Origin of the sequence: Methylobacterium pseudosasicola (genome assembly GCF_900114535.1) — a bacterium.
In the GTDB taxonomy this organism is placed as follows: domain Bacteria; phylum Pseudomonadota; class Alphaproteobacteria; order Rhizobiales; family Beijerinckiaceae; genus Methylobacterium; species Methylobacterium pseudosasicola.
In genome coordinates this window covers 1-110,431 of record NZ_FOTK01000023.1, presented here as the reverse complement: position 1 = coordinate 110,431, position 110,431 = coordinate 1, and the positions used below count along the sequence as shown (strand labels likewise).

The window sequence follows — 110,431 nt, the reverse complement described above, 5'->3', positions numbered from 1 at the left end:
GACTGTCCTCCGCGCTCCTCGACGCGGCAGCGTGATGCGCCGAGCAGGGTATCGCCTGCGCGTGCCCGTTGCTGTGTCATGCCCGCTCCCGTCAGCCGAAGCATCATCTACCTTGACGTGTGATATAGCACTCGGAAAGGTAAGACCCTACGGTAATTGCAAATCGGAAACCAATTTCTTGTCCATTGATGCTGTGGCACCTTGCCATTACGCAACGACCGGCGCAGGGACAGATGACTTTGCACTGGAGTATGGAACGTGGACGAGAACATTGAAACGATCGAGCGTGGGTCGACCGACTACATCGAGCTGACGGCGGGTGTCGTCTCTGCCTACGTCTCGAACAATCACCTGCAGCCGAGCGAGATCGCTACCCTGATCGCCAACACGCACGCTGCGTTGGCTGGGCTGGGCAATGGAGCTGCTCTGGAGGCTCCGGCTGTCGAGAAGCTGACCCCTGCCCAGATCCGCAAGTCGATCACGCCCGACGCGCTGATCAGCTTCGTCGACGGCAAGCCGTACAAGACCCTGAAGCGGCACCTCACCGGCAATGGCATGACGATCGAGCAGTACCGCGAGCGCTACGGGCTGCCGCGCGACTACCCCTCGACGGCTGCCAGCTACTCCGAGCAGCGTTCCAAGCTTGCCTTGGCTCTTGGCCTCGGCAATCAGCGCAAGAAGGCGGCTGAACCTGCCCAGACCGTCTCCGACAAGCCGAAGCGTGCCGGGCGGCCGCGGAAGGCAAAGGAGGCCTGAGGACCAAGCGGGGATCTGCCCGTTCCGTCTGGCGATCCCCATATCCTCACCTATCGCAGCGGTTGAGCCTTCACTGGCTCCCGCAAGCGAGCGCGCCGGTCGCCGTGTTCCCCCCGTTCACGCGCGGCCGGTGCGTCCTTTCACATTGAGGATCAGGTATCGCAATGCAGGTGCAGCACGCCTCACCCAGCTCGGCGACCGCATCGAACGTAGGTCGAGGTGCCCAGGGCACTCGTCCAGGTCAGGCGGTCACCATTCACGGCAAGACGGACCTGAGAGGACCAACGGTGGTCACGGTCACCACAATCGGCAGCCAGTGACCAGATGTTGCCGGCGCGATGGGCGCCGCTGAAGCTGCAGATGGTGTCGCCGGCCTGCGCGCGCCCGGGCGTGATCGTCGCCGGGACGAATCCCTTGCGACGCGCGGGAGCACTGCAGGCGTCAGTGGTAGGCCCCCAGGTTCCAACATAGTCCAAGCCGACTGAAGCTGGGCGGGGCGTCGCTGGAGACGTTACGGTTTGAACCGCGACAATTGCTGGCGTCGACGGCGGGACGACAGCTGGAGCCGCGGCGGGCATGGCCGGCTCAAGGGCGGCAACCCTGATTACAGGACGGGAGATGTCCTCCGGCTGATCGATGACCGGCTCGCCGATCGCCTGAACCGATGACGTTGGGAACGGCAGGTCCTCGTTGAGATAGGCCGCGCAGTAGGCGAACAGGCCGCCCCAGCCGAGAACAAGCATCACCTGAAGCGCAACGCTACGCCGATCCTTTGGCTGAAATCCAACCGATGGCCCGGCCAAGACAATCGCCCCCATTTCCCCCTCCTGCGGCGCTCCCTTTTCAATTCCCTGTGCCGCAACCATCGCTGGGCATTACTTGGGAGATGGAGCAACATGACTGCAATCGGCGACTGCCTGACATCATGATGCCTCGGCAATTCATTAACTTCAGATAAATCGTTAACGATTAATTAATGCGCAGACATTCGTTTACGGAGACGGCGATCTCTTCCGCGACATCACGAGGAACGATCGAGGCCAGATGGCGAAGGCGTAATAATCCACTAGCCTCCGCCAACCTGTTCAAGGACGTGGCGCTGAGCCGCGGCCCGACGATGGCGCCGGCTGAGGGCACGTCATGGCCTTCAGCGTAGCGGCGCTCAGATGCGACGGGCAGATTGGGCCCCGACCTCGGCTGCATTAGCATCGATAGAGGGAGCAGCTGGATTAAGCCCCTTCGGCGGACGTCTATGCCTCACTGCGCCAAGCTTCGCATCGCCATCAATCTCGCTTGGCCTATGAGGAAATTCATGCGTTCTCTCGTTCTCGGCGCCGTCCTTGCCGTTCTGATCCCGCTCTCTGCCCAAGCCCAGGAAGTCGGTGATGCTGCTGCTGGCGAGAAGGCATTCGCGCCCTGCAAGGCTTGCCACAACTTCCAGAAGAATGGCGTGGGTCCGGATCTGAAGGGTGTCGTCGGACGCAAGGCCGGCACCTACGAGGGTTACAACTATTCCGCCGCCCTGAAGAATTCCGGCCTCACCTGGGACGAGGCCACGCTCCACGAATGGCTGAAGAACCCGAAGGCCAAAGTTCCAGGCAACAAGATGATTTTCCAAGGCTTCTCAGACGACAAGAAAATCAATGACGTCATCGCCTATCTTAAAACGCAATCCTAAAAAACAAAGCTTCGCACAAATAAGCAGCACTTCTTTATATTTTCACTTCTCTGGCCGCCCAGGAGCTTCTGAGCGGCCCTTTCTGCGTGCCCAAACATCTCTCGGCAACAATAGTATCAAACTGTTACTTCCTAGGCTTTATATTGTAATCATAATCGCTATCCTGATAACAGTCGCCGGCGTAACGCACCGAGCGTCCATTTACCTTAGCCCCGCTGGCAGTCGCCGTGCGGGGCTTTCTTTTGGCGATTATGCCGTTCGCACATACAGTGCGGCATATTCTTCGGGGGTCGGGAAACCTGATCTATATGTAATCGTTGCCCGCCGCTGTGTGGCACAGCTGCCGGTAGTTGCGGTCTCTGACTCAGGCATGACCGTGATTGAGAGCCATGGCTCCCGCCTTGCGACGGCCGGGAAAATGTATGCCTCGCTACCATTTCAACGTCTATGACGGCGTCGTCCCGCTCGACAAAAAAGGTGTCGAGTTGCCAGACTTAATTTTCGCTCGCCGCGAGGCTATCCGGTATGCCGGCGTGCTTCTAGAAGAAGGCGCAAGGCTAGAGAGCCTCGGCCCAGAATGGCGGATGGAAGTAACAGGTGGGGCAGATCTGATACTATTCAGGCTGGATTTTTTTGTGACACCGTCGTCAGCGGTTAGCTCTTTTGAAAAAACGAAAGCGTAAAACAAAACCTTCGAGTTATCGCCCCTGCTTGCACGAGTCGACTGCATGGCCCAGGCCTTACCAAAGGGGCGGGCTCGTCGTTGAGCCAGCGAGCCAACTTGCGGCGCGCTCCTGACGGGGTGCGCCGCACCTTCCTCGACATCGCGCAGAACCACGGGCGGCAGATGGCGAAAGCGGAGTAGGCCCTGACATCATCCAAACGGGTGAAGCGAATCAGCTTCGGCCGAGCCATGCATAGCGCTCGAAGCCCAATGGCAACTTCAGCCCGCCCGGCTCACTGCCGAGGCGGGTTTTCTTGCTGCACTGCAGCACTACAACTGTGTGCGGCGCCCGTCTCAACAGCTGGCGCCATCAGAGCCTCGGACTTCGCGGTGACACCTTTGTCCGAGGCTGAAAGCCCGCCCGATCCAGTATCGTGGCGGGCTTTCCTCTACTGGTATTTGCGGTATGGTCCCTGCGATTTTCGACTCCCCCTAGAGCTCGAAATCACAACCTTCGCCCGCCCGGTTCGCCGGCGCGGGCTTTTTCGTGCCAAATACCGGCTCGGGATGCTTAAGTTCGCAAACCAGCACGCCTCGGTAACCGCCAGCGGCCATCCTACCCCCGAGCCAAGTTGTGTATCGGCTCACATAGGTGAGGCAATCGAGACCCATGCCGCCGCGTAGCAAGCCGCTAGCTCCCATCGCGCGAGGCGAAAAAGCTGGCCGGCTTGCAACGAGCGAGATGATCAAGACGCTGAGCCCAGAGACAGGCAGCGTTGAGGGCGTCGTGCGCAGAATCGAGCAGGTCGGGATCATTGTGGCCCGGGGGCATCAGGAAGCCGGCATGCGAACTGATGAAGTTCGGGCATGGCACATCGGCTTCGAAGCGGGGATGCGCCTCGAACTCGGAGATTACATGCGCCGCTTTTGATCGGCCGACCTCCGCCCCACCCAGTGAGCAGATCGGGGCAGGACCGAGCGGCCAAGGGGCGCTCTAAGCGACTGACAGCGCTGGCGTTCCCCAAAGCGATCCACAGTCCTCCACTGGCATCGCGCGAGCTGGAGCTGCACTCCGCTGAACTGCGCGACCGGATCTGGCATGTTCCGCCTTCGTTCCAGAAAGGAGACGGCGGTGGTTGGGCTTCTGCGAGATGTACCGCCCGGTCGGGTGTATGTGGACTGCTCCTCCTGCAAGCGGTCCGGTCGGTACTCGGTAGCCAGCCTCCGAGAGCGGTTCGGGCCGGACACGTCGACTCTCGATATCCTGCGTACCCTGACGGCGTCGTGCCGCTATCAGCGTCCGCCCGGGTCGCCGCCCGCCCGAAAATACGAGCACCTGTGCCTGGCCGCGATCACGCTGCCGCCACCCAGGCGACCGGACATCCCGGTCCCGCCGGGCGTGCCTTACACGATCGAGGTTTGGACGGAGACGGGTGGGGGCATCGAGGCGCAACTCGCGGTGATCTACCCGATCGACATGGCGCGGGTCGCGTTCCGGGTGGCGTGCGAGCTATGGCCGAAGCATGAGGTCACGTTGGGGGGGATCGGTGCCGGATCGTGGAGAAGCGAGAACGGCCGGACGCGCCCGGCAGCGCGACAACCGCCGATCCGTCGCCCTGATCGTCAAGCCATCAACGACGAAGGCGAGGGCGGCGAGGGCGGTGCACATGGCGGGAGGTTAGCCGCCGGGATAGTGGCGTCGAGGCAAAAAGATGGTGCTGGCGAACATGCAATCGGTGAGGCGCAGGATCCGCTGGACGGCCCGATGCCGTGATACGCTGAACTGTTGCCAAGGGGATTGGGCCCAATGCCAGCCGTTTCGATGCCTGCTCGTGCTTTCGCAGAACCAATCCGTATTCGATAAGACGGTCTGGATGCCGAGCGACACGAGATTGAACTCTCATCCCTAGCCGATTCCCTTAAGGGATTATCCCGCATCCTAGGCGTGGCGGGAAATTTCGCCGCGACTGAGAGGTACGTTCAGCACAAGGATGCGATGGCCGTCAGGGTCGTCGTAGGCCAGCCAGAGGCTCACTGTTTTGAGATGGTGGCTTATATCGAGTGGGCAGCCAATCAGCCGCTACTCGCGGGGGCCGGCGGCACGCTGTTAGCTGCGTCCGTTTCCTATATCATCACGAAAGCGGCGGGTCGGCGTGAGGAGATGAGACAGCTTCGTGGGGCCCTCGAAACAGCGATCAAGGAGCTGGGGTCCCGCGATCAGAGCGCGCTGGATCGAGCTCTCACGACGATCGACCGAATGGCTGACGCACTTCGACCGGCGGTTCGCCAAGCTGTGCAGCCGCTTGGGACAACAGCGAACTCGTTGACTGTTGGAACAGCAGAACGCACTGTCGTACTGAATATCGCTGATCGCGATGCCGTGATGGCGGACGTTCCTCCCGAGATTACTAGCGAAAGCGACTACATCGTCCGGATCACTGAACTCGACATGGAGACAGGGAATTGCCGCATTGCGATCATCGGTGAAGATGACGCGCGCATCGCCGGCAAGATCGTAGATCCGGCCGTGGCTGTCCCCAACAATCCCTATGTGACTGCGATGGCTGCGTGCGTGCCTTTACGCGTTCGTGCCAAGGCTTTAATCCGCGACGGCGCTATTGAGCGGCTATACTTAAGCGACGCAATCAATACCTGATTACGCCGATTCATTCTCGGAAGACTCCGCGCTAAATAAATATTCGTTCATACCCGACCATAACCGCGGCAATCTTCAGCGCACCAGGTAACATTCAGCTGCGGCCTTCCGCAGCCGCACCCCGGGCCTCTCAATGAAGATGACGCCAGCGGCTTCGAGAGGGGCTACCAGAGCCGAAGCAGGTATCCGCCAGCCAGCACGAGGACGATGAGGGTCACGATCGAGAGGTAGAACCTTTTTGTGGCTTCGGTCCGATGGTTGGCACGACGCTGGTCAGCTCGAGACCTGAAGGCGACGATCTTCGGATCCGACAAGTGCTGCGTTAGGCTGTCGGGCAGCCGACGCTTCGATCCAACCCAACGCATGCTCGCCTCGCTACAACCGCTTCGCCCCTAGCGCCTCTTCCACGAGGCGGGGGATGGGGTCGACAGCCTTATAGGCAGCCGGCTCGCTTTAGCGCGCCGATCATCTTACGGCCGATCCGGAAGCCATTCAGCACTTCAGAGCCGAGGATCTGAACACGCTCCTCTCCGCCGTTCCGCATGTAGAGGAAGAGCTGATAGCCGGTCGTGGCGCCGGTCGCGTCGATCGTGGTGACCTGTCCGCAGAATTCTTCCTCTAGCGCAGCCTCAGTGGTGATGCGCTGGACCTTGCGAAACTGGGTTAGCAGGGGGAGCGGGAACTCAGTTGCGACACGGATCCGGACCCGGGTTTCTGACGTGAGGAAGTGATCTGAGAGAGCTTCGGTAGCCAAGTCCTGGCCGAATGCCGAATGCGGTGTGAGCAGCAGGCTCATGAGAACGCCGCCCAGCGTTGCTCTCATCTCAGATAGCCCTTCGCCTTCAGGTGCTCAGGGAGGAGCATCAATCCGCCCCCTCAGGACCCTGCGCTCTCTCGCGCAAGTTTTATCGCCCGGAGCTTTGCGGTCCGTTCCTCGATCTCTCGGCGCTCTGCTTCAACCTCGTCCCAGACCGCACTGGCTTGGTCGTGCCTTTCCGCAGCTCTCGCAGCCTTGGTCTCGCGGTATCCCTCGACGTGGCTGGGGTTCTCGGACATCAGCGCTCCTCTCAACCTACGGGTGAGTAAGGTAGAGCGCCGATCTGTCTCGTCACTGGTGTGCCGATGACGCGCACGCACGAACTCACGGCCTCACCGGGCGTGGTCCAGATCAGAGATCAGGCACAGTCGCGTCGAGCCACTTTGCAGCCCCCAACAATGTCGAAAATGCGTGCTGCCCACGCTCGAACGGCGGCGGGAAGGGCGGGCTGTCCTCTAGCGTTTCGGCCATCCAGTCGCCCTCCCGGCCGTCCTCGGACACGTCTCGGACGAGGCTGCCGACAACCTTGCCGTCGAGAATGAGATCGAAGCTGCCCGGGGCGAGGCGCTGAAGGGTGTAGGGCATCAGATTTCCAAAACGGACGCCGCGCCACGCGACATCAGCGCTGCAACGCCGGGAGGGGATGTCAGTTCGCCCCCTCAGGATCCTCGCGGTGCCGCACGTAGCCCTGGCCGGTGAGCCAGTCTGTCACCGCGCGCAGCCCAACTGACGCTCGGTCGCTCGGATCTGGGCTACTTGCTCTCGCTGGCGCGCCGATAGGGGCACATCCGCCTCGTCATCGTACTGGCACCCAGCATTGCCGAAAGCCCGGATAGCCTGCGGGGTGCGGAAGCAATAGCCGGCGGCTTTGAAGATCGCGTTCCGCTCGGACCATAGCTCTTCGCATGATGACGATACGGACCCACTCGGCACGCTTCGACCGCTCGCGGCCGTGCGGCAGCAGCCGACGTACCGGGCGCTCACCCATCCGGTCTGGCCGGACGGTAGCTGGATGTTCACCCAGCCACCCTGACGGCCGAGTTCGGTGAAGAGAGTGTCGGGCCCGAGACGGGCGAGGCGGACGCCCTGCGTGCCGCTCGGGAGGCTACGCAGCGCCAGGAAGTTGTCGCCGTAGGGATCGAGGCCGACGGGATAGCTGAAGGCTTCCTGCTGGACCTGGGCCAGCGCCGGCAAACTCGCGACAACGGCGAGGGCCGCGGTTGCGGACACAAGGAGGCGGAGGGAAGAGAAACGACTCGGTGAAGACCCAATGCGGTGACACTCTGGTGACACCGCCGGTCTCTGCATCAGGGTTGATCCCTGCTAAGTCATTGAGAATATTGGCGCACCCGACACGATTCGAACGTGTGACCTTTGCCTTCGGAGGGCAACGCTCTATCCAGCTGAGCTACGGGTGCTAGCCGCGCCGATTTCCTAACCCAACCGCGCGGGGAGCGCAACGGCTAGGGTGGGCCTCTCTGGGGCGCGACAGGAAGGTGTCGGCCCCTCTACGGCAAAGGGCACAGGCTCGAATCGTGTCGCGGGCGTGCGAGCGCTGAGCGCAATGCGTGGGCAGGCGAAAGGTTGTAAGGCGTCACCCGGCTTGCGCCACGAACGCGCCGCGGCCCCTCTTCCGGAAGGAGCGGTGGCCTGGCGCGACGATGCAGGTGTTCCGCGTGATACCGGGAGGTGTTCCCTGGAGGGCGCGACAACCTGAAGGTGTTCAGCTTGTAGCCAGAACCCGGCGGCTGTGCTGAAAAGGTCCGACAAACAGCTGCAGGGCGTCTCGGCGCCAGCGGCTAGCGGGCAGCACGGTCTCGGTTTGCTACCGTCCCTCCATCTTGGCCCTGCGGCGCGGCCGCGGATCATGGCTGACGACCTGATCCGGCGCATCGCCGGTTTGGGGCAGGGCGCGCGTCTGGTCGTCCTGGGCATCGATCGCACCGCCATCGGCGCCCTCGTCTCGGAGGGCACCGACCGCAGCGCGCTGCTGGTCGCGAGCGGGGTCCAGCCCTCGGCCATGGCGCTCATCGACCGGCTTCTCGACGATCTCGCCGAGCTGGCCCTCGCATGCTGGCCGCATTGGCACGGCCGCGATGCGTCTCTCACCCCGGTCACCGCCGACCCTTGGCTGAAAGCGGCGTCGAAGCGCGCCAGGCTCGGCCTGGTGCCGCGCTTCCGCAAGATGGGGCGAGCCCTTGAGTTCCTCCGGCTCTCGCGAGCGATCGACCCGGCGGGCGTGGTTCTCGTCTGGGAGGTCGATCCGGCATCGGCGACGCGGGCGCGCCCGGCGATCGAGGCGCTGGAATGGTGCACCCAGCACGGGGCCGCGGTGGTGGCGACGCTCGCCGTGGCGCCGATTGAGACCGCGCCGTACGACCGTGTCCTCTACGGCGCCTATGAACTCGCCCAGACGGACAGCACAGCGGCCGAGCGTTTCATCGCACCGGTCGGGGCGCACCCGGCGAGCGCCATCGAGCGGCGGGTCGCCGACGCCCTCGCACAGGACGCCGACCTTAGAGGCTTGTTCGTTTGCAATGCCCCTGTGCCCGTCGGGGCCTGGGGCGCGAGACCACGCGTCGACCTCCTGTGCCGGAAACACCGCGTCGTCGTGGAACTCGACGGTCCCGAGCACCGGGCGGAGCCCAAGTTCGGCGCCGATCGCCACCGGGACTACGAGTTGCTGACCGCGGGTTACCTCGTGTTGCGCTTGACCAACGATCAGGTCGCGGCCGACCTTCCCCTCGCGATCGAGAAGATCCGGGCCGTCGTCCGCCTGCGGCGCGGTTCGCAGGAGGGGTGAGTCGATGAGCGAGTCGGTAACGCCGAAGCAGGCGCTGATTCTGTGGTGCCTGATCGGCCGGTGCGGAAGCGCCCTGCAGAGCGCGATCACCCCCCGCATCGACAAGGCGGACCGGGAAGCCCTCATCAAGGGCCGCTACCTCGAAGCCGTGCGGCAGGGGCGCTCGCTGCGCTTGACCGTCACGGACAAGGGCTGGAACTGGGCGGGCGGGCATATGCGCGAGCCGCTGCCGCCGACCTTCCGCGTGCTGCAGGACTGGCTGGAGCGCATCCAGGCCGATCTCGCCGCGACGGGTCGCGCCCTCGCAGACCTCGTCGGGACCGCCCCCGACGAGCCGGCACCGGCCGTGCAGCGCCCGCCCGCGCGCAAACCGGCGGTCAAGGGCGCGAACAGGGGCGCGAAGAAGCCCGGGCCCAAGCAGCTCCGGGCCCGAATCGAGACCGCGTATCTCGCGCTGACCGGCGGGGAGCGGGCCAAGGCCGTGCGCCTGAGCGCCCTGAGGGCCGAGCTCGGCGACCTCGACCGGGCGACCGTCGATGCGGGCCTCGCGGCGATCCTGCGCGGCGACAAGACAGCGCGGCTGAGCCAGTTCAGCGATCCCAAGTCGCTCACAACGCCTGAGCGCGAGGCGGCGTTCAGCCCGGCCGGCGAACCCTTCCACATCCTCTGGATCCAATCATGACCGACGCCCTCGACGCTCTGCGCCGGGTCGATTTCGATTGGGTGCGCACGCTCGACAGCATCTGGGTTGACACCGCGCCCACCGGCAGCCCGAACGAGCGCCTCGTCCCCGGCCTCGTCGCCGACCTCCACGCCAAAGCCCGCAAGCCGGCCGACCGCGCCATCGGCCGCGTCTTCGTCGGGCCGGCCGGCGTCGGCAAGACCCATCTGGTCGGGCAGCTCCGCCGCGAGGCCTGGCGCTCGGGTGCGTGGTTCGTGCCCCTCGACGTCCTCGGGCTGACGGATTTCTGGCGCAGCGCGGCCCTGAGCTTCGTGACCGCCCTCCTGCAGAAAATGCCGGACGGACGGCGGCAAGCGGATGCGGTGCTGGCGGGCGTGGCGCGCCGCTTCGGGGTCGAGACGCAGGTCGAGGCCGCGTTCAACACCCCGAATATCGATGCCCGTCGGATCGTCGATGTCCTCGTCACGGCACTGATGCGAGTCGATGCGGCGCGGGCGCTCAAGCATCTCGACGTGTTCCGGGCGCTCTGCCTGCTGCGCTCGCAGGATTTCGGTGTGGTCGGCCTCGCCCATGCCTGGCTGCAGGGCTACGACGCCGATCCGGTTGAGCGGGCCGCCCTGGGCTTCAAGACGCCGCCGCCGGCCCCCGTCGAGCTCGTGCGGGGCATGGGCTGGATCATGGCCCTGAGCGGTCCGACGCTCGTCGCGGTCGACCAGATCGACGGGATCATCGAGAGCAGCCGGCTCGCCGCGGAGGATGGGCTCGACGCGGAAGCCGGCCTCGCCGAGGTGCTGGCCGCGGGCCTGCTCGAGGTCAACATCGTCTGCGACCGCAGCATGACGGTGGTGACTTGCCTGGAGGAGTCCTGGGCGCGCCTCACGGCGCGCAGCCTCGCGCCGATGCTGGGACGCTTCGGGGAGCCGACGGTGCTGCTGGGCATGAACGAGCAGGCCGCCGCCGCCGCCCTCGTGGCCGGCCGGCTGGCCCCGGCCTACGCGGAGACCGGTTTCGAGGCCCCGTCGCCGACCTGGCCGTTCAGCGCGCGCGCCATCGCGGAGGCGGCGGCGGCCAACATGATGCCGCGCACCCTGCTGATGCGCTGCGACGCTGTCCGCCGCCGCTGCCTCGCGGAGGGTGCGGTCACGATCTGCGACAGCTTCGTCAAGGCGGCGGATGCTGCGGTGCCCGTCGCGCCGCCCACCGAGTTCAACCTCGCCGAGGCCTGCAAGGCGGCCGACATTTCGGGCATCCGCAGCGACGAGGATCGCTGGCTCGGCCAGGTGCTGCGCGATGTCTTCGACCTCTACACCCTGGAGGACGACCCGGACGACACGCTCGACGTCGCCAGCCGGGGCGAACCCGACCAGCGGATCCCGCCGCTCCACGGACGGCTGATCTTCATCCATCATGACGAGAACGACCGCGAGCGGCACGTCTGCTACCGGGCGCTCCAGCACCAGAATGCCATCGCGTTCCAGGCCCGCCTGCGGGCGGCGCTCACGGCCTCGGGCATCTCGGCGCGGATCCCCGACCGAGAATTGCTGCTGGTCCGCCGCGGGCCCATGCCGGGCGGGTCCAAGACGAAGCAGCTCGTCGCGGCGTTCACGGCGGCCGGCGGCCGGTCGATCGACCCCTCGGACGAGGACCTGCGGACCTTCGTCGCCCTGCGCGACCTGCACGCCTGGGCGCAGGCAGAGGGCATCTCCGACCGGTTCGAGCGCTGGATCCGCCTCGAGCAGCCGCTGGTGAAGACAGCCTTCTTCCGGGACGCGGGCCTCGCCCACGCGGCGGCCCGCGCAGAGGCCCCCGCCTCCGGCGGGACGATCCCGGCCCCGCGGAACGACGGAGAGGATACCGCTCTCCCGACCGCCCAGAAAAAGGCCACCCTTGAGGGGGCCGCCCCCGCCGGCAACCCCGCTCCGGCGCGGGCGGAGGCCGATGGGCCGGGCCGCGCGCTCGGGACCGAGGAGACCGCCTCCGGCTCGGCTGCGCCGGACGCGATCCCGGTCGGGCACCGGATCACGCCCGACGCCCCCGAGGTGAGCCTGCTGCTCCGCCTGCTGCCCCGCCACACCGCCATCATCGCGGGCTCGGGCTCCGGCAAGACCGTGCTCCTGCGCCGCCTCGTGGAGGAGGCTGCTCTGGCGGGGATTCCGGCCATCGTGATCGATCCCAACAACGATCTCTCGCGGCTCGGCGACGCGTGGCCGGCGCGACCGAATGGGTTTTCCCCGGAGGACGACCGTAAGGCGGCGCTCTACGCCGAGCGGGTCGAGGTCGTGGTCTGGACGCCGGGCGTGCATGCCGGCAACCCACTGTTTCTCTCCGTCCTGCCCGACTTCGCGGACCTCAGCGCGGACCGGGACGAGCGCCAGCAGGCGATCGAGATGGCGGCCGAGACCCTGGGGCCGCTGGCCGGCGCCAAGACCAATCTCCTGCGCGGCGTGCTGGCCGGCGCGCTCCATCATTTCGCGGACCGGGGTGGGGGCAAGCTCAACGACTTCATCGCCCTGCTCGCGGACCTGCCCGACGGGATCAGCCCGATCGGCAACGCCGCCAAGCTCGGGCTCGGCATGGCGGACCAGCTTCATGCCGCGATCGCGACGAACCCGCTTCTGAAGGTGGACGGCCCCGTCCTCGACCCCCGGCAGCTGTTCTTCGGACGCGACCCGGCGCGCACGCGCATCTCGGTCATCAACCTGTCGGGCCTCGCCTCGGACGCGGCCCGGGAGGATTTCGTGAACCGGCTCCAGATGACGTTGTTCGGCTGGATCAAGAAGAACCCGTCCCCGCGCGGCATGCTCTACGTGGTCGACGAGGCGCAGACCTTCCTGCCCGCCCAGAAGGCGTCGCCGAGCCTCGGCAGCGGCATCAAGCTCGTAGCGCAGGGTCGCAAGTATGGGCTCGGGATGATCGTCGCGACGCAGGTGCCGCGAGGCATCCACAACCAGGTCGTCTCCAATTGCACCACGCAGTTCTTCGGCCGGCAGAGCGCGCCCGCGACCATCGCGGCCGCCCAGGAGATTCTCGCGGCGAACGGGGGGGCCGCCGCCGATATCGGCAAACTGGGGGCGGGAGAATTCTACTTCGCCACCGAGGGCTCGGGACGGCCGGCCAAGCTGCGCACGCCGCTCTGCCTCTCTTACCATCCGGCCAACCCGCCGACCCCGGAAGAGGTCGTCCGTCAGGCCAAGCGCTCGGCCGAGCCGGATACTCGCGCGGGGGCCTCCTGAGGCCCCCGATCCCGGCCCGGCGCCGCCGCGCGCGGCGACGTCGGCCACGTTCAAGGCGCGGCACTGGTCGCCTCCTGCCACATTGTAATCCTGCGGCATGAGCAGCTTTTCGGCGAGGCGCCGGGTACGCAGCTTGCCGAAGAAGGCGGGTAGGGGCGGGGGCGCAGATGGCGCAGACGATCGATCGTGGGACGCTGGACCGGCTGATCGCCCTCGGCCGGGCGCGCGGTGAACTCACGGCGCAGGACCTGCAGGCCGCGCTGCCGGTCGACCGCATGGATGTTGATGCCCTGGTGCTCGTGATGCTGGAGCTGGACGCCGCCGGGGTGAGCGTCGAGCCCGAGGCGTTCGGGCCGCCCGTGGACCGGCCGGTCCCGGGATCGGTGACGCTCCCGGAACATCGCTCCGAGACACCGCCGCCGGTGCTGCCCGCGGGTGGAATGGGAGCCCCGGCCGCTGCGGCGGAACCCGCGCCGGAACCGCCCGCCACCCCACTCGTGGGAGATCCGGACGGAAGCCGGGACGTCACCCGGGCCGTCGCCCTGGCGGGTCTCGTGACGCTGCTCATCCTCGGCGCCGTGCTGCTGGTGCTGTGAGCCTTTGCCGGGGGAGGTTGTTGGGCCGGAACGCTTCCGCGAGCGGCCCCGTTGGCTCCCGCCGACCGAGAGGACAGATCCGGATCATGCGTCACCGAGCCGACAACACCCTGGCCCTACTGGTCGCGGCCTTGCGCGAGAGCGCGGCGCATATCGAGGCGCTGCTGACGCTGGCGCGGACCGAGATCGACGGCAATGTCCGGGCCATCGTGTCGCTGATCGCGATCGTGGGTACGATCCCCGTGCTGCTGATCGTCACCTTCTTCCTCGGGCTCGACGCGGTGGTGAAGCTGCTCGCCGTGCCGTTCGGCTCCGAGGCTCCGGCGGCGCTGATCGTCGCGGCCCCCTTCCTGGCCGTGGCGCTGGTGCTGGGCTGGCTCGGCCTGCGCCGGATGGCGCTCTCGAACCTGGAGCCGTGGCGGACGTGGCGGCAGGTGAAGCAGGATGCCCGCGCGGTGGCGCGGAGTCGGGCCTAGAGGCTCTCATCACGCCGGATTTCGAAAGGTCTCCGACCTTCTGCGGGTGTCGGTCAGAGCCCTGCGCGTCTCGGGATTTTGTCCCGAACCCTCCCAAAAGGCTTTGCGATTTACTGGGTCGGCGCCAGGATCGCGCTGAGGCCCGGCTCGAGCGGCACATCGAGGTGGCAGCGCAGGCCCTTGGCCTCGAAGGCAAGGTCGACGGAGCCGTCGAGTTCGCGGCGCACGCCGCCGGAGATCAGGCGCGTCCCGAACCCGGCCCGGGCCGGGGGCTGCACCGGCGGGCCGCCGCTCTCCTGCCAGGTGAGGCGCAGGCGCGGTGTGCCGCCCTCGGTCGTGGCCAGGGACCACGAGACCCGCACGCGGCCCCCGGGGCCCGAGAGCGAGCCGTACTTGGCCGCGTTCGTGGTCAACTCGTGGATCGTCATCCCCAGAGCCAGCACGTGCCGGGGGGATAGCGAGATGTCGGGTCCGTCGAGGCCGATCTGGTCGCCGCCGGTGCGGTAGGGGCTCAGCTCGCTCTCCAGCACCTCGCGCAGGGAGGCGCCGCTCCAATCCTCGCGGGTCAGGAGGTCGTGGGTCTTCGACAAAGCCAGGATCCGCGCCTCCAGGACGCCCTCGGACCCGCGGGACTGGCGGGCGAGAGCCTGCACGGTGGCCAGCGTGTTCTTCACCCGGTGGTTCAACTCATGCAGCATCGTCACCTGCTGCTCCTGCAGCGCACGGCCGCGGCGGATCTCGGCGTGCAGTTCGTCGGCGTTGCGCTGGAGCGTGCCAGCCATGGCGTCGAGCTTGCCGCCGAGTCGGCCGAACTCCGTGGTGCCGCGCAGGCCCGTGCGGACGGTGAGGTCGCCGGCCTGCCAAGCAGCCGCGATCCGGAGCAGGCGATCGATCGGGCGGCGAATGAACATCCGTCCGGCCAGGAGCGCCGCCGCCAGCGCCAGCAGCGCGCCCAGGGCGATCAGCACCAGCCCGCGGCGCGTGGCGGCGTCGATATCCGCGAAGGCCGCCGCGCTGTCGCGGCCGACCACCAGGCGCACCCCCGCGAGCGGTCCGCCCGGCATGGCGGTGGCGATGATCCGGGTGCGGCCGTCGAGGCCCTCGGCGATGCGCACCTCGCCGTCTCCGGCCGTCCGCATCGCGGCACGTTCTGGCGGGATCGGCTTGCCGATCCAATCCGCCCCGTTCGGGCGCTGCGCGATGATGAGGCCGTCGTGATCCGTCACCGTGATGGCCGTCTCCGCCTGGTGCAGCGTCTGCTCCAGGTGGTCGGACAGCCAGTCGAGATCGACGGCGGCCAACAGGACGCCTGTGGCCGGAACCTCGGTCGCGGCGGCGTCTCGTGCGGTCTCTTGCGCCTCATCGGCCGGGGACACCACCCGGGCGAAGTGGATCGACGGCCGTTTCGACACGATGCCGAGCGCGTAGCCGCCGACCGCGAATCCGTCCGCTTCGAGGGCACGGCGGTGATAGGCGCGCGCCCCGCTCGAATAGGCCCCCGCCGCCGAGCCGGCGCTGTCGCAGATCACGCGGCCGCCGGGATCCGTGAGCGCGATCAGGATCACGTGCGGCAGCCGGACGGCGGATCGCTTCAAATACGCTTCACAGGCGGCGGGGTCTCGCGCCCGCACGGACGGGTCCCCGGAGATGAGGTCGAGGGCCTGCCGCATCCGCTCCGAGAGCTGGGTGAAGTCCTCCGCGGCGCCCCGGACGGTGGCGAGGGCGTCGGCGCGCACCGCCGCGTCGCGGCTCGTCCGCAGGGCGACCTCGTTGTAGCCCTGGATCACCAACGCCGGGGTGAGTGCCAGCAGCACCAGCAGCAGGATACGCGTGGTGAGCGACATGGGAGATCAGTCGCGGCCCGCGCCGGTACGAGCGGCCCGGAGCGCGGCGCAACCGAGGTCGTCCGGACTCTCACCGATCAGGTCGCGCACCACCGGCGTCTCGGGCAGTACGACGCCGTGGTGATGCGGCAGATAGAGCTTGACCGTCGTGCCGCAACCCGGCTCCGCATCGATCCGGGCCTGTCCGTCCGATGGGGTGGCGAAGCCGCCGATCGTCGATGGGCCGAGGCCGGTGCACGGGACGAGAGGTGGGGGGGTGAAGAACGGCGCGGAGACCCGGGCGGCGACCTGCGGGCTCATAGCGGTCCCGGTATCGCCGACCGGAGCTCCGTCTCGTCCGCGCCCATGGTTCCTCTCACGGCGTGCGGATCGCGCGGGCTCGGCCGGACACGGCCGGCGCACAGGGAGGGGCGAGATCGAAGGCTGTACGCCGGCTCATCCGGGCCTTGTCGCAGAACCAACCGACACTCGCCAGCCCGCAGACGGGCTCGGTCTCGAAAGACGGCGGCTCTCCGTCCTTATGTGACGCGCTCACTCACGCCGAACCGGTATCCCCTTCGGCGGCGTGCTCTAATGCTCGCGGCTGCGCGCGCCGCCCGCGACGGGGCGCAGATGCAGGAAGCTGCGCTCGCCGGTGGCCGCCTCCGCCACGTGCTGGATCGTGTCGAGCAGCTCGGTGACCGCTTGCGGCGCGTCGGGGCGGAACTGCGCCTTGGGCTCGACCCAGCGCTTCTGCACACGCCTCGCGGCGATCTGCGCTTCGCTCAGCGCATCGAAATCCCGGCGTCGAACCATGGCCCAGCCCTCCGTCCTAGACTGTGTCGGCGTAGGGTTGACGAAAGGTTAACGTGCCCGGCGGATCGGGGCTCGCAGGGCAGCCTTGCACCACAGAGGGGAGGGCGGCCGGTTGGCGGCACACGAGCCTATAGAGGTGCGGGCCCGCGCGGCCCCGTTCGGTCTGTCAAAATCCGCACCAGTCTGAGCAGCACGGTGCGGATATGTGCCCGAAGGTGAGTGTTGTCCGCCATGAGTCGATTTACGGCGCGCCGACGCGGGAAGTTTCAGAAACCCGCCATTTCGAAGGGCGTTGCTACGCAAAAAGTTGGCTGTGCGCAGAGCCCGCGCACCTGTCCCACCGCCCAAGGGCGTATTGCGAGACCGCCCTCACCGCGTCTGGTCTCTTGGTATGGATTGCGCACCGATCTTCGAGAGAACGTTCCTGATATGCGCGCGCACCATTGCTCTTCTGTTTGAACCGTCGTCCGTGCTCTTCGCGACAGGCGGCTCATCGGCGGTCGACATGGCTAAGCCCCGAGATTGCGAGCGCCGCCTCTTCGGGCCACGTCGAGGTGGCTGGGCGGGCTATGACGAGAATCTATAGTAGATCGCTCGTCGCAAATCTCGGCGTTGTTGTCGCGCCGCCGATCAATGCACGTTTTAGCTATGTTAAGGTTTATCGCAGCCGGCGTTCGTCGCAGCCACGCCCGGGACTACGTAGAAAAATCCGGGCGCCCGCCAGAGGGTTCCAACTGGGAGATGTCGGTGCCCGAACGCTTCTACTTCGATGTCGAGAACGACCGGGAGCGGATCCGGGACGCGGTGGGTGTCGAGGCCGAGAGCCTGGAGGAAGCCCTGGCCGAGGCGCGCAGCGTGATCGACGAGATGGCGGGTTCCGTCGGCACGGGCGAGACCGGCGCGTCGTGGACGCTCGTGGTCCGGGATGCGGCCGGGTCGGTGGTCGGCCGCCTGCCGATCCGACCGTGACGGAGCCGATGAAAGAACCCGCCGCGGCACGGGCCGGGCGGGTTGAAGGTGATCTCGTCTCGGAGAATGCCTGACCCTAGACGCCGGCCCCGGTCGGTGCATCCCCCATCCGAGGGACGCCCGCCACACGATTCAGCGATCCGGCAAATCCTTCGGCCGTAGGCGCCCGGCCCCGAGGATCAGGCCATCAGCCCCCGAAGGCGCGGGGCGGCAGGCCGCTCACGCCGACATCGAGTTCGAACAGGGCGCCCGCGTTCGTCTCGTGCTCGACGCCCCGGGACGCCGAGGTGACGAACAGCCGGTCCAGCCCGGGCCCCGCAAAGGCGCAACTCGTGATGTTGGTGGCCGGGAGCGGGACGGCGCGCAGGAGACGCCCTTCGGGATCCACCCGGCTGATCCGGCCCGCGCCCCAATGGGCGATCCAGAGGCAGCCATCGGCATCCGTGGTCATCCCGTCGGGCCAGCCCCAGGCCTCGGGGAAGCGCAGGAATTCCCGCTTGCCCGTCAGGGTACCGTCGGCGGCGAGGTCGAAGGCGAAGACGGTCCGGGCGGCGCTGTCGCTGTGATAGAGGATCCAGCCGTCGCGGCTGAAGGTCGGGCCGTTGGCGACGCCGTAATCGCCGTCCATCCGGCGCCAGGTCAGGTCGGGATCGAGCCGGTGCAGGGCGCCCGAGATCGCGGTCTCGGCCTGGTGCATGCTCCCGGCCCAGATCCGGCCGGCATAGTCGACCTTGGCGTCGTTCAGGCGGTTGTCCGGATAGTCCGGCTCCGGATTGCCGATCGGGGTGACGCTGTCGGCCTCCAGGTCGAACATTGCGAAGCCGCTCTTCAGGCCGATCACGAAATCGCGCCGGCCGGCCCGGGGGATGATCCAGCCGATCGGCTCCGGGAAGGAGCGGGTGCCGGTCGCGCCGCTGGCGAGGTCGAGCCAGCGCAGGGCCGGCGCCTCGATATCGACCCAGAACAGCCGGTCCCGCTCCGGCACCCAGACGGGTCCTTCGCCGAGCCGGTCGCGCTCGGCGCGGGCGACAATGCGGAACTGTGCCTCCATGGGATCGCCTTCGTCTAGAGCGCTCGCCGCCAACCGGGATGCCGGCTCGGGCTCGGCGAGCGATTGAATCAGAGACGGGGGCGGGTTCCGTTCGCCGCCTCACGCCGCATCGCGGACGATGGCCGATCAGGCGCGGGCGGAGGCTTTCCGGCCCGGCCGACTGCCCCAGAGGGCGTAGAACAGGACGTAGAGCTCGCAGGCCGCCGTGATCAGAAAGGAGTGCTGCAGGCCGAACCGGTCGGCGGCCCAGCCCTGCACCACCACCAGGGAGCCTCCGGCGATCGCCATGATCAGCAGGCCGGCACCCTCCTCGGTCAGGGGTCCGAGGCCGCGAATGCCGAGGGTGAAGATCGTCGGGAACATCACCGCGTGGAACAGCCCCACGGAGATTAGCGCCCACATCGCCAGCGGCCCCGTCCCGAAGGTCGCCACCAGCATCACCGTGAAGGCCGCCAGGGCGGCGCCGGCCAGGATGGTCTCGGCGGAGCGCCCCTGCATCAGGTAGCTGCCGATGAAGCGGCCGACCATCATCCCGCCCCAGAGCAGGAACAGGTAATGCGAGGCCTGCGTGTGCGTGAGGTCGCCGATCTCCGGCTGCGACACGAAGTTGATGAACAGGTTCGACACCCCGATCTCGGCGATCAGGTAGATGAAGATGGCCGGGACGCCGAACACGAGGTTGCGGTGTCGCCAGAGCGACAGGCTTCCGCGCTCGGCCTTGGCGGCCCGCTTCGCGGCCTCGCTCCCGCCGCCGATGGCGGGCAGCGGGAAGCGGGCGATCACCACGGCGAGGACGACGAGGATCGCCGCCACGATCAGGTAGGGGAGCTGCACCGACTGCGCGTCGGCGAGCCGCTCGGCCGGGCTCAGGGTGGCTCCGGCGGTGGCGTTGCCCGAGGCGGAGCGGCCGAGGATCAGGTAGCCACCGAACAGCGGCGCCAGGGTCGTGCCGAAGGAGTTGAAGGCCTGGACGAGGTTGAGGCGGGCCGGGGCGGTCTCCGGCGGCCCGACCACCGCCACGTAGGGGTTGGCGGCGACCTGGAGCAGGGTGATGCCGCTGGCGATCACGAACAGGGCGGTCAGCGTGATCGCGTACGAGACCTGATGCGAGGCCAGCACCATGCCGAGGGTACCCAAAGCCATGATGCCGAGGCCCACCACCAGGGCACGCTGGTAGCCGATGCGCGCGATCAGCTTGGCCGCCGGGATCGACGCCACGAAATAGGCGATGAACCACACCGACTCGATCAGCGTGGTCTGCGTATAACTGAGGTCGAACACGCTCCGCAGATGCGGCAGCAGCGTGTTGTTGATGACCGTGATGAAGCCCCACATGAAGAACAGGCTCGCGAGCAGCGAGAGGGCCGGGCGGTAGCTGCTCTGGTCCCGCGTCGCCGTTCCCGCCGCGGGCGATCCGAAGCTCGCGATCGGTCCTGCCATCAAACGTTTCCTCTCACCGGGGCCACCTTGCCGGAGCCCTTGTTGTGAATTTCATTTGTATGAGTATATAACGGATATACCGGCGTCAACCGCGGCACCCTTGGAGGGCCGGCGCACGATCGGCAAAGGGAGGGCGAGCATCTTGCCAGGGGATCGGATGCGTGGCGTGGGAGCTGTGGCGCTCGGTGCCTGTGCGGCGATCCCGGTGGTCGCCCCGGCGGCCGAGCCGGTCCGGACCGTGTTCGGCACCCTGCCGGATGGCCGCGCGGTCGAAGAGGTGACCCTCACGAACGGCAAGGGCGTCACCGCCCGGGTGATCTCCTGGGGCGCCCTGTTGCGGAGCCTCGACGTGCCGGATCGCGCCGGCAAACCCGCCGACATCGTCCTCGGCTACAACGATCTCGCCGGCTACCTCGCCCAGCCCAACTATTTTGGCGTCAGTGTCGGGCGCTACGCCAACCGGATCCGCGGCGGGCGCTTCATCCTCGACGGCCAGACCTACACGCTGCCCACCAATGATGGCCCGAACACCCTGCACGGCGGCAATACCGGCTTCGACAAGCGGCTCTGGACGATCACCGAGGTCAAGGGTGGCGCGACGCCGTCGGTCACCCTGCGCTATGTCAGCCCGGACGGCGAGGAAGGCTTTCCCGGCACGCTCACCGTGACCGCGACCTACGCCTTGGACGCCACCAACACGCTGACCATCAGCTACCTAGCGACCACCGACAAGCCGACGATCGTCAACCTGACCAACCACAGCTTCTTCAACCTCGCCGGCGAAGGCTCGGGCCGCCCGGTTCTCGACCAGATTCTGACCATCCCGGCCGAGCGCTACACCCCGGTCGACGCCACGCAGATCCCCACGGGCGAGCGCGTTTCGGTGGCGGGCACGCCGTTCGATTTCCGCAAGCCGACGGCGATCGGCGCGCGCATCCGCGACGGACGCGACACCCAGATTGTGCGCGGGCGCGGCTACGACCACAACTGGGTCGTGACCGACGCGCCCACCGCCGAGCCGCACCTTGTGGCCCGGGTCGAGGATCCTGTATCCGGCCGTATTTTAGAGGTCGCCAGCAACCAGCCCGGGGTCCAATTCTATACCGGCAACTTCATCGACGCGACCATCGTGGGTAAATCCGGTCTCGTTTACCGGCAGTCGGATGCCCTCGCGATCGAGCCCGAGCTCTTCCCCGACACCCCGAACCAGCCGGCCTTCGGCTCGGCCCGGCTCGATCCGAGCGCGACCTACCGGAACGTCATCACCTACCGCTTCTCCGCCAGCTCCGCACACCATCGGACAACCGACAAATGACCGATCACCCGACTTCCCGGCCCCTGCGCTCGCGCGCCTGGTTCGACAACCCCGACAATATCGACATGACCGCGCTCTACTTGGAGCGCTACCTGAACTTCGGCCTCAGCCTGGAGGAGCTGCGTTCCGGCAAGCCGATCATCGGCATCGCCCAGACCGGCTCGGACCTGTCGCCGTGCAACCGGCACCACCTCGTCCTGGCGGAGCGCGTCCGCGAGGGCATCCGCGAGGCCGGCGGCATCGCCCTCGAATTCCCGGTCCATCCGATCCAGGAGACCGGCAAGCGGCCCACCGCCGGCCTCGACCGCAACCTCGCCTATCTCGGGCTGGTCGAGCTCCTGTACGGCTACCCCCTCGACGCCGTGGTGCTGACCACGGGCTGCGACAAGACCACCCCGGCCTGCCTCATGGCGGCCGCCACCGTGAACATCCCGGCCATCGCCCTGTCGGTGGGGCCGATGCTCAACGGCTGGTACAAGGGCCAGCGCACCGGCTCCGGCACCATCGTGTGGCGGGCGCGCCAGATGCTGGCCGCCGGGGAGATCGACCACGAGGGCTTCATCAAGCTGGTGACCTCGTCCGCCCCCTCCACCGGCTACTGCAACACCATGGGCACGGCCACGACGATGAACGCCCTCGCGGAGGCGCTCGGCATGATGCTGCCGGGCTCCGCGGCGATCCCGGCGCCCTACCGCGACCGGCAGGAGGTCGCCTATCGCACCGGCAAGCGCATCGTCGAGATGGTGGCTGAGGACCTCAAGCCCACCGACATCCTGACCCGGGAGGCGTTCCTCAACGCGATCGTGCTCAACTCGGCGATCGGCGGCTCGACCAACGCCCCGATCCACCTGGCCGCGCTCGCCCGCCACGCGGGGGTCGAGCTCGACATCGCCGACTGGCAGACCCACGGCCTCGACGTGCCGCTCCTGGTCAACCTGCAGCCTGCGGGTGAGTATCTCGGCGAGGATTACTACCGCGCGGGCGGCCTCCCGGCGGTGGCCGCGCAGCTGATGCGGCGCGGGCTGCTCCACGAGAACGCCCTGACGGTGAACGGCCGTACCATCGGCGACAATTGCCGCGACGCGGTGATCGAGGACGAGGATGTGATCCGCCCGATCGACCGGCCGCTGAAGGAGGCCGCCGGCTTCCTGGTGCTGCGCGGCAACCTGTTCGACGCGGCGATCATGAAGACCAGCGTGATCGGCGAAGAGTTCCGGGAGCGCTACCTCTCGAACCCCGAGGATCCGGAGGCCTTCGAGGGCCGGGCCGTGGTGTTCGACGGTCCGGAGGATTACCATCATCGGATCGACGACCCGGCGCTGGCGGTCGACGAGAACAGCATCCTGATCATGCGCGGCGCCGGCCCGGTCGGCTATCCGGGCGCGGCGGAAGTGGTGAACATGCGCCCGCCGGCCTACCTGATCCGCTCCGGGGTGCACGCGCTGCCCTGCCTCGGTGACGGGCGGCAATCCGGCACCTCGGCCTCGCCCTCGATCCTCAACGCCTCGCCCGAGGCGGCAGTGGGCGGCGGCCTCGCGCTGCTGCGCACCGGCGACCGGGTGCGGATCGACCTGAAGCGCGGCACCGCCGACATGCTGCTCGACGCCGACGAGATCGCGCGCCGGCGCAAGGCCCTGGAGGAGGCCGGGGGCTACGCCTATCCGGCATCTCAGACCCCGTGGCAGGCGATCCAGCGCGCGAGCGTGGGGCAGATGCACACCGGCGCGATCCTGGAGGGTGCCGAGCGCTTCCAGCGGATTGCTCAGACCAGCGGCCTGCCGCGGGACAACCACTGACAGAAAACCCCGCCGCTGCAACGGCGGCGGGGTTTTTCACGCCTTCAGAGAGAGCTCGGTGTCGGCAAGCGCCAAGCGGACGAGCTCGGTCATCGCGGCGCGCGCGCCTTCGACATCGCCGGCCACGATCGCCTCATACAGGATCCGGTGGTCCGGCATCGGGTCCCGGGGTAGGGCGCTGCGGCGCTGCTTGAAGATCGTCGTCCAAGTCACTGCGGCAGCGATGGAACTCGACAGAGCCATCAGCGGGCCGTTGCGCGCTGCCTCCAGAATCGTGTTGTGGAACGCCTGGTCGGCGGCCCGCCCAATCTCGGTGGCGAGGCCGTAGCGGCCCATCTCCTCGAGGGCGTGGCCCATCCGGGAGATGTCGAGGCCCGAGCGCCGCTCGGCCGCCAGGGCCGCCGCCGCCGGCTCGACGATCATCCGCAACTCGAACAGGTCCCGGATGAAGGTTTCGCTGGGCTCGGCCTCGAAGGCCCAGGCGAGGATGTCGGGATCGAGCAGGTTCCAGCGGCTGCGCTGGGTCACCCGGGTCCCGGTGCGGGGCCGGCTCTCGACCAGCCCCTTGGCGCTCAGGATGCGGATCGCCTCGCGATAGGCTGTGCGCGAGACCTTCAACTGCTCCGAGAACTCGATTTCGCCGGGCAGCACGTCTCCGGGCGCGTAGCGACCGGCCAGGATCGCCACGCCCAGGTCGCGGGCGACCGAGCCGTGGATCCGGCGTGAGCCCGAAGCCAGCGGCAGCTTGATGTCCTCGAACCCCGGATCCCCCCTCACCTGACACCTCCAGACCGAGCCGCCAGGTCGGGGCAGGATCGCCGCGATCGTACCTGGAAGTTGTAGGAGTGCAAGCGGCGACACCCGCAAGCATCATAATGCCGCCAGGCTTGCAGCCACTGCACAACTGCTCTAAGTTATTTGTATGAGTAAAGAGCTGAAAGTGCGTGCGGAGATTCGCGGCGCGGTCCTGATCGGTGCCGAGGATGCGACCACGACCGATACGTTCCGGGCCGTCGATCCTGCAAGCGGGGCGGCGCTGGAACCGGCTTTCTCGGCCGCCGGAACGGACGAGGTCGCGGCGGCCTGCGCCCTGGCGGACGCGGCGTTCCCGAGCTTTTCCGAATCAACCCCCGAGGTGCGGGCCGGCTTCCTGGATACCGTGGCCGCGGCCGTGGGCGATCTAGGCGAGTCGCTGATCGAGCGGGCCATCGCCGAGACCGGGCTGCCGCGCGCCCGGCTGGAGGGCGAGCGCGCCCGCACCATCGGCCAGCTGCGCCTGTTCGCCAACGTCGTCCGAGCGGGCGACTGGGTCCAGGCCACGATCGATCCGGCGCAGCCCAAGCGCACGCCCCTGCCGCGCCCCGATCTGCGCCGCCGCCACGTCGCCCTCGGCTCGGTGGCGGTGTTCGGGGCCAGCAACTTCCCGCTCGCCTTCTCGGTGGCCGGCGGCGACACCGCCTCGGCGCTGGCCGCCGGCTGCCCGGTGGTGGTCAAGGGCCACCCGGCCCATCCCGGGACCGGCGAGTTGGTGGCCCGTGCGGTGCGGGCGGCGGTCGCCGCCAGCGGCCTGCATCCGGGCGTGTTCTCCTATCTGCCGGGGCCGTCGAACGCCCTCGGGACGGCCCTCGTCGCCGATTCGCGGATCAAGGCGGTGGGCTTCACCGGCTCCCGCGGCGGCGGTCTCGCCCTGCTGCGGGTGGCGGCAGGCCGCCCCGAGCCGATCCCGGTCTATGCCGAGATGAGCGCGGTCAATCCCGTGCTGCTGCTGCCCGGCGCCCTGCGGGCGCGGAGCGCGGCCCTGGCCGCCGGCTTCGTCCAGTCCCTGACCCTGGGGGCCGGGCAGTTCTGCACCAATCCGGGCCTGCTGATCGGGATCGCCGGCTCCGACGTCGAGGCCTTCGCGCAGGCCGCTGCGACGGCGATCCGCGAGAGCGCGCCGCACGCGATGCTGACCGCCGACATCCGCGCCCGCTTCGAGCACGGCGTCGCCGCGATGGCGGGCCGCCCGGGGGTGACGGTCGCCGCACGCGGGGAGAAGGCTGGTCCCGGGGGCGCCCCCGCGGCCCTGCTGCGCACGGACGGGGCGCGGTTCCTGGCGGATCCCGGCCTCGCCGACGAGATGTTCGGCCCCGCGGCGATCCTGGTGGCGGCCGCGGATCTCGACGAGGTCAATCGCATCATCGCCGCGCTCCCGGGTCAGCTCACCGCGACCCTGCACCTCGATCGCGCCGACGAGCACATCGCCGCCGGCCTGGTCCCGGCGCTGGCTCGCAAGGCCGGCCGCATCCTCGCCAATGGCTGGCCCACCGGCGTGGAGGTGGCACCCGCGATGGTCCATGGCGGCCCGTTCCCGGCGACGTCCGACGGGCGCACCACCTCGGTCGGCACTCTGGCGATCGAGCGGTTCCTCCGCCCGGTCTGCTACCAGGACCTACCCGAGGCGCTGCTGCCGCAGCCCCTGCGCCCGGACAATCCCTGGCATCTCACCCGCAGGGTCGACGGCACGCTCAGCCCGACCTTCGACCGCTGACGCGCCGCCATGCGCGCCGTCGCCTGATTTCGAGCCGGCCCGACGAAGACCGGCCCTGGGAGGATCATGATGGGTCAATCACTCCTACAATTCCGCGCCCCCGACGGGCGACGGGGTGTGGCGGTGCTGGAGGACGGCCGGGCGCGGAGCGTGGCCGGTGTGGACAGCGTCCTGGAGCTGGCCCGGCGCGCGCTCGCGGCGGGGGACGGCCTGGCCGAGACGGCTTCCCGGCTCGGGCTCGGCGACACCGTGGATCTCGACGCCGTGCGGCTGCTGCCGCCGATCGACCACGCGGATCCCGCGCATCTGCTGCTCAGCGGCACCGGCCTGACCCATCTCGGCTCGGCCGAGGGTCGGGACAAGATGCACCGGGCAGCGGCGGCGGATCCGGCCCCGACCGATTCCATGCGGATGTTCCGGATGGGCGTCGAGGGCGGCAAGCCCGCCCCGGGCGAGACCGGGGTCCAGCCCGAATGGTTCTACAAGGGCGACGGCGCCGCGATCGTCGGCACCGGCGAGCCGCTCCTGTCGCCGGCCTTCGCGCTGGACGGCGGCGAGGAGCCGGAGATCGCCGGCATCTACCTGATCGATCCGGACGGCGATCCGGTGCGCCTCGGCTTCGCCCTGGCCAACGAGTTCTCCGACCACGTCACCGAGCGCGGCAACTACCTGTGGCTCGCCCATTCGAAGCTCCGTCCCGCGGCGCTCGGCCCGGAACTGTGGCTGGGGGCCTTGCCCGCGGACGTGCGCGGCTCCAGCCGCATCCGGCGTGACGGCGCCGTGCTGTGGGAGAAGCCGTTCCTCTCGGGGGAGGCGAACATGTCCCACACGATCGAGAACCTGGAGCGGCACCACTTCAAATACGCCCCGTTCCGCCGCCCCGGCGACGTGCACGTCCACTTCTTCGGCACCGCCACCCTGTCGTTCAGCGACGGCGTCACGGCGCAGCCCGGGGACGTGTTCGAGATCGAGGCCGCGCCCTTCACCCTGCCCCTGCGCAATCCCCTGGCGGTCGCACCCGCCCGCGAACTCACCGTGAAGGTCCTCTGAGATGTCGGCTTCGAACGGGACGATCCGCATCGGGCTGGTCGGCATCGGCAAGATCGCCCGGGACCAGCACCTGCCGGTGATCGGCGCCTCGCCGGACTACACCCTGACCGCCGTGGCGAGCCGCGAAGGCCGCTACGAGGGGGTGCCGAACTACCGCACGCTGGCGGAGATGCTGGCGGGGCAGGGCGACCTCGATGCGGTCGCCCTGTGCCAGCCGCCGCAGGTGCGGTTCTCGGCCGCCCTGGCGGCGATCGAGGCCGGCCGGCACGTCTTCCTGGAGAAGCCCCCGGGGGCGACGCTCGCGGAAGTCGGGATCCTGATCGAGGCCGCGCGGGCGCGGGGCGTGAGCCTGTTCGCCAGCTGGCACTCCCGCTACGCCCCCGGGGTCGAGCCCGCGCGGCACTGGCTGTCCGGCCGCCGGATCCGGTCGGTGGCGATCGCCTGGATGGAGGATGTCCGGCACTGGCATCCGAACCAGGCTTGGATCTGGCAGGCCGGCGGCATGGGCGTGTTCGATCCGGGGATCAACGCCCTGTCGATCGCGACCCACATCCTGCCGCCCTTCTTCCTCACCGGCGCGACCCTCTCGGTCCCGGAGAACCGGCAGGCGCCGATCGCCGCCGACCTGCACTTCACCGACGCCGACGGCACCGCGATCGAGGCCGTGTTCGACTGGCGCCAGACCGGCCCGCAGACCTGGGACATCCGCGTCGACACCGAGGACGGCCTGCTGGTGCTGTCGAAGGGCGGCAGCGTCCTCACCATCGACGGCAGCGAACAGCCGCTGCCTCCGGAGGCCGAATATCGCGGCCTCTACGACCGCTTCGCCGCCCTCGTCCGATCCGGCACGAGCGACGTCGACCTGAACCCGCTGATCCACGTCGCCGACGCCTTCCTGCGCGGCGAGCGCCGCACCGTGGAGGCCTTCACGGACTGACCGGAGGGATCCCGGCGGAACACCAACGCGACAGAGCCAATCAGGGCCGCGCGTTACTAAGGGGGAGTCACTGTTATGGGAAAGTACACGCGATGGGCGGCGCTCGCATTCTGCGCCGCGACACTCTCGGCGGGCACCGGTTCGGCCGAAGCTCAGGTTGCAAACGCTCCGGACGGGGGACCGTCCCTGGTGAATCCGGGCCCGAAGGCGAGCCCGGCGGCGAAGGCCCAGTACCGCGCGAACCGCGCCCGGCGGCGGACCGTGCGCTCGGCGCGGAGCTTTGCCGGCGCCGACAGCGCGGCGGCTGCGGCCGACGTGCAGGGTAGCAGCGCGACGCCGCCGGGCCTGCCGCCGGGCACCCTCGACCTCGGCAACGGGATCAGCATGATCCTGAACTACACCGGCGAATTCGCCGCCAACCCGTCGGGCGGCATCCGCCAGGGGTCGGACTACACCGGCCAGATCGTGTTCGGCCTCGATGCCGACCTCGGCCGTCTCGCCGGGATCGACGGCGGCGCTGTGCATACCATCGTGACCCAGCGTCACGGCCGCAGCCTGTCGCAGGACTATATCGGCAACAACACCAGCGTCCAGGAGGTCTACGGCGGCGGTCAGACCGCACATCTCACGGTGCTGTCCTACGAGCAGAAGCTGTTCGACAACCGCCTGGACGTGGAGGTCGGTCGCCTTCTGGCCAACCCGCCGTTCCTCGCCTCGCCGCTCTACTGCAACTTCCAGAACAACGGCACCTGCGGCGCGCCGAAATCCGCGTTCAAGCTGACGAACTTCACCTACTGGCCGATCGCGAGCTGGGGCGGTCACGCCAAGGCCTGGGTCAACGACAAGGTGTTCGTCCATGCCGGCGTCTACGAGGTGAATCCCCGCAACCAGCGTGACGACCGGAACGGCATCGACTGGTCGACCAACGGCGCCACCGGCGTGGTGATCCCGGTGGAAGTCGGCTACTCGACCAACTTCGGCAACGATCCGCTGCCGCGCAACTACGGCATCGGCGCGATCATCGACCGGTCCGACTACAGCGATCCCGTACTCGACGTGCGCCGCGGGCCTCGCCTGTTCAGCGGGCTCGACGACCTGACCCGGTTCGGCCGGTCGGCGGTCTATGCCCGGTTCGACCAGATGGTCTGGCGTCCGGACCCGAACGGCATCCAGGGCCTGACGCTGTTCGGCGTCGCGCTGGGCGCCACCGGCGGGCGGCAGACCCAGGACTTCTTCCTGGAGGGCGGCGCCGTTCTGACCGGCACCTTCCCGGGCCGGCCCTACGACACCCTCGGCGCCGTGTTCGTGATGGAAAAACTTTCTTCCCTCGGGGCGGCCAATATCCGGGCGGCGCGCGCGTCGTACGGGCTCAGCAGCCGCAACGTCGACACCCTCCAGACCATCCTGGAGCTGAGCTACGGCATCCAGCTCACCCCGGCAGTGCGGCTGATGCCGAACCTGCAATACGTGATCGACCCGGACCAGACCCGCTTCCCGTTCCGGCCGAAGCCGATCCCGAACGCCTTCGTCGTCGGCGCGAAGCTCTCGGTCGACCTGTTCACCCTGGGCGGCCTGGCCAAGGGTCCCGGGAGCCTCTGACACCAGGCGATCACCCCGCTGCCCGCGAATCCGCCCCCGGCGGGTTCGCGGGCAGAATCGTCAAGACCGGCGCGCGCGGAGCCTCCGTGCGCGCCGGTCGCGTTTCCGGGCGAGCGATCAGGACCGGGCAGGCCCGTCCAGGCAGCCGTGCGAGATCCCTGGCCGGATCATCCGAAATCCGACACCCGCCCATCGGGACGAGGCTCGCAAGGCGCGGGTGCTCAGAAAACCGATATTTTACAGCGCTAGCCACTTTAAGTATCTGAAATCCTTAGGGGCGACAATCGTCGGCACAAACTATGCGTCAGTTTTGCAGGCGATACATGTCAGTAATCCCAAATTTCCGACATCGGCTGGAAAACAAAAAAGCCCCGGTTTTCGGCCGGGGCTAAATAGGCATTCTCCTAATATCATATGACGCAGCATGCGCGGCGTCTGTCATGCGACAGATTATTGGAGTGACTTCTTGCCGATGTAACATTCGTCTATTTTATCGTATTTATAGTAAGCCATGTTGAGATTTATAGCCTCAAAATCAGACTCAAAACCTCCTGCCTTTAGACGTCTTCTAACGTCTGTCGATGACTGCCTGACTGCACGCCCCACATCCATCAGTTCGACGTACTCCCCGAAAAAGTCCTCTAGCGAAGATTGATAGATCACGTTCACCGGACTTCGCGTCATGGCATCAATGGCAATTCCGGTATCCATCGCTCCCATTGAAATAAGGCTTGCCAGGACTTTGACGTCCACTCCAGTCTCCAACCTTGCCTCCTTCAGCGTCGGTCCGGACAGCGCCTGCTTCTCCAGGCGCGTGTGGATCGCATCGGTGCGAACCAGCAGGGAGGCGATGCCCTTCCCGGTTGCATGACGACCCTTCCACGATACTTCGTCGGCGAGGAGAAGATGGACGATCTCCACCGGGGCGCAGGAGCATCTCCTCGCCGCCTCCGTAATGCCCACGCCATCAGACGTGTCCTCGATCAACTCGGCTCCGGCCAGCAATCGTGTCAGCAGGTCGTCGAGTTGGCCGCGTTCAAACGCATGACGCCAGCATCCGTCGCCGTAAGTAGGCGTCAGCAAGCCATGGGCCTGTAGCGAAACGAACAGAGATGCGTCGCACCCCAGCCAAGCGGCGGCGGCATTCGATGTCAGCATCGCATGCCGGGCCGGGTCGTACGGCGGACGGCTTGCCGCGGGGTGGCCGGTGTCCATGACGGTAGGCTTTCTTGCGACGAGCGATGCGGTTGGTTCGATCCTGCGCGGGCGAGCCGAAGTCACGAGGATCTTGCGGGGCATGCCCGGGACGGCAGGAGGCGCCTCGGGCCTGACCAAGGTTATTCGAGGTTTGTCCTGCACCACGTCGGGTGGCGTCTCCGCGACGTGCCGGGCGAGAAGGTCCTTGGCGGGTGCGTATCCCGTGCAGTTCCGGCTGTTGAGCCAGGACTTGAAGTACAGGAACGGCGGCAGGGGGCTGTACTTGACATGATGCCCATACGGATAAGCCCGCTGAAGACCCGTGAGGAAGCGCCGGATGGCATCCTCGCCGTCACAGGCGATGCCGATCCCGACGGCGCCGCAGAGGTACCAATCATGATCACCGAACGCGTTCATGGAGGTCTTGCGCCCATGTAGGGCGAAAGCCCCGACGACCTCGCAGAACCGTGCGGCCGCATGGAGTTCCAGCCCGTCGAGGAACGAGGCGTTGCCGGGCAAGCCGTCGATCCGACGACGGAGGTAGCGTTCGAGCTCGGAGGCCGGACGTCGAGGGGCCTGTTCGGCCAGGGCGCCGAGGTTTCCCGCATGCAGGCGGACGGCGCAGGTGAAGTCCTGGTCGTTCTTGTCCGTCCCCGACCCGATATCGGCGAGCCCGAGACCGTGTTGGGGGCAGGTCCGAATGGACACGACCTTCCATGCGAGGCGACCGTATGCGGCAACGTGAGGCCGCAGGTCGGAGCTTTCGATGTCTGTCCTCAGACAGGCCGGACACACGCGGAAGCGGTGCTTACGAATTGACGAGACGAGTATATGGTGCCCGCGGAGCATGAAGCCCCCGGCAACCTTGCGGATGCTCGCGGCCTCAAGGTCCCGGACCGGCACGCCGGACAACTTGCCCAGTCGCGCGAGCTCGACGGGGCAGCCGTCCCGGATGCGTCTCGGGGACAACCCCTGATCCTTGCAGAACCTTGCCATGGTCGCGACGCCGTTGCGTGCGGCCAGACGCGAGAGGTAGTCGAACGTGCTCTCGCCATCCATGAGCGGAAGCGTGAGCAGCAGGGGGTCGTCGGTCATTCACGGGCCTTCCTGGACTTGCCGCGCTTGGCCTCCTCCTCGGGGGGCGGAGGGTTGCTCGTCGCGAGGACGCGCGTCGGATCGACCGCGAGGTAATCCGCGGCGAGGTAAGGGTTCCACGGGGCGAGGTTGCCCGTCCTCAAGGCGAAGGCTTCGGCGAAGCAGCCGAGGTCGAGCTCGCTCCTGTCGTTCGTGAGGGCATACCTGATGGCGTCGTGGATCTCCTCGATGGTGATGCCGAGCATGTTGCAACCGGCATGGACCAGGCGCGGGAGGACGGCGTGGTCGAAGTCGGCGGCAACGGTCAGGTCCGCAACCTTCGCGAGGGCCGCCGCGGCCTTAGTCACGGCACCGCTGTCGGCGGGCAGCGAGAGCTTCGCGAAGGCCTGCCAGCGACCTCGCCGGACCGAGGAGCGGTCCGGGCGCAGGAACGTCTCGAAGGACGGCTGGCCGGAGACGATCAGACCAATCGGATAGTCCTCGTCGACGAGCAGGCTCCGCAGGAGGTGACGCAGCTTGATCTGCTCGTCGGCGCGCAGCGTCAGGTGGGCGTCCTGGAATTCATCGAGATGCAGCACGAGCACGCCGAGGGCTTGGAGCCGCTCACGGACGATGCCCCATGTTTCCGCGGCCGAGATCGTCGAACGGCCTACCTTGTAGCCGGTCGCCCGCAGGACCGTCTTGCCGAGTTCCCCGACGCTGCAGGGCGACGGGACGCGCACGGTGAGCGCAAAGCTGCCGACAGCCTTCCGACCGTAGTTCGGCGACAGGGGGTGCTTGGAGAGTAGCCGTCGGATCGCCGTAGACTTGCCCGCGCCGCTCTCGCCGAGGACGACGAGAATGTTTCCTTCGAGAAGTTCGGCGCGTGCCTTGGCGTCGATGGCCGCCTCGGGCTCCCGGCGTTCGGTGAGGTCTTCCATGAGGCCCTCGAAATGCACCTGCAGGACCGTGTCGCGAGCGGTCCGCAGGTAGACGTGCCGGACCTTCTCCATGATGCGCGAACGACGGCGCGCCGTGTTCGGGAGGTTGGCCCGGACGCGCGCGGCCGGATCGAGGTCGATCTCCGTGATCCGCATGCCTCACTCCTCGATGTCGAAGTCTTCCGTCGGACCATCGTCGCCGGGTTGCCGGTCCTCCCTGCCAGAGACCGGGTAGCCGCCGTCGAGCGGGTCGGCGGAGGATCGCTCACCGACGTCCGCCGCGGCCGGCATGGTCCATCCCAGCATCAGTTCGCGCTCGGCACGGGCGATGTCGTCCTCGGTCGGCGGCACCGAGGCGATGCCAAAGCGGGCCGAAGCCTCGCGGCTGAGGGTGTTTGCGGCGACCAGTGCCGCGTTGACGGCCGCTTGCGTGACGGCGGCGCCGGAAACGTGGGTCCGTGCCAAGTCCCGCGACGCCCGAATCCACGCCTCCAGCGTGACGTCCTCGAACTGTTCCGACGTGCACGCGGCGGCGTGCCAGGTCCCGTCGATGCAGACGGCGAGCTCACCCAGGTCATCGGGGTCGAGCTTCACATCCATCTCGACTTCGCCGTGGTGGAGGAAATGCTCGACGAGGGGCTCGCACCAGTAGCGGAGGTTCATCACGCGGATGCCGCCGCTGCCGAGCGTGCGCACGAGGGGGATGCCGAAGATTGCGCGCAGCTTGTGCCGGTCTGGGGCCTTAGTGATCCCGCGCATCTGCGTGAGGCGGTTCCAGCACGCAATGGGGGTCTCGCCGGCGAGGCCGTCGTGCGGCGAACCGTGGTAGGCGTCCACGATCCACCGCGTCAGGATGCGCGCTTGCTCGTCGTCGAAAAGGCATGCGCGGCCCTCGGCATCGTAATCGCCCTTGGCGACGACGTTCTCGAAGGTCCTTCCCGGGAAGCGCGCGATGATCTGCATGCCCACGGTGCGGAAGAACGATTCCATCGTGCCGCGGAGGCCCGGGACGCCGCCCGAGGGAAACAACGGCGACTGGTCGAGCCACGCCACGGCGTTGATCACCACCGCGTTGTTGAACTGCGGCCCGCCGTCCATCGCGATGCCCTCGGGGGTAGCGCACTGGTCCCAGGGTAGCTCGGCCCCGGCGGCGGTCGCGTAGGCCCGCTTATCAGAGAGGGCCATCCGCAGGACCTTCATGGCCGCGGCGACAGATGGCGTCCTGGAAAGGACGGCCCCGACGATGATCTTCGTAGTGGTGTCGATGGCGGCGGTGAAGTGCAACCTGCGCACCTCTCTCTGGGTCTTGCCATCCAACCGGTCCCATAGACCGACGGCCGTCAGGAGCGTCACCAAGTCCACCTCCCAGCTATCCATCTCGATCCGTTCGTAGGGACGGGTCGTGACCAGGCCGGAGGTGATGATTGCGAACTTCCGCTTCGCCTTGTCGGGGCCGTACCTGCCTGCATAAATCTTGAAGCGGCCGAACCCCGCGACGTAGAGGCCTAAGGCAGTCCGCGACGGGCACGTGAGCCGGTCACCCATCGGCAGTCCGACGTTGTGGTCGTCGATGGCGGCCTTCAGGTCGCGGTGTAAGTCCCGGATCTTAGGCCTTTCATCGGTGGGGTAACGGTTGCCGTGGTGGATGAGGAGCCTGAGCGCCTCGCCCGTGATCTGGCGCACGCGGCACCCGCTGCGATAGCGGCCGTCTCGTAGGCTAACGGGGCTGAACCCCCGCTCCTCCAGGATCGAGATCCATCTGTGCAGCGTCCGCGGGGTCGGGGGCTGCCGATGGACGACGAGCGTCTTCGAACCGGCGTAGGCCTTGCGAGACCCCTGCTTGGCCTGGCGGGCGGGCCGTGTGGACGTCGGGGCCCGGGATGCCTTACGCGCCCTCCGCGCCGGAGCGACTGGCTTGATGGAGACGTCCAGCTTCCGCAAGTCGTCGCAGATAAGGGCGAGAGCGTGCTCGATGTCATCATCAGACTTCGTGCAGGCGCCGGCCTCGTACATCTCGATAAACCGCGTCGTGACCAACCACTTCCACACGACGTCCGGGGCTTCGCGGGCGCGCAGATCAGACAGTTGGGTCGCTCCGACCGCCAAGCGTCGGCGCCCGCTCTCCGGCGCGAACCAGTTCCTGTCGTGACGCCAGTCCCGGTCGTTGCTGAGCAGCCAGATACGGTCGTGCGAGAACTCTTCCGTGACGAGGGGTGCGGCGACCCGGCGAAGGACGTGGCCGTTCTCGTCCGAGAAGTCGGGGGTGTACTCGACGGCGCCGATCACGATGCGGTCATGGGGAGTGAACACCAGTCGTGGGACGTGGGGAGCCGGGTGGGGCACGGGACGGACGGCGCTCATGGACGGCTCCCTGGGCCGGTGGTCCGCTCGATCTTGGTCCCGTAGTCGAGGCGACCGTTCCCGATGATGCGAAGCAATCCGCGGTCGACGAGGCGCACAACCGCGCGGAAGCCATCGCCGGCCAAGCCGCTCGCCGCGACGAGGCAGGCCACCGTGGTGGTGCCGACGAGGGTGGATGCGATGTCCTCGACGACCTTGTCGTGCTCGGGGATGCCATCCGCGCGGACGCAGTGGATGAGCGAAGCGTTGAAGACGGCGTCGCGAGGGACGTCCCGTTCGCTCATCCAGGTCGCCCTGTCGGCGAGCGCCCGCGGCACGTGCCGCGCGATCCGTCGGACGAGGTCATCGAGATCGTGCGCCAGCGCGATCTCCCACGGCTTTACGGCCACCAGGATGCGCTGACCGTCCCGACGTCTGACCAGGAAGTCGAAGCGGTGCTGACGCTCGACGCCGTCGGCGTCGCGGTAGGTGACGGGCGCGACCTGCTCACGGACCTCGACCACGTCCGGGCGGGCGAGCAGCACCAGGAGCACCTTATGTTCGAGCTCGCTCTCGAACACGATGACGCGGCGATGCTCGCCCCGGGTGACGAGGGCGCCCCTCAACGACCCCTTCCTCGGGACCACGATGCGTCGGGAGGCCGACGAACCGAGCGGCGGGGTGAAGGGCGGAGCGCCCGACAGGGGTGCCGGCGCCCGCGGCGTAACCGGGCCGGTCCGGGGGGAAGTGGTCCGCGTTTCGATGTCGCAACTGGGGTGGGGTTCGTAGGTCATGTCGGTCACCGGGTTGGTGCCGCGCGCGCCAAGGCTCATCCGGTGGCGCTTGCCATCGGTTGCGACATGTGCTGTCTGAGCCGTATGCGCTTACGGCGACGTACGCGTTGCCAGCCGCGAGGCGGGCGATGATCGGCGGCTTCGGCTGCCAGGCTTAAGAGAGCCGCCGAGGAAATCACGGGTGTTTCGGGTTCATGCCCGGAGCACCCGTTTCCGTTTGTGGGTCGTCGGTCGTCGGCATTTCCCGTTTCGTTCGATGCGGATGTTCGCGACAAAAGGTTTGGCTTTGCAGTTCTGCCGTGCAGTGCAGAAGTCTCCGCGAAGCCGCCTCGACGTTTGTAAGTATCTTGCGGCAAAAAGCGAATCGGCTCCGGCGGACACTAAGCTTGAGTTTAAAAGCCCAATGACATCAGTGAGGGAATCCAAGACGATCTCCCTCGATATCGGCCCTTGGACGATGCCCAGGCGGTGGGGTGCGACATTTTTTTCGCTCCCGCCGCACGGCCGAACGGTCTGCTGACGCGTCGAGGTTCTGCTCCGTCGTCCATGGTGGTTTACTCCGGCGATCCATCCGGGACCCGGCCACGGCGGCAAGGAAAGGCAACGACGTTGCCGTCCGCGCGGCGGGCCAGGCGTCGTTCCTCGGCGAGCTCCATCGCTGTCTCGACCTCGACCGCCACGGACCCCAGCAGGCCGTCCATGTCGTCGGGTGGCAGAAGGTGCGAGAGGCGGACCATACAGAGGAGGATCTCCGCGATGCGGGCATCGATGTCACCGGGCATGGGGGCCTCCCCCGACGGCGCCCACCTCGCTGCCCGGCGTCGTCGGGGTTTCCGAGATGATCGCGCGGACCTCGTCCCCGCCGAGGACACGCCGCTCGACCAGTCGGGAGGCGACGCGCTCGATGCGGTCGAGGTTCGCGCGGACCAGGCCGAGGGTCCGGACGTAGAGGCGGTCGAGTTCGCGCGCCGTGCTATCCCTGAGCGCACCGTCCGCACGGAGAAGCGCGTGCATCTCAGAATGGTCGCCCCGGTACAGGAGCGAGCCCGAGAGGCCCCAGGACGCTGCCTTCGAGGCGAGCAGGGCTGTCGCGGTCGCGAGGTCGCTGAAACGCTCGCCCCCGGCGCCCGAGGTCGGCTCGCCGAAGATCTCGTCGGCGGCCCTGCCGGAGAGTTGGGTGCAGGCCAGGGCCTCGACCTGCGCGGACGTCATCATGACGGGATTTGTCAGGCGCGCGTTCGTGCTGCCGGCCCACGCCCCACGCTCGACGATGGTCACGACGTCGAGCGTCGACGTGGCGGTCACCTCGCCGATCACGGCATGGCTGGCCTCGTGCCGCGCGATGGCCCGGACGGTTGCGGGGTCCCGTGTCTCGGGCGGGCAGACCTGGCGAACGAGGTCGGCCATCGCCACGGGACGGCCGTCGGCCCGGGCGGCGGCGCGGGCGCCCCTAGCCCAGCCGGCGACGTCGGCCCCGGTGGCGCCGAGCCCGAGGACGCCGAGCGGCGTCAGGTCCGCCCCGGGCGGGACGTGGTTGCCGAGGTGCTGGCCGAGGATGCCGACGATGGCCTCGGCGTCCGGGAGGCCGATCCTCAAGACCCTGTTGAGGCGACCCGGCCTGACGAGTGCCGGGTCAAGTCTGTCTGGGTAATTGGTCGCCGCGACGATGATCAAGTTGGCGCTCGATGAAGCAGCCGAGTCGATCTCCTGCAACAGAGCTGTGATCACAGGCGTCCAAAAATCTCTGTGGCGATTATCCAAACTTTCACGGGACGGAACGCCGTCCAGCTCATCGATGAGTAATGCAGATGGACCGTTGGCGGATGCTTCCTGGAATGTGTTGGAAATGGCGCGGATTACGTCGCCGAGGTGTCCTGAGTTGTTCGTGAACCACGCGGACGCGCTGGCCACGTGAAGCTTGAGCTTCAGGCTCCTGGCCAGACTGACGGCGAAGCTGGTCTTGCCGGTGCCCGGCGGACCCGCGACGACGGCCGCACGGTCACCTTGGACGGCCTCCGCCCAGGGAATTCCCTCGGTGCGCCACACGTCGACGGCGGCCACAAGCGCCAGGCCCCATTCCTTCGCCTCTCCGAGCCCGAAAACGTGTTCCAGGGGCGGGGCGTCGCTGGTCGCGACGACGGCCTGCCTCGCGTCGACCATCGCGGCGAGCCGCTTCCTGCATGCGGCCGCGCTGGAGTTGCGCCGGATGGCGGAGCAGGCGTCCAGGAAGGTCAGCCCGGCGAGCGGCGGCAGCTTGCGGGGTCGGCGACCGGTGACCAGCGTGATGACCGTCCTGACGGCCTTGGGCGTCGGGGCGCCGAGCTTGAGCCGGATATCGGCGGCCGCGGTCAGGGTGGACGGCAGGTAACGTTCGGGCGCCTGCGAGACGCCCGCGATATTGGAGCCGCCCCCGAGCAGGGCGGCCACCGTATCGCATCCCTGGTCGGGGAGATCCTGTGTCCTCTTGGTTCCGGAGCGCCGGAAGATTTCCGCGAACGCTCCCGCGGTACGGAGTGCATCGCCGACCGGCTGGACCATCTCGGGGTGTGCTACCTCGACGACGACGGCGAGGCCGCTGCGCCTCCTGATGGCGGCTTGATCGCGCTCGGACAAGGCCTCCACCAACATCGCGGTCGCGAGCATCCGGGGGACGGAATTCTTGTCGAGGAAGGCGGCGTGCGCTTCCTCGGGAGATGCATGGACGGCGTCGGCGTCCCGGTCGTCGAGGAGGTCGTCACGCTCGGCTTGGTGGGCTGTGCGGCGGGCGTGGTCCAGCAGCGCGCTGGCGGGAGTCTTCCTGGTGTCCATGGCGGCCTCCGGCATGGGGCCGCCGCGCGTCGATGCGCGCCGGTCAGACCCCTGCGGGTTTGTCGGATCGGGTGGGGAGGTGGCGGGCCGGCTGGGCGTCGGCGGCGCGCGGTATGCGCTCAAGGCGGGTCATGGGTTTCTCCTGGAGGATCGTGCGCGTGAGGGTCAGTCCGGGTCGCCGGGGTCCCAGGCGTCGAAGTCGACCCGGCGTGCCGTCGCGGACACCCTGATGCCGGGGCAGGCCGGGGCCGACCGCTCCCTCAGTCGCAGGGCTTGGGCTTCGGCCTCCTCAAGGGCGGACCTGCCGAGGGCGACGAGCACGGCGGCGGCGATGCGGGCGAACGCCGCCTCGCCGTAGGTGGCGTGGCAGCCGCTGAGCCGCCTGAAGATCTCGCCGACTTGGCGGGCGGGGTCCTCGGTCTCGGGCGGGGGTGCGGCGAAGGAATGGGTAGGTACATGGCCGGACGCGACGGGGGCGTCGGCGGGCTCGGTGATGGCGTCGGTCAAGGCGGCCTCCGTAGGGCCGCCGGACGCCAAGCGTCGGTCAGGCCCCCTGTAGGGCGTCGGGGGAAAGCGGGGTTCGGCCGATGGCCGGGGCTCTCCGTATGAGGTGCAGGGAACGGGGCACGGTGATCTCGCGAGGGGACGGGTGACCGCCCAGGTTCGGAACAAACTGGCAACAGGCGGGCAGGACGTCAAGGCGTCAGGCGATCCTCGGCAGTCTGCAGCGTTCGGCCGGTGGATAGGTGTGGATGGATCCTGCAAGGGTGCAGGTCATGGCGGTCCCGTCGCCACTGACGCGTTCTCGGCCAACCGGGCCCAGATCTCATCAAGGGTGACGGGCCGGAAGCCGAAGCAGTCGACGCCGACGTCGGTGCTGGCCGCGGTGCCCGGCAGGGTGCCGTGGGAATGCCCGTAGAAGTGCAGGTCGCCGTGATGCATGCGCGGCCAGACCCGGTGGGCGTAATGGCTCAGCCAGACGCCCTGCACGGCTCCGTCCGGACCGGGGACGACGACCCGGGCCACGTCTAAGATGCCGTCCCAAGGCAAGCGGGCGCCAATCTTGTCGTGGTTGCCGCGGACGAGGAAGCGGCGACGGCCGCGCAGGCGGGCGAAGACGGACCGGGCGTAGTCCTCACCGCAGCGGTAGCAGAAGTCGCCGAGGTGCCAGACGGTGTCCTCGGGTCCCACCGCGGCGTTCCAGTTCGCGATCAGCGCCTCGTCGTGCTCCTCGACGGAGGAGAATGGTCGGCGGGTGGTCATCCGCTCGCCCAGCAGCGCCCGGTGTCCGAAATGGTGGTCGCTCGAAAACAGGGTTCTGGATGCCATCGGAGCCTCGCGGGATGCGGAGGCCCGGCACGCGGCGGCACTCCAGCGGTCAGTCGGTCGGGTGCTGGCTCGCGGGTTTCATGGCATCGGCTCCAGAGAGAGGGCGATCCTCTCGTTTGCAGGGCGCCTGCGCAAGCCTGGGGCCTGGGGATCCACAGGTGCGAGGCGCGGAGACGGTGCCCACCGGCGGACCCGGCACCGGCGAATGCGACTCCGACGGCGGGTATCGCATAGCGGTACCCGATACCTCTTGCACAATGGACGGAGGCGGGCCGCTGGGCCGGCGCCCGCGCCAGACGGAACCTCATCGCCACGCGGTGTATTCAGCGCGCCGCGTGGCTTTTCTTTGGATGGTGCGGGGAGCCCGGCGACACCCCGGGCGAACCGGTTGGCCCCCGTGCCCGCGCGGGTCTATCGGACGCCGACGGCCCGTTCCGTGCGGCTCGAATTCGGCAGGGGATGCCAGTGACGCTGATCGTTTGCCTGAGGGCCCAGGGATGCGTGGTGTTCGCCGCCGACAGCCTGACGAACATCAACGGCCGGGTCGAGAACTGCGGGACCGTCAAGGTCCACAAGCTCTCCGATGAGGGCGTCGTCGCGCTCTGCGGTTGGGCCGGCACGAAAAAGGAAAAGTGGCGGGACGTGTTCGGGAAGTTCAACCCGCCGGCCCCCAACGGCGGCACGCCGGCGAGTTCGGGCAGCCTGCTCGCCGCGCTCCAAGCGACGCTGAACGGCCACGTCAGCATCCCCGACCCGAAAATGATCGGCGCGTGCAAGGGTGGCAACACCGTCCTCGCGGCGACCCTGGACCCGACGACCGGCGACATCTCCATTGAACGGATCGGCCGCCACAACGATGTCCGGAAGTTCGACCAACCTATGCCGGAGTCCCCGGTCGGTCAGAGCGACTACATCGAGTTCATCGGCGACACCGACAGCCTGAAGGCGTACATCGCCGCGGTGAGGACCGGGTACGCGCCCGGCATGCCTGAGGCGGCTGCCGTCGCTTACGCGACGGACGCCATCAGGAACGCCATACCCATTGCGCAGAATGCTGGCGTGCAGTCCATCGGGGGCGAATTCATCAGGGTGGTGGTGCTTTCAAGCGCGGGCGTGACGGAGACGCACTCCAGCAGCGGGGTCCCCTGTCCCTGACGACGGTGCTGCCGGTTCGCACAGACCCGTCCGGCCGGCCTCCGGGATGGCACCGGCGGTCAAGCCGGCCGGCCCGCACGTCGGGGCCTACGATGCCACGCGCTCCGCTAGAGCCAGAAGATCAGATCCTGCGGGTGATATTCCGCGATGCCCTCGAAGCCCGGATGGTCGTGGGGGTAGGCGCGCAGGCGCCGGATCACGGTCTCCGGCACGGGCCTGCCGCCCGATCCGGCGAACAGCACGTTGGGGAGCGCCCGCTCGCCACCGAAATCCATGGCATGGCTCCTCTCGACGAGCGGGCGGTCACGCGATGCCATGATGAAGAAGTGCAGGTGCCTCAGCGCCACGACCGCGTCGATGTCCGGGAAAAGCTGCGCCGTGCCGTCGGCCGCCCTCTCGAAGCTGTTGGGCGTGAGCAGGCCCGATCCGGCGTTCACGAGGGACGAGATGGGCTCGTAAATGAAGTCGTCCCAGACCAGCACGAGCAGGCTCGCCGTGACGCCGTCCGCCCTGAAGCCCCGGAACTTGCGGTCCGCGTCCACCAGGAAATCCCGGACGGGATAGTCGCGGGGCAGCGTGAGGCCGCCGTCGCCGGCGATGTCCTGAGCGGCCTCCCTCGAAATGCCGTTCCGGTACGGAAGCTGGACCCCGTTGGTGCCGCGCTGGCGGATGTGGTTGAGGAGCGACGGCGTCTTGACCTCGACGACCAGCCGGCCGGTCGGCATCACGACGAGGAGTTCAGGCCTGGGTCCGTCCTTGAACGCGGCGGGCTCGTGCTGGAAAGTCGTCCCCTCGGGCCAGTCGGCGCCGACGACCCGTTCGATCACGAGGATCTCGCTCATCTTCTGGAGCAGCATCTCGTAATGGGGCTCGTGGCGGTCCTGACCGCCGATGGAGACGAGCTCCCGCAACAGCTTCGTGCCGATGCCGGGAGCGCCGTCGAGGCCGGGGGCCTTGGCGTCGATGCGCATACAGGCCCAGAGGATGCTCACCGCCATCGGATGCGGGCCGGGGTGATGGAAATGATGGGCGAACCAGTGCCAACCGACCTGATGGAGTCCTTCCAGGGCGACTTCCCACAGCTTTGCTGAGCGTTCCGATTGAGTCGCCATCGCGCCGGTTGCCGGAAGAGAGATCGGTGCCGGGCGGGCGAGAAGCACTGCGGGTGAGCGTCGCCGCGCCGGCAGGGCTCAAATGGGATTGCCGGCGTCGGGGTGCCAGTCGGGCGGCACCGGCGAACGCGGTCGCGACCGGATCGAGAAGGAGCGCAAGGGCCTTGGCGACCGGCGCAAGAACGTCGGCGAGCAGACGATCTTCGAGGCCATCTCAAGCGGCTACGTCGAGCCGGGACCCTACCTGTTCCTCTTCGAGTAGGAGCGCCTGATGCGCGGACACATGGTCGGGTCCTTCGACGAGTACCCGGTCCATCCGGTCTCGACCTACGCGTTCCTGGCGGCGATGCGCGGGATGGGCCCGGAAATCCTCCCGGCCGAGGAAAGGCGCCAGCGCCGTCCCGGCTTGCGCGCGACCCAAATCGACCAGTCACACCGCGACGAGTCCGGAGTGGATACGGTTTGGTTGCCGGGCCGGCGGTGAGACATCGGCCTGAGCCCCAGCCGGGTCATGCCGTGGGAGCGCCTAGGCTTCCGCCGAAGGGCGGCGACGGTGGCCTATCCGACACGCCACCTATCCACCTCGGTCGACAGGCTTCTCTTCGGTCGTCTTGTCGTACCGCGGGAACAGGCCGTAGCGCCCGGCGCCGGGCTGCCCCGTGAATAGTTGGACGTTGGCAAGCACGAGCGCCTCGGCCGGCGGGTCACTGTTCTCGACGACGAGGAACTGCCCGATCTCCGAGAGACCGGCGAGGTGGGCATAGAACCGGGCTGCAACGCCGCTATCCCGAAGGGCCTGCTCGTCATCGTCGAGGGGGCCGTGCTTCGACCTCATCGGCTCGCGGTAGGTCAGCAGGGGCGTGTCGAGCACGACGAAGCCGGGATGGGGCTTGCCGATCCGGTTGCAGAACATCAGCAGGGCGACCTTCATGGCCGCGTGCAGTAGCGCGCGCACACCCTTGCCGTTCGCCGAGCGCTCCTTGCCATCGAGGCGGATGTCCTGGAGGCCAAGGTCGAAGCTGAGCGTCGGCCTCCCGGGAAAGCCCCAGGCTTCGAGGACTTCCCGTACGACCTGCGCGTATTCGTGCGCAACGCCACCTTCGAGGGGTGTGGCGGCCTTTTCCCCGACCGGCCGCCGCGGGACAGGTACGTCAAGGCGGGAGCGTTCCACCTCCAGCCTGTCCCGGCGGGCGTAAAGGTCGAGAAGCCGCCCCACGCGCGCGCGCTGCGTCTCGATGCCCTCGTAGCGGCTGCGGAAATCCCGTTCGGCGGGCCGGGCCTCGTCGAGCGATCCGTCGAGGTCCGCCAATTCCTCGACCAGCCCGGCTTCGCGCGTGCGGAGGCCAGCCGCCTCGGAGGCGAGCGAGCGCATCACGCCCGCGAGGTCCGCGCGTTCGCGCCGGATCTTCCTGACCTCCGCGGCGGCCGCCCCGTGGAAACGCCCGATCTCGTCGACGTGCGCCTTGTGGACCTGTGCGTCGGGCGGGGCGCCGCAGACAGGGCACTCGTGACCGGTCATGGCGAGGAGCAGCGCGCCGCCCTCCTCGACCGCCTGCAGGCGCTCGATGTCGGAGACGTAAACCTCGTCCAGCTTCCTGAACTGAGCGAGGGTCAGTTCGAGGTCGGCGGCCCGGGCCCTGGCCTCGTCCCGGGCGTCCCGGGTCCGGCGCCGCTCGCCGACCAGTCCGTCCAGGCGGTCCTGGGCATGCACGAGGTCGCCCTTCAGGGCCGCCAGGGTTTCCTCCAGCCTGTCTGCCTGCTCCTGGAGTTCCGCCCGGGGGGGCGGCGTCTCGCCCAGTTCGCGGTCGATGCCGGAGAGCCACTCGTCCACCAACTCGATCTTGCCGGCCTTGACAGCGGCAAGGATCTTGGGCGGGACCGTCTTCGTGACCGCGGAGTCGTCCTTGCCGGTCAGGAGGAGCTTGAAGACGTTGCGTTCCAGGGTCGCTTGGATGGCCTGCCCGGAAGCAAGGACCGGGCTCCGCTTGGCAATGATGGTCTCCTCGGGGACGAAGAGGTACGGCGCGATGTGGCGGAAGCTGAGCGTGGCCTTCTCGCCGTGGGCGTTCTTGACCAGTTCCCTCCGGCCCAACCCGAGCTGCCGGAGCAGGTACATCGACAGATTGGCATCGGAATTCGCGTCGTGCTCGGGCGAGAGGGCGAAACCGTCGTCGTTCGGCGCCGTGACAAGACCCGGGTAGGCGGTGAAGCCGTAGCCGGAAAGCGAGCGCGAAAGGGTTATCTCGGCTCCGTCCGGCAGGCGGAGGCCCAGCCAGGCCCGGTCGTAGGGCCTCGCCTCGTCTATGGCCTCCGGGGTTGTCGAGCCACCGAACATGAAGTTCAGGCTCTCCACCACGAACGACTTGCCGGTGTTGGATGCCCCATAGAGGATGTTGAGGCCGTCCTCGAACGCGAGGCCGGCGCCGACGGCTTCGGGACCCGTGAAGGCGAGGTGGCGGAGCGTCAGGAGCCCGGTCACGGCCTGTCGCCTTCCCCGGACCGGAACTGGACAGCCCACAGGCCGACGTGCCGGTCGACGACCGCGGCGATGTCAGCCGCATCCATGCCCTCGAACCGGGACGCAAGCCACCGGGCGCGGTCCTTAAGCCGCAGCATGTAGGGTGCCTGTAGCGCATCGAGGAAGCTCGGCGTGGTCTCCCCGGACGCGTAGCGGATGCCGTCCTCGCAGTGCCGGACCTCGACGAGGTGGACCCTGTGCATAAGCATCAGGCTCGCCTCGACCGCTTGGCGCCGGATGTTCAGGGCGTCGTGCCGGCCCGGCGTCGCGGGATGCAGGCTCCGCGGCCCCTCGCCGCCGTCCCGGTCGGCGATGTCGGCGGTGTTGACCACGAGGTGGTCGTACCAAGTCATCTCCGACAGGTCGCAGGCGCGCGGGTACATCGCCTCCAGCACGACGAGCGCGCGCAACCCGGTTTCGAGCGGGCTGTCGAACGGGTCGGCGGGCGAGGTTCTCATATCCCCCACGGCAGGCGCCCCTCGTTGGCGAACCGATGGCAGGTGCCCTGCTTCACCATCGCGGAGGCATGGTCCCGCAGCGGGCCGGTGAGCGGGAGGGTGGGGGCGACCTTCATGACGGCGTTGACCTGGTCGAGGACGTCGCGATGCCCGTCGTCGCGATGCGTGTCCACGACGCCATGGTAGATCTCGTCGTCGAAAGCGACGAGGACGTCCTTGAACACGCGCGTCCGGTAAAAACGCCCGAAGGTCGAGGCGCGGAAATAGCGCACGCGCTGGTCGCGCATCTGGTCGCCGAACCGGGGGTGGCGGAGAATGTCGTCCGGCGTGGCCGCGACGAGCGCGGCACGGGCGCCGTAGGCGGCGGCGAGTTGGCCGAGATACGGTGCCTCGTCGAGCGCTACGTCGGGGAGTTCCTCCGGCGGCGGCGGGGGGCCTGGATCGGCACCGAACCATCGGACTAGCACGGGGTGGATATCGGGCTGCGTCACCAGCTTCGCCCCGTCGAGCACGGATACGCCGGCGAAGTCGAACGCGTCGAGGGCCGCCCGGATCTCCGGCGTCAGCGGCACGGCCTGCTTCTGGACGAGGCCGTTGCGGCAAACGGCGTCCCACCTCTCCACGACGGTCGCCCGGAATTTCTCCGGATGCCGGGCGAGGTCCGTCAGGTCGCGCGCCGTGCCCTGCGGAGCGACGAAGACGTACCTGGACGGGAGGGTGAAATCCCCCTTGGCGACGTGCATGAAGATCTTGCCGAGCTCCAGGACGGCGGTGGAGATGGTCAGGTTCCGGCGCAGCAGCTTGCACTGGTAGTTGTGCCACTCGCCTTCGTAGCCATGCCTCGTGACGAAGCCGACCACGTCCCGGCCGCCGTCGCCCGCCCCGGGGCAAAGGTCCCAGTCGACGTATTCCTCACGACGCAGGTGTAGCCAGTCGGCGACGAACGCCTCCAACTGCGCGGGGGTCAACTTGAAAAAGCGTCCGACGTAGTCGCTGATCATCGGGGCGGCGAGTGTCCTGAACGAAGCGATCTTGCCCGCGTCGGGCCGTGTTCGAAAGGGCCGGACGCGGGCGCCGGCGCGATTGCCACACGTCGTGGCGCATCACCCTCACCGTTCCGCAGGACGCAGATGGTGGCAGTGGACTTGCGGCGGGACTTCGGAATCGAAGCCCTGCGCGCCGCAAGGTGTCCCGGAGCACGGTGCGGCCGCACGCGTTGCGCCGCCGGAATGCGAGGTTGTGCCGGGCCTGCCGCGTCAGGCCGGGGTCACGGGTTCGCCTGTACCGGCGGCGGTTTCCGCTTCCTCGTAGAAATGACGGAACCGCTCGTGGCCTGCCAGGACGGCCGGCCTGTAGGGCCTGAGACCGTCGCACTGGATCACCGGACCGGCGGCAAAGCGCTCGTCCACGCTGGGGTGGACCGGGGCGTCCGTCTTCGGGTCGCGGGCTTCCTCCTCCCACGACTTGCCCTGCGCCCATTTACGGATCCGCGCCGGGACCCAAGAGGCCTCGGTGCGCGCGGCGATGGCGTCGCGCATGCCGGCCACCTCGCAGTGCTGCGCGCCGGCCGCCGACGGGTGCAGCCGCAGGCGCGGGATCGACGTGACCTCGACAGGATGGTGCATGTCCGCCACCGCCGGCATGCCGTCGACCTTCAGCCCGTCCGGGATGCAGACAGCCTGCTCCAGCATCCACTTCAGCGCGATGTCGGACAGGCGCGATTCGGTCTCGTCGTAGCTTCCGCCGATGTCGGAATGGTTGCCCGCGAACCAGACCTGCCGGAACTGACCCGGCACGCCGGCGGGGCGCGGGGGGCTCGCCTCCGTGGTGCCCCACCTCACCCGCCGGAAGTCCGCCCGGCGCTCGTCGATGGCGATGGCCGCCCGCGCGTAGCCGACCTGTGCGCTCAGGTAGCGGTCGAAGTTCTCGCCCTTCCACTCGGCGACGTGGCTGCGCTCCTGCCCCGCGACAGGCCAATCCTTGATCGTTTTAGTCTTGGCCGCCCGGAGCCGCCGGGCCACCGCCCACGCCACGCCACCGGCGGCGAGCGAAAGTAGCGCGGCGACGCCGATGTCGACCTTCCAGAACGGGCCGCCGAGCGCGTACGACAGTCCGCCGGCGAGCGCCGCCGTCGCCGTGACGGCGAGGCCGACCGGGATGACCACGGCGGCCGCCAACCCGGCCTTGATCAGCGACCGCTTCGCGCCGGCGACCCCCAGGGCCGCGACCGTGTCGAACGTCCCGATGAAGTACGGCTCGACGTTCGACTTCCTGTCCGCCGGGTCGCGGGCGTGGTCGGGATGGTGCGAGGAGTAGGTCTCCCGGAAACGGCGGGCTAGCTCGGCCCGCTCCGCGTCGAACTCGGCGCGCGGGTGGCCGGCGCCGTGCTCCAGCACCGTCCCGACCGCCTCCTTGGCGATGTCGGCGGTCATCTTGCGGTAGCGCAGGAGCGGGCCGTCCTTCCCCCGGGTCGGGACGCCGCAATACATCAGCAGGTTCGCCACGCACCGGACCGTGTAGGCCCCTCGGCTGAAGCCGATCAGGAACACCCTGTCACCGGGTTCGTAGTGGTCGGCGATGAAGCGGTAGCAGTCGGCGATGTTAGTCGCGATGCCGCGGCCCGAGAGCGAGGCGGCCATCTTCTGCGCAAACCGGACCGGCGCCGTCAGGGCGGTTGCGCCGATGTCGGTGCCGAGGCCAGGGTCGTAGAAGGCGACCTGCTCCGCCGGATCGATGTCGCTCTCCGGCCCGACCTTGCAGACGCGGTACATCTTGTAGACGTTGCTGACGCGCTGCTCGGGACGGACGCCGCCGTCCTGGCCAGTGCCGTCCGAAAAAACCACGATGTTCTTCGGCATGCCCCATCCGGCCATCCGGGCCGGCCCCAAGCTGGTATCTACCGCGCCGCCCGATTGCGCGCCGACTGTCTGGCTTTGGTCGAACCCACGCCGCTCCTCGCCTTCGCCGCGGCCTTCGGAATGCCCCCGGCTGCGACCGGCGGCTTCTTGACCTTCGGTGACACCGTGGATCGCCCCGTCTTTGCGGGCCGGACCAGGGACGCCTGAGCGAGCGACGCGCGTACGGCCTTGACGGTGCCCTTGATGCCTTCGGCCACGTTCGCGAAAGCATGGTCCATCGACCGCCAATCGCTCACGGTCCGACCGTCATGGGGTAGGACCTTGAGCTCGGATGCCCCCGTATCCTTCCACGCACAGGGCCGAACGACGACGACCACCACCCGCATGGAGCCCTTGGCCCGCCGGCCCATGGCCCGCTTGTATTCCAGCTGGCACCAGTGGCTGGCGATGTACTCCGGGCTCATCAGCGCCACGAAGATGTCCGCCGCGCGCAGCTTGCGCGAGATCTCGGTGCTGAGCTTGTCCCCGGCTTCCATCCGGCCGTCGAACCACGTCTCGACTTCGTCGCGCTCTAACTGGGCGAGATGAACCTGTAGCTTCGCACGGTGGACCGCGTTCGCGTGGCAATAGGAGACGAAGATCCGCACCTTCGCCTTCACGGGCTTCCGGGTCGGTGCCTTCGCCGGGCTCGCGGCACGCGGACCCGGCGTCGCCCTTCTCGCAGGCGGCTTCGTCTTGCCGGTCCTGGCCAACGGCGTCGCATTCACGGCAGCCCCCTCGAACACGGCGGCCAAGTTCGAAACTTAAGCCCCTTGAGCTCGTTTTGTTCCGTTCGCCCAGGGCGCCGGTCCCGCTCTAGTGGATTGGCTTCAAAGGAAAAGGTCAGCCGAAATCCAGGGCCGCCTGCGACGTGCCCGAAGCCGGCTCAGGCCATCAACCGGTGGGTGTTGTCCGCGACGAGCTCCCGGTAGCGGGCAATGACGTCGCCTTGGGTGCCGCCCGCCATCAGGGTGTTGGCAGCCTCCATCGCTGCGATCACCTTCTCGCCGACCATCGAGACCATCTCGGACTGCGCCTCGGCGCCGCCCCAGGCGATGCGCACCAGCCGCAACTCGATGACCTTCTGAGCCTCAACGGCGAGCAGGAATGCGGCATAGAAGGGGTTGAGCATAACGGCTCCGGTTAGTCGGTCGCATCCGACAACGCCTGGACGGGGGCCCCGGTCACTGCGGACGATGACGCAGGAAGTTCCCGGGCAGGCGAGGCGAATGGCCCGCATGGGGACCGGAACCGCCACGGGGCGCGGTGATTGGCCGACATGCAGGTGGCGTCTCCGCGAGCCGGGACGCCCTTCGATCCCACCGAACCGGAGGCCCGAATGCCTGCGGTGCAACGGTCGCGGTAGGCTTGGAAGCCATATCGGCCGACCTCACCTTCGGTCTTATGAGCAACGAGTTCGACGTCATCATCGTAGGGGGAGGCGCCGCCGGCATCGGAGCGGCGCGGCGGCTCGCGGCGAGCGGCATGGGCGTGATCCTGCTTGAGGCATCGTCGCGGCTTGGGGGCCGCGCGTTCACGCAGGACTTCGGCGGCTACCCGCTCGACCTCGGCTGCGAATGGCTGCACTCGGGCGACCGCAATGCCTGGGTCGGCATCGCCGAGGCGTCAGGGTTCACGGTCGACCGCAGTGACCCTCCTTGGACCAAGGCGCATCCCGGTATCGTCCAGGACGAGGACGGTCAGGAGGCGGCGTGGGAGGCATACGGCGCTTGGGAGAAGCGGCTCCGCATGGTTGCGGCCGATAGCGACCGCGCGAGCGATGCCATGGAGCCCGGCGGCGCCTGGAACGCCTACGTGCGAGCCATCGCCGGCTTCATGAGCGGCATGGGCCCCGAGGAGATTTCCGCCACCGACTACCTGGCGTACGACGATGCCTCGACGGGCAAGAACTGGAACCTGCCTCTCGGCTACGGCACCCTGGTCGCCGCCAGCCTCCCGCCCTCGACGTCGCTGCGCTTGGCTACCCCCGTCGAGCGGATCGACCTGACGGCGGACGGAGTGGCCATCTCCACCCGCGCCGGCACCGTCCGCGCCGGGGCCGCCATCCTCACGGTCTCGACCGCGGTCCTGGCCGGCGACGCCATTCGCCTTCCCGCCGGGGTCGACCCCTGGCGCGAGGCGGCCGCCTCACTGCCGCTCGGGCGGAACGAGAAGGTCTTCCTGGAGATCGGGCGCGACGCCGCATTCGAGCCGGACGCACATGCCTACGGCAACCTGCGCGACCCGAGGTCTGCCTCCTACTCGATCCGACCCAACGGCTGGCCGATCATCGAGGCGTTCCTCGGGGGTGACGGTGCCCGCATCCTGGAGGAGGAGGGCCCGGCCGCCGGCTTCGCGTACGTGTCGGCTCAGTTGGTGGCCCTGTTCGGCAGCGACGTGTCGGCGGCCATCCGGCCGCTGGCGGCGACGTCGTGGAGCCGGATACAGGCCATCGGCGGCGCGTATAGCTGCGCCTTGCCGGGCCGATCCGATGCGCGGGCACGGTTGGCCCGGCCTTTCGAGGAGCGCCTCTTCTTCGCCGGCGAGGCGACGCACCCGTTCGACTTCACAACGGCGCACGGAGCCCACGACAGCGGGCAAAGGGCCGCCGACGAGGCCATGGCGGCGCTTGCGGACAGGTACCGGCTCGGACGGCGGGACAAGCTCGCCGCGGCCGGAGCATGAGGCGTCAGATAGCGACCTAAGCCGCGGTGGCGCAGCGCGTCGACCGGCACGGCTCGGGCCGATTCCGGCTCACGGCATCTCGATATGGGTAACTAGGCGACGCTTCGAACAGAGGGGTCGCGCCCCTCTAACGCGTCCGACGGGGCACGTAGTGTCCGCCCACGTTCGAGCATGTCGAGGACGTCCTCCGCGTCCGCGGCCCGGTCACGCCGTCCCGGTCCGGCGAGCAGTCGCAGGCCTCGCGAAAGGGTGCGTGCTTCCCAATTCGCGCGCCGCTTGCCCGATGCGCCTCCGGCGAGTTCGGCCAAGTCGCCCGCGAGCGCCTGGCGCAAGCGCCGCTTCCTTCGCTCGATGTCCAGCGGCATGACGAGATGGAGTGCCAGGGCGGCTACCCCGATGCCGACGAGCATGGCGAGGCCCTGATGCGCCAGAGGCGGGCCGAGGGGCGTCAGATGCGTCGGCTGGCTCATCATGAGGAAGAAGTTGTTGAACTCGACGGTGCTCACCGCCGTCAGCCTGAAGGTGAGCCCGGCCGCCGTGACGCAGAGGACCGGCACGAGGGCGAGGAGGAGAACCGTCAGACCGGCCGGGTGCGGCAGCACGAACGCGCGGAACGCCAGGGCGAGGCCGATGCCCGCAAGCACGCCGAGCACGATCCGTCGGATCATCGCGGCCCCGAGCTCGTTCGCCGAGAGCAAGGTCACGAACACGCAGGTGCCCAGCAGCATGAGCGAGCCGGCGGCCCAGCCGGTCACGAGCCACGCGAGGCCCATGGGCAAGACGCACAGTGCCGTCCGGGTCGCGGCACGCACCGCCCCCTGCCAATCCAAGGGCGTTTCGAGGCGGGCGGGTCCATTCCCCACGACCGGCGCCCGCTCAAGGTCCCGGAGATCCGCGAGGGCCGCGGTCAGGGCGGCTCGGGTGTCGGCGAGGGGGCCGGCCACGGCTGGTCGGCCATCGGCGGACGCGAGAGGGGTCGACCCGGGAGAGTCCTTATACCGGAATCGGAGGGCGGCTTGATCCAGGAGGGCTTTCAGTTCCGGCGGCGCCTGCGCCTGTACCGGATCGTCGGACCGCGCGAGCGCCCGGGTGCGCGAGGCCACGAGGAGGAGCGAGGCCAGGAGGTTGCGCAGGCGTCGCTTGCGCCAGCGGGCGCCCGGAGCGCCGTCGAGGACTTCGTCGGCCTCCGCGTCGAGGTCGCCGAGCCGGGCTACGACGGCCAGCAGCGCGCCCTGGTCCGCTGCGCCCAGGGAACCCGTGAGCAGACCTGAGCAGCGCTCCAGAAGCTCGGCGCCCGACTGCCGTGCGCGGTCGAGGAGCGAGCGCCGACCCGAGGGCGGCATCAGCAGGCCGGTGACGGCGGTGGCCGCGAGAACGCCGATGACGGTGCAGGCGATGCGACCGAAGGCGATGTGCTGGACCAAGGCCGGATGGTCGAAGTCGATCAGGGCGACGATGGCACAGGTATAGCCGGCCAGCACCGCCCCGTAGCTGCGGAAGTGCCGGACGAGGGCGGACATGCCCGCGCAGCACGCAAGCCAAGCCGTCAAGCCGACGAGCGCCGCCGCCGGGTGGGTCGCGAAGGCGGCGAGCAGGCCGATGCCGACCAGCGCGCCCGCGGTCGTGCCGACGAGGCGCCAGAGGCACTTCTCGAAGAGCAGCCCTCGGGTCGGCTGCGAGACCGTGAGCACGGTCACGCCGGCCCAGTGCCCGTTCGGCAGGTCGAGCGCAGCCGCTAGGACGATGGCGAGCCACGCCGCGGCCGCCGTGGCGAGGCCGAACCGCAGGCGCGGCGGGTCGCGCTCCAGGAAACTCCGGAGGCCGGTCGGGAGCATGGTCGGTGTTTACCCTGGACCCCGGGACCGGGGCGAAGTCGCCGATGTCGTCCGTATCCGCTCGCGTCCGGTCGACCTATGAAGCGGACGCGGGGCGGCCCATGCGCATCCCGCCGGGCCTGTCCCCTCGGCGCCTCCCGCTTAGGCGGTGACGACGATCTTGCCGACCTGCTCGTTGCTCTCCATGAAGCGGTGCGCCTCGACGATCTGGTCGAGCGTGAAGGTCTTGGCGACCACCGGCTTCAGCGCGCCCGAGGCAAGCCCCTTCACGATGTAGTCCTTGGCCCTCTCCAAGCGCGCCGGGTCCTTGGTGATTTCGAAGAGCTGGTAGCCGCGCACCGTCAGGTCCTTGCCGAGCAGCGGCATGACCGGGACCGCCAACGGCGTCGTGTCGAGGGCGCCGTACTGGAAGAAGATGCCGAGGTAGCCGAGCGCGTCGAGGATCTTGGCGACCTCCGGTCCGCCGACCGGGTCGAAGGCGACGTTGGCGCCCTTGCCGTCGGTGATGCGGTTCACCTCGGCCACGAGGTCCTGCTCCTCGGTGGCGATGACGTGGGCGGCCCCGTGCTTCAGGAGTTCGTCGCGCTTGCTGCTGCGGCGGGTCAGGGCAACAGGGACGGCGCCGAGCGCGTTGACGATCTGGATGGCTGCCAGGCCCACGCTGCTGGAGGCGGCGCGGATCAACACCGTCTGGCCGGCCTGGACGTTCGCGATGTCGACGAGCGCGCCGTAGGCGGTCACGAACATCATCCAGGTCGCGGCCGCCTCCTCCCAGGACAGGTTCTCCGGGTGCTTCACCACGCCGAAGGCCGGGGCGTTCACGAGCTCGCCATGTAGGCCGTAGTCGCCGAGCATGAAGCAGGGCACGACGCTCACCGCGTCGCCGACGGCGAAGCCGGTGACGTCCGGCCCAACCGCTTCCACCGTACCCGCCGCCTCGTAGCCGAGGATGGCCGGGAAGCGCGGCTGGGTGACGTACTGGCCGGTCCGGAACATGACCTCGGCCCGGTTCAGGCCCATGGCCTTCACCCGGATCTGGACCTCGCCGGCCTTGGGCGCGGGGACCACGACGTCCTCGACCTTGAGGACCTCGGGACCGCCGGTCTCGTGGAAGCGTACGATGCGGCTCATGGTCGTTCTCCTCGATTGCGTGCGCCCGGGAAGGGCGCGGAAACCTCCCGCCTGGGATGCCCGGCGGGAGGACGTCTGGACGGGAGCCTTCAGGCGGCGGCCTTGATCCACGCGGGGGCGGCGCTCGTGCCCCAGCCCAGGAAGAAGCCGAAGTGGATGTTGATCTCGCCCAGCGGCTCAAGGAACCGGGCGTTGCTCAGGGGGCCCGACTCGATGGGCTGGAACCCGCCCTTGGCGACGAGGTCGGACACCGTCTTCTTGGCGGCCTCGTCGTCGCCGGCGACGAAGACCTGCACAGGGTCGCGGCCCTCGCGCGCCTCCGCCGGCAGCAACTGCGCGAAGATCGTGTTGAACGCCTTCACCACCTTCGCCTCGGGCGCGAGCTTCTGGAGCTCCTCGGCGGCCGAGGTGGTGTGCCCGACGCGCAGGTCCTTGAAGTCCTCGGTGATGGGGTTCGAGATGTCGACGAGCACCTTGCCGGCGAAGCCGCCGGCCTCGCGGACCGCCTCGCCCGCCTGTGGGTAGTTCACCGCGAAGATCACCACGTCGGCGAGCTTGGCGGCCGCGGCGATGCCGCCGCCCTCGGCGCCCGCCCCGATCTCCTCGGCGAGCTTCGCCGCCTTGGCCGGGTCGCGCGACCCGATGACGACCCGTTCGCCTTTCGAGGCCAGCAGCCGGGCGATGCCGGCACCCATGTTCCCGGTTCCGATGACTGCGACGGTCATGACTGCTCTCCTCGTTCGCGAGCCGGCGCCGCCGGCCTCGACGGGAGGTATGGACTTCGTCCTGTCCGTGATAAATCGCGGTTTGATCGCGACACTCGCAACCAATGGTCAGGAATATGGACCGTCTCACCAGCATGGAGGTGTTCGCCAAGGTCGCCGACCTCGGCTCGTTCGCGGCGGCTGCGGACGCCGCGGACATCTCCGCGGCGATGGTCGGCAAGCACGTCCGGCAATTGGAGGAGCACCTGGGTGTGCGCCTGCTGAACCGGACAACCCGTAGGCAGAGCCTGACCGACGCCGGGCGCGACTTCCTCGAACGCACGCGCATCGTGCTGGCGGAACTGGAGGCGGCCGAAGCCATCGCGGCCGACAGCCGGGTGAGGCCACGGGGCGAGTTGCGGATCAACGCGCCGGTCTCGTTCGGCACCTACAGTCTGTCGCCGCTGCTTCCCGCGTACATGGCTGAGAACCCCGAGGTCACGGTACGGCTCACCCTCAGCGACCGTGTGGTGGACCTGATCGACGAGGGCTACGACTGCGTGTTCCGCGCAGGCCCGCTGCAAGACAGCAGCCTGATCGCGCGGGGCCTGCGTCCCCTGAACCTGATCCCGTGCGCGTCTCCGGCTTACCTGGAGCGGCACGGGCGGCCGCGGCACCCGAGCGACCTCGCACGGCATGCATGCCTCGGCTTCTCCGGCTCGGCGCTGGAGGAACGCTGGACGTTCCACGACGAGGAGGGCGAGGTCGTCGTGCCCATCGGGTCGCGGTTCTCCGCCAACAGCGGCCACGCCCTGCGGCAGGCAGCCTTGGCCGGGATGGGCGTGATCCATCATGCCGAGGAGCTCCTCGCGGACGACCTCGCATCCGGCCGACTGGTCCGCGTCCTGGCGGAATGGCGCTCGGAACGGCCCCTCCACATCCTGTACGCGCCGGACCGCCGCATCACGCCGAAGCTCCGCTCGTTCCTCGACTTCACGACGGCCCGGTTCAGCCGTGAACGCGGGTCCTGAGGCGGGGGCAGCCGTCACGGTGCGTCCCTGCCCGGAGGCTCAAGCCGCAACGTCCTCGCCGTTCGACCAGGCGCCGAGCCGGCGGAGCTTCCGTTCGCGCCCGTTCAGCCACCAGCCGAGTTGGGGCACCCAGCTCTCGTACGGCGCATCCTGCGGGGCGGCCCCGAGCGCCTGCTCGGCGTCGAGCGCGAAGTTCGGGTTGCGCAGCGCCTCGCGGCCGATGGCGACGAGGTCGGCATGCCCCTCGGCCACGACCTGCTCGGCCTGGAACGGGTCGACGATCAGGCCGACCGCCATGGTCTTGAGGCCGGTGTCACGCCTGACCCGTTCGGCGTAGGGCACCTGGTGGCCGTAGCCGCTCGGGTGCTCGTAGGTGGTGCCGACGCCTCCCGAGGAGACGTCGACCACGTCGACGCCGACCGCCTTCAGGGCCTCGGCGAAGGCGACCGTGTCCTCGATGGTCACGCCGGTCTTCAAGCCGTCGACCGCCGAGACGCGCACGAACAACGGCTTGTCGACCGGCCAGATCGCGCGCAGTTCCCGGGCGATCTCCAGCGGCAGCCGGAAGCGGTTCTCGCGGCTCCCGCCGTAGGCGTCCGTGCGGTGGTTGGTCAGCGGCGAGAGGAAGGAGTTCAGCAGGTAGCCGTGGGCGCAGTGCAGCTCCACGACCTCGAAGCCGGCCTTCAGGGCGCGCCGGGCGGCTGCGGCGAAGTCCGCCTTCACCTTCTCGATGCCGGCGGCGTCGAGCGCCTCCGGGACCAGCCAGCCCTGGTCGACGGCCTGGGCGCTGGCGGACACGATGGCCCAGGGCCGGTCGCCGCGCGCGATGTCGGCATCGTTCAGGGGACCGTCGCCGTGGTAGGGGCGCTGCATGCTGGCCTTCGGACCGGCATGGGCGAGCTGGATGCCGGGTACCGCACCCTGCGCCTTCATGAAGGCGGCTATGCCGGCAAGCCCCTCGACCTGCTCGTCCCGCCAGAGGCCCACGTCACCGTGGGTGATGCGCGCCTCCGGCGAGACGGCGGTCGCCTCGACGATGACGAGGCCGAAGCCGCCGAGCGCGAGCTTTCCGTAGTGCACGGTATGGTAGGTCGTCACGAACCCGTCTTCGGCCTGGTACTGGCACATGGGCGGGACGGCGAGGCGGTTGCGCAGGTTCACGTCGCGCAGGGTCACGGGCTCGAAAAGCTTGGCCATCGGGCAAGGGTCTCCGTTGCGCCGGACCGGTGGTCACGACGCTGACATCGTCTCGGAATCGATTATTGTAACGGTCGTTAAGGACGCTATATCTGTAACGGGCGTTACACGCCGTCAACCCGCAGCGGGCCCGTCCGAGGGCTCATGTGCGCCAGCACACCGAGGATGCGATGACCGCGATCACGCCGCACAGGAGCAAGGGACGGCCGCGCACCTTCGACCGGGCCCAGGCCCTGCACAGCGCACTGGAGGTGTTCTGGAAGCGTGGCTACGAGCCGGCGACCATGGGCGAGCTCTGCTCCGCCATGGGGATCAATCCGCCGAGCCTCTATGCGGCCTTCGGCAACAAGGCCTCCCTCTTCATGGAGGCGGTCGAGCATTACGAGACCACCTATTGGGCGGCTCCCTGGAGGCTCCTCGACGAGGAGCCGGACCTTCGCGTCGCGGTGGGGAGGTTCATGACCGAGGCGGCCGCCGTGTTGACCTCCCTCGATGCGCCCTGCGGCTGCATGGTCGTCCTGGGCACGGCGAACGTCTCGCCCGAGGCACAGGACGTCCACGAGGCCTTGAGGGCGTTGCGGGAGGTCAGCCGAACCAACTTCCGCAAGCGCTTCGAGCGGGCCCTCGACGCCGGTGACCTGCCGCTCGGGACCGACGTCGCGACGCTGGCCTCGACCTTCAACACGCTGCTGCAGGGCCTGTCGGTCCAGGCGCGGGACGGTGCCGCGCGGGCGGAGCTTGAGCGCATCGCCGAGTCGTCCCTCGCGCTGTTGCCGCATGCCGGCTCGGGCGCCCCTGCCGATGGGCGCGGGCGACCATGACGGTCAAGCATCGCGACCTCGCCGGGATCGACCTCAACCTGCTGGTGGCCCTCGACGCGCTCCTGACCGAGCGCAGCGTCACCCGTGCGGCGGGCCACCTGAACGTCGGCCAGTCGGCGATGAGCAGCAGCCTCGGCCGACTGAGGAAGCTGCTCGGCGACGAGTTGCTGACGCGGGCCCCGGACGGCATGCGGCTGACCCCGCGGGCGGTCGCCCTGGTCGAGCCCGTCCGGTCGGCGGTCCGCCAGTTCCAGTGCATCGTCCTCCGCGAGGATTCCTTCGATCCTGCCACGGTCGAGCGCGGTTTCACCCTCGCGGTGCCGGGCAGCGTCGAGGCGTATCTCATCCCCCGGTTGCTGGCCCTCCTGGGACGCGAGGCGCCCGGCATCAGCCTCAGGCTGCGCGCCCTCGACTACGGCAGCGTGCTGGGGGAGCTCGATGCGGACCAAGTCGACCTGGCGGTCGGGGTCCTGACGGAGGGCCAGTCGCATCACAAGGTCCGCGCCCTCTACCGCTTCGGCTACCTGTGCCTGTTCAACCCGGACCTGCTCGGGGTCGCGCCGCCGCTCTCGCTCGACGATTACCTGCGCTTCCCGCACATCATGACGAGCATAACCGGCGCGGATCACGGGGTGGTCGACATCGCCCTGGCCGCCATCGGCAAGCGGCGCAGGATGGCCGCGACCACGCCGCGGTTCACGACCGTCGCCTTCCATGTCCTGGCCGCGCCGGTCATCACCACGATGGTCGATGCGCTCGCCCTCGGCTTCGCCGCGCAGCTCGGCCTCGCCACCAGCCCGGTGCCGGTGCCCCTCGACGCTGACACCATCTCAATGGTCTGGCATTCCTCCTACGACCACGACCCCGCGCATCGGTGGCTGCGTGAGGTCATGGTGCGCCTCGGGCGCGAGGCCGCGCAGGATCTGGCCGATGCCCTGTGAGGCGGGTCGCCAGCGCCCGTTATCAGAGGGAGCCGAGCCTGACGTTCCCCGCGTCGGCCTCGGCGGTGGCGGGGGCGGTCGGCAGCCACCGAACCACACCCGCGGTCGCGAAGCCGCCCTGGCGAAGCACGCCGTAGGCGTCCGAGGCGATGCGCGGCTCGCGGTACGCCACGGTGATCACGCCCGGCGCCTTGAACGGTTCGACGGACTTCGTCTCCCCGCGGGCCTGGACCCACCGGGTGGCGGAAGGCACCAGGAGACCTCCCTGCTTGCGGACATCGGAGGCGTTCAGCGCCACTCCGGGCGCGTGGTACGCCGCGCCGATGACGGCGGGCACGCTGAAGCTGGAGGCCACCTCGGCGGCGGCTGCGGGGGCGAGCGCCAAAAGCGTGAGGCTGGCGGCGGTTGCGAAGGTGCGGATGCGGTGGGTCATCGTTCGATCCTCTTGGGCGGCGGGCAGTCCCGTCGTTCGGTGAGGTGAAGATGCGGACCGTGCGGGCATTGAGCAAACAGTTGGGATTGATAGTGCTCATTGACATCGTCAATGTCGGAATGGTCGACGGCTTTTAGCTTCGCTTCGGCGAGACGGTCAGCCACTTCTCGAAAACCGCTCGGTACACCTCCCACGAGGATGTCGCAGGCTCGCGAGACCGGCCGTCCGCATCCCCAATATGACAGCATATTGTCATCTTGACGAACTTGGTCGGAGGGTTAGGTTGTCCCTCATGAGCACCAAGAAACAGGTCGCTGCGTCGGCGCAGGCACACCTTCGCGGGGCTTGGTCCGGCCTCGTCATCGAAGTCTTCCGCATCAACGGCGAACTGCTAGCCGCCGGTGACACGCTCGTCGGCGATCTCGGTCTGACGAGCGCCCGGTGGCAGGTGTTGGGAGCCATCGCGCTCTCGCCCGTGCCGCTGCCGGTCGCCCATATCGCCCGCAACATGGGCCTGACGCGGCAGGCAGTGCAGCGCTTGGTCGACGAGATGCGGGCGGACGGCCTCGTCCGCCTGGAGCCGAACCCCCATCACCGGCGGGCCATGCTGGTCGTGGCGACGGAGCGCGGTGAGGCCGCCTATCGCGTCGCCATCGAGCGGCAGGAGCGCTGGACCGATACCCTCGCCGCCGGCCTATCGCCCGAGGCGTTCGAAGCCGCCAGCACCCTGCTGCGCGAGATGCGGGAACGGATCGAAAGGTCCGAGCCGGCGGCCGCCATCGGAACCCGAACCCAGACGCAAGGAGCCTGAAATGCCCAAGTTCATCGAGATGGACCAGACAGTCACCTTGGCGGACCAACTGAAGGACGAGGGCGGCGCGGTCGTCCTGATCAACACCTTCGTGGCCCGGCCCGCCGATGCCGACCGGCTGCTCTCCGCCTGGACGGCCGACGCCGAGGTCATGAAGCGGCAGCCCGGGTTCGTATCGACCCAGCTGCACCGCGGCATCGCCGGCAGCGGCGTGTTCCTGAACTACGCCGTCTGGGACAGCGTCTCTGACTTCCGGGCCGCCTTCACCAACCCGGAGTTCCGCGCCCGCCTGTCGGACTACCCCGAGACCGCGACGGTGAGCCCGCACCTGTTCCGGAAGGTGGACGTGCCTGGCATCTGCGCGGCGTGAGCCCATCCGTTCTCCAGCCCGAGGCTTCCATGCCATCTGAAGCAACCAGCAAGCCCTTCGACGCCGAGGTCATCGTCGTCGGCGCCGGACCCGTCGGCCTGACCACGGGGTGCGCAATGCGTCACCACGGGGTCGATTGCCTGATCCTGGAGGAGCGGATGGAGGTCCGGGCGTATTCCCGCGCCAACAACCTGTGGGCGCGGCCGCAGGAACTCCTGGCCTCCATCGGGCTGCGCGACGCCATCGCGGAGCGTGCCTACCCGGTCCGGTTGGTGAACTTCTTCATGAACGGCACGCCGACGACGCCGATCCGGATCGACGACGTCACCAGTCCCCACCCGCAGGTTCTCTACAGCGGGCAGGACGTCATCGAGACGACCTTGATCGAAACCTACGAAGGGCGCGGCGGACGGATGCAGCGCGGCGGCAAGGTCATGGCCGTCGCCCAGGACGGCGATGGCGTGACCGTCACGGTGAGGCGCGGGGACGACGGGCCTGAGGAGCGCCTGCGCTGCCGCTACCTCGTCGCCGCCGACGGCGCCAAGAGCACGGTGCGCGACCGGTTGGGCCTGAGCTTCGAGCCCGAACGGTTCGAGGGCCGGATGAACCGACAGGTCGACGCCAAGCTGTCCTGGCGGCGTTCGCTTGAGCCCGACCAGCTCTGGTTCTTCTATTACGAGCGCGGCTTCTGCGGCGTGATGCCGGTGTGGGGCGGCTATCACCGGCTGTTCTTCCTGGCCGACGACACGGGGGTGCCGGACCGCGATCCGACGCTGGACGAGATCCAGGCGGTGGCCCGCGAGGTCACGGGCGACGAGACCCTGACGCTGACCGACCCGCAATGGCTGACCCACAGCCGCTTCCAGTACGGTGTGTCGCCGGGATACGCTCGCGGCCGGGTGTTCCTGGCCGGCGATGCCGGGCACCTGTCCCTGCCCATCGGCGGCCAGGGTATGAACGCCGGCTTGCACGATGCCGTCGAGATCGCGTGGCGGCTGGCGATGACCCTGCGGGGCGAGGCGGCTCCGGCGTTGCTCAATTCCTACGATGCCGAGCGCGGCGGCGAGCACGCCAGGCTCAGCGAGCAGCAGGCGAAGGGCTTCCGCCGGACCGTCTACCGGGGACCCGTGACGGATGCGGCCCTCGGATTGGCCGCGAAGGTGGTGCCGGGCATTGGCGCCCTGCTCCAGGGCACGGACGACCTGCAGCAGCTCTCGGTCAGCTACCCGAAGAGCCCGCTCAACGAGGACCATCTCTCGGGTGTGACGCATCTCCTCCAGCGCGGACCGAAGGCCGGCGAGCGGGCTCCGGAGGCCGAGGTGACCGTTGACTGTGAGACGACGTCGCTGTTCCCGTTCATCTACAACCCGGACGGCGTGACGACGGGCTGGGCGTTGCTGTGCTTCGACGGGCGGTCCCCGGAAGCCGGCGCTTCGCTGCGCGCCGTCATCGAGGCCGTCGCCCCGTGGGGCTGGGTGCGCCCCCGGCTCGTCTTGGCGGGTCCTGCTTTCGAGGCGGGAGGGGCGCCGGTGCTGTCGGACCTCGACGGCAAGGCGCACGGCGCCTACGGCCTGGAAGGCCAGCCGTCGAGTGTCCTCGTTCGACCCGACGGGCATATCGCCTATCGTGACGCGGCCGACCGGCCGGAGCGCTTGGCTGCGTACTGCCGAAGGATCTTCGCCAGCGCGAGCAAGCCCACGGCGTGATCTCGATGCTGGTGACCTTCGCGGCCCCGGAGAAGGGAAGGTACCGCGGAAGGCAGGCGCGAGCGTCGGCAGTTTGAACTGACGAATTCGGTCGACACGCAGCCGGACCGATCAGGGCTGCTGTTACGGAGCGGCAGCCCTGATTTACTCTAGGTTTATCCGGTGCGGAACTTTGAAGTCCGAATGCGGATCATTGGAGCGCCTATCAATCAGCTACCCACCGCTGCGGACGGATGCAGCAGGGCTATCATGTTAGTGATTTTGATCGCTGGGTTCGCAGCGTCGCTCTCGCTGCATTCTCAAAACTTTGTCCGGAGTGCCGTTGGACGCCGACGTGGCTACGGCTTCACCTGACCCGTGCGAAGGACCCCGGGTGCGCCTTGGGCGCGGGCGAGGTGACCTGGGGGGCGGTCACACTGCTGTACCTCCATCAGAATACGAACTGACACCTATCCCTTCGCATTGCTGACAGATGGCCAGGGCCTACTGAAAAATTTCCATGGTCGTTGCAGCGGGTCCCGGCATGGAACCGCGCGCCCGGTCATCGGTTGACTGGCAGATTGTAGTTGTTCTAATTCGTAAGAGAGAACGGCACACCGCCGAACCGACACGGGAGCATAGAGACATGGCCAGCGCACATTGCGAGAGCTGCAAGTTCTTTGACGAGCATAAGGGCAACGGCGCGAGCGCCCAGGGCGATGCCGGCCTGTGCCGGTTCAACCCGCCGGTGAGCCAGCCGGCTCCGGAGTCCAAGGGTCTTTGGCCGGTCGTGACCGCCAACGACTGGTGCGGTCACTTCACCGCCGAGATGACCGCGGCCGAATAAGCCCAGGCGCACGCTTCGGCGACGGGCGCGCGAAAACCAGGCCATCGAGCTGTCGAATGACTCAGGGCCAGCCGCCACGGCTGGCCCTTTTTCGTGCCTTCACGCGGAATCAGATGTGAGGCCGGACCGTCCCCCGATCGCGCGGCAGGGCTGCTCCTCACGATCAACACGGTCACGCCAGCGGAGCCCGCGCTCCGACAGCAACATTATTCTTCCGAGACCGTTTCAAGAGCAATTATATTCCATCTTGTTGTCGTTGATTAGATAAAACCTGCGCCGGAACCGGATCTCCCGGTCCGCCGAGCTGCAATCTGCAAGCCGATCCTCCGGAACGTGAGATGAAATTACACTCTCAATCGGCAATTCTGAGGAGAACATTTTTCTATTCGTGACGAATTGGGAAAGCCGTTTCATTGACGTTGTGCAGCGCAAGCAGCAATTCTAGCGGCCTATTCGGATATCCGGTCGCGCGTCTGCCGCTCCTCACCGAGCAGGGCGGCCCGGCATTGTCGTAAGGCTTCTGCAATGACACGACCGAGACTCGTCGGACTGAGCGCGAACGTCCAACGCCCGTCCAAGACCCGCACGCTGGTCGATGCGGTGCTGCACGAGGCCTGCGCCCAAGCGGCGTTCGACGGGCGGATCTTCGACTTCGTCGATGCCGGCTCGGGCCTCGGGGCCGCCTGGACCCGGGACCAGCTGCCGCTGCCCGCCCGCAGGGTGCTCGACGCGATCGAGGAGGCGGACGGGCTCGTGGTCGGCTCGCCGGTCTACAAGGGCGCCTATACCGGCCTGTTCAAGCACCTGTTCGATCTGGTCGATCCGAACGCGCTCGCCGGCAAGCCCGTGGCCATCGTGGCCACCGGCGGCGGCGCCCGCCATGCCCTGGTGGTCGAGCACGCCTTCCGGCCGCTCTTCGGCTTCTTCGGCGCGCTCCAAATCCCGACCGCGGTCTACGCGTCCGACGCGGATTTCAGCGACGGCGTGCTGACCGAGGCCGGGGTGCGCGCCCGCGCCGCCGAGGCCGGCGCCCAGCTTTCCGCCCTGCTGCTGCACCGGGCGGCCGCGGCGACCGGCCCGGCCGAACTCGCCGCCGCCGAGTGAATCGGGCGATGCTCGACCGCCGCACCCTGCTGGCCGCGACGTTCCTGGCTGCGGCTGTCCCGGGCCTCCGGGGTGCCCGGGCAGCCGAGCCTGGCGTGCTGCGCATCGGCTACCAGAAGAACGGCATCCTGGTGGTGGCCAAGCAGCAGGCGATCATCGAGCGGCGCTTGGAGCCCCTGGGCCACACGGTGCGCTGGGTCGAGTTCTCGTTCGGGCCGCCGCTGCTCGAGGCCCTGTCCCTCGACGGGATCGATGTCGGGCTGACCGGCGATTCGCCGCCGATCTTCGCCCAGGCGGCGCGCTCCAGCCTTGTCTACGCGGCGGCCCAGGAGGCCGGCGGCTCCGGGGCCGGGATCCTGCTGCCCAAGGGCTCGCCCGTGCGCAGCCTCGCCGACCTCAAGGGCAAGCGCGTCGCCTTCGCCAAGGCGTCGAGCGCCCACAATCTCACGGTGGCGGCCCTGGAGAAGGGCGGTCTGAGTTACGCCGATATCGAGCCGGTGACCCTGGCCCCGGCCGACGCGGCGGCGGCCTTCGCCCGCGGCAGCGTCGATGCCTGGACGATCTGGGATCCGTATCTCGCCGTCGCCGAGGAGGCAGACGGGGTGCGGGTGCTCGCCCTCGCCACCGCCATCACGCCGCAGAACAATTTTCTCCTGGCGAGCCGGGCCTTCGCCGAGACCCGCGGCCCGGTGCTTGTCGCGGCGATCGACGCGTTGGGCGAGGTCGCGGCCTGGTGCCGGCAGAACCGCGGCGACGTTGCCGCGCTCCTGTCGCAGGGCACCGGCGTACCGCTGCCGGCCACGCGCCGGGCGGTGGACCGCACCGATTTCGTGATCGGGCCGATGACCGCCCGCATCACCGCCGAGCAGCAGGCCATCGCCGATCGGTTCTACGCCCTGAAGCTGATCCCGAAGCCGGTCCACGTCGCCGACGCGGTCTGGACGGCCCCCGCCCGCAACGGCTGACCTCATGACCGATCGCATCGCCCGCCCCCTTGCGTCCGGGCTCGCCCCGCACCGCCGAAAACTCCTGTCCGCGGGCCTCGGCCTCGCGGCGGCCAGCGTCCTGCGCCCGGCCCGGGCGGCGGGCGGCAGCGTGCGGGTCGGCTACCAGAAATATGGCTCCCTGGTGCTGCTGAAGGGCCGCGGCACCCTGGAGAAGGCGCTCCAGCCACTGGGCTACACTGTGGCGTGGTCGGAATTCCCGTCCGGGCCGCCGCTGATGGAGGCCCTGAATGCCGGCGCGGTCGATTTCGGCTCGGCCGGAGAAGCGCCGCCGATCTTCGCGCAGGCCGCGAGCGCGGAGCTGCGCTACGTCGCCACCGAGCCGCCGGCCCCTCGGGGTGAGGCGATCCTGGTGCCGAAGGACAGCCCGGTGCGCAGCGTCGCCGACCTGCGCGGCCGGACGCTCGCCCTCAACAAGGGCTCGAACGTCCATTTCCTGGTGGTGCGGGCGCTGGAGCAGGCCGGCGTACCCTACGATGCGGTGAAGTTCGCCTTCCTGGCCCCGGCGGACGCCAACGCCGCCTTCGTGCGCGGCTCCGTCGACGCCTGGGCGATCTGGGACCCGTATCTCGCCGCCGCGGAGCGGGCCACCGGCGCCCGGGTGCTGGCGGATGCGCAGGGCCTCGCGCCCAACCGCCAGTTCTACCTGTCCCGGCGCGGCTTCACCGATGCCAACCCGGAGGTGGTCGCGGCTGTGCTCAAGGCGATCGGAGAGGTCGATACCTGGGCGGCCGGCCATGCCGAGACCGTGGCGACGGACTTGGCACCCTCCGTAGGCATTCCAGCCCCCGTGCTCCGCGTCGCCCTCGATCGTCTGTCCTACGGGGTCACGCCCCTGGATGCCGCGGCGATCGCCGACCAGCAGCGGGTGGCCGACGCCTTCCACGGCCTCGGCCTGCTGCCGAAGCCGATCCGCGTGGCCGACGCGGTCTGGACACAGCCCGAACGCCGGGCGGAGAACCGATGATGCGCTCAACCCCTCTCGGCCGCCTGCGCGACACCGCCGTGCCCTGGCTCTTGCCGGTGGCGATCCTGCTGGGCTGGCAGGCCGCGGTCTCGGCCGGCCTCGTCTCCAACCGGTTCATGCCGGCGCCGCTCGACGTGGTCCGGGCCGGCTGGGATGCCGGGCGCACCGGGGAGCTCTGGACCAACCTCTGGGTCAGCACCCTGCGGGCGCTGTCGGGCTTCGCGGTGGGCGGCGGCATCGGCTTCGCGCTCGGTCTCGCCAACGGCCTGTCGCGCCTGTCGGAGCGGCTGACCGACACCTCGGTGCAGATGGTGCGTAACGTGCCCCATCTGTCGCTGATCCCGTTGGTGATCCTGTGGTTCGGCATCGGCGAGGAGGCCAAGCTGTTCCTGGTGGCGCTCGGCGTGTTCTTCCCGATCTACGCCAACACCCTGCACGGCATCCGCTCGGTGGATCCGGCGCTGGTGGAGATGGGCCGGGTCTACGGCATGTCGCGGACCGAGCTGTTCACCAAGGTGGTGCTGCCCGGTGCCCTGCCGTCGATCTTCGTCGGCCTGCGCTACGCGCTGGGCATCATGTGGCTGACGCTGATCGTCGCCGAGACGATCTCCGCCTCCTCGGGGCTCGGCTACATGGCCATGCAGGCCCGCGAGTTCATGCTGGTTGATGTCGTGGTGCTGGCGATCCTGATCTACGCCGCCCTGGGCAAGCTCGCGGACGCGCTGACGCGCCAGCTCGAGCGTGCCTGCCTCGCCTGGAACCCCGCCTACAGGAGCGCCTGATGCTGCTCGACGCCCTTCGCCGCGAGGCCCCGACCGATCTCGTCCCGGAAACCCGGGTCGCGGACGCGAACCCCGCGCCGGCGCCTCGACCGACGGAAACCGCCGGCCGCGGCATCGCCGTGACGGCCCGCGATCTCCGAAAGAGCTTCGACGGCCACGCCGTCATCGAGGGGCTCGATCTCTACCTGCCGGCCGGCGGCTTCACCGCAGTGGTCGGCCGCTCCGGCTGCGGCAAGAGCACCTTGCTGCGCCTGATCCTCGGGCTGGAGACACCCACCGGCGGCCGGATCGTCCTCGAAGGGCCCGAGACCGGCCCGCGCCGGAGCGATGCACCGAAGCGGATCATGTTCCAGGAGCCGCGCCTGCTGCCCTGGGCCCGGGTGGTCGACAACGTCACGGTCGGCCTGTCCGGCCAGGGCTCCCGAGCCGAGCGCCGGGACAAGGCGCTCGCGGCCCTGGCCGAGGTCGGCTTGTCCGACAAGGCCGGGCAATGGCCTGCGACCCTGTCGGGCGGCCAGCGCCAGCGCGTGGCGCTGGCCCGGGCGCTGGTGGGCCGGCCGGGCCTGCTGGCGCTCGACGAGCCCCTCGGCGCCCTCGACGCGCTGACTCGCATCGGCATGCAGGACCTGATCGAGCGGATCTGGCTGGCGCAGGGCTTCACCGCGCTCTTGGTCACCCACGACGTCTCCGAGGCGGTGGCGCTCGCCGACCGCATCCTGGTGGTCGAGGCCGGGCGCATCGCCCTCGACCTGCGGGTCGACGTGCCGCGCCCGCGCCGGCGCGGGGATCCGGATCTGGCTCGCCTCGAAGGGCGTATCCTCGATCACCTGCTCGGCACGCCGCAGGACGACTGACGGCGGGCCGCCGTTTCCCGGAAGCGGCGGCTTGCCCTAAAGCATCGTCCCGAAAGGTGGCTGCCGGCTTTCGGAAAAAGACGATGCCCTAGCCCTTGATGATCGCCGGATGCGAGAAGTCGGATCCGGCTTTTCCGCATCCGGCCCGCAACCGCACTGGAGACCCCGATGACCACGACGCATGATGGGCGCGCCGACGTCCTCTGGTTCCTGCCGACCCACGGCGACGGCCGCTATCTCGGCGCTCAGGAAGGGGCTCGCGAGGTCTCGATCAACTACCTCCGGCAGATCGCCCAGGGCACCGACGAGCTCGGCTATTACGGCGTGCTGCTGCCGACCGGGCGCTCCTGCGAGGATTCCTGGATCATCGCCTCGGCGCTGGCGCCGCTGACCAAGCAGCTGCGCTTCCTGGTGGCGGTGCGGCCGGGCCTGATGGAGCCGTCCGCGGCGGCCCGCATGACCGCGACCCTCGACCGGATCTCGGACGGACGCCTCCTGATCAACGTCGTCACCGGCGGCGACCCGGTGGAGCTGGCCGGCGACGGCGTGTTCCTGTCCCATGACGAGCGCTACGTCGTCACCGACGAGTTCCTGACGATCTGGCGCGGCCTGCTCTCGGGCGAGACTGTGACCTACCAGGGCAAGCATCTGCGCGCCGAGAACGGCCGGGTGATCTTCCCGCCGGTGCAGAAGCCGTATCCGCCGCTCTATTTCGGCGGGTCCTCGCCGGCCGGAATGGAAGTCGCGGCCGAGCATTGCGACGTCTATCTCACCTGGGGCGAGCCCCCGGCCCAGGTCGCGGAGAAGATCGCCGCCGCCCGGCAGGCCGCGGAGGCCAAGGGCAAGGAATTCTCCTACGGCATCCGCCTGCACGTGATCGCCCGGGAGACCGAGGCCGAGGCCTGGGACGCTGCAGAGAAGCTGATCTCGAAACTCGACGACGCCACCATCGCGAAGGCGCAGGAGACCCTGAAGCGGCAGGATTCGGTCGGCCAGAGCCGGATGATGGCGCTCCACGGCGGCAACCGCGACAAGCTCGTGGTCTCGCCCAACCTCTGGGCCGGGGTCGGGCTGGTGCGCGGCGGCGCCGGCACGGCGCTGGTCGGCTCGGCCGATCAGGTCGCCGACCGGATGAAGGAATACATCGATCTTGGGATCGACCGCTTCATCCTCTCGGGCTACCCGCATCTCGAGGAAGCCTACCGCTTCGCCGAACTGGTCTTCCCGAAACTGCCCCTGCGCGCCACCACGGGCCGGCCGGTGGGCAACGCCCGCAACGACGGCCCGTTCGGCGAGATCGTCGCCAACGACATCGTGCTCACCCGGCGCGTCGGCGCGCACTGATCGGCCGGACCTCACCGCCCGGCGGGTGCACGCATCCGCCGGGGGCGCGGTCATCCCGGGATGACGCGGGAAAATCCTGGGTGCGCACCGGCTGCGCCCTCAGGTTTCTTGTCGTGCACACATAGCCGGGCTGCACAGTCGCCATCCCGGCGTCATGGTGGTGCCATCGTTGGCGCTCATCCGCCGCGTCCATCACCGCACGACCTGTTCGCGCGGTCATTGGTCATCGACAAGGATATCCATGACTTCGACCAAGGCGGTCCTCCTGACCCTCGGTCTCTGCCTCGGCCCGGCCGCGGCGCTGGCCGAGCAATCCCCGGCCCGCGAGGCGCTCAAGCAGCACTGCACCGGCGATTACATGGATTATTGCAGCGCCTACGCGCCCGGCGGCCCGGAAGTCGAGGCCTGCTTCAAGGCGAACATGAAGAACCTGTCGCCCGGCTGCTCCGCGGCGATCACCGCCTACAAGCAGGAGAAGAAGGCGACCAAGCGCGTCAGCGAAGTGCGCTGAGGCTTCATCGCCCTGAATGAGGAGGGCTGCCGCCTCGGTGATCGCTCGCGCGCTCTAGGCCAGCCGAATCCTGAATTCCCTCGACAGAAGCTGGCATCGCGAAGCGCGGCCAGCCCGCGGCGCCCTTTCCCGGGCGCATGCAGCGCCAGCGGCATGCGACTCGGGACCCAGCGCCATATGGCGCGAAGCGTCCGCACGCAGCAACGTTGCTTCTCAATCGTGCCGCTTCGCGGCGCTCGCTCTGCCGGATCCCGGATCACCTTCCACTGACGTTCCAGGCGTCCGGGAAAGGGCCGCGTTTCATCCACCGGTGCGGGTGAAGCAGGCACGGTGCCAGGACCTCACCGCACCGCGAGCCCCAGCGGGGCTGCGCGGCAATTGAGATGGGCCGGGTTGGTGGAGACCACCCCGGCATTGCAGCCACCTTGCAGGCCGACATAGAGCGGCGTCCCGCCCGGGCCGGCGGCGGCGAGGTAGCCGATCGGCCGCGTGCCGGCGTCGAGATGATGCGGGTTGTTGGTGACCAGGCCGGCATCGAGCCCGGCCGCGGTGCCGGCATAGACCGGCGCGTCGGCGGGGGAGGATGGCTGCGCCAGGGTCGCGCCGATCGGGGCCGTGGCGCAGCCCTTGTAGCCCGGGTCGATCGTGACCTCGCCGGCGTTGCAGCCCTGTTGCGTCCCGACATAGAGCGCCACACCCGGAGCCCGCACGGCCGCGGGTGCCGGAATGGCGGGGAGGGGGGCCGGCCGGCCGCCGGTCAGGGCCGCCCGCAGGGCGACGAGGCCCGCTCGGACATCCTGCAGGGTGCCGACCACCACGTAGCAGGTGTAGCTGTGCGCCCCCGCCGGGACGTTGTTTTCCCGGAAGGCGCAGTTCCACTTCACCGTGGCGTTGCCCGAGCCCGGCAAGGTCGAGAAGTCGAACCGGCCGTAACCGGCATTCGGCACCGTCGGCTGGGGGAGGGCGGGGCTGTAGACGCCCATCGCACGGGAGCCGTCGGGGGTGGCGAGGATCACCGGCACGGCCTGCTCGCCCGGCCCGGCGGAGAGCGGCTGGGACTGGCCCGTCGCCGGGTCGAGGCTCCAGAACGCCGTGAAGTCCGGCGGCATGTAGGCGGTCGCCGCCTCGAAGGTCGCCGATTCGTGGGCCTGCGCGGTGATGTAGGTGGCGCGGTACGCAATGGCGTTGGCCACGCCCGCCGCGCCCAGGGTGACGGTCTTGGCCAGGACGTCGTCGGAACGCGGCCCGGCATGGGGGCCGGGTCCCTTTGGGCAGCTGCCGGTGACGCGCCCCGGCTCGATCCAGTAGGCCATCTGCGCCCGGGTCTGGAGCGTGTCGGGGCCGACCTTGAGCTCGGTCAGCCGAGTCGTGCTGCGGGGGCCCGTGCCGTCTGAATCGCTGCCCGCCTCGGTGGGGTTCAGGCACTCGCCGTAGCCGTCATACGAAGACGCCGATTGCAGCTCGCGGCCGTGGTCGTGAGCGTTGATGAACTGCGTGCCGGCCCAGGTCAGGCTGTCGATCGCCCCGCCGGTCCGGGACGAGACACCCACCGTGATCGGCGATCCCTTGAACGCCCGGCTGATCGTCGCCCGGCCGCCGGGCTCGGGCCAGACGATCGATGGGGCATCCTCGGCCTGCGCGGCCCCCGCGAGGCCGGCGAGCAGGAGCGCAGCGCGCAACGGACGAGGCAGGCGGGTCGAGGCGGGCATCGGCGGCTCCTGTGGGGGGCCGGCTTAGAGCATGAGGCGGGGGAGGGGAATCCGGCAGCAGAAGCGACAAGTCGCGTCAGGAGACGATCCCCGCGGCCGCCGTCTCGCAGAGTTCCGGACTCGACGTGACCGGTTGAAACCTGGACAGAAGCGTCGTCCGGCCGTTGCAGCCGGCACGATAATTTAAGTGCCGGGCTGCCATCGGGTTAGAAGAGCGCCGGCCAAGCTTGATTCGTGTCGATCCGCCAGGCGCCTCCCCGCGCGGCGGCGAGGGATCTGCTGCACCGGCCGGGAACACATCTTCGGAATGCGGATGCCGTGCCGATGACAACCAGCGATATGGCATCCGCCCAGGGCGGGCGGGCGACCGAGGGGCGCGAGGCGCTGATGCGCACGGCGCGCACGATCGCGGCCGCGGCCGTTGCCGCCATGGTGCTGCTGCTTGATCTCATCAGCTTCTCGCAGCTGATCTTTTCCGGTCCGCTGGCGGAGAGCCGCGTCGCCGGCATGTCGGCGATGCTGGCGGCCTACGTGCTGGGCAGCCTCGTCTTCGTCGCGCTCCGGCGGACGGTGGTTGTGTCGCTGTCCTTCATCGGGGCGGCGGCGATCGTGCAGGCGGCGATCGCCGCCGCGGTGGCCGGGGAGCTGCGGGATGCGGGCGTCACCGATCCCGCCACGGTCGGCCGGATCGTGCTCGTCGCCTGCGGCGTCTCGACCTTCGCCACTGGTCTCGTCTTCGCGCTGCTCGGTACGCTGCGCGCCTCGCTGCTGGCGCAGCTCCTGCCCTACCCGGTCCTCACCGGCTTCCTCGGCGGCGTCGGGCTGCTGTTCCTGAAGAGCGGCCTGCAGATCGGCGCCCATCTCGACGATCCCGCCGCCGCGCTGCTGGGCCTGCTCGATCCGGCGATGCTCGACCCGAGCCGGATCGACCTCGGACTGCTCGCTCGCATCGCCCTGACCTTCGGCATCGGGTTCTGCGCCTTCTACCTGCCCCGGCGCATCAAGCATTGGGGCACCTACCCGACGGTCATCCTGGCGAGCCTCGTGGTCGTCCATCTCGGCCTGGCCTGGCAGGGCATCGACACGGGAGCCGCACAGGCCGCCGGCTGGCTGATCGAGGCCCTGCCCGCGGGATCCCTGCTGCAGGCCCCGGCCGCGATGGCGCTCCAGGCCCTCGACCCCGCCCTGCTCCTGCCGATCCTGCCCCGGATCGCCACCGAGATCGTGGTCGCGGTCATCATCCAGATCCTCTACGTCATCAGCGTCGAGCTGGAGATGCGGCGCGAGCTCAACATCGACCGGATGTTCGTCGCCTCCGGCGCGGCCAACTTGGTCGGCAGCCTTTTCGGCAGCCCCGCCATGGGGTTCGGGCGGACCTCGACGCTGCTGCTGCACAATATCGGCGGCAGCCACTGGCTCGGCTGGTGGCTGACGCTCGCCGTGATGGCGGCGCTGCTGGTGTTCGGCGCGAGCCCGCTGGCGCTGCTGCCGCGCCCGCTCGCCGGGGGCGCCCTGATCGCCATCGGCCTGGGCCTGCTGGTCAACCTCGCGCTCGCCTGCCGGACCTTCCCGGTCTGGGAGACCGGCATCGCCCTGGCGGTGTGCGCGGCGACCGCCCTGTTCGGCGCCACCACGGGCTTCCTGGTCGGCGTCGTGCTGGCGATCCTGATCTTCGCGGTCCAGTACGGCCAGATCCCGGCGGTGCGCCGGGCGCTGTCCGGCTCGGAGCGGCGCAGCAGCATCATCCGCGCCCCCGACACCGCCGAGCTGCTGCGCGAGGCCGGGCACCGGACGCGGATCTATGCTCTGCAGGGCTACCTGTTCTTCCTCAACGCCCAGACGATCTATCGCCGGAGCGCCGCGGAGCCCGGGACCCTGCGCACCCTGATCCTGGATTTCCGCGATTGCGTCGGGCTCGACAGCTCGGCGCTGATCGCGTTCCGCAAGATCAGCCAGCGCGCCGAGCAGTGCGGCTTCGACGTGCTCCTGGTCCATCTGGGCCCGGCGGCCCGCAAGCAGGTCGAGCGCGGCGGTCTCGCCGGGCCGCGGCTGCGGATGCGCGATACCCTGGACGAGGCCTTGCGCGAGGCCGAGACGACCCTGCTGGCCGAGTCCGGCTCGGGCGGGGAGGGGGCCGTCGCGCTGTTTGCCGAACACATGGCCGACCGGCTCGGCTGCGCCCTCGCGCCGGCCGATTTCGCGCCGTATCTCGCCGTCCGCACCCTGGCGGCCGGGGAGGCGCTGCTGCGCCAGGGCGAGGCGGCCGACAGCCTGTACTTCCTCGAACAGGGTGTGGTCTCCATCGAGATGGAGCTGCCCGGCCGCCCGAACCTGCGCCTGCGCACCACCACGGCCGGCACGGTGATCGGCGAGATCGGGCTGGTGCAGGGCGGACGGCGCACTGCCACCGCCATCGCCGAGAGCCCCTGCCGGGTGGTGGGCGTCGACCGGGCCGCGCTGGCCCGGATGGAGCGCGAGCGCCCGGACCTCGCCCTGTCCCTGCAGCGCTTCCTGATCCTGGAGCTCGCCGGCAAGGTCGCCGACACCAACCGGCTGCTAGAAGCCGAGCTGACTTGAGACTCCCATCGCTCTACTGGGCCGCCGCCAGCACGGCGGCGAGCCCGATATGGGTCACCTGGTGCAGGAACTGATCGGCCCCGATCAGCCACCAGAACCGGGCATCGGTGGCCGGAAAGTGGGTCCGCTGGCCGACCAGAGCCTTGCCGCGGTCGATGCCCGTGTGGATCACGAAATCCACGAGCGCCAGCCACCACAGAGCGGGCTTGACCGCCAGGGCGATCAGCAGCGTCCCGAGCCCGTGCAGGCCGGTATGGGCGCAGAGCGGCCCGGCCCAGGCCGAAGCGCGCTCCTTGCCCTGGGCCATCCAGTTGGTCTGAAGCAAAAAATCCGCCGCGAGGTGCTTCACCGAGAAGGCGACGAGCAGGAGCGCGAAGGCGCCCACCGGAACGGGCGTGTCGACGGACGGCATTCCGGCCCTGTCTCTCCTGGCGCGGTACCGGGGCGATCCGCTTCCGCGCCTCGAATCATAGCTTCTTCCCCATACACCCGGCTGCGCCTCCAACCGCGTGATGAGGCACACAGGCCATCCCTCGACACACAGAGAATCGGGTTTCCAAAGAGCTCGTAGCCCTTTGGCCGGGTTCGGGGGCGGAGCCCCCGAGATCCACAGGCCCGAGTCCTTCGGGATGATGCTTCAAACCGTGAGGATGACACGCCCCGTCGTGCGTCCGCCCTCCAGATCGGCATGGGCCCGGGCCGCGTCCCGGAGGTCGTATGCGGCTCCGATCGGGCTGATCAGGCCGGCCTCCAGGGCTGCGATCAGGTCCGCGCTGCCGCGTCGGTAAAGCTCCGGATCGTCGGCGTAGGCGATCACGCTCGGCCGCATCAGGGCGACCGGACGGCCGCCACCCAGCATCTCGACGCGGACAGGCGGGATCGGGCCGGCCGGTTGCCCGACGCTTGCGAGCATTCCGAAGGGCCGGACCGCCGCGAAGGTCCGGGCCAGCATGTCGCCGCCGATGCCGTCGATCGCCAGATGCACGCCCTGCCCATCCGCCAGGGCCCGGGCCCGCTCGGCCCAGTCGCCGTCCCCGTGCAGGAGCACCGCGTCGGCGCCGGCCTCCAAAGCCAGCGCGCGTTTCCCTTCGGAGCCGACCGTGCCGACGACCTGCGCCCCGAGGCGCTTCGCCCAGCGGGTGACGATCTGGCCGAGCCCGCCGGCGGCGGCGTGGACCAGGATCCAGTCGCCGGGTCCGACGGCCCGCACCTTGTGCAGCAGCATATGGGCGGTCAGGCCGCGCAGCATGGTGCCGCCGACGTCGCGGTCGGACAGGGTGTCGGGCAGCCGCACCAGGCGTTCCGCCGGCAGGATCCGGGCCTCGGCATAGGCCCCCATCGGCCGCCCGTGATAGGCGACGCGGTCGCCGGGCTTCAGGGTCGCGACCCCCGGGCCGACGGCCTCGACCGTCCCGGCCCCCTCGAAACCCAGCACTGCCGGACAGGCCTCGACCGGATAAAGGCCAGTCCGAAAGTAGATGTCGACGAAATTCACGCCGATCACGGAGTGCCGGATGCGAACCGCGTTCGGGCCGGGTTCGCCAATGTCGATCTCGGTCGCCGTCAGGACATCCGGCGCGCCGGGCCTGGTCATCATCATCGCTGTCGTCATGGTCCACCTCCTACCCGGACAGCGAACCGCGTTTTAGTCTGCGCGAAAATTCGGGATCTCTTCACAGGTCCCGTGCGAAATCTCACCGATGGTCGATTGGCAGGACCTCCACCACTTCGCGGTCCTCGCCCGGGCCGGCTCGCTCTCGGCCGCGGCCCGGGATCTCGGCGTCGATCACGCGACGATCGGCCGGCGGGTCGCGTCCCTCGAAGACGCCCTGGCGCTGCGGCTGATCGAGCGCCTGCCGCGCCGGGTCGCGCTGACCCCGGAGGGGATCGCCATCGCGGCCCTGGCCGCCGAGATCGCCGGCACCGTGCAGGCGATCGAGCGGCGTGCCCGGGGCTACGCGGCGTCGCCGGTCGCCACGGTCCGGATCAGTGCGCCGCCCGCATTGGCGGCCCGTCTGATCGCCCCGCAGGTCGCGGACTTCCATCGGGCGCATCCCGGCATCACCCTGGTCCTGTCCGGCGCCGCCCGGATCGCGGCGCTCGACCGCGGGGAGGCGGAGATCGCCGTGCGGCTGACCCGCCCCGACGACCCAGAACTGCTGATCCGCCGGATCGGCGTGATGCGGTTCGGGCTCTACGCGACGTCAAATCAGGCCGCGAAGCCCCCGGAGGACTGGACGTTCATCGGCTACGATTCCGCGTTGGAGCATGTCCCGCAGCAGGCCTGGCTGCGGAGCCTGCTGGCGGGCCGGCCGATCGTGTTCCAGGCCAGCGACCTGTTCGGCCAGCAGGAGGCGGCCCGGGCCGGCCTCGGCGCCGTCGTCCTGCCCCGCTTCCTCGGGGACGGCGACGTGGCTCTGGTCCGCCTCCCGGTCGAGCAAAAGCCGCCGCCCCGGGATGTCTGGCTCGTGACCTATCCCGACCTGAAGCGCTCGCCGGTGATCCGCGCGGCGCTGGCGTTTCTGGCCCGGGTGATCGCTCTCGGATGCCCGGTCGCTTCGCCTGCGGCGTAGGTCGGAGCGCCACGCTTCAGAACGCGGCCTCGCCATAGCCGAGCGGGGTGACGCGGAAGACGAACCGGATCTCGGCCTCGGCATCCGGCAGCGCCAGGGCGCTGACCGGACCAGCGATGATCTTAGCGCCACGCTCCACGTGGGCAGCGTAGCGGCCCCGGCGGCCGAGCGCGGCCAGGGCGCACAGGACGTGCCGGGCCGCGCGGGGCCGCCAGGCGCCGTTCTCGCGGAGCCAGAGGGTTTCGTCCGCGGGCCACAGCCGGACGGGGTGCCGGGCGTCGTCCCGCACGGGGGTTTCCGGCTTCCGGAAAGCGAAGTTCCCAAGCCGAAGACCGATCGCGTCGCGGACGATCCGGGGCGTCACGAGCGGACGCCCCAGGCCGCGGCGTGAAGCGTCCGGAGGCTGGCCACCGGGACCGCCGGGCGGATCCGGGGCGCGGGCGAGACCGGGCCGATGGCGACCAGCCGGACCAGCTCGGCGGCCAGCCCGGGATAGTCCGCGAGGTGCACGCCGTCCGGATAGAGTCCCGTTCGGGCGAGCCCCGAGCCATCGTCGCGCAGGGCCGCGAACGGATCGAAGAAGCTGTGGCCGCCCGCGCGGCAGAGCGCCGCGAGGCGGTCCGAGAAGGCCGCGACGGCGGCGGGATCCCGGCCCGTCGCCCAGGCGCCGATCGGCGGGATCGCGGCGACGAAGACCTGCGCCGACCAGACCTCCAGGATCCGCAGGATGCGCCGAACCTCGGCCTCGAACCGGCGTTCGGTGGAGGCCCGCTCCGGATGCCGCCAGCGCAGGATATCGTTGGTGCCGATGATCAGCACCGAGGCCGCGCAGCGAATCGGGGCGCGCAGGTCCGCGAGATGGGCCGCGCAATCGGCTGCGGTGCTGCCGCCGATGCCGAGATTGATGCAGGGCCGGCCTCCGAAATCCGGCGTCCCGAGGAACTCGACATGCGAATTGCCGGCCAGGATTACGCTCTCCGGCGCGGCTTTGCGGAGCGCCGCGCGCAGGGCCGGGCCCCGCTCGGCCAGGCGGTTGCGGACGCACCGCTCATGCCGCCAATGCCGGGCGGCGGTCGCGATCCAGGGTGCGTGCATGGCGGTCCCGAACAGGCGTGAGGGATCGATCGCGCCCGGGGTTGCCCGGGCGCGGGGATGCAGAAAGAACCGTGACGAGACCGTGCCGCCGGCCAGATATCCTGGTGTTACAGCATCGGAAACACCTTGTTACTTTGCATCATCGGCGAAACGACAAGCAAAACTCGACGCGACAATCCGCGATGACTTCATCCTGCATATGTGGGAATTTTTCACACGTCAATGGTCCAGCTGCTCGGATGGCCTTCCGGGTTTCACGATCCCGCGCTACGCCGGGGTTTCTGACGAGCGGGGGGAGCCAGGATGATCAAGGATCGCGTCTACATCGTCACCGGCGCGGGCTCGGGGCTGGGCGCCGCGGTGGCGCGCGGCCTCGTGGCAGCGGGCGCCAGCGTCGTGGTGGCCGACATCGCCCGGGAGGCCGGGGCCGGGGTGGCGGCGGAGCTGGGCGCGCAGGCGCGGTTCGCGGCCACCGACGTCACCAGCGAGGCGGACGGTCAGGCGGCGGTCCAGACGGCACTCGACGCGTTCGGGCACCTGCACGGGCTGGTCAATTGCGCCGGGATCGCGCCGGGCGAGAAGGTGATCGGCCGCGACGGCCCGCACCGGCTCGACAGCTTCGCCCGAGCGGTGTCGGTCAACCTGATCGGGACGTTCAACATGATCCGGCTCGCCGCCGCGGCGATCGCCCGGGAGGCGCCCGACGCGGAAGGCGCCCGGGGCGTGATCCTCAACACCGCCTCGATCGCGGCTTTCGACGGACAGATCGGGCAGGCGGCCTACGCGGCCTCGAAGGGCGGCGTCGTTTCCATGACCCTGCCGATCGCCCGGGAGTTGGCCCGCCACGGCATCCGGGTCGTCACCATCGCGCCGGGCATCTTCGAGACGCCCATGATGGCGGGGATGCCGCAGGAGGTGCAGGACGCGCTCGGCCAGAGCGTGCCGTTCCCGCCGCGCTTGGGCCGCCCGTCGGAATACGCCGACCTCGTCCGGCACATCTGCGAAAACCCGATGCTGAACGGCGAGACGATCCGCCTCGACGGGGCGCTGCGGATGCCGCCCCGCTGAGCGCGATTCAGCCGATCGAAACGCTGGTGAGGAGTTCGGCGGCCCGGCGCACCTCAGTGACGATCAGCTCCTCGCTCGGCCCCTCGATCGGCATGTCGGACAGGATCGCGGCGACGTCGCGCTTCACATCCTCGCGGATCTCCGGATTCTCCTCGGACAAGCGCCCGATTAGGACGCCCAGGACGATCTCCAGGGCGGAGAGCTTGGCGTGCACGCGGGTGAAGTCGTCCAGCGGTTCCGGCTCGTTGTCGGTCATGGGGTGCTCCGTGGGGGTTGGCGCCTGCGCCCGGTCTGTCTGCACGAGCGCAGGCTTTCAGTTCGGCCGCTCGCCGGTGGGCGGAGTCAGCATCGCTTCCATCTGGTTGACGGCGCTGCGCAGGGCCTCGAAGGCGGGCAGGGGCCCGCGCAGATGCGCCACCACGCGCCGGCGCGTCCGCGACGGGGCGCCGGGCGCGGTCGGCTCGTAGACCTCCATCTCCAGGGTCATCCGCCCGATCCCCGCCCCGACCCCGAAGGCCGAGACAGTGTCGAAGTAGACGACCGGCGCCTCGATGCCACCCTCGACCTGGGACGATGAGCCGGAATCTGGCGTGTCGGGCATGCGGGATCTCTCGGGATCAGGGCGCCACGCGCCCGGAGGACGGGCAACGCGCGATGCGTCGGGCAGCCATACGCGCCCGAGGCCGGCATGGTCGATCCCGGAATGCGGCGCGCGGTCGGGTCGCGAGGTCCATCGGGTGCCCTGGAAGCCGGCGGCCGATGTAGCCCATCAACACCAGACCGATGCGCTGGACCGCGCCCGAACCCTTCCGTATGCTGCTTTGTCAGCATTCACACGATACAAAGCTCCAGAAGCCCAGATATAGAGCCATCAAATCAGTTCATCGCCAGGCCACGTCCATAAAATCCGCGCAAAGAGCTTGAGACATAAAATTCCTAATCTGCCCCATCGCTCATGAAGAAATATCGAGCTGGCATCGTCGCGATCGCCAAGAACGAGCAGCCCTACCTGCTGGAATGGCTGGCCTATCATCTAGCGCTCGGCTTCGAGCATATCTGGGTCTACGACAACGACAGCGACGAGAGCCTGTCGCGCCTGGTCTCGAAGGCGGCGCGGCGCCATGTCACCTTCGTGCGCTGGCCGAATGCCCCGGACGGCCGGACGCAGATCAACGCGTACAATCACTATCTGCGGACGCATGGCGGCTCCGTCGAATGGACGGCGGTCCTCGACCTCGACGAGATGGTCTGCCTCAAGCAGCACCGCACGATCCTGGACTTCGTGCAGGATTTCGAGGGCGCCACCGGGATCGCGCTCAACTGGCGCTTCTTCGGCAGTTCCGGCCATGTCCGGCCGGACGGCGGCCTGGTGATGGAGCGGTTCCGCCGGGCCTCTCACGTCGGTGACGAGATCAACGAGGGCGTGAAGAGCCTGCACAGGACCGACACGGTGGCATTCCTGATGCCGCATTACGCGCTGTACCGCGACCGGGAGCACGTCGTCTCGCCCACGGGCGCGCGCGTGCCGAACGACTGGCGTCTCCCGGTGGACGGGGCCAATCTCGCGGTTGCACAGATCAACCACTACTTCGTCAAGTCGGTGGAGGAGTGGCAGGCCAAGATCCGGCGCCACTACAGGTACAGCTCGGACGACCGCGAAGGCTATTTCGAAAAGCTCGACCGGAACGAGGTCGAGGATCTCGCCATCCTGGCCCATCGCGACGCGACCCGCGCGTGGATCCGCCGCCTGGCGCGAAAGCCGGGCCCCCTCGACGCGGTCAAGAAGGTCCTCGGGCTCGCGCGCAAGCCCGGGGCCGGATCGTCCGGGCCGATGCAGCCCGGCGCGTGAGGCGCGTTCAGGCGGTCGCGCTGTCGGTCCAGGCGGCCAGGGCCGCCGCGACGCCGGCGCCCGGCGGGATGGACGAAAACCCTTCCGCCCGCAGGACCGCCTCCAGGGCGCCCAGGGTGATCAGCACCTTGTGCTTGCGGGCGTTGTAGCCCATCGCGCCGATGCGCCAGACCTTGCCAGCCAGCGGCCCGAAGGCGGTGCCGATCTCGATCTCGAAATCCTCCCGCATCCGCCGCCGCACCGCCTCGCCGTCGATCCCGTCCGGGATATAGAGCGCGGTGACGTTGGTCATCCGGTAGCGATCGTCGCCGAACACGGTGAGCCCCATCGCCCGGATGCCCGCCGCAACGGCGCGCCCGGCGGCCGCATGCCGGCGGAAGCAGGCCTCAAGCCCCTCGCCCAGCAGCACCCGGGCGCATTCGCGCGCGCCGTAGAGCATCGTGGTCGCCTCGGTGTGGTGGTTCAGGCGCTTCTCCGACCAGTAATCCATGATCATGGCGAGGTCGAAGTAGTTCGAACCGATCCGCACGCCCAAACCGTCGTCGATGTCGTCCCGGCGGATGCCGTGCTCGACATGGCGCCGGGAGAAGATCCGCTCGGCCGCCGCCGCCGAGACGGTGATCGGCGCCGAGCCCGAGGGACCGCCGAGGCATTTCTGCAGGCCACCGGTCACCACGTCGACGCCCCAGCGGTCGGCGGCGATCTCCATGCCCCCGATGGTCGCGGTGGCGTCGACGTAGGAGAGGGCGCCGGCCCGGCGGCAGAGATCGCCGAGCCCGTCGAGGGGCTGGGCCATGGTGGTGGAGGTGTCGCCGTGGACGGTCGCCACGACCTTCGGGCCGAAGCGCTCCACCGCGGCGGCGATGGCCTCCAGGGGCACGACCTCGCCCCAGGGCGCGTCCACCGTCTCGACCACGGCGCCGACCCGCTCCAGGATCTCGGTGAGCAGCAGGCCGAACCGGCCGAAATTGACCACCAGCACCCGCTCGCCGGGGGCGACCAGGCTCACCAGTGCCGCCTCGATCCCGGCCCGGGCCGTGCCGTCGACCAGAAAGGTCCAGCGGTTCTCGGTGCCGAAGATCGGGCGGTAGAGCGCCATCACCTCGTTCATGTAGGCGGTCATCTCGGGGTCGAACTGCCCGAGCAGGTCGGCCGACATGGCGCGCAACACGCGCGGATGGGCATTGACGGGGCCCGGCCCCATCAGGAGCCGCTGGGGCGGGTCGATCTCGCCGATCTGCTCGAGCACGGGCTGGCTTCCTTCGCTATCGCGCATTCCGGGTGGGGCGACGCAATCCTCCGGCCAAATCCCTCCGGCCATGTTGCGGTCGAGAGTGCTGCTAGGGATCCGCGGCGCATCGATCAAGCGGTGTGTTTTTTCCCAGGGGCGGAAACCCTGTTCGGGCCTCGGCGTTTCTGGGTCCCACAACCGAACTCCCCAAGACCGAACCCGCAAAGGGAAACCCGCCATGATCAAACGCTTCGCCACCGCGGCCGGCCTGCTCGCGCTCTCAACGAGCCTCGCCCTGGCCCAGTCCGCCACCCAGACCGACAGCAATCTCAAGGAATGGCAGGTGGCCAAGGTCGCCAAGGTTGGCCTCGCCCAGGCGCTGACCACCGCCCAGGCACAGGGCGACGAGAAGGGCGGCCGCGCCATCGACGCGGATTTCGAGAAGGCCGACAGCAAGGACCCGGCCCACTACGCCATCAAGGTCGTCTACCCGAGCGGCAAGCTGGTGGAATACGGCATCAACGCCGATACCGGCGCCCTGTACAAGACCGAGAACCAGCCGATCGAGCGCTACTTCACCCGGCTGAAGCCCGCCGACTTCCAGAACGCCAAGACCTCGCTCAAGGACGCGCTCGCCATCGCCGAGCAGAAGGCCGGCGGCGGCAAGGCCTACGAGGCCGAGGTCGAGAAGGACGGCTCGGCGGTGCAGTACGAGATCAAGGTGGCCGGCGCCGACAAGGAGCAGACGGTCAAGGTCGGCCCGGACGGCAAGGTGGTTGACTAAGGGTCGGGCGGGCCGCGACGGCGATGCGCCGTCGCGGCCCGAACGCGTGAGGGACTGCCGCGAGGAATGCTACACCCTCGCGAGCCTCACGATTGCTGTCGTCCCCATCATCTGCCCCGTCATCCCGGGGCCGCGAAGCGGAGCCCGGGATCCATAAACGCCGACGGTTCAAGGTTTTGCGCGGTCGGCGGCTCTGGATTCCGGGCTCGCCTCCGGCGCCCCGGAATGACACGGTTGTTTATCCTGCTTCGGTTGCTTCTTTGGCCAGCAGATACCTTTGTGTGATTTCTCTTCGCCGCGCCACCGCAGGGAACGCGCTATGGTTCGCACGTCGCCCTGCGCCGATCTGGACGCTCCCATCCTGACGGATGAGGAGCTGAACGAGATGCGTCCGGCACGTGAAGTTCTGACCGCCGAGGAGTTTGCGGCCGTCTCGTTGGTCCGCAAGGCGAGCCGTCACGGATAAGCACCCCGCCGCTGCATGGTGTCGCCCCGCCGCTCGGATGCGGAGCCGGGCGGCCGCCTCGGCGATTGCTCCCGGACGAGACTGCCGACCGGGAGCGCGAACATGGAATCAGGTACGCAGGACTCCCAGACAATCCTCGGGACGGTCCACACCCGGGTCGAGGGGCCCGACAAGGTCACGGGCCGGGCGCTCTACGCCTCGGACCGGCTTGGCTCGGAGACGACCGCCCACGCGGCCCTGGTGACCAGCACCATCGCCCGGGGCCGGATCACCCGGTTCGACCTCGGGGCCGCCGAGCGCGTGCCGGGGGTGCTCGGGATCTTCACGCACCGGGATTTCGCTGGAGCGGTGGCACCGGTGAAGCACCTGATGGCCGGCGGCTATGCCAACAGTTCGCACCGGCCGCTGGAGTCTGATGCCGTCGCCTATGCCGGCCAGATCGTCGCCCTGGTGGTGGCGACGAACCAGGAGGCCGCCGAGGAGGCGGCCGGCGCGGTCCGGGTCGCCTACGCGGAGGAAACCGCCGCCGGCGGCTTCGACGCGCCCGGGGCCGAGACCGTCCGGCTGGCGGACCTCAAGGCGCAGCACGAGGACATCATCCGGGGCGATGCCGCGACCGCATGGCGCGACGCAGCCATCCGGGTCGAGGCGCGCTACGAGACCCCGGTCCAGCACCACAACCCGATCGAGCTGTTCACCACCCGGGCCGCCTGGGACGGCGACCGGCTCACCGTGCACGAGCCGACCCGCTATGTCGGCGCCGTGCAGCATGGGCTCGCGGCGCAGTTCGGCCTCGACCCCGCGCAGGTGCGGGTCGTGTCCGGGCTGATCGGCGGCCATTTCGGCTCGAAATTCGCCCTGTCGCAGCACACGACCCTGGTCGCCCTGGCGGCCCGGCGCCTCGGCCGGCCGGTCTCGCTGGTCCCGACCCGGCGGCAAGGCTTCACCATCGCCAATTACCGGCCGGAATCGCGCCACGCCATCCGGCTCGGGGCCGACCGCGACGGCCGGTTCACCGCCCTGGTGCACGAGGCCGAGACGGTCACGTCGCGGTTTGACCCCTTCGTGATGGAGGGCGCCGAGGTCAGCGCCAGCCTCTATGCCTGTCCGGCGATCCGGACCGAGGAGCGGGCGGTGCGGGTCGACCGCAACACCCCGGGCCCGATGCGGGCGCCCCCGGAGGTGCCTTACCTGTTCGCCCTGGAGAGCGCCGTCGACGAGATGGCTTTGGCCCTCGGGATGGATCCGATCGCCCTGCGGCGGCTGAACGACACCGCAATCGATCCGGTCTCCGGCAAGCCGTTCTCGACCCGGCCGCTGATGGCTTGCTTCGACGCCGGCGCGCGGGCCTTCGGCTGGGCGCGTCGGGCACCGCGCCCGGGGACGATGCGCGACGGGCCTTGGCGGGTGGGCCTCGGCTGCGCGGCCTCGGTGCGGCCGGTGAAGATCGCGGCCGCGACGATGCGGGTGCGGCTGAACCCGAACGGGACCGCGGAGGTCGCCTGCGCCCATCACGAGATCGGCAACGGCATCACCACGCTGCTCGCCATGGGCGCCGCCGACGGCCTCGGCGTGCCGGTGGAGCGGGTCACGGTCCGGCTCGGCGACACCGCTTTGCCGGCGGCCGGCATCTCGGGCGGGTCGAGCACGACCACGAGCTTGATGAACGCCCTGGCGCTGGGCTGCGGGCAGATCCGGGATGCACTGGCCCAGGCGGCTACGGGGCAGGGCGGGCGCCTCGCCGGGCGGGATCCGGCCGCCCTGTCGCTCTCGGCCGGGCGGCTGTCCGCTCCGGACGGCACCGGCCTCGCGCTGGCCGAGGCCGTCGGCCCCGCGGGGGTCGAGACGCTCGCCGAGTTCGTGCCCGCGGGCGGCGACCGGGAGAAGGGTCTGGCGGCCCTGCGGCAGGGCCATATCGGGCTGGCCTTCGGCGGGGGCGGGCGCTCGGTCTCCTGGGGATTCGGGGCGCAGTTCGCGGAGGTCCGCGTCCATGGCGAGACGGGAGAGATCCGGGTGGCCGGGCTCACCGGCGCCTTCGCGGCGGGGCGGATCCTCAACCCGCTGACCGCCCGGAGCCAGCTCACCGGCGGGATGATCTGGGGCCTCGGCTCGGCGCTGCTGGAAGAGACCGTGCTGGACGGGGCCGCCTACCGCAATCCGGATCTCGCCGAATATCTCGTCCCGACCTCGGCCGACGCCCCGGAGGTCGAGGCGCTGCTGGTGCCAGACCCGGACGATCAGGTCGACGCCCTCGGCCTCAAGGGCCTGGGCGAGCTCGGCATCATCGGCGTCAACGCGGCCATCGCCAACGCCGTCCACCACGCCACCGGCCGCCGGATCCGCAAGCTCCCGATCCGGCTGGAGGATGTGGCGTGAGGCGGGCGCCTCTGCCGCCCTCGCCGCCGGCCACCATGCTCAAACATCGGCCTGTGTAATGCGCGACGCGCGCTCCTCCCCCTTGCGGGGAGGAGTTGGAGGTGGGGGTGGCGCAGAAGGCACCGCTGTTCCCCATCCTGCACCACCCCACCCCTGCCCCTCCCCGCAAGGGGGAGGGGAAAAACGTTGTGATTCAGAGTCTTGCCACAGAACAGGCCCGATGTGCGCCTCCCGGGGGGAGGGAATTGCGCGCGCCATTCGAGCAGCGTTCGACCCGCCCCCTACTCCATCGTCGGCGCGAGCTTCTTCACGCTCTGCACGTCCTCGCCGAGCCAGGCCGCGTTCTTGGCGGTGCCGTCGAAGGTCGCGCTCGTCTTGAACAGCTCGTACTTGCCCTCCAGCGCGTAGGGCCTCGAACGCGACAGCAATTCGGCCACCGTCGCCTTGTCCATGGGCTTGAAGGTCTTCACCGCCTCGAAGGCCTGGTCGAGGTCGCGCTGGTTCTGGATGCCGGTGATCACCACCGAGACCGGCAGGTTCAGCGAGAAGTGCAGGTACTCGATCGGCTTGATCGGCGCGTCGGCCTTCAGGATCACCCCGTCGCCAAACGTCTTCATGGCGAGCGGCGCGATGCCCTCGGCCACGAGGTGCGGCAGCACGAGATGGCCGAACGAGCGGAAATGCGCGTCCATCACGTTGAGTGGCATCTGGCAAGAATCGAACTGGAAGCCGCGCTCCTGCGCCACCGCCAGCATCTGCAGGTGGATGCGCGGGTCCTTGTGGCCGGTGAAGCCGATATAGCGGAGCTTGCCCTGCTTCTTGGCTTCCAGGAAGCCCTCCATGGCGCCGCCCTCCGCGAAGACGCGGTCCGGGTCGTCGTAGCGCAGGATCTCGTGGTGCTGGACGAGGTCGATCCGGTCGGTGCGCAGGCGCAGGAGCGACTGGTCGATCTGCTTGAGCGCCTCCTCCTTGGTCCGCCCGTCCATCTTGGACATCAGGAAGACCTTGTCCCGGTAGCCGCCCTGGGCCAGCGCCGCGCCCATGCGCAGCTCGGAGCGGCCGTCGTTGTAGTCCCAGCAATTGTCCATGAAGGTGATGCCGCGATCGACGCCTTCGTGGATCAGCCGGGTCGCCTCGTCGTCGGTCACCGCGCTCTTGCCGAGGTGGAACCCGCCCATCCCGATCGCCGAGATCTTTTCCGCGGTCCGGCCGAAATTGCGGTAGAGCATCTCGCCCCGGCGCTCGCCCGGATCGGAGATCAGCGGCAGGTCGGCCGGGTCCTGCGGCCTTGTGTTCGGAAGCGGCGGGACGCTCACGGCCGCACCTGCGCTGCCGGCGCCTGCGAGACCTGTTCCCGTGATTCCTGCGCCGAGCACGGCGCCTTGAAGGAAGCTGCGGCGTTCCATCGGATATCTCCGTTCGGAAGGAAGTGGGGTTCGGGCGGTAACGGGTGGCGGCAGGTCATCGTTCGGCCTCCTGGGCGAGGCGACTCGCCGCGTTGAGCAGACGCAGGGCGGCGCAGGCCGCGCCGTAGCCGTTGTCGATGTTGACCACCGTGATCCCGGGGGCGCAGCTCGCCAGCACCGCGTCGAGCGCCGCGCGCCCGCCCGCGGCGACGCCGTAGCCCACGGAGGTCGGGACCGCGATCACCGCCCCGGCCACGAGACCGCCGACCACGCTCGGCAGCGCCGCATCCATGCCGGCGGCGACGATCACCACCGGATGCGTCCGGATCTCCTCCAGCCGCGTCGTCAGCCGCCAGAGGCCGGCGACGCCGACATCGGCGAACAGCGTCGCGGCCCGGCCGGCATAGCCGAGCGTCCGCAGGGCCTCCCGGGCGACGGGCACGTCCGAGGTGCCGGCCGCCACCACGGCGACCCGGGCCGGGCCGGCGACGGCGGGAGGCTGCCCGAACACCGCGGTGCGCGAGACCGGGCAATAGTCGAGCCGCGCCGCGTGCCCGAGCCGGGAGCACTTCTCCGGGTCGAGCCGGGTCAGGAGCAGCGAGGCGCCCCGGTCCCCGGCAGCGACCAGGATCGCGTCGATCTGATCAGGGCTCTTGCCGGCGCAGAAGATCGCCTCTTCCAGGCCGATCCGCTCGGGCCGGGCGAAGTCGAGGGTGAATTCGTCCGCAACACTCATAAGGGCGAGGCTCCCGTCAGGAAGGCGCTGCCGACCCGGTAGGGCGCGAACCGGACCGGGCCGGACAGCCGCGGCGGCGCGATCGCCCGGATGCCGGCCCCGAGTTTTTCGCGATTCTCTGCGTCCAGGGTGGAAAGGCTTCCGGCATCGAGCTCCACCACCACGCCCTCGGCCCGCACCCGGCAGCGGACGGCCCGCTTGGCGCCCGTGCCGGCATCGAGGGCGCCTCCGACCAGCCGCTCGACCGCGTGGATGAAGCCCAGGGTCTCCGGCTCGATCGGGATGCCGGTCTCGACCCGGCTCGACAGGCAGGGCGCGGACGGCAAGTCGGCCACCGTTCCGAGGCCGAGGTGGCGGGCGAGCGCCCGGACGGCCGCCTTGTCGAGGCCCGCCTCCACGTAGGGGTGGCGCACCCCGTGCTCCCGGGCGGCGTCGAGGCCGGGGCGGTACTCGCCGAGGTCGTCGCGATTGGCGCCGGACAGGATCTGCCGGTCGGTGACGTTCCGGATCGCCCCGTACAGGTTGGTCTTGCAGAAGAAGCAGCGGTTGACCGGGTTGGCCCGGTAGGCCGGGTCGGCGAACTCGCCGGCCTCGATCACCCGCAGGTCCCAGCCCTCCCGGGCGGCCTCGGCCCGGACCCGCGCGGTCGCCTCGCCGGGCACGGCCGGGGAGACCGCGTGAACGACGAGCGTCGCCCACGGTGCCAGCCGGTGGGCGAGGGTGGCCAGCGTCAGGCTGTCGACCCCGCCGCTCACCGCCACCGCGACGGGCCCGAGTTCCGCCAGTACGGCTTCGAGATGCGCGCGCGTCACCGCTCCTCCTTCGTAATCTGTTGCGTGATCTGTTGCAGGGCGAGGCGTTCGGCCTCGGCGCGCAGGCGCGCCCGGTCGGCCTGGCCCGCTTGGCGCAGGGCGTCGTCGGCCTCGGCCTTGGCGGTGCGCCCGCCCGGCCGGTCGACCACCTTGACCCGGACCGGCTGCCCCTCCGGTGCGACCGTCACGGCCTCGCGGTCGAGCGTTGCGCGCGCGACCCGGTGGTGGCGCAGCCCGATCGTGGTGGTCTCGCGGAAGCAGGCCGCGATCGCCGCCTCCAGGCTCTCGGGCTGAACCAGGGCCTGGATATGGGCCATCATCCGGCCCTTCTTGCCCAGGACCGGCATCTGCACGACGTCGCGCACGCCGGGCTCCGCGCGCAGGCGGTCGAGGCCCATGGCCAGATCTTCGCCCGACTGGTCGTCGATCTCGAACGCGATGACCGCAAGTTCGCCGCGGTCTGGCCGGGATGCGGGCACCACGTCCAGCACCAGGGCGCGCAGGCAATTGCTGAGGCCCGGCAGGACCTTCGTGCCGAACCCGATGCCGCTCCGCCCGATCGTGCCGGGGGGCCGGCCGCGTCCGGGCTCATGGCCGCAGAGATGGCGCAGGATCGCGGCGCCGGTGGGGGTCACGCGCTCGCCCGGGATCCCGTCATCGAGGGTCGAAAAACCTTCGAGCAGGAGCGTGGTGGCGGGGGCCGGCACCGGCAAAGGCCCGTGCTGGGTCCGGACGCGGCCCGAGCCCAGGGGCAGGGCCGAGACGCTCCAGCTTCGCACTTCGAGCATGGCGATCAGGTGGGCGGCGGCGACGATGTCGGCGATCGAATCGAAGGCGCCAACCTCGTGGAACGCCACAGCGTCGACCGCGATGCCGTGGACCCGGGCCTCCGCATCGGCGAGGTGCCCGAAGATGGCCAGCGCATGCGCCCGGATGGCGGGGGCGAGATCCGCCCGCTCCAACTCCGCGCGGATTTCGGACCAGGGCCGGTGGCCGTGATGGGAAGCGTCGTGCGCGTGGCTGTGCGGGTGATCGTGCGGGTGATGATCGTGATGGTGGTGGTCCGCATGGCCGCCGTGCCGATGCGGCGCAGGCGGCGCCTCCGAGCCGGGGCCTGAGACCGCGAAGCGCGAGCCCTGCAGGATGCCGTCATTATGCGCGGGCGCCGTGCAGGCGATGCGCGAATCGACGGCCCGCACGCTCGCGCGCACGCCCTCCAGATGCTCGGGAAAGGCATCCAGCAGCGCGGCGGCGAACATGTCGCCGGCCACGCCGCCGAGCGCGTCGAGGTGAATGTGCATGATGCGTCGGTGGGCCCGAACCGGAAGCGTGATGCCGCTCAGATCGGCCGCAGCCGGCCCAAGGCAAGGGACGGAGGCCCGATCGGGTCACGCGGCGTATCGCCGTCACCTCACGCGGCGGCGCCCACGGAATCGGCCATCCGGGCCCGGCGCGTGCCTAAAGGCTGGGGCTCGCCCACCGTCGTGTCCTCGGCGGTCTGGTGCTCCATCTCGGCGTTGAGCTGGGCGCCGGCGAGCACGATCATGGTCGAGATCCAGATCCAGGTCATGAAGCCGATGGCCGCGCCGAGGGAGCCGTAAGTCTTGTTGTAGCTGCCGAAATGGGCGACGTACCAGGAGAACAGCAGCGAGGCGACGATCCACAGCACGGCCGCCGCGGCGCCCCCGGGCGTCACCCAGCGCCAGCGCGGCGCGTCCCGGCTCGGACCGTAGCGGTAGAGCATGGCGAGCCCGAGCAGGACCGCTACGAGCAGCGCCGGCCAGCGCAGCAGGGTCAGCCACCAGGCATCCGAGCCGAACCCGACATAGGAGAGCACCACCGGCAGCACCACGACCGCGGCCAGGGCCAGGATCAGGAAGGCCAGCGCCCCGGCGGTGAAGCCGAGGGAGACGACGTTGAGCAGGACGAAATTGCGCTTCTCGCGCTCGTTGTAGACGATGTTGAGGGCGTCGAAGACGTGCTTCACGCCACCATTGGCACTCCAGACCGACAGGGCGATGCTGACGATCAGGCTCAGGCCGAGCGCGGTGTTGCCCTTCTCGTTCAGGCGCTTGACCTGGTCGTCGAGGATGTCGAGGGCGCCCTGGGGCATGATGCCCTGAAGGCTGGCGAGCTGGTCGTTGATGGTCGAGGCGTCAGCCACGAGGCCGTAGCAGGAGACCAAAGCCGCCACCGCCGGGAAAATCGCCAGCAGGGTGAAGAAGGTCACCCCCGCCGCGATCAGCGGCAGGCGGTTCTCGCCGATGTCGCGATAGGTGCGCAGGGCGATGTCCTTCCAGCCCTTGGCGGGGATCTCGGCCGGATGGCTGGCGCCCCGCCCGCGATCGGCCTCACGCAGGGCGACCGCCTTCGCGTCGTCGCCCTCATGGGTGGGTGACGGCTCGTGCGCCGACGCGCCCGCGAAGGCAGGCCGGGGGCCCGCATCCGTCCGCGGCCCGGTGGGGCCAGCCGCCCGGCGCGGGAACGCGACCAGGCCGACCAGGGCGGTGGCCAGGGCCAGGGTCCAGACCGTCGAGGCCGGCCCCCCGGGATCGCGGGCCGCGCTGCGGTCTGGAACGGGAGAAGCCATCGATACGCCTCGGCTCGGGGTCGCGGATCGCCTGCGAACGGCACCCGACGGGGCCGCAGATCCGACAGGGGAACGCCGCTGTGCGCCCCCGGTTCGCGGCCGGGTTGTAATCGGGCGCGGTACCCGGCGAAGTTGCTTGTATTCGGCCGGCCTCACCTTCGCAGCGGGTTCTAACCCATGTTGGGGCGGGGCCGGCGCAGGCGCGCCACAAACAATCCTCGACGGGCGCGACCGGCCCGTTTGCCGACGCCCGGACCGATGCCCGACACCGAAGGCCACACCCTGCTCGATTCGTCCCGCGATCTCCGCCACGGCCTGCCGGATGCGGTGCGCACCCATCTCGGCACCCTGCTCGGCCTCACCTACGACCAGCTCGATCCGGCCTCCGGATCGGCCTCCGACCGCTTCGCCGACCTGCTGGCGCGCCTCGACGCCGCACTGGCCCGCGGAGAGGGCGAGCGGGAGGCGGCGTTCCGGGCCGGCCTGCTGAAGGTGGTGCCGGCCCTGCATCGCTTCGCGGTGTCCCTGACCCGCGATCCGGCCGCGGCCGACGACCTCGTGCAGGACACGCTGCTGCGCGGCTGGCGCGGGCGGGCCGGCTTCACCCCCGGCTCCAACCTGGAGGCGTGGCTGTTCACGATCCTGCGCAACGTGTTCTACAGCCAACACCGCAAGCAGGGCCGCGAGGTCGCCGACACCGACGGCAGCTACGCCGAGCGGCTGACCAGCGTGCCGGAGCAGGGCGGCCATCTCGACCTTCAGGACGTGCGCGCCGCCCTCGACCGGCTGGCGCCGGTGATGCGCGAGGCGCTGGTCCTCGTGGCGATCGAGAACCTGAGCTACGAGGAAGCCGCCGCGGTCATGAACTGCCAGATCGGCACGGTGAAGAGCCGGGTCTGGCGCGCCCGGGAGCAGCTCGCCCGGATGCTCGGCTATACCGGAGCCGAGATCGGCAACGACGGGGTGATGCTGTCGGTGACCGGGACCACGGCCTGACGCGGCGCGATCGGTTTCCACCGCTGAATACCCCTATCCAGGGGATCGCCCTCTGTATTCGCCAGCAAATTTGACTTAAGTGAAGGCGCCCGGGGTGATTCCCGGGCGACATAGGGCGGGTTGGGTCGATCCGTCGTCCCGGCTCAGCTCCCGTCGGTGTGACATCCCCCCGATCCACCGACGGGAGCCCCTTTCGGGAATTCCCTTCAGCGCTCGGACTCGTCCGCCCGGTCCGCGTCGAGCTGCTGCAGCAGCTCCGCCAGCCGGGGATCCAGCGCCTCGTCGATCACCGGATCATAGAGCGCCTGCAGCTGGCGGCCGAGCCGCATCCGCGTCTGCGCGTCGAGGACCGGGGCGCTGCTCGCGATCGGAAACACCCGCAGGGCCGTGGGGCCGGTGCCGGGCGCGGATCTCGGGGCGGCGCGCTGAGAATCGGGATGTGGCATCCCATCTACATCGGCCTGCAGTGGCGCGACGGCAACCACCCGGGGCCAGGAAGTCTCAGGCATCGTCCTCGGGCGCGAACACTTCGCCCTGTTCGGCGAGCACTGTGTCGGCTTCGTCGCGGGCCAGCTCATCGGGATCGGGGCGGCCCAGGACGTGGGCCAGCGCCCGCTCCCAATCCGGCGGCAGGGTGCCGCCCGCACCGGACAGGATCTCCGCCGTGCGGTCGCGCAGCCGCGCCCAGGTCTGCGCATCGAGGTCGGCGAACCCGCTTCCGAGGCCGAGCTCGGAGGCGGCCTGCATGGCGGCCCGCGTCGCGGTCGCGGCCCAATCGGGCGGGGCAGGGGGTTCGGTCATGGCGGCCTCGCGCGGGTCTCGATCGCCCCAGACATAAAGCGCGCGCCGCCGAAGTGGATACCGGTTCGGCGGCGCGCGCGCGCACTCCGCCCGGAGGTCAGCGCAGCCCGTGGCGGGCGATCTCCTCCGGCACCAGCTCGGCCGCGTCCTGGCGTTCCAGGATGGCGTCGATGGCGATCGGGCGGTCGTCCCAGGCATCGACCCCGACATCGCAGGAGCGGCTGGTATCGGGCAGCCAGCCGTGGCTGTGGCCGTAGAGGTGGCGGGTTTCCCGCCACAGGCCGGGCCAGGCCCGGTGCGCGTAATGCGACAGGAACAGGCGGTGCTCCCGGCCCTGCGCGTCCGGGACCGAGATCCGGGCGCTCTCCGCGGGCGGCTCGGCCCAGGGTAGGTCGAGCACGCGGTTCGAATCGTGGTTGCCCCGGATGAGGCGCTTGATGCCGTTGAGTTGGGCGAACAGGGTCGCGCAATGCTCCCGGCTCGCCCCCGCGGCGAAGTCGCCGAGATGCCAGACCGAATCCTCCGGACCGACCACAGCGTTCCAAGCGGCGACCAGCGCCGCATCATGCGCCTCGAGGCTGCCGTAGCGCGCCCCGCGATGACGCAGGATGTGCGGGTCGCCGAAATGCGTGTCCGCGGTGAAGAAGATCGCCATGGCGCCGAATCCGCGAGTCCCGTCCCAATTCACCGTCGCATCCGGCGCCGCTCCGAGGTGGACCGGCGCGGGCGTCCGGCAAGGCTTGCGCGGCATCGTGGCCGTGCCTCACCAGATAGAGCATCGTCCCAGAGGATTGTTTCGGGCTTTCGGGACGATGCGGAAACGGTGCGCCGAGGCCAGCAGGCCGTGAGGCCGCACCCGATTGCCCGGCGCACGGCTCGCTGCCTATCTTGGCTGCGATGCTCGACCCCATCGCCTACGCGCACCTGCTCGACGCCGCCCGCGCGCATCCGCCTCTGGAGGCCGCGATCCGGCAGGCCGGCCCGCTCCGGATCGACCCGCCGCCGCATGCCTGCGTGGCAGACCGGCTGTTCGTCGAGGTGGTGAACCAGCAGCTCTCCACCCGGGCCGCGGCCGCGATCTGGGCCCGGATCGAGGCCGCCGCGGCGGCGGCCGGCTCGAGCCCGCGCGCGCTGTTCGAGGCCGGCGACCCGGCTCTGCTGCGGGCCTGCGGGATCTCGGGCAACAAGGTCCGCGCCCTCCAGGCGATCGTCGCCGCCGAAGCAACGGGCCTGCTCGGCCCCGACCTCGCCGGCCTGCCCCATCCTGAGCGCGCCGCGATCCTGTGCGGCATCCGCGGGGTCGGCCCCTGGACCGCCGACATGATCGGCATCTTCCACTTCCACGATCCCGACATTTGGCCCGAGGGCGACGTCGCGGCGGTAGGCTGCCTGCGCCGCCTCACCGGCGGCACCGACACCCGCGCCCTCGCGGCCCCGTTCGCGCCCTACCGCTCGCTCCTGGCTCGCTACCTCTGGCGCATCAAGGACACCGCCCCGGCCGAACCGCCAAGCCTCTCCGCGGGACGCCCCCGCCGCCCCCGCGCCGCGGCGAAATCCGGGTGACGGACGGTCCCCGATCGGCTATCCGTTCGGAGGGCGCAGGGCCTGTAGCTCAATGGTTAGAGCCGACCGCTCATAACGGTCTGGTTGCAGGTTCGAGTCCTGCCGGGCCCACCACTTGAGTCTGCAAGGTATCGCGGCACGACAGGATTTTCGGCCTGTCGCTGCATCTGGCTATCGCAGCAAGGCATTGGTGGCTCTCCCAGGGCCATAGGTCGGATGTTCTGCGACCCTGAGACCGCGTCCGCTGGCAAGGCGATCAGGAGGCTCCGGCGTTTCCTGAGAAACCCGCGCCGAAACCCGGTCGCTGCCGGCCGCACTGCTCATGCCTCGTCACGGGACGCGGCGTCGCCCTGCAAACCATGAGCGCTGATCCGATGAGCTCCGACCTGACGGTCTATTTTGATGGCGGCTGCCCGCTCTGCCGGGCCGAGATCGGTCATTATCGCCACTGCCACGGGGCCGAGCGGATCGCCTTCGTCGATGTCGGGCGCAATGCGCCGGCCGCTGACCTGGGGGCGGATCTCGACCGGGGCGTCGCGCTGCGACGCTTCCACGTGCGTGGCGCGGATGGTCGGCTGGTGTCGGGGGCGGCGGCGTTCGCGCGGCTGTGGCGTGTTCTGCCGAACTGGCGCTGGCTCGGCCGCCTCGTGGATCTGCGCGTCTTCGGGCTGCGGCCGATACTGCCTCTGGCCGAGGTGGCCTACCGGCTGTCGCTGCCCCTGCGGCCGCGGCTGGCGCGGCTGATCGCCCGCCGGCAGCGCTGAATGTCCGGCCCCAGAGAGCTCTGCGGCGGGGACGAGGCCTGATTTGTGACCGACCGCATAACAAACGTCGATAATATCAATCTGAGCGGCCCTGCACGGTCATTCCTGGATTGCGCATCGGTATTGGAGCGTTGTCTCTGAGGCTTTCATCCGGCTCGCTCGCTGGCGGCGTGAGGGATGGCCGGGGGGAACGCGATGACGCACACACTGAGCCGTCGGCACATGCTCGGATGCGGGTGCAGCCTCGGGGCAGGGATGATCGCCGCCCTGGCGACGCAGCGCCCGGCCCTGGCTGCCGCGCCGAGCACCAAGAAGACCGACATGACGCCCGATCAGGCGCTGCAGGCCCTCAAGGACGGCAACACCAACTATCTCACCGACTCGCCGGTGCGCTCCGCGCAGGGGCGTGAGCGCCGCATCGAGATCGCGCTCGGGCAAACACCCTTCTGCGTGCTGGTGAGCTGTTCCGACAGCCGCGTCTCGCCGGAGATCCTGTTCGGCCGCGGCCTCGGCGAGCTGTTCATCGTGCGCAATGCCGGCAACACCATCGACACGACGGCGCTCGGCTCGATCGAGTATGCCGTGGCCCAACTCGGCGTCCCGCTGGTCCTGGTGATGGGCCACAGTCGCTGCGGGGCCGTCGAGGCCGCCGTGAGCGTGGTCAAGAACAACACCATTTTCCCGGGCGCCATCGGCCAGATGATCGAGCCGATCGTGCCGGCGGTCCTGACGGTCCGGGACAAGCCGGGGGACCTCGTGGAGAACGCGGTCCGCGCCAACGTCGACCGCACGGTGACGCGCCTGCGCTCGGCCGCCGAGCCGCTCCTCACCGATCCGCAGAAGACCGGCAAGCTGCGCGTGGTCGGCGCCGCCTACAGCCTGGATACGGGCAACGTGGATTTTTTCAACGAAGGGTAGCGGAGGCGCTCGCTTCGCCGGCGAGCGCCATCCGTCCCGGCAGGCTGCCGCGATCGGCCCCGTCCCGGTCAGCCACACCACTTCCGCATGGCCGCGAAAGCTGGCATCCTAAGCGCGTGATCCTCTGGTTGGCCCTTCGGCGGCTGCTTCCGCTTCTCGCGGTTCTGAGCCTTGCCCTGACGCCGGTCGCCGCCCCCGCGGCGGTCGCGGGCATGCATGCGCCGATGGCCCGGGCGGATCAGGCGCCTGCGCTGCACGGGCACACCCATGCGATGGACGAGCCCGCGATGGCTTCGATGGCCATGGCCGAGGCTGCCATGGAGTCCATGCCCTGCTGCCCGCCCGAGGCTGCGGCTTCGGCGGATCAGACCGGGGACGGGGCCAAGGGCTGCCTCAAGGGCTGCCCGCTGATGGCCTTGTGCTTGGGCAGCCTCGCCTCCCTGCCGCCCTCCGGGATCGGCCTGCCGGTGCCGCTCGCCACCGGGGCGGCCGCCTTCGCGCTCAGCGCCGAGGGGTTCGCCAGCGTCACCGGGACGCCGCCGCCCGAGCCGCCCCGAGCCTGAACCCGATGAAGCGGGCCGCCGAGCCCGCGTGAGGCCGCACGCCCGTGCGGCCGGCCATCGTGTTCAGGAGATTATTCGTGACCTTTCACTCTGTTGCCCAATCCTGGGCGCGCGCCTGCGCGGCCGCGCTCGTCGGCGTCGCCTTGACGGTCCCGGCCCGGGCCGCGCCTGCGGATTACCGGTTCGAGCTCGTCACCCAGGAGGCCAAGGTCGGCGACGCCGTCCTGACCGTTCGCCTGGTCGACACGCGCAGCGGCCAGCCGGTCACCGACGCGGTGATCTTCGCCAAGCGCATCGACATGGCCCCCGACAGCATGGACGAGATGACCTCGACCCTGGCGCAGCTCCCGTCCACGGAGCCGGGCCTCTATCGGTTCAAGACCAAGCTCACCATGGCGGGCGGATGGCGGCTGTCGCTGGGCGCCAAGGTCCAGGGCGAGACCGGCACTGTCAGCGACAAGCTCGTCTTCCGGGCTGTCCCGTGAGCCGCGCGGGCTGGCTGGCCGGGACCCTCGCCGCCCTGGCGGCGGGGGGCGCCGGCTACGGGGCGGGGCGCGTGAGCGACGTCGCGGCGCCCCTGTCCATCGCCCGCGCCTGGGCGGGTTTCGCCGCCGGGACTCCGGCCGCCGCGCCGACGCCTACGGGGCCGGTGGTCTATTACCAGGATCCGGACGGCAAGCCGGTCTATTCCCTGTCGCCGATGATGACCGAGGACGGGCGCCTGTTCCGGGCCGTCCAGGCCAGCGAGGATCTGCGCTTCGACCGGCCCGCCGCCGAGGATGGTTCGGGTCAGGCCGGGCCCGGGGAGGGGGACGGACCCAAGAATCCCGGCCGGACGGTGCGCTACTACCGCAACCCGATGGGCCTGCCCGACACCTCGCCGGTGCCGAAGAAAGACTCGATGGGGATGGACTACATCCCCGTCTATGACGGCGGTGATCCGGACCCGAGCACCGTCACGGTCTCGCCAGGCCGGATCCAGCGCACCGGCGTGCGCAGCGCCGTGGTCGAGCGCCGGGTCGTGTCCCGGCCGGTCCGGGTGCCCGGCACCGTGGCCCTCGACGAGCGCCGGGTCACCGTGGTGGCGACCCGGGCCGACGCCTATGTCGACCATGTCGAGGACGTCACCACCGGCGACCGGGTCCGGCAGGGGCAGCCCCTGGTCTCGGTCTACGCGCCGGAGATCAACGCCGCCGCCGCGCAGCTGATCGCCAATCCGGGCTTCGACGGCGCCCGCCGACGGATCCGCAATCTCAACGTCTCCGAGGCGGTGATCGCCGAGATGGAGCGCACCCGCACGGTGCCCCGCGCCATCACCTGGGCCTCCCCGCGCGACGGGCTTGTGCTCGAACGGCGGGCCATCGAGGGCATGAAGGCCGCGGCCGGCGACACCCTGTTCCGGATCGCCGACCTGTCGCGGATCTGGGTCCTGGCCGACGTGCCGGAACACGACCTCGCCGGCATCCGCGTCGGCGAGGCTGCCACCGTGCGGGTGCCCGGTCGCAGCCTCGCCGGCCGGGTGGAGGTGATCTACCCGCAGGTGAATCGGGAGACCCGTTCGACCCGCATCCGGATCGAATTGCCGAACCCGGACGGGCTGCTCCTGCCCGACATGTATGCGGATGTGGAGATCGCCACGGGTGCCACCGAGCCGGTGGTGGCGGTGCCGGAGGCGGCGGCGCTGGAGACCGGGTCGCGCCAGGCGGTGCTGATCGATGGCGGGGAGGGCCGGTTCGCGCCCCGGGCGGTCGAACTCGGGCGGCGGGGCGACGGCTATGTCGAGATCCGCGCGGGCCTCCGGGCCGGCGAGCGGGTCGTCACCGCGGCCAATTTCCTGATCGACGCCGAGAGCAACCTGAAGGCGGCGCTGGCGAGCCTCGCCGCCCCGACGTCGGACCAGGAGGGCGGCCGATGATCGCCCGGCTGATCGCTTGGTCGGCGCGCAACCTCGTGCTCGTGCTGGTCGGCACCGTCTTCGCGGTGGCGGGGGGCGTCCAGGCCCTGCGCACCCTGCCGCTGGACGCCATCCCGGACCTCTCGGACGTGCAGACCATCGTCTACACCGAGTATCCCGGTCAGGCCCCGCAGGTGGTCGAGGACCAGGTCACCTACCCGCTGACCACCGCCATGCTGACCGTGCCGCGGGCCAAGATGGTGCGCGGGGTCTCGATGTTCGGGGTCTCGTTCGTCACCCTGATCTTCGAGGATGGCACCGACCCGTACTGGGCGCGCTCGCGGGTGCTCGAATATCTCAACGGAGTCGGCAGCCGCCTGCCCGCCGGGGTGATCCCGACGCTCGGGCCCGACGCCACCGGCATCGGCTGGGTCTATCAATACGTGATCCTGGCCCGGCAGCGGACGCTCGCCGAGCTGCGCTCGCTGCAGGATTGGGTGGTCCGGTTCGCGGCCTCGCGCGGGGAGGGGGTGGCGGAGGTCGCCCCGGTGGGCGGCTTCGTCAAGCAGTACAGCGTGATCGTCGACCCGAACCGCCTGCGGGCGCTGGGCATCGGCCTGAACCGCCTGCGCGACGCCATCCGGGCGAGCAACGCCGATGTCGGCGGCCGGACGGTCGAGCTGTCCGAGTTCGAGGTGGTGGTGCGCGGCCGGGGCTATCTCAAGGGCACCGAGGATATCGGTGCCATCGTGCTCAAGACCGACGCCGGCACGCCGGTGCGGGTGCGCGACGTCGCCCGGGTGGAGATCGGGCCGGATGAGCGGCGCGGGATCGCCGAGCTCGACGGGGAGGGCGAGGTCGCCGGCGGCATCGTCGTGCAGCGCTTCGGTGCCAACGCCCGCGCGGTCATCGCCAGCGTCAAGGATCGGCTGGCCGAGATCGCCAGGAGCCTGCCGGCCGGGACCGAGATCCTGCCGGTCTACGATCGCTCGCAGCTCATCGACGCGGCCATCGCCACGCTAACCCACACCCTGGTCGAGGAATGCGCCATCGTCGCCCTGGTCTGCCTCGTATTCCTGCTGCACCTGCGCAGCGCGCTGGTGGCGATCCTGATGCTGCCGGTCGCGATCCTGATGGCGTTCGCGGCCATGCGGGCGCTGGGCTTGAGCGCCGACATCATGAGTCTGGGCGGCATCGCCATCGCGGTCGGGGCGATGATCGACGCCGCCATCGTGATGATCGAGAACGCCCACAAGCACTTGGAGCGCGCCCCCCCGGACCGGCCCCGGGCCGAGATCCTGATCGAGGCCGCCGCCGAGGTCGGGCCGTCGCTGTTCCTGTCCCTCCTGGTGATCACGGTCTCATTCCTGCCGATCTTCACCCTGGAGAGCCAGGAGGGCCGGCTGTTCGGGCCGCTCGCCTTCACCAAGACGTTTGCGATGGCCGCCGCCGCGCTCCTGTCGGTGACCCTGGTGCCGGCGCTGATGATCCTGTTCGTGCGCGGCCGGATCGTGCCGGAGCACCGCAATCCGGTGAACCGGCTGCTGGTCGGGGCCTACCGGCCGCTGATCGCCGCGGTGCTGCGGGCCCGGATCCCGACGCTCCTCCTGGCCCTCGGGCTGCTCGGCGCCACGATCTGGCCGGCCCGCCAGCTCGGCTCGGAATTCATGCCCGAGCTCAACGAGGGCACCCTGCTCTACATGCCCACCACCCTGCCGGGCCTCTCCATCACCAAGGCGGCGGAGCTGCTGGCGACCCAGGACCGGATCATCAAGACGTTTCCGGAGGTCGCCTCGGTCTACGGCAAGGCGGGACGCGCCGGCACCGCGACCGATCCGGCGCCGCTGGAGATGTTCGAGACGATTATCCGGCTCAAAGCCCCCGAGGCGTGGCGGCCCGGCGTGACGCTGGCGAGCCTGCGGGCCGAAATGGACAAGGCGCTGCAATTTCCCGGCGTGTCCAACGCCTGGACCCAGCCGATCCGCGCCCGGATCGACATGCTCGCCACCGGCATCCGCACCCCCGTGGGGATCAAGCTGTTCGGTACCGATCTCTCGGCCATGGAATCGGTCGCCCGGGCGGTGGAGGCGGCGGTTCGCACGGTCCCGGGCACGACAAGCGCCTATGCCGAGCGGGTCGTGGGCGGCACGTTCCTCGACATCACCCCGGACCGGGAGGCGCTCGGCCGCTACGGGCTCACCGTCGGCGACGTCCAGGACGTGATCGCCACGGCGCTCGGCGCAGCCACCGTCACCACCACCGTGGAGGGGCGCGAGCGCTACGGCGTCGCTGTGCGCTACCCGCGCGCCCTCCGGTCCGACCCGCAGGCCATCGCCAACGACGTCCAGGTGGCGCTCCCGGCCGGCGGGTCGGTGCCGCTCGGCGCGGTCGCGTCGATCCAGCTGGCGCGCGGGCCGACCGCGATCCGCACCGAGAACGGGCGGCTCGCCCTCTACCTCTACGTCGACATCGCCGGGCGCGACCTTGGCGGCTATGTCGGAGAGGCGCGGGACGTGGTGGCGCGCGCGGTGCCGCTGCCGGAGGGCATGACGCTGCAATGGAGCGGCCAGTTCGAGGCCCTGGAGCGGGCCGAGGCCAGGCTGCGGATCGTCGTGCCGGCGACCCTGATGGTGATCGTCCTGCTGCTCTACTTGGTGTTCCGCCGGGTGACCGAGACGCTGATCGTGCTGCTGTCGCTGCCCTTCGCGCTGGTCGGCGGCGTCTGGCTGATGTGGGCGATGGGCTTCCACCTGTCGGTCGCCGTGGCGGTGGGCTTCATCGCGCTGGCCGGCGTCGCCGCCGAGACCGGGATCCTGATGCTGGTCTATCTCGACCAAGCGCTCACCGAGCGGCGCGGCGAGGCCGCGCGGGCCGGGCGGCCCCTCACCCGGGAGGACCTGCGCGCGGCCATCATGGTCGGGGCGGTGGAGCGGGTCCGCCCGAAGATGATGACCGTGGTGGCGATCATGGCCGGCCTGGTGCCGATCCTGTGGAGCACCGGCGCGGGCTCCGAGGTGATGCAGCGGATCGCCGTGCCGATGATCGGCGGCATGGCCTCCTCGACGCTCCTCACCCTGATCGTGATCCCGGCGGTCTACGGCCTGATCAAGGGCAGGGGCCTGCCGGCGGAGGCCGACCTGCCGGGTGCGGCGACGGTCCGGGCGGCGGCGGGAACGGCCCTCCCGAAGCGCGCGTAGAGCGCCGGCAGGACCACCAGGGTCAGCAGGGTCGCGCTGATCAGGCCGCCGATCACCACGGTGGCGAGCGGCCGCTGCACCTCCGCGCCGGTGCCGGTGGCGAGTGCCATCGGGACGAAGCCGAGGGAGGCGACCAGCGCCGTCATCGCCACGGGCCGCAGCCGGGTCAGGGCGCCCTCCAGGATTGCCGCCCGCAGCGGCCGGCCCTCGGCGACCAGCTGCTTGATGAAGCTCAGCATCACCAGGCCGTTCAGCACCGCGACGCCCGAGAGCGCGATGAACCCGACCGCCGCCGGCACCGAGAGCGGCATGTCCCGCAGCCACAGGGCCGCGATGCCGCCGGTGAGCGCCAGGGGCACGGCGGAGAACACCAGGAGGGCGTCGCGGGCGCTGCCGAGCGCCGAGGTCAGCAGCAGCAGGATCAGGACGAAGCAGGCCGGCACCACCAGGGCCAGGCGCCGCCGGGCCGAGGCGAGGTTCTCGAACTGGCCGCCCCAAGTGACGGAGGAGCCGGCCGGCAGCGCGACCTGCTCGGCGACCTTGCCTTGCGCCTCCGCCACCAGCGAGCCGATATCCCGGCCGCGGACATTGGCGGTGACGACCACGCGCCGCCGGCCGTTCTCCCGCGAGATCTGGTTCGGCCCCTCGGTCACCGAGAAGCGCGCGACCTGCCGTAGGAGCACGGAGGCGACCTTGCCGTTCGGCCCCGGGGGCAGGGGCACCGGCAGGTTCTCCAGGGCCTCGCGGTCCTCCCGGACGGCGTCGGTCAGGCGCACGACGATCGGGAAGCGCCGGTCGCCCTCGAACACGAAACCGGCCTCCCGGCCGCCGATCGCGGCGCCGATCACCTCCTGGATCGCCCCGGTGCTGAGACCCAGCCGCGCCGCCTCGGTCCGGTCGATGCCGATCTCGAAGACCGGCAGGCCGGCGATCTGCTCGACCTTGACGTCGTCCGCCCCGTCGATGCCGCGCAGGATCGCGGCGATCTGGTTGGCGGTCCTGAGCATCGGCTCGAAGGCGTCGCCGAACACCTTGACGGCGAGATCGCCCCTTGTCCCGGCGAGCAGCTCGTTGAAGCGCAGCTGGATCGGCTGGGAGAACTCGTAGACGTTGCCGGCGAGCGCCCCCAAGGCCGCCTCGATCTGGGCCTGGAGCGCCGCCTTGGTGAGCGCGGGATCGGGCCACTCCGCCTGCGGCTTCAGGATCACGAAGGTGTCCGAGGCGCTGGGCGGCATCGGGTCGGAGGCGATCTCGGCGGTGCCGGTCTTCGAGAAGACGGTGGCCACCTGCGGGAAGGCCGCGACCGCCTGCTCGACCTTGAGCTGCATGGCCTGCGACTGGGTCAGGGAGGTCGAGGGGATCCGGCTGGCGTTGAGGGCGATGCTCTTCTCGTCGAGGCGGGGGATGAACTCGGTCCCGAGCCGGGTGGACAGGAGGGCCGCCCCGCCGAGCAGCAGCAGGGCCGCCCCCAGGAACGGCGCCGGCGCCCGGATCGCCCCGGCGAGCAGCGGCCGGTAGGCGGCCTTCAGGCCCCGGATCAGCGGGTTGTCGGCCTCGGTGACCCGGCCGGTGATCACGATGGCGATCAGGGCCGGCACGAAGGTCAGCGACAGCAGGAACGCGCAGGCCAGCGCGAGGATCACGGTCAGCGCCATCGGCTCGAACATCTTGCCCTCGACCCCCGTGAAGGTCAGGAGCGGCGCGTAGACCAGGATGATGATCGCCTGCCCGTAGAGCGACGGGCGGATCATCTCCTCGGCCGAGGCCCGGACCGTCTCCAGGCGCTCCTCCAGGTCGAGCCGGCGCCCCAGCGCCTGCTGGCGCTCGGCGAGGTGGCGGAGCGCATTCTCGGTGATGATCACCGCCCCGTCGACGATCAGCCCGAAATCCAGGGCGCCGAGGCTCATCAAGTTGGCCGAGATTTTGGCCTCGACCATGCCGGTGACGGTCATCAGCATGGCGACCGGGATCACCAGGGCCGCGACCAGGGCCGCCCGGACATTGCCGAGCAGCAGGACCAGCACCGCGATCACCAGGGCCGCGCCCTCGGCGAGATTCTGGGCGACCGTGCGGATCGTGGCCTCGACCAGGACAGTCCGGTCGAGCACCGTCTCCACCGCGATGCCGGGGGGCAGGGTGCGGCGGATCTGGGCCATGCGGGCCTCGACCGCGGCCGCCACAGCGCGGCTGTTCTCGCCGATCCGCATCAGGGCGGTGCCGATCACGGCCTCCCGGCCGTCCGCGCTGCCCGAGCCGGTGCGCAATTCGCGCCCGAAGCGCAGGGCGGCGACGTCCCGGACCCGCACCGGCACGCCGCCGCGGGTGGCCACCACCACGTCGGCGATCGCCTCCATGCTCTCCAGGCGGCCGGCGGCGCGCACCACGTAGCCCTCGCCGTTGTCCTCCAGGTAGCGGGCGCCCTGGTTGGCGTTGTTGGCCTCGAGCGCCCGGACCACGTCCGCGAAGGACAGGTCGAGGGCGGTCAGCTTCGTCGGGTCCGGCTGGACGTGGTACTGCTTCTCGTAGCCGCCGATGCCGTCGACCCCGGCCACTCCCGGCACGGTCCGGATCTGGGGCCGGATGATCCAGTCCTGGACGGTGCGCAGATAGGCGTTCTGCTCCAGCGCGGTGGCGAGGCGCTGGTTCTCCGGGGTCAGGTAGCTGCCGTCCGGCTGCCAGCCCGGCCGGCCCGCGGGGGCGACAATCCGGTCGCCGGGCCTCGCGTACTGGACCGACCACATGGTGACCTCGCCGAGACCGGTCGAGATCGGGCCCATATGCGGCTCGGCGCCCGGGGGCAGGTCGGCCTTCACCTGGGACAGGCGCTCGGCCACCTGCTGGCGGGCGAAGTAGATGTCGAGCCGCTCGTCGAAGACCGCGGTGACCTGCGAGAAACCGTTGCGCGAGAGCGAGCGGGTGTAGTCGAGCCCCTTGATGCCGGCGAGCGCGGTCTCGACCGGGTAGGTCACCTGGCGCTCGATATCGACCGGCGACAGGGCCGGCGCCACCGTGTTGATCTGCACCTGGTTGTTGGTGATGTCGGGCACCGCGTCGATCGGCAGCTTGGTCAGCGCCGTGGCGCCGAACCCCGCCGCCAGCAGCACGAGGAGCAGGACCAGCCAGCGCTGGCGGATCGAAACGTCGAGGATGCGGCTGAGCATGTCCGGCGCCTCAATCGTCGTGGCCGGCTTCGGCCTTGCCGAGCTCGGCCTTCAGCAGGAAGGTATTGCCGACCGCGATCGCCTCGCCGGGGGCGAGCCCGGCTTTGACCGCATAGGCCTCGTCGTCGGAGCGCCCGAGCTCGACCGGGCGCATCGCGAACCCGTCCGGAATCCGGACGAACACCACCCGCGCGCCCGCGACGGTCTGGAGCGCGGCTTTCGGCACCCGGACCGGCACGTCATCCCGGGCGATCTCCAGCTCGGCGGTGACGAAGGTCCCGGGCCGCCAGGCGAAGTCGGCATTGGGCAGGGCGACCACGACCCGGGCCGAGCGGGTCTCGGCGTTGAGGAACGGACTCACGAAGATCACCCGCCCCTCGGCGCGGCTCTCGCCACCCTCGCGGATCGGGGTGACCGTGACCCGCGCCCCCTCCTGCACCTGGGCGAGGTCGAGGGTCGGCACCGACAGCTCGATCCAGACCGTGGACAGGTCGGCCACGAGGTAGACGTCCGCCGGGTCGCCCTCCTTGCCCACCGCCGAGCCGACATCGACCCGGCGCTCGACCACGCGGCCGGCGAGCGGCGCCCGCAATTCGTAACGGCGCAGGGTCGAGTGGGTCGGGGTCGCCTCGTCGCGGGTCTGCGCGGCCGCGACCGCGGCGGCGTCGAGCCCGAGCGCCGACAGCTTCTGGCGGGCGAGGTCGGCCCGCAGCCGGGTCTCCAGGAACGCCGCCCGGGCGCTCTGGAACGCCGATTCCGAGGCCGAGTGCGAGGCCAGCAGCTTCTGCTGGCGCTCGAAGTTGATGGTCTGGAGTTCGACCTGGACCAGGGCGGTCAGGTACTCGCTCTTGGCGTCGGCGACCTCCCGGCTGTCGAGCACGGCGACGATTTCGTCCTTCTGCACGGAATCGCCCAGGCGCTTGCGCATCTCCGCGACGGTCCCGACCACCCGGGCCGGGACCCGGGCGATCCGGTCGGTATCGGGGGTGATCGTGCCGGGAACGAGGAGGTGGCGCGCCAGGATCCCGCCGGTCGCGGGCGCGACCGTGATGTCCTGGGCCGCCACCTGCTCGGGGCTCATCCGGATCACGCCCGCCTCGGCCTGCTCCGCGTGGTCATGGTCGTGGTCGTGCCCGGCCGATTCGACTGCGGGCTTGCCGGGGGGCCGGGTCAGGCCGAGCGCCGCGAGGCCGTCGTTGACGAGCCCGGACACGGCGGGGACGGCAGCGCCGATGACGATGCCGACGGCCAGGACGGCCGCGGAGACGAGGATGCGCATGGAGAACCTGCTCGGCCGGGACCGCGGAGCGGCCGCGCGGCGGCTCCGGGGCTTCCCGTTCAGGGGACGCGTGAGGGCGAGCCGGGCGCCCACGAGGCCGCCCGGACAGGACGCGCGCCGATAAACGGCGGCGTCAGCTCACGCGCGCGGCGGCCGGGGCAGGCGGTCGGGACTGACGGAGGGGCGGGCGCGGGTGACCCGGATCGCGACCGGCCGATCGGGGATCGCCAGCGGGCCCGAGAATCCGATCTCCAAGGGCGCGACCTGATGACAGCCGCAATGGAGATGCGCGGTCACGCCGGGATCGACGGTGCCGCCGGCATCCGCCATGGACGGCCCGACGCTCCGGCCGTGCTCGCCGCCCGCGTGGAACGCCAAGTCCGAGGCGAGGCCGACACCCGGCCCGGCCAGCGACAGAGCCAGGACGAGCGCGAGCAGGCGGGCGGCCATCGCCCACCAGCCGCGCACCGAGCGCCCATGCCGAACCCGAGATCCCATCACGGCTCTTATGGGCGATCCGGACCCGGGCGCACAAGGGCCGCCATCGATCGGGCCCCTCCGCGAAACCGCCAGGGCCAGCCACAAAAAACCCGCGTCCGAGACGGGACGCGGGGCAAAGGATGCACGGTCGTCGGAGCGCGGCGCTCCTGGATCGACCGGCTTCTCGGCCCGTATGGTTAAGGCCGAGTTACCGATGGCTTCATCGATCGCTTACTTGCCGCTGGGGGCTGCGCCGCTGCCGGTCGCGCCGTTGCCCGTGCTGTTGCTGCCGGCGGGGGAGCCGGCCGTCGAGGTGTTGCCGTTCGGCGTGCTCTGGGCGGCCGCCATCCCGGCGCTGCCGGCGACGAGCGCGAGGGCGAGAAGCGTGGACTGAAGGGTACGGCTGGTCATGAGACGCTCGAACTGAGAGGGGCCGACCGAGGCCGGCATGACCCCAACAACCGCCGGGAGCCGGCGGCTGTTCCCGGCGGCCGCAGACCCGCAGGGCGGCGCCGTCCCGGAGCGCCCGAACGGCAAACGCCCCGGGCGCGGAGGCTCCCGAGGCGTTGCAGCAGGCCGGATGGACGCCCGGCGTTAAGGCCGGGCGGTCCGGGTCTTAGTACGAGCCGAACTTGTAGTTCAGGCCGGCGCGGACCACGGCGAACTCGTCGTCGCGGCGGCCGATGTTGTTGTAGGCGACGGGGAAGTTGTTGGCAGCGTTGATCACGAACGCACCCTGGTTGCGGGTGTTGCGATCGAGATTGACGTACAGGCCTTCGACCTTGACCGTCACGGCGCTCGACCGGAAGAAGTTCAGGAACGAGTCGACCGGGAGGGCGTATTCGAAGCCGCCGCCGACGGTCCAGCCGGTGCGGAAGCTGTCGTTGCCGGCGAAGCCGCCGAACGAGCGGTCAGCGCTGCCCGAGCCGTAGGCGAAGCCGCCGGTGCCGTACACGAGGACCCGGTCGAAGGCGTAGCCGAGACGGCCGCGCACGGTGCCGAAGAAGTCGAGGCTCGACAGGCCGCGCGGGTCGGTCAGATAAACGCCCTGGGCCAGCGGGCCGACGACGAGGGCGTTGTTCCGGCTGCGGCCGAAGTCGAGGTACTGGGCGTCGGCCTCGACGCCGACGACCACGCCCGAGCCCGGGGTGAACTGGAAGTTATAGCCGACCTGGCCACCGCCGGAGAAACCTTCCTGGTTCCGCTGGCTGAAATAGGCCGTCGTGCCGTTGCCGTACGGGGCCGGGACGGCGAAGCTCGAGGTGTTGTTGCTGCTGGCGTCGAAGGCGTAGCCGGCGTTGATACCGAAGTAGGCGCCGGTCCAGGTGAACACGGGCACGGGGGTGAAGACCGGCGGGGGCGCGCGGCGCGGCAGGTCGGCGGCCGAAGCGGCGGCAGTGAGGGCAGTAAAGGCGGCCAACGAGGCCAGAAGCGTCTTCATGACTGGTCTTTCCCCAGCGAATGTTCCTATCGAGCGGGAAATTACCCGGTTTTCCACACTCAAGCTGTATCGTTGCTGCCACAGGTGCGGCGGAAGGCAATCGCCGCCCGATTGGGCAGCCGGCCTTGAACCATCCCGCCCCCGGCCCGTTGGCGCCCCACGGTAGCGGAGGCCCACCATGACCAAGCTGTTCATCGCCCAGATCCGCGATGCGGGCCGCGACAGGCCGCTCGTGACCGTGCGGGCCGAGGCCGAGGGCGAGGCGCGCCTGTTCCTGGCGGCGGCCTATCCGGAGGCGGAGATCGCCAGCGTCACCGAGCCCAGCGACTGGACCAGCGATGCCGATACCGGCGCCCGGGCCGGCGATATCCGCGAGCATCCCGGCGCCACCTGGCAGCCGCCCTCCAGCCTGGCGGATTGATTAGACTTGCACCGATGATCTTCACCGGCCGTCAGCCCGCCTCGTCGAGGCTGGCGCCGTGATGTCCGGCGATCCCACCCCCCGGCTGTTCGCAGCCGCGGCCGCCCTGACCGGCGCCGCCTTCCTGATGGTCCGCTCGGAACCGTCCTGGACCGGCATCCTGGTCGGCCTGGCCTGTCTCGCGCTCTGGGCGCTCGGCACCCTCGCCGCGAAACCCGATAAGCCCCTCGCCCTGACCAAGCCGTCGCGCCCGATGGTGCTGAAGGCGGTCATCGTCGAGACGCCCCGGGCCAAGCCGGACCTGCTGCTTTTGCCGCCGCCGCGCCCGACACAGCTTCCGGAGGTGCCGACGCATCGCCAGCGGGTGGTGGGGCAGCGCACGCGCGGCCGTCGATAGGCGGGCCGCCGCAGACTTCGCAGAATCGGCTCCCGGTACCGGCAATTCGGCGAAGGATCCCACCGGCCCGGCCGCATGCCCGCGCCGAATGCGAAGAGGCTCCGACGCGAGCTTCTGCCGCAGGGCCGATGCCGGGTGATCCGCGTTGCCCGCAGCCAACGAGGAGACCAGCATGGCCGACACGGCTGACGTGACCACCTACACCATCAAGCAGGCCCTGGCCGCCAAGGTCGAGGACCATATCGAGATCGCGGTCGAGGCCGAGGACGGCACCAAGCTGAAGCTCAAGGCCACCGCCGACCAGCTCGACGCCCTGGTCGGCGATCTGGAGACCATCCTGGACGCGGACGATTCGGAAGACGAAGCCGCTTAAGACGAGCCTCCGGGGGCCGCCGCCAGGACGCGATCGGGCCGGCGGCCCTTCCAGAAAAGCGCGGTGCCTACCGCTTCGGCTCGAGCGCCTGCGCCTCGATCAGCGGGATCAACGGCTCCAGGTCGATGATCGGGCCGGCGAGATCGAAGAGGTCCTTCTCGCCGGGCACGTGCATCTCCTCCTCCTCTTCGTCCCGCCGCCCGAACGGCAGCAGGGAGGAGAGCATCCCGAGGCACAGGGCTCCGGCAATGAGGGCAACCAGGATCGCGACACTCATGGCGGAACACTCGGGCGCAGCAGGCGAGCGGAATCAAGCCGCATCGAGCTTAAGACGAAGTTCCTTTGCGGCGCAACGCGAAACGGCAGCGGATCACGGTTGTGCCGGGACCTTGTCCTGCTGGTGCTCGACCTCGTCGCGCACGCCGTGACCGGCCATCAGGATCTCGGCCATGAACGCCCCGATCGCCGCCACGGTGCAGACCAGGGCCAGACCGAAGCAGGCGAACAGGATCGAGGCGGTCGCCGCATCGCGCAGAGCGCCGACGAACAGGGTCAGCACGGCCATCCCGATCAGGCAGGCGCCCAGCGAGGCGAGGACGACGGCGACATCGAGGACGAAGGAGCGCCGCCGCAGGAAGGTCAGGCGGCGGGACAGGCGCGCGGCCTCGGCATCCGTCGCCCTGGCGATCTCCCCCGACAGGGTGTCGACCTTGTCGGAGATCCGGCCGAGGCGGGTGGAGAACACGTTCAGCAGGGTCGCCAGCGCCGACAGCAGGAAGGCCGGGGCGAGCGCGACCTGGATGATATGCGCGATGCTGTCGGGCTCGGTGGAATTCAGGGAGAAGCCGAACATGGGCGCTACCCGCGCGAGGACGGCGCGAGCGGCCGGCCTTCGGCATCGTCCCGCGCGGCGGCGGATGTTTTCGGACACGGCATGCCGGGAGGGTCACCACAGGATGCCGTGCGGGCGCAACCCCGCGCCCCGCGTCGCGGGCTTGCCGCAGCCTCGCAGGAAGGCCCGCGATCCCAGACCGGCCGAGACCCACGAGCGGTTTACAGCCGGTCTCCGAGGGGCAGGGCGGGTAAATTAATCTTAACCGCTAACAACAGTACTCGATGGGCTTGCGGGTCGCCGGCCACTCGGATCTAACAGGAGGCGAAGCTTCCTGGTTGGTCCTGGGAATGTTCTCGAGCAAACTACAGCCCCGTCAGCCTTCGTGCGGCGGGGTTTTTTGCTGCCGGAAACGTCGAGATACAAATCTTCGGGCCGAAATCGGCTTTCATGCGTGCGGGATGTGCTCAACCGCACGCGCCCGTCCACCGGTTCGAGGCCCTCGGGAGCCCTGTTGCAGCGCTGCACTATCGCGCTTCCTCAACCTGCCGTTTCTGTCGCCGGGCACACATCCCGTTGAACGGGAGACAGAGGACCCGATGATCAAGAAGCTTCTTCTCGCGAGCGCCGCCACGGCCCTCCTGACCGGCGCCGCCTCGGCCGCCGACCTGCCGCGCCGCGCCGCCCCGCCGCCCGTGTTCACCCCCGTGCC

The 110,431-nt window shown here is 69.6% G+C and carries 106 protein-coding genes, 2 tRNA genes and 1 pseudogene; 54 read left to right on the top strand and 55 right to left on the bottom strand.

The annotated features are described in order from the left end of the window. Positions 1-258 precede the first annotated feature (258 nt). The 6 genes from BM228_RS20970 (at position 259) to BM228_RS20940 (ending at position 5,754) form a co-directional block, all read left to right on the top strand. Positions 259-756, top strand: a complete 498-nt coding sequence (locus tag BM228_RS20970) for a Ros/MucR family transcriptional regulator (protein WP_092043648.1) — start codon at positions 259-261, stop codon at positions 754-756. 1,312 nt (positions 757-2,068) lie between these two features. Then, the gene (locus tag BM228_RS20960) at positions 2,069-2,434 is read left to right on the top strand and encodes a c-type cytochrome (RefSeq protein WP_092043645.1); all 366 of its coding nucleotides are present in this window, start codon (positions 2,069-2,071) and stop codon (positions 2,432-2,434) included. Positions 2,435-2,856: 422 nt separating this feature from the next. Beyond that, the gene (locus BM228_RS20955; RefSeq protein ID WP_092043643.1) at positions 2,857-3,117 is read left to right on the top strand and encodes a DUF6894 family protein; all 261 of its coding nucleotides are present in this window, start codon (positions 2,857-2,859) and stop codon (positions 3,115-3,117) included. Positions 3,118-3,840: 723 nt separating this feature from the next. Next, a complete protein-coding gene (locus tag BM228_RS20950; protein WP_092043641.1) occupies positions 3,841-4,029 on the top strand; it encodes a hypothetical protein in 189 nt (62 codons plus the stop codon). Between the two features lie 168 nt (positions 4,030-4,197). Further along, on the top strand, positions 4,198-4,872 hold the full coding sequence (locus BM228_RS20945; protein WP_244537240.1) for a hypothetical protein: 675 nt from the start codon (positions 4,198-4,200) through the stop codon (positions 4,870-4,872). Between the two features lie 96 nt (positions 4,873-4,968). Further along, on the top strand, positions 4,969-5,754 hold the full coding sequence (locus BM228_RS20940; RefSeq protein WP_483128466.1) for a DUF7946 domain-containing protein: 786 nt from the start codon (positions 4,969-4,971) through the stop codon (positions 5,752-5,754). A gap of 433 nt (positions 5,755-6,187) precedes the next feature. Here BM228_RS20940 and BM228_RS20935 read toward each other — a convergent pair whose 3' ends face one another. The 6 genes and pseudogenes from BM228_RS20935 to BM228_RS20915 form a co-directional block, all read right to left on the bottom strand. Continuing rightward, complete coding sequence (locus BM228_RS20935; protein ID WP_139234142.1) at positions 6,188-6,550, bottom strand: hypothetical protein; 363 nt, start codon at positions 6,548-6,550, stop codon at positions 6,188-6,190. A gap of 80 nt (positions 6,551-6,630) precedes the next feature. Beyond that, a complete protein-coding gene (locus BM228_RS35145) occupies positions 6,631-6,810 on the bottom strand; it encodes a hypothetical protein (protein ID WP_092043637.1) in 180 nt (59 codons plus the stop codon). 112 nt (positions 6,811-6,922) lie between these two features. Next, positions 6,923-7,156, bottom strand: a complete 234-nt coding sequence (locus tag BM228_RS20925; protein ID WP_092043635.1) for a hypothetical protein — start codon at positions 7,154-7,156, stop codon at positions 6,923-6,925. A 123-nt stretch (positions 7,157-7,279) separates the two neighbouring features. Continuing rightward, complete coding sequence (locus BM228_RS35470; protein ID WP_244537241.1) at positions 7,280-7,504, bottom strand: YARHG domain-containing protein; 225 nt, start codon at positions 7,502-7,504, stop codon at positions 7,280-7,282. 45 nt (positions 7,505-7,549) lie between these two features. Next, a pseudogene (locus BM228_RS35465) lies at positions 7,550-7,879 on the bottom strand (SH3 domain-containing protein); the annotation flags it as partial. 33 nt (positions 7,880-7,912) lie between these two features. Further along, positions 7,913-7,989 (bottom strand) — tRNA-Arg (locus BM228_RS20915). Between the two features lie 449 nt (positions 7,990-8,438). Between BM228_RS20915 and BM228_RS20910 the strand changes: the two genes are divergently transcribed. The 5 genes from BM228_RS20910 to BM228_RS20890 all read left to right on the top strand — a co-directional run bounded on the left by BM228_RS20910 (position 8,439) and on the right by BM228_RS20890 (position 14,361). Beyond that, positions 8,439-9,374: an endonuclease domain-containing protein gene (locus tag BM228_RS20910; RefSeq protein ID WP_092043632.1), complete on the top strand. Its 936-nt coding sequence runs from the start codon at positions 8,439-8,441 to the stop codon at positions 9,372-9,374. Positions 9,375-9,378: 4 nt separating this feature from the next. After that, positions 9,379-10,056, top strand: coding sequence for a hypothetical protein (locus tag BM228_RS20905; RefSeq protein ID WP_092043630.1), 678 nt, complete (start codon positions 9,379-9,381; stop codon positions 10,054-10,056). Then, a complete protein-coding gene (locus BM228_RS20900; protein ID WP_092043629.1) occupies positions 10,053-13,289 on the top strand; it encodes an ATP-binding protein in 3,237 nt (1,078 codons plus the stop codon). The genes BM228_RS20905 and BM228_RS20900 overlap by 4 nt, the downstream gene beginning before the upstream one ends. A gap of 167 nt (positions 13,290-13,456) precedes the next feature. Then, on the top strand, positions 13,457-13,885 hold the full coding sequence (locus BM228_RS20895; protein WP_092043627.1) for an RNA polymerase sigma factor region1.1 domain-containing protein: 429 nt from the start codon (positions 13,457-13,459) through the stop codon (positions 13,883-13,885). Positions 13,886-13,971: 86 nt separating this feature from the next. Further along, positions 13,972-14,361: a phage holin family protein gene (locus tag BM228_RS20890; RefSeq protein ID WP_092043626.1), complete on the top strand. Its 390-nt coding sequence runs from the start codon at positions 13,972-13,974 to the stop codon at positions 14,359-14,361. 110 nt (positions 14,362-14,471) lie between these two features. Here BM228_RS20890 and BM228_RS20885 read toward each other — a convergent pair whose 3' ends face one another. The 3 genes from BM228_RS20885 to BM228_RS20875 all read right to left on the bottom strand — a co-directional run bounded on the left by BM228_RS20885 (position 14,472) and on the right by BM228_RS20875 (position 17,000). Then, entirely contained in the window at positions 14,472-16,205 is a 1,734-nt protein-coding gene (locus BM228_RS20885) for an HWE histidine kinase domain-containing protein (protein ID WP_092043624.1), read from the bottom strand. 6 nt (positions 16,206-16,211) lie between these two features. Then, positions 16,212-16,505: an ATP-binding protein gene (locus tag BM228_RS20880; RefSeq protein ID WP_092043623.1), complete on the bottom strand. Its 294-nt coding sequence runs from the start codon at positions 16,503-16,505 to the stop codon at positions 16,212-16,214. A gap of 270 nt (positions 16,506-16,775) precedes the next feature. Next, on the bottom strand, positions 16,776-17,000 hold the full coding sequence (locus tag BM228_RS20875) for a hypothetical protein (protein WP_092043621.1): 225 nt from the start codon (positions 16,998-17,000) through the stop codon (positions 16,776-16,778). 747 nt (positions 17,001-17,747) lie between these two features. On the opposite strand from BM228_RS20875, the gene BM228_RS20870 reads away from it, so the two are divergent. After that, positions 17,748-17,969, top strand: a complete 222-nt coding sequence (locus BM228_RS20870) for a DUF6894 family protein (RefSeq protein ID WP_092043664.1) — start codon at positions 17,748-17,750, stop codon at positions 17,967-17,969. Between the two features lie 187 nt (positions 17,970-18,156). On the opposite strand, the gene BM228_RS20865 is transcribed toward BM228_RS20870, so the two are convergent. Beyond that, the gene (locus tag BM228_RS20865; protein WP_092043620.1) at positions 18,157-19,020 is read right to left on the bottom strand and encodes an SMP-30/gluconolactonase/LRE family protein; all 864 of its coding nucleotides are present in this window, start codon (positions 19,018-19,020) and stop codon (positions 18,157-18,159) included. A 126-nt stretch (positions 19,021-19,146) separates the two neighbouring features. Further along, positions 19,147-20,460, bottom strand: coding sequence for a sugar MFS transporter (locus tag BM228_RS20860; protein WP_092043618.1), 1,314 nt, complete (start codon positions 20,458-20,460; stop codon positions 19,147-19,149). Positions 20,461-20,617: 157 nt separating this feature from the next. On the opposite strand from BM228_RS20860, the gene BM228_RS20855 reads away from it, so the two are divergent. After that, a complete protein-coding gene (locus tag BM228_RS20855; protein WP_092043617.1) occupies positions 20,618-21,775 on the top strand; it encodes an aldose epimerase family protein in 1,158 nt (385 codons plus the stop codon). Continuing rightward, the gene (locus BM228_RS20850) at positions 21,772-23,571 is read left to right on the top strand and encodes an IlvD/Edd family dehydratase (RefSeq protein WP_092043615.1); all 1,800 of its coding nucleotides are present in this window, start codon (positions 21,772-21,774) and stop codon (positions 23,569-23,571) included. Before BM228_RS20855 ends, BM228_RS20850 begins: the two co-directional genes overlap by 4 nt. Before the next feature lie 36 nt (positions 23,572-23,607). Here BM228_RS20850 and BM228_RS20845 read toward each other — a convergent pair whose 3' ends face one another. Continuing rightward, the gene (locus tag BM228_RS20845; RefSeq protein ID WP_092043614.1) at positions 23,608-24,348 is read right to left on the bottom strand and encodes a FadR/GntR family transcriptional regulator; all 741 of its coding nucleotides are present in this window, start codon (positions 24,346-24,348) and stop codon (positions 23,608-23,610) included. Between the two features lie 145 nt (positions 24,349-24,493). On the opposite strand from BM228_RS20845, the gene BM228_RS20840 reads away from it, so the two are divergent. From BM228_RS20840 to BM228_RS20825, 4 genes are all read left to right on the top strand, one after another. Beyond that, complete coding sequence (locus BM228_RS20840; RefSeq protein WP_092043611.1) at positions 24,494-26,101, top strand: aldehyde dehydrogenase (NADP(+)); 1,608 nt, start codon at positions 24,494-24,496, stop codon at positions 26,099-26,101. Positions 26,102-26,170: 69 nt separating this feature from the next. Beyond that, positions 26,171-27,151 carry an AraD1 family protein gene (gene araD1, locus BM228_RS20835; RefSeq protein ID WP_092043610.1) on the top strand — a complete coding sequence of 327 codons (981 nt, stop codon included), beginning with the start codon at positions 26,171-26,173 and terminating at the stop codon, positions 27,149-27,151. A gap of 1 nt (position 27,152) precedes the next feature. Continuing rightward, entirely contained in the window at positions 27,153-28,088 is a 936-nt protein-coding gene (locus BM228_RS20830) for a Gfo/Idh/MocA family protein (protein ID WP_092043608.1), read from the top strand. Positions 28,089-28,163: 75 nt separating this feature from the next. Then, positions 28,164-29,687, top strand: a complete 1,524-nt coding sequence (locus BM228_RS20825) for a carbohydrate porin (RefSeq protein WP_092043607.1) — start codon at positions 28,164-28,166, stop codon at positions 29,685-29,687. A gap of 450 nt (positions 29,688-30,137) precedes the next feature. On the opposite strand, the gene BM228_RS20820 is transcribed toward BM228_RS20825, so the two are convergent. From BM228_RS20820 to BM228_RS20785, 8 genes are all read right to left on the bottom strand, one after another. Beyond that, positions 30,138-31,979, bottom strand: a complete 1,842-nt coding sequence (locus BM228_RS20820) for a TniQ family protein (RefSeq protein WP_092043605.1) — start codon at positions 31,977-31,979, stop codon at positions 30,138-30,140. Continuing rightward, the gene (locus tag BM228_RS20815; protein ID WP_092043604.1) at positions 31,976-33,055 is read right to left on the bottom strand and encodes an ATP-binding protein; all 1,080 of its coding nucleotides are present in this window, start codon (positions 33,053-33,055) and stop codon (positions 31,976-31,978) included. The genes BM228_RS20820 and BM228_RS20815 overlap by 4 nt, the downstream gene beginning before the upstream one ends. A gap of 3 nt (positions 33,056-33,058) precedes the next feature. Next, a complete protein-coding gene (locus BM228_RS20810; protein ID WP_092043602.1) occupies positions 33,059-35,260 on the bottom strand; it encodes a Mu transposase C-terminal domain-containing protein in 2,202 nt (733 codons plus the stop codon). Continuing rightward, complete coding sequence (locus BM228_RS20805; protein ID WP_092043601.1) at positions 35,257-35,865, bottom strand: hypothetical protein; 609 nt, start codon at positions 35,863-35,865, stop codon at positions 35,257-35,259. The genes BM228_RS20810 and BM228_RS20805 overlap by 4 nt, the downstream gene beginning before the upstream one ends. A gap of 722 nt (positions 35,866-36,587) precedes the next feature. Next, entirely contained in the window at positions 36,588-36,815 is a 228-nt protein-coding gene (locus BM228_RS20800; RefSeq protein ID WP_092043599.1) for a hypothetical protein, read from the bottom strand. Next, on the bottom strand, positions 36,805-38,856 hold the full coding sequence (locus BM228_RS20795; RefSeq protein ID WP_092043598.1) for an AAA family ATPase: 2,052 nt from the start codon (positions 38,854-38,856) through the stop codon (positions 36,805-36,807). Before BM228_RS20795 ends, BM228_RS20800 begins: the two co-directional genes overlap by 11 nt. 150 nt (positions 38,857-39,006) lie before the next feature. Further along, positions 39,007-39,348, bottom strand: coding sequence for a hypothetical protein (locus BM228_RS20790; RefSeq protein ID WP_092043663.1), 342 nt, complete (start codon positions 39,346-39,348; stop codon positions 39,007-39,009). Between the two features lie 267 nt (positions 39,349-39,615). Continuing rightward, complete coding sequence (locus tag BM228_RS20785; RefSeq protein ID WP_139234141.1) at positions 39,616-40,170, bottom strand: metallophosphoesterase; 555 nt, start codon at positions 40,168-40,170, stop codon at positions 39,616-39,618. A gap of 465 nt (positions 40,171-40,635) precedes the next feature. Between BM228_RS20785 and BM228_RS20780 the strand changes: the two genes are divergently transcribed. After that, complete coding sequence (locus tag BM228_RS20780) at positions 40,636-41,325, top strand: Ntn hydrolase family protein (protein WP_139234140.1); 690 nt, start codon at positions 40,636-40,638, stop codon at positions 41,323-41,325. Positions 41,326-41,432: 107 nt separating this feature from the next. Here the strand turns inward: BM228_RS20780 and BM228_RS20775 are convergent, their stop codons facing one another. Beyond that, positions 41,433-42,323 carry a hypothetical protein gene (locus tag BM228_RS20775; protein ID WP_167367784.1) on the bottom strand — a complete coding sequence of 297 codons (891 nt, stop codon included), beginning with the start codon at positions 42,321-42,323 and terminating at the stop codon, positions 41,433-41,435. A 196-nt stretch (positions 42,324-42,519) separates the two neighbouring features. On the opposite strand from BM228_RS20775, the gene BM228_RS20770 reads away from it, so the two are divergent. Together BM228_RS20770 and BM228_RS20765 are read left to right on the top strand one after the other, a co-directional pair. Next, positions 42,520-42,699, top strand: coding sequence for a hypothetical protein (locus BM228_RS20770; RefSeq protein WP_092043593.1), 180 nt, complete (start codon positions 42,520-42,522; stop codon positions 42,697-42,699). 9 nt (positions 42,700-42,708) lie between these two features. Next, positions 42,709-42,921 (top strand): hypothetical protein, encoded by a 213-nt coding sequence (locus BM228_RS20765; RefSeq protein ID WP_092043592.1) that lies wholly within the window; start codon positions 42,709-42,711, stop codon positions 42,919-42,921. A 90-nt stretch (positions 42,922-43,011) separates the two neighbouring features. Here BM228_RS20765 and BM228_RS20760 read toward each other — a convergent pair whose 3' ends face one another. The 6 genes from BM228_RS20760 to BM228_RS20735 all read right to left on the bottom strand — a co-directional run bounded on the left by BM228_RS20760 (position 43,012) and on the right by BM228_RS20735 (position 49,442). Next, positions 43,012-44,916, bottom strand: a complete 1,905-nt coding sequence (locus BM228_RS20760; RefSeq protein WP_092043590.1) for an SMC family protein — start codon at positions 44,914-44,916, stop codon at positions 43,012-43,014. After that, positions 44,913-45,413: an ABC-three component system middle component 2 gene (locus BM228_RS20755; protein WP_244537239.1), complete on the bottom strand. Its 501-nt coding sequence runs from the start codon at positions 45,411-45,413 to the stop codon at positions 44,913-44,915. Before BM228_RS20755 ends, BM228_RS20760 begins: the two co-directional genes overlap by 4 nt. Further along, positions 45,410-46,414 carry an ABC-three component system protein gene (locus tag BM228_RS20750; RefSeq protein ID WP_092043587.1) on the bottom strand — a complete coding sequence of 335 codons (1,005 nt, stop codon included), beginning with the start codon at positions 46,412-46,414 and terminating at the stop codon, positions 45,410-45,412. Before BM228_RS20750 ends, BM228_RS20755 begins: the two co-directional genes overlap by 4 nt. Positions 46,415-46,669: 255 nt before the next feature. Next, on the bottom strand, positions 46,670-48,271 hold the full coding sequence (locus BM228_RS20745; protein WP_092043585.1) for a DUF2235 domain-containing protein: 1,602 nt from the start codon (positions 48,269-48,271) through the stop codon (positions 46,670-46,672). A gap of 38 nt (positions 48,272-48,309) precedes the next feature. Next, a complete protein-coding gene (locus BM228_RS20740; protein ID WP_244537238.1) occupies positions 48,310-48,930 on the bottom strand; it encodes a toll/interleukin-1 receptor domain-containing protein in 621 nt (206 codons plus the stop codon). A 266-nt stretch (positions 48,931-49,196) separates the two neighbouring features. Continuing rightward, entirely contained in the window at positions 49,197-49,442 is a 246-nt protein-coding gene (locus BM228_RS20735) for a hypothetical protein (RefSeq protein WP_092043584.1), read from the bottom strand. A gap of 272 nt (positions 49,443-49,714) precedes the next feature. On the opposite strand from BM228_RS20735, the gene BM228_RS20730 reads away from it, so the two are divergent. Next, complete coding sequence (locus BM228_RS20730; RefSeq protein WP_092043582.1) at positions 49,715-50,995, top strand: flavin monoamine oxidase family protein; 1,281 nt, start codon at positions 49,715-49,717, stop codon at positions 50,993-50,995. A gap of 92 nt (positions 50,996-51,087) precedes the next feature. Here BM228_RS20730 and BM228_RS20725 read toward each other — a convergent pair whose 3' ends face one another. From BM228_RS20725 to BM228_RS20715, 3 genes are all read right to left on the bottom strand, one after another. Next, positions 51,088-52,830, bottom strand: a complete 1,743-nt coding sequence (locus tag BM228_RS20725) for an FUSC family protein (RefSeq protein WP_092043581.1) — start codon at positions 52,828-52,830, stop codon at positions 51,088-51,090. Positions 52,831-52,971: 141 nt separating this feature from the next. After that, positions 52,972-53,961, bottom strand: a complete 990-nt coding sequence (locus BM228_RS20720) for a zinc-dependent alcohol dehydrogenase family protein (RefSeq protein WP_092043579.1) — start codon at positions 53,959-53,961, stop codon at positions 52,972-52,974. Positions 53,962-54,050: 89 nt separating this feature from the next. After that, complete coding sequence (locus BM228_RS20715; protein WP_092043578.1) at positions 54,051-54,686, bottom strand: NADPH-dependent F420 reductase; 636 nt, start codon at positions 54,684-54,686, stop codon at positions 54,051-54,053. A gap of 116 nt (positions 54,687-54,802) precedes the next feature. Between BM228_RS20715 and BM228_RS20710 the strand changes: the two genes are divergently transcribed. Further along, a complete protein-coding gene (locus BM228_RS20710) occupies positions 54,803-55,696 on the top strand; it encodes a LysR family transcriptional regulator (RefSeq protein WP_167367783.1) in 894 nt (297 codons plus the stop codon). Between the two features lie 39 nt (positions 55,697-55,735). On the opposite strand, the gene BM228_RS20705 is transcribed toward BM228_RS20710, so the two are convergent. Further along, complete coding sequence (locus BM228_RS20705) at positions 55,736-56,893, bottom strand: NADH:flavin oxidoreductase/NADH oxidase (RefSeq protein ID WP_092043575.1); 1,158 nt, start codon at positions 56,891-56,893, stop codon at positions 55,736-55,738. Positions 56,894-57,063: 170 nt separating this feature from the next. Here BM228_RS20705 and BM228_RS20700 point away from each other — a divergent pair, with 170 nt between their 5' ends. Beyond that, entirely contained in the window at positions 57,064-57,714 is a 651-nt protein-coding gene (locus tag BM228_RS20700) for a TetR/AcrR family transcriptional regulator (RefSeq protein WP_092043658.1), read from the top strand. Continuing rightward, on the top strand, positions 57,711-58,655 hold the full coding sequence (locus tag BM228_RS20695) for a LysR family transcriptional regulator (protein WP_092043573.1): 945 nt from the start codon (positions 57,711-57,713) through the stop codon (positions 58,653-58,655). Before BM228_RS20700 ends, BM228_RS20695 begins: the two co-directional genes overlap by 4 nt. Before the next feature lie 22 nt (positions 58,656-58,677). Here BM228_RS20695 and BM228_RS20690 read toward each other — a convergent pair whose 3' ends face one another. Further along, entirely contained in the window at positions 58,678-59,088 is a 411-nt protein-coding gene (locus tag BM228_RS20690; RefSeq protein ID WP_092043572.1) for a hypothetical protein, read from the bottom strand. 292 nt (positions 59,089-59,380) lie between these two features. Between BM228_RS20690 and BM228_RS20685 the strand changes: the two genes are divergently transcribed. The 11 genes from BM228_RS20685 to BM228_RS20635 all read left to right on the top strand — a co-directional run bounded on the left by BM228_RS20685 (position 59,381) and on the right by BM228_RS20635 (position 69,367). Further along, complete coding sequence (locus tag BM228_RS20685) at positions 59,381-59,899, top strand: MarR family winged helix-turn-helix transcriptional regulator (RefSeq protein WP_092043570.1); 519 nt, start codon at positions 59,381-59,383, stop codon at positions 59,897-59,899. Position 59,900: 1 nt separating this feature from the next. Continuing rightward, the gene (locus BM228_RS20680) at positions 59,901-60,269 is read left to right on the top strand and encodes an antibiotic biosynthesis monooxygenase family protein (protein ID WP_092043569.1); all 369 of its coding nucleotides are present in this window, start codon (positions 59,901-59,903) and stop codon (positions 60,267-60,269) included. A gap of 29 nt (positions 60,270-60,298) precedes the next feature. Further along, complete coding sequence (locus BM228_RS20675) at positions 60,299-61,975, top strand: FAD-dependent monooxygenase (protein WP_092043567.1); 1,677 nt, start codon at positions 60,299-60,301, stop codon at positions 61,973-61,975. 625 nt (positions 61,976-62,600) lie between these two features. Next, positions 62,601-62,801, top strand: a complete 201-nt coding sequence (locus tag BM228_RS20670) for a hypothetical protein (RefSeq protein WP_092043566.1) — start codon at positions 62,601-62,603, stop codon at positions 62,799-62,801. Between the two features lie 525 nt (positions 62,802-63,326). Next, positions 63,327-63,905 (top strand): FMN reductase, encoded by a 579-nt coding sequence (msuE, locus tag BM228_RS20665; protein ID WP_092043564.1) that lies wholly within the window; start codon positions 63,327-63,329, stop codon positions 63,903-63,905. Between the two features lie 8 nt (positions 63,906-63,913). After that, entirely contained in the window at positions 63,914-64,870 is a 957-nt protein-coding gene (locus BM228_RS20660; RefSeq protein ID WP_092043562.1) for an aliphatic sulfonate ABC transporter substrate-binding protein, read from the top strand. Between the two features lie 4 nt (positions 64,871-64,874). Next, positions 64,875-65,876, top strand: coding sequence for a sulfonate ABC transporter substrate-binding protein (locus tag BM228_RS20655; RefSeq protein ID WP_092043561.1), 1,002 nt, complete (start codon positions 64,875-64,877; stop codon positions 65,874-65,876). Beyond that, entirely contained in the window at positions 65,876-66,658 is a 783-nt protein-coding gene (gene ssuC, locus BM228_RS20650) for an aliphatic sulfonate ABC transporter permease SsuC (protein WP_092043657.1), read from the top strand. Before BM228_RS20655 ends, ssuC begins: the two co-directional genes overlap by 1 nt. Continuing rightward, positions 66,658-67,512: an ATP-binding cassette domain-containing protein gene (locus BM228_RS20645; protein ID WP_208612070.1), complete on the top strand. Its 855-nt coding sequence runs from the start codon at positions 66,658-66,660 to the stop codon at positions 67,510-67,512. The genes ssuC and BM228_RS20645 overlap by 1 nt, the downstream gene beginning before the upstream one ends. A gap of 168 nt (positions 67,513-67,680) precedes the next feature. Next, the gene (gene ssuD / locus BM228_RS20640) at positions 67,681-68,856 is read left to right on the top strand and encodes an FMNH2-dependent alkanesulfonate monooxygenase (protein ID WP_092043559.1); all 1,176 of its coding nucleotides are present in this window, start codon (positions 67,681-67,683) and stop codon (positions 68,854-68,856) included. A 241-nt stretch (positions 68,857-69,097) separates the two neighbouring features. Continuing rightward, complete coding sequence (locus BM228_RS20635) at positions 69,098-69,367, top strand: hypothetical protein (RefSeq protein WP_092043558.1); 270 nt, start codon at positions 69,098-69,100, stop codon at positions 69,365-69,367. Between the two features lie 341 nt (positions 69,368-69,708). Here BM228_RS20635 and BM228_RS20630 read toward each other — a convergent pair whose 3' ends face one another. Then, positions 69,709-71,076 (bottom strand): hypothetical protein, encoded by a 1,368-nt coding sequence (locus tag BM228_RS20630; RefSeq protein ID WP_092043556.1) that lies wholly within the window; start codon positions 71,074-71,076, stop codon positions 69,709-69,711. Positions 71,077-71,400: 324 nt separating this feature from the next. On the opposite strand from BM228_RS20630, the gene BM228_RS20625 reads away from it, so the two are divergent. Next, entirely contained in the window at positions 71,401-73,653 is a 2,253-nt protein-coding gene (locus BM228_RS20625; RefSeq protein ID WP_092043554.1) for a cyclic nucleotide-binding domain-containing protein, read from the top strand. A gap of 13 nt (positions 73,654-73,666) precedes the next feature. On the opposite strand, the gene BM228_RS20620 is transcribed toward BM228_RS20625, so the two are convergent. Continuing rightward, positions 73,667-74,065 carry a DUF3307 domain-containing protein gene (locus BM228_RS20620; protein ID WP_092043553.1) on the bottom strand — a complete coding sequence of 133 codons (399 nt, stop codon included), beginning with the start codon at positions 74,063-74,065 and terminating at the stop codon, positions 73,667-73,669. A 225-nt stretch (positions 74,066-74,290) separates the two neighbouring features. Then, complete coding sequence (locus BM228_RS20615) at positions 74,291-75,265, bottom strand: quinone oxidoreductase family protein (RefSeq protein WP_092043551.1); 975 nt, start codon at positions 75,263-75,265, stop codon at positions 74,291-74,293. Between the two features lie 88 nt (positions 75,266-75,353). On the opposite strand from BM228_RS20615, the gene BM228_RS20610 reads away from it, so the two are divergent. Further along, positions 75,354-76,226, top strand: a complete 873-nt coding sequence (locus tag BM228_RS20610; protein ID WP_092043549.1) for a LysR family transcriptional regulator — start codon at positions 75,354-75,356, stop codon at positions 76,224-76,226. Between the two features lie 16 nt (positions 76,227-76,242). Here the strand turns inward: BM228_RS20610 and BM228_RS20605 are convergent, their stop codons facing one another. Together BM228_RS20605 and BM228_RS20600 are read right to left on the bottom strand one after the other, a co-directional pair. Further along, on the bottom strand, positions 76,243-76,515 hold the full coding sequence (locus BM228_RS20605) for a hypothetical protein (protein ID WP_092043654.1): 273 nt from the start codon (positions 76,513-76,515) through the stop codon (positions 76,243-76,245). Positions 76,516-76,586: 71 nt separating this feature from the next. Further along, the gene (locus tag BM228_RS20600; protein ID WP_092043548.1) at positions 76,587-77,321 is read right to left on the bottom strand and encodes an SGNH/GDSL hydrolase family protein; all 735 of its coding nucleotides are present in this window, start codon (positions 77,319-77,321) and stop codon (positions 76,587-76,589) included. Positions 77,322-77,624: 303 nt separating this feature from the next. Here BM228_RS20600 and BM228_RS20595 point away from each other — a divergent pair, with 303 nt between their 5' ends. Continuing rightward, positions 77,625-78,389, top strand: a complete 765-nt coding sequence (locus BM228_RS20595; RefSeq protein WP_092043546.1) for a 3-hydroxyacyl-CoA dehydrogenase — start codon at positions 77,625-77,627, stop codon at positions 78,387-78,389. Between the two features lie 7 nt (positions 78,390-78,396). Here the strand turns inward: BM228_RS20595 and BM228_RS20590 are convergent, their stop codons facing one another. Together BM228_RS20590 and BM228_RS20585 are read right to left on the bottom strand one after the other, a co-directional pair. Further along, the gene (locus BM228_RS20590) at positions 78,397-78,645 is read right to left on the bottom strand and encodes a hypothetical protein (protein WP_050735986.1); all 249 of its coding nucleotides are present in this window, start codon (positions 78,643-78,645) and stop codon (positions 78,397-78,399) included. A gap of 57 nt (positions 78,646-78,702) precedes the next feature. Beyond that, a complete protein-coding gene (locus BM228_RS20585; RefSeq protein ID WP_092043545.1) occupies positions 78,703-78,990 on the bottom strand; it encodes a hypothetical protein in 288 nt (95 codons plus the stop codon). Positions 78,991-79,344: 354 nt separating this feature from the next. Between BM228_RS20585 and BM228_RS20580 the strand changes: the two genes are divergently transcribed. Beyond that, positions 79,345-80,238 (top strand): glycosyltransferase family 2 protein, encoded by an 894-nt coding sequence (locus BM228_RS20580; protein WP_092043543.1) that lies wholly within the window; start codon positions 79,345-79,347, stop codon positions 80,236-80,238. Positions 80,239-80,245: 7 nt separating this feature from the next. On the opposite strand, the gene BM228_RS20575 is transcribed toward BM228_RS20580, so the two are convergent. Continuing rightward, a complete protein-coding gene (locus BM228_RS20575; RefSeq protein ID WP_208612069.1) occupies positions 80,246-81,487 on the bottom strand; it encodes a pyridoxal-phosphate-dependent aminotransferase family protein in 1,242 nt (413 codons plus the stop codon). 220 nt (positions 81,488-81,707) lie between these two features. Between BM228_RS20575 and BM228_RS20570 the strand changes: the two genes are divergently transcribed. Next, positions 81,708-82,253 carry a PepSY domain-containing protein gene (locus BM228_RS20570; protein ID WP_092043540.1) on the top strand — a complete coding sequence of 182 codons (546 nt, stop codon included), beginning with the start codon at positions 81,708-81,710 and terminating at the stop codon, positions 82,251-82,253. A gap of 568 nt (positions 82,254-82,821) precedes the next feature. Next, a complete protein-coding gene (locus BM228_RS20565) occupies positions 82,822-85,095 on the top strand; it encodes a xanthine dehydrogenase family protein molybdopterin-binding subunit (protein ID WP_092043652.1) in 2,274 nt (757 codons plus the stop codon). Between the two features lie 281 nt (positions 85,096-85,376). Here the strand turns inward: BM228_RS20565 and BM228_RS20560 are convergent, their stop codons facing one another. The 5 genes from BM228_RS20560 to BM228_RS20540 form a co-directional block, all read right to left on the bottom strand. Further along, entirely contained in the window at positions 85,377-86,501 is a 1,125-nt protein-coding gene (locus tag BM228_RS20560; protein ID WP_092043538.1) for an aldo/keto reductase, read from the bottom strand. 55 nt (positions 86,502-86,556) lie between these two features. Beyond that, the gene (larB, locus tag BM228_RS20555) at positions 86,557-87,237 is read right to left on the bottom strand and encodes a nickel pincer cofactor biosynthesis protein LarB (RefSeq protein ID WP_092043536.1); all 681 of its coding nucleotides are present in this window, start codon (positions 87,235-87,237) and stop codon (positions 86,557-86,559) included. Beyond that, entirely contained in the window at positions 87,234-88,049 is an 816-nt protein-coding gene (gene larE, locus BM228_RS20550; protein WP_092043535.1) for an ATP-dependent sacrificial sulfur transferase LarE, read from the bottom strand. The genes larB and larE overlap by 4 nt, the downstream gene beginning before the upstream one ends. Then, complete coding sequence (gene larC / locus BM228_RS20545; protein WP_092043533.1) at positions 88,046-89,350, bottom strand: nickel pincer cofactor biosynthesis protein LarC; 1,305 nt, start codon at positions 89,348-89,350, stop codon at positions 88,046-88,048. The genes larE and larC overlap by 4 nt, the downstream gene beginning before the upstream one ends. A gap of 110 nt (positions 89,351-89,460) precedes the next feature. Then, positions 89,461-90,639 (bottom strand): YihY/virulence factor BrkB family protein, encoded by a 1,179-nt coding sequence (locus tag BM228_RS20540; RefSeq protein WP_092043532.1) that lies wholly within the window; start codon positions 90,637-90,639, stop codon positions 89,461-89,463. Positions 90,640-90,897: 258 nt separating this feature from the next. On the opposite strand from BM228_RS20540, the gene BM228_RS20535 reads away from it, so the two are divergent. Further along, positions 90,898-91,635 (top strand): sigma-70 family RNA polymerase sigma factor, encoded by a 738-nt coding sequence (locus tag BM228_RS20535; RefSeq protein ID WP_092043530.1) that lies wholly within the window; start codon positions 90,898-90,900, stop codon positions 91,633-91,635. A 206-nt stretch (positions 91,636-91,841) separates the two neighbouring features. Here the strand turns inward: BM228_RS20535 and BM228_RS20530 are convergent, their stop codons facing one another. The 3 genes from BM228_RS20530 to BM228_RS20520 form a co-directional block, all read right to left on the bottom strand. Further along, positions 91,842-92,081, bottom strand: coding sequence for a hypothetical protein (locus BM228_RS20530; protein WP_092043529.1), 240 nt, complete (start codon positions 92,079-92,081; stop codon positions 91,842-91,844). Positions 92,082-92,136: 55 nt separating this feature from the next. Then, positions 92,137-92,436 carry a hypothetical protein gene (locus BM228_RS20525; protein WP_092043527.1) on the bottom strand — a complete coding sequence of 100 codons (300 nt, stop codon included), beginning with the start codon at positions 92,434-92,436 and terminating at the stop codon, positions 92,137-92,139. Positions 92,437-92,533: 97 nt separating this feature from the next. Beyond that, the gene (locus tag BM228_RS20520) at positions 92,534-93,091 is read right to left on the bottom strand and encodes a metallophosphoesterase (RefSeq protein WP_092043526.1); all 558 of its coding nucleotides are present in this window, start codon (positions 93,089-93,091) and stop codon (positions 92,534-92,536) included. A 242-nt stretch (positions 93,092-93,333) separates the two neighbouring features. On the opposite strand from BM228_RS20520, the gene BM228_RS20515 reads away from it, so the two are divergent. The 8 genes from BM228_RS20515 (at position 93,334) to BM228_RS20480 (ending at position 101,335) form a co-directional block, all read left to right on the top strand. Then, positions 93,334-93,999 (top strand): DNA-3-methyladenine glycosylase family protein, encoded by a 666-nt coding sequence (locus BM228_RS20515; RefSeq protein ID WP_092043651.1) that lies wholly within the window; start codon positions 93,334-93,336, stop codon positions 93,997-93,999. Between the two features lie 38 nt (positions 94,000-94,037). Beyond that, positions 94,038-94,113, top strand: a tRNA-Ile gene (locus tag BM228_RS20510). Positions 94,114-94,373: 260 nt separating this feature from the next. Beyond that, complete coding sequence (locus BM228_RS20505) at positions 94,374-94,763, top strand: thiol-disulfide oxidoreductase DCC family protein (RefSeq protein ID WP_092043524.1); 390 nt, start codon at positions 94,374-94,376, stop codon at positions 94,761-94,763. A gap of 195 nt (positions 94,764-94,958) precedes the next feature. Further along, on the top strand, positions 94,959-95,681 hold the full coding sequence (locus tag BM228_RS20500) for a carbonic anhydrase (RefSeq protein ID WP_092043523.1): 723 nt from the start codon (positions 94,959-94,961) through the stop codon (positions 95,679-95,681). Positions 95,682-95,797: 116 nt separating this feature from the next. Further along, positions 95,798-96,244, top strand: a complete 447-nt coding sequence (locus BM228_RS20495) for a hypothetical protein (RefSeq protein ID WP_092043521.1) — start codon at positions 95,798-95,800, stop codon at positions 96,242-96,244. 77 nt (positions 96,245-96,321) lie between these two features. Continuing rightward, complete coding sequence (locus BM228_RS20490) at positions 96,322-96,729, top strand: FixH family protein (protein WP_092043520.1); 408 nt, start codon at positions 96,322-96,324, stop codon at positions 96,727-96,729. Beyond that, a complete protein-coding gene (locus tag BM228_RS20485) occupies positions 96,726-98,159 on the top strand; it encodes an efflux RND transporter periplasmic adaptor subunit (RefSeq protein WP_092043518.1) in 1,434 nt (477 codons plus the stop codon). Before BM228_RS20490 ends, BM228_RS20485 begins: the two co-directional genes overlap by 4 nt. Continuing rightward, positions 98,156-101,335 (top strand): efflux RND transporter permease subunit, encoded by a 3,180-nt coding sequence (locus tag BM228_RS20480; RefSeq protein ID WP_092043517.1) that lies wholly within the window; start codon positions 98,156-98,158, stop codon positions 101,333-101,335. Before BM228_RS20485 ends, BM228_RS20480 begins: the two co-directional genes overlap by 4 nt. On the opposite strand, the gene BM228_RS20475 is transcribed toward BM228_RS20480, so the two are convergent. The 5 genes from BM228_RS20475 to BM228_RS20455 all read right to left on the bottom strand — a co-directional run bounded on the left by BM228_RS20475 (position 101,233) and on the right by BM228_RS20455 (position 107,696). Continuing rightward, positions 101,233-104,496 (bottom strand): efflux RND transporter permease subunit, encoded by a 3,264-nt coding sequence (locus BM228_RS20475; RefSeq protein WP_092043515.1) that lies wholly within the window; start codon positions 104,494-104,496, stop codon positions 101,233-101,235. The two genes, BM228_RS20480 and BM228_RS20475, sit on opposite strands and share 103 nt — an antisense overlap. A 10-nt stretch (positions 104,497-104,506) precedes the next feature. After that, positions 104,507-105,775: an efflux RND transporter periplasmic adaptor subunit gene (locus tag BM228_RS20470; RefSeq protein ID WP_092043513.1), complete on the bottom strand. Its 1,269-nt coding sequence runs from the start codon at positions 105,773-105,775 to the stop codon at positions 104,507-104,509. Positions 105,776-105,913: 138 nt separating this feature from the next. After that, positions 105,914-106,273, bottom strand: coding sequence for a hypothetical protein (locus tag BM228_RS20465; protein WP_092043512.1), 360 nt, complete (start codon positions 106,271-106,273; stop codon positions 105,914-105,916). Positions 106,274-106,486: 213 nt separating this feature from the next. Further along, on the bottom strand, positions 106,487-106,666 hold the full coding sequence (locus BM228_RS20460) for a hypothetical protein (protein ID WP_092043649.1): 180 nt from the start codon (positions 106,664-106,666) through the stop codon (positions 106,487-106,489). 205 nt (positions 106,667-106,871) lie between these two features. Beyond that, on the bottom strand, positions 106,872-107,696 hold the full coding sequence (locus BM228_RS20455) for an outer membrane protein (RefSeq protein ID WP_092043510.1): 825 nt from the start codon (positions 107,694-107,696) through the stop codon (positions 106,872-106,874). A gap of 178 nt (positions 107,697-107,874) precedes the next feature. Here BM228_RS20455 and BM228_RS20450 point away from each other — a divergent pair, with 178 nt between their 5' ends. The 3 genes from BM228_RS20450 (at position 107,875) to BM228_RS20440 (ending at position 108,887) form a co-directional block, all read left to right on the top strand. Beyond that, positions 107,875-108,117 (top strand): hypothetical protein, encoded by a 243-nt coding sequence (locus BM228_RS20450; RefSeq protein WP_092043509.1) that lies wholly within the window; start codon positions 107,875-107,877, stop codon positions 108,115-108,117. Positions 108,118-108,178: 61 nt separating this feature from the next. Continuing rightward, positions 108,179-108,514, top strand: coding sequence for an energy transducer TonB (locus BM228_RS20445; protein WP_244537237.1), 336 nt, complete (start codon positions 108,179-108,181; stop codon positions 108,512-108,514). A 172-nt stretch (positions 108,515-108,686) separates the two neighbouring features. Further along, positions 108,687-108,887, top strand: a complete 201-nt coding sequence (locus BM228_RS20440) for a hypothetical protein (RefSeq protein WP_092043505.1) — start codon at positions 108,687-108,689, stop codon at positions 108,885-108,887. Positions 108,888-108,954: 67 nt separating this feature from the next. On the opposite strand, the gene BM228_RS20435 is transcribed toward BM228_RS20440, so the two are convergent. Further along, a complete protein-coding gene (locus tag BM228_RS20435) occupies positions 108,955-109,164 on the bottom strand; it encodes a hypothetical protein (protein WP_092043504.1) in 210 nt (69 codons plus the stop codon). Between the two features lie 93 nt (positions 109,165-109,257). After that, positions 109,258-109,740 carry a DUF2721 domain-containing protein gene (locus tag BM228_RS20430; RefSeq protein ID WP_092043502.1) on the bottom strand — a complete coding sequence of 161 codons (483 nt, stop codon included), beginning with the start codon at positions 109,738-109,740 and terminating at the stop codon, positions 109,258-109,260. Positions 109,741-110,431 lie beyond the last annotated feature (691 nt).

Excerpts from the sequence above, each read along its gene's own strand:
- BM228_RS20785 (WP_139234141.1), bottom strand. The coding sequence starts at position 40,170 with ATGGCATCCAGAACCCTGTTTTCGAGCGACCACCATTTCGGACACCGG.
- BM228_RS20700 (WP_092043658.1), top strand. The coding sequence starts at position 57,064 with ATGACCGCGATCACGCCGCACAGGAGCAAGGGACGGCCGCGCACCTTC.
- BM228_RS20745 (WP_092043585.1), bottom strand. The coding sequence starts at position 48,271 with ATGCCGAAGAACATCGTGGTTTTTTCGGACGGCACTGGCCAGGACGGC.
- BM228_RS20570 (WP_092043540.1), top strand. The coding sequence starts at position 81,708 with ATGATCAAACGCTTCGCCACCGCGGCCGGCCTGCTCGCGCTCTCAACG.
- BM228_RS20580 (WP_092043543.1), top strand. The coding sequence starts at position 79,345 with ATGAAGAAATATCGAGCTGGCATCGTCGCGATCGCCAAGAACGAGCAG.
- BM228_RS20500 (WP_092043523.1), top strand. The coding sequence starts at position 94,959 with ATGACGCACACACTGAGCCGTCGGCACATGCTCGGATGCGGGTGCAGC.
- BM228_RS20705 (WP_092043575.1), bottom strand. The coding sequence starts at position 56,893 with ATGGCCAAGCTTTTCGAGCCCGTGACCCTGCGCGACGTGAACCTGCGC.
- BM228_RS20445 (WP_244537237.1), top strand. The coding sequence starts at position 108,179 with ATGTCCGGCGATCCCACCCCCCGGCTGTTCGCAGCCGCGGCCGCCCTG.
- BM228_RS20675 (WP_092043567.1), top strand. The coding sequence starts at position 60,299 with ATGCCATCTGAAGCAACCAGCAAGCCCTTCGACGCCGAGGTCATCGTC.
- BM228_RS20890 (WP_092043626.1), top strand. The coding sequence starts at position 13,972 with ATGCGTCACCGAGCCGACAACACCCTGGCCCTACTGGTCGCGGCCTTG.
- BM228_RS20520 (WP_092043526.1), bottom strand. The coding sequence starts at position 93,091 with ATGGCGATCTTCTTCACCGCGGACACGCATTTCGGCGACCCGCACATC.
- BM228_RS20880 (WP_092043623.1), bottom strand. The coding sequence starts at position 16,505 with ATGAGCCCGCAGGTCGCCGCCCGGGTCTCCGCGCCGTTCTTCACCCCC.
- BM228_RS20815 (WP_092043604.1), bottom strand. The coding sequence starts at position 33,055 with ATGCGGATCACGGAGATCGACCTCGATCCGGCCGCGCGCGTCCGGGCC.
- BM228_RS20685 (WP_092043570.1), top strand. The coding sequence starts at position 59,381 with ATGAGCACCAAGAAACAGGTCGCTGCGTCGGCGCAGGCACACCTTCGC.
- BM228_RS20610 (WP_092043549.1), top strand. The coding sequence starts at position 75,354 with ATGGTCGATTGGCAGGACCTCCACCACTTCGCGGTCCTCGCCCGGGCC.
- araD1 (WP_092043610.1), top strand. The coding sequence starts at position 26,171 with ATGGGTCAATCACTCCTACAATTCCGCGCCCCCGACGGGCGACGGGGT.
- BM228_RS20460 (WP_092043649.1), bottom strand. The coding sequence starts at position 106,666 with ATGACCAGCCGTACCCTTCAGTCCACGCTTCTCGCCCTCGCGCTCGTC.
- BM228_RS20535 (WP_092043530.1), top strand. The coding sequence starts at position 90,898 with ATGCCCGACACCGAAGGCCACACCCTGCTCGATTCGTCCCGCGATCTC.
- msuE (WP_092043564.1), top strand. The coding sequence starts at position 63,327 with ATGACACGACCGAGACTCGTCGGACTGAGCGCGAACGTCCAACGCCCG.
- BM228_RS20455 (WP_092043510.1), bottom strand. The coding sequence starts at position 107,696 with ATGAAGACGCTTCTGGCCTCGTTGGCCGCCTTTACTGCCCTCACTGCC.
- larB (WP_092043536.1), bottom strand. The coding sequence starts at position 87,237 with ATGAGTGTTGCGGACGAATTCACCCTCGACTTCGCCCGGCCCGAGCGG.
- BM228_RS20775 (WP_167367784.1), bottom strand. The coding sequence starts at position 42,323 with ATGGCGGTGAGCATCCTCTGGGCCTGTATGCGCATCGACGCCAAGGCC.
- BM228_RS20525 (WP_092043527.1), bottom strand. The coding sequence starts at position 92,436 with ATGACCGAACCCCCTGCCCCGCCCGATTGGGCCGCGACCGCGACGCGG.
- BM228_RS20875 (WP_092043621.1), bottom strand. The coding sequence starts at position 17,000 with ATGGTTCGACGCCGGGATTTCGATGCGCTGAGCGAAGCGCAGATCGCC.
- BM228_RS20730 (WP_092043582.1), top strand. The coding sequence starts at position 49,715 with ATGAGCAACGAGTTCGACGTCATCATCGTAGGGGGAGGCGCCGCCGGC.
- BM228_RS20755 (WP_244537239.1), bottom strand. The coding sequence starts at position 45,413 with ATGAGAACCTCGCCCGCCGACCCGTTCGACAGCCCGCTCGAAACCGGG.
- ssuD (WP_092043559.1), top strand. The coding sequence starts at position 67,681 with ATGACCACGACGCATGATGGGCGCGCCGACGTCCTCTGGTTCCTGCCG.
- BM228_RS20810 (WP_092043602.1), bottom strand. The coding sequence starts at position 35,260 with ATGAGCGCCGTCCGTCCCGTGCCCCACCCGGCTCCCCACGTCCCACGA.
- BM228_RS20475 (WP_092043515.1), bottom strand. The coding sequence starts at position 104,496 with ATGCTCAGCCGCATCCTCGACGTTTCGATCCGCCAGCGCTGGCTGGTC.
- BM228_RS20900 (WP_092043629.1), top strand. The coding sequence starts at position 10,053 with ATGACCGACGCCCTCGACGCTCTGCGCCGGGTCGATTTCGATTGGGTG.
- BM228_RS20435 (WP_092043504.1), bottom strand. The coding sequence starts at position 109,164 with ATGAGTGTCGCGATCCTGGTTGCCCTCATTGCCGGAGCCCTGTGCCTC.
- BM228_RS20645 (WP_208612070.1), top strand. The coding sequence starts at position 66,658 with ATGCTGCTCGACGCCCTTCGCCGCGAGGCCCCGACCGATCTCGTCCCG.
- BM228_RS20840 (WP_092043611.1), top strand. The coding sequence starts at position 24,494 with ATGAGTAAAGAGCTGAAAGTGCGTGCGGAGATTCGCGGCGCGGTCCTG.
- BM228_RS20905 (WP_092043630.1), top strand. The coding sequence starts at position 9,379 with ATGAGCGAGTCGGTAACGCCGAAGCAGGCGCTGATTCTGTGGTGCCTG.
- BM228_RS20655 (WP_092043561.1), top strand. The coding sequence starts at position 64,875 with ATGACCGATCGCATCGCCCGCCCCCTTGCGTCCGGGCTCGCCCCGCAC.
- BM228_RS20515 (WP_092043651.1), top strand. The coding sequence starts at position 93,334 with ATGCTCGACCCCATCGCCTACGCGCACCTGCTCGACGCCGCCCGCGCG.
- BM228_RS20855 (WP_092043617.1), top strand. The coding sequence starts at position 20,618 with ATGCGTGGCGTGGGAGCTGTGGCGCTCGGTGCCTGTGCGGCGATCCCG.
- BM228_RS20765 (WP_092043592.1), top strand. The coding sequence starts at position 42,709 with ATGCGCGGACACATGGTCGGGTCCTTCGACGAGTACCCGGTCCATCCG.
- BM228_RS20770 (WP_092043593.1), top strand. The coding sequence starts at position 42,520 with ATGGGATTGCCGGCGTCGGGGTGCCAGTCGGGCGGCACCGGCGAACGC.
- BM228_RS20830 (WP_092043608.1), top strand. The coding sequence starts at position 27,153 with ATGTCGGCTTCGAACGGGACGATCCGCATCGGGCTGGTCGGCATCGGC.
- BM228_RS20720 (WP_092043579.1), bottom strand. The coding sequence starts at position 53,961 with ATGAGCCGCATCGTACGCTTCCACGAGACCGGCGGTCCCGAGGTCCTC.
- BM228_RS20565 (WP_092043652.1), top strand. The coding sequence starts at position 82,822 with ATGGAATCAGGTACGCAGGACTCCCAGACAATCCTCGGGACGGTCCAC.
- BM228_RS20670 (WP_092043566.1), top strand. The coding sequence starts at position 62,601 with ATGGCCAGCGCACATTGCGAGAGCTGCAAGTTCTTTGACGAGCATAAG.
- BM228_RS35145 (WP_092043637.1), bottom strand. The coding sequence starts at position 6,810 with ATGTCCGAGAACCCCAGCCACGTCGAGGGATACCGCGAGACCAAGGCT.
- BM228_RS20710 (WP_167367783.1), top strand. The coding sequence starts at position 54,803 with ATGGACCGTCTCACCAGCATGGAGGTGTTCGCCAAGGTCGCCGACCTC.
- BM228_RS20465 (WP_092043512.1), bottom strand. The coding sequence starts at position 106,273 with ATGGGATCTCGGGTTCGGCATGGGCGCTCGGTGCGCGGCTGGTGGGCG.
- BM228_RS20895 (WP_092043627.1), top strand. The coding sequence starts at position 13,457 with ATGGCGCAGACGATCGATCGTGGGACGCTGGACCGGCTGATCGCCCTC.
- BM228_RS20560 (WP_092043538.1), bottom strand. The coding sequence starts at position 86,501 with ATGGAACGCCGCAGCTTCCTTCAAGGCGCCGTGCTCGGCGCAGGAATC.
- BM228_RS20590 (WP_050735986.1), bottom strand. The coding sequence starts at position 78,645 with ATGACCGACAACGAGCCGGAACCGCTGGACGACTTCACCCGCGTGCAC.
- BM228_RS20715 (WP_092043578.1), bottom strand. The coding sequence starts at position 54,686 with ATGACCGTCGCAGTCATCGGAACCGGGAACATGGGTGCCGGCATCGCC.
- BM228_RS20585 (WP_092043545.1), bottom strand. The coding sequence starts at position 78,990 with ATGCCCGACACGCCAGATTCCGGCTCATCGTCCCAGGTCGAGGGTGGC.
- BM228_RS20635 (WP_092043558.1), top strand. The coding sequence starts at position 69,098 with ATGACTTCGACCAAGGCGGTCCTCCTGACCCTCGGTCTCTGCCTCGGC.
- BM228_RS20795 (WP_092043598.1), bottom strand. The coding sequence starts at position 38,856 with ATGCCGGAGGCCGCCATGGACACCAGGAAGACTCCCGCCAGCGCGCTG.
- BM228_RS20530 (WP_092043529.1), bottom strand. The coding sequence starts at position 92,081 with ATGCCACATCCCGATTCTCAGCGCGCCGCCCCGAGATCCGCGCCCGGC.
- BM228_RS20825 (WP_092043607.1), top strand. The coding sequence starts at position 28,164 with ATGGGAAAGTACACGCGATGGGCGGCGCTCGCATTCTGCGCCGCGACA.
- BM228_RS20450 (WP_092043509.1), top strand. The coding sequence starts at position 107,875 with ATGACCAAGCTGTTCATCGCCCAGATCCGCGATGCGGGCCGCGACAGG.
- BM228_RS20955 (WP_092043643.1), top strand. The coding sequence starts at position 2,857 with ATGCCTCGCTACCATTTCAACGTCTATGACGGCGTCGTCCCGCTCGAC.
- BM228_RS20595 (WP_092043546.1), top strand. The coding sequence starts at position 77,625 with ATGATCAAGGATCGCGTCTACATCGTCACCGGCGCGGGCTCGGGGCTG.
- BM228_RS20820 (WP_092043605.1), bottom strand. The coding sequence starts at position 31,979 with ATGACCGACGACCCCCTGCTGCTCACGCTTCCGCTCATGGATGGCGAG.
- BM228_RS20430 (WP_092043502.1), bottom strand. The coding sequence starts at position 109,740 with ATGTTCGGCTTCTCCCTGAATTCCACCGAGCCCGACAGCATCGCGCAT.
- BM228_RS20440 (WP_092043505.1), top strand. The coding sequence starts at position 108,687 with ATGGCCGACACGGCTGACGTGACCACCTACACCATCAAGCAGGCCCTG.
- BM228_RS20935 (WP_139234142.1), bottom strand. The coding sequence starts at position 6,550 with ATGAGCCTGCTGCTCACACCGCATTCGGCATTCGGCCAGGACTTGGCT.
- BM228_RS20470 (WP_092043513.1), bottom strand. The coding sequence starts at position 105,775 with ATGCGCATCCTCGTCTCCGCGGCCGTCCTGGCCGTCGGCATCGTCATC.
- BM228_RS20600 (WP_092043548.1), bottom strand. The coding sequence starts at position 77,321 with ATGCACGCACCCTGGATCGCGACCGCCGCCCGGCATTGGCGGCATGAG.
- BM228_RS20660 (WP_092043562.1), top strand. The coding sequence starts at position 63,914 with ATGCTCGACCGCCGCACCCTGCTGGCCGCGACGTTCCTGGCTGCGGCT.
- BM228_RS20865 (WP_092043620.1), bottom strand. The coding sequence starts at position 19,020 with ATGGAGGCACAGTTCCGCATTGTCGCCCGCGCCGAGCGCGACCGGCTC.
- BM228_RS20695 (WP_092043573.1), top strand. The coding sequence starts at position 57,711 with ATGACGGTCAAGCATCGCGACCTCGCCGGGATCGACCTCAACCTGCTG.
- BM228_RS20735 (WP_092043584.1), bottom strand. The coding sequence starts at position 49,442 with ATGCTCAACCCCTTCTATGCCGCATTCCTGCTCGCCGTTGAGGCTCAG.
- BM228_RS20615 (WP_092043551.1), bottom strand. The coding sequence starts at position 75,265 with ATGACGACAGCGATGATGATGACCAGGCCCGGCGCGCCGGATGTCCTG.
- BM228_RS20505 (WP_092043524.1), top strand. The coding sequence starts at position 94,374 with ATGAGCTCCGACCTGACGGTCTATTTTGATGGCGGCTGCCCGCTCTGC.
- BM228_RS20925 (WP_092043635.1), bottom strand. The coding sequence starts at position 7,156 with ATGCCCTACACCCTTCAGCGCCTCGCCCCGGGCAGCTTCGATCTCATT.
- BM228_RS20540 (WP_092043532.1), bottom strand. The coding sequence starts at position 90,639 with ATGGCTTCTCCCGTTCCAGACCGCAGCGCGGCCCGCGATCCCGGGGGG.
- BM228_RS20680 (WP_092043569.1), top strand. The coding sequence starts at position 59,901 with ATGCCCAAGTTCATCGAGATGGACCAGACAGTCACCTTGGCGGACCAA.
- BM228_RS20625 (WP_092043554.1), top strand. The coding sequence starts at position 71,401 with ATGACAACCAGCGATATGGCATCCGCCCAGGGCGGGCGGGCGACCGAG.
- BM228_RS20480 (WP_092043517.1), top strand. The coding sequence starts at position 98,156 with ATGATCGCCCGGCTGATCGCTTGGTCGGCGCGCAACCTCGTGCTCGTG.
- BM228_RS20950 (WP_092043641.1), top strand. The coding sequence starts at position 3,841 with ATGATCAAGACGCTGAGCCCAGAGACAGGCAGCGTTGAGGGCGTCGTG.
- BM228_RS20885 (WP_092043624.1), bottom strand. The coding sequence starts at position 16,205 with ATGTCGCTCACCACGCGTATCCTGCTGCTGGTGCTGCTGGCACTCACC.
- BM228_RS20860 (WP_092043618.1), bottom strand. The coding sequence starts at position 20,460 with ATGGCAGGACCGATCGCGAGCTTCGGATCGCCCGCGGCGGGAACGGCG.
- BM228_RS20800 (WP_092043599.1), bottom strand. The coding sequence starts at position 36,815 with ATGCCCGGTGACATCGATGCCCGCATCGCGGAGATCCTCCTCTGTATG.
- BM228_RS20850 (WP_092043615.1), top strand. The coding sequence starts at position 21,772 with ATGACCGATCACCCGACTTCCCGGCCCCTGCGCTCGCGCGCCTGGTTC.
- BM228_RS20960 (WP_092043645.1), top strand. The coding sequence starts at position 2,069 with ATGCGTTCTCTCGTTCTCGGCGCCGTCCTTGCCGTTCTGATCCCGCTC.
- BM228_RS20725 (WP_092043581.1), bottom strand. The coding sequence starts at position 52,830 with ATGCTCCCGACCGGCCTCCGGAGTTTCCTGGAGCGCGACCCGCCGCGC.
- BM228_RS20750 (WP_092043587.1), bottom strand. The coding sequence starts at position 46,414 with ATGATCAGCGACTACGTCGGACGCTTTTTCAAGTTGACCCCCGCGCAG.
- BM228_RS20690 (WP_092043572.1), bottom strand. The coding sequence starts at position 59,088 with ATGACCCACCGCATCCGCACCTTCGCAACCGCCGCCAGCCTCACGCTT.
- larC (WP_092043533.1), bottom strand. The coding sequence starts at position 89,350 with ATGCACATTCACCTCGACGCGCTCGGCGGCGTGGCCGGCGACATGTTC.
- ssuC (WP_092043657.1), top strand. The coding sequence starts at position 65,876 with ATGCGCTCAACCCCTCTCGGCCGCCTGCGCGACACCGCCGTGCCCTGG.
- BM228_RS20945 (WP_244537240.1), top strand. The coding sequence starts at position 4,198 with ATGTTCCGCCTTCGTTCCAGAAAGGAGACGGCGGTGGTTGGGCTTCTG.
- BM228_RS20620 (WP_092043553.1), bottom strand. The coding sequence starts at position 74,065 with ATGCCGTCCGTCGACACGCCCGTTCCGGTGGGCGCCTTCGCGCTCCTG.
- BM228_RS20630 (WP_092043556.1), bottom strand. The coding sequence starts at position 71,076 with ATGCCCGCCTCGACCCGCCTGCCTCGTCCGTTGCGCGCTGCGCTCCTG.
- BM228_RS20910 (WP_092043632.1), top strand. The coding sequence starts at position 8,439 with ATGGCTGACGACCTGATCCGGCGCATCGCCGGTTTGGGGCAGGGCGCG.